77 protein-coding genes (1 of these 77 only partly in view) are annotated in these 87029 nt (G+C 61.9%); 41 read left to right on the forward strand and 36 right to left on the reverse strand.

Annotation, left to right across the window (positions count from 1 at the left end):
* Window positions 1–7: the start of a hypothetical protein gene (locus tag AB6804_RS20875; protein ID WP_370888067.1), read on the reverse strand. The gene continues 242 nt to the left of window position 1, outside the view; only the first 7 of its 249 coding nucleotides appear in the window; its start codon is at window positions 5–7; the stop codon falls past the left edge of the window.
* Between the two features lie 1211 nt (window positions 8–1218).
* Between AB6804_RS20875 and AB6804_RS20880 the strand changes: the two genes are divergently transcribed.
* The 5 genes from AB6804_RS20880 to AB6804_RS20900 all read left to right on the forward strand — a co-directional run bounded on the left by AB6804_RS20880 (window position 1219) and on the right by AB6804_RS20900 (window position 7322).
* Window positions 1219–1470, forward strand: a complete 252-nt coding sequence (locus AB6804_RS20880) for an acyl carrier protein (protein ID WP_244796055.1) — start codon at window positions 1219–1221, stop codon at window positions 1468–1470.
* Window positions 1467–2732, forward strand: a complete 1266-nt coding sequence (locus AB6804_RS20885) for an acyl-CoA dehydrogenase family protein (RefSeq protein WP_370888068.1) — start codon at window positions 1467–1469, stop codon at window positions 2730–2732. Before AB6804_RS20880 ends, AB6804_RS20885 begins: the two co-directional genes overlap by 4 nt.
* Window positions 2733–2736: 4 nt before the next feature.
* The gene (locus AB6804_RS20890) at window positions 2737–3795 is read left to right on the forward strand and encodes an amino acid--[acyl-carrier-protein] ligase (RefSeq protein WP_370888069.1); all 1059 of its coding nucleotides are present in this window, start codon (window positions 2737–2739) and stop codon (window positions 3793–3795) included.
* Window positions 3792–4784, forward strand: a complete 993-nt coding sequence (locus AB6804_RS20895) for a DUF1839 family protein (protein ID WP_370888070.1) — start codon at window positions 3792–3794, stop codon at window positions 4782–4784. Before AB6804_RS20890 ends, AB6804_RS20895 begins: the two co-directional genes overlap by 4 nt.
* A 63-nt stretch (window positions 4785–4847) precedes the next feature.
* Window positions 4848–7322 carry a glycoside hydrolase family 2 protein gene (locus AB6804_RS20900; protein ID WP_370888071.1) on the forward strand — a complete coding sequence of 825 codons (2475 nt, stop codon included), beginning with the start codon at window positions 4848–4850 and terminating at the stop codon, window positions 7320–7322.
* Window positions 7323–7333: 11 nt separating this feature from the next.
* Here the strand turns inward: AB6804_RS20900 and AB6804_RS20905 are convergent, their stop codons facing one another.
* The 6 genes from AB6804_RS20905 to AB6804_RS20930 form a co-directional block, all read right to left on the reverse strand.
* Entirely contained in the window at window positions 7334–7726 is a 393-nt protein-coding gene (locus AB6804_RS20905; RefSeq protein ID WP_370888072.1) for a tautomerase family protein, read from the reverse strand.
* 123 nt (window positions 7727–7849) lie between these two features.
* On the reverse strand, window positions 7850–9016 hold the full coding sequence (locus tag AB6804_RS20910) for an ABC transporter permease (RefSeq protein ID WP_370888073.1): 1167 nt from the start codon (window positions 9014–9016) through the stop codon (window positions 7850–7852).
* 12 nt (window positions 9017–9028) lie between these two features.
* The gene (locus tag AB6804_RS20915) at window positions 9029–10183 is read right to left on the reverse strand and encodes an ABC transporter permease (protein ID WP_370888074.1); all 1155 of its coding nucleotides are present in this window, start codon (window positions 10181–10183) and stop codon (window positions 9029–9031) included.
* Between the two features lie 3 nt (window positions 10184–10186).
* Window positions 10187–10879: an ABC transporter ATP-binding protein gene (locus AB6804_RS20920; RefSeq protein WP_035960209.1), complete on the reverse strand. Its 693-nt coding sequence runs from the start codon at window positions 10877–10879 to the stop codon at window positions 10187–10189.
* 1 nt (window position 10880) lies between these two features.
* On the reverse strand, window positions 10881–12035 hold the full coding sequence (locus AB6804_RS20925; RefSeq protein ID WP_370888075.1) for an efflux RND transporter periplasmic adaptor subunit: 1155 nt from the start codon (window positions 12033–12035) through the stop codon (window positions 10881–10883).
* A gap of 181 nt (window positions 12036–12216) precedes the next feature.
* Entirely contained in the window at window positions 12217–13137 is a 921-nt protein-coding gene (locus AB6804_RS20930) for a LysR substrate-binding domain-containing protein (RefSeq protein ID WP_370888076.1), read from the reverse strand.
* A 117-nt stretch (window positions 13138–13254) separates the two neighbouring features.
* On the opposite strand from AB6804_RS20930, the gene AB6804_RS20935 reads away from it, so the two are divergent.
* From AB6804_RS20935 to AB6804_RS20950, 4 genes are all read left to right on the forward strand, one after another.
* The gene (locus AB6804_RS20935) at window positions 13255–14340 is read left to right on the forward strand and encodes a tartrate dehydrogenase (protein WP_370888077.1); all 1086 of its coding nucleotides are present in this window, start codon (window positions 13255–13257) and stop codon (window positions 14338–14340) included.
* Between the two features lie 141 nt (window positions 14341–14481).
* Entirely contained in the window at window positions 14482–15813 is a 1332-nt protein-coding gene (locus tag AB6804_RS20940; RefSeq protein ID WP_370888078.1) for an MFS transporter, read from the forward strand.
* 728 nt (window positions 15814–16541) lie between these two features.
* Window positions 16542–17390 carry a hypothetical protein gene (locus AB6804_RS20945; protein WP_370888079.1) on the forward strand — a complete coding sequence of 283 codons (849 nt, stop codon included), beginning with the start codon at window positions 16542–16544 and terminating at the stop codon, window positions 17388–17390.
* A gap of 145 nt (window positions 17391–17535) precedes the next feature.
* Window positions 17536–19128 (forward strand): diguanylate cyclase, encoded by a 1593-nt coding sequence (locus AB6804_RS20950; RefSeq protein ID WP_370888080.1) that lies wholly within the window; start codon window positions 17536–17538, stop codon window positions 19126–19128.
* A 118-nt stretch (window positions 19129–19246) separates the two neighbouring features.
* Here the strand turns inward: AB6804_RS20950 and AB6804_RS20955 are convergent, their stop codons facing one another.
* The 6 genes from AB6804_RS20955 to AB6804_RS20980 all read right to left on the reverse strand — a co-directional run bounded on the left by AB6804_RS20955 (window position 19247) and on the right by AB6804_RS20980 (window position 28517).
* Complete coding sequence (locus AB6804_RS20955) at window positions 19247–20395, reverse strand: DSD1 family PLP-dependent enzyme (protein WP_370888081.1); 1149 nt, start codon at window positions 20393–20395, stop codon at window positions 19247–19249.
* A 112-nt stretch (window positions 20396–20507) separates the two neighbouring features.
* The gene (locus tag AB6804_RS20960; protein ID WP_370888082.1) at window positions 20508–21755 is read right to left on the reverse strand and encodes a CaiB/BaiF CoA transferase family protein; all 1248 of its coding nucleotides are present in this window, start codon (window positions 21753–21755) and stop codon (window positions 20508–20510) included.
* A 126-nt stretch (window positions 21756–21881) separates the two neighbouring features.
* Window positions 21882–23171: an MFS transporter gene (locus AB6804_RS20965; protein WP_370888083.1), complete on the reverse strand. Its 1290-nt coding sequence runs from the start codon at window positions 23169–23171 to the stop codon at window positions 21882–21884.
* Between the two features lie 230 nt (window positions 23172–23401).
* The gene (locus AB6804_RS20970; RefSeq protein WP_370888084.1) at window positions 23402–26464 is read right to left on the reverse strand and encodes an FAD-binding and (Fe-S)-binding domain-containing protein; all 3063 of its coding nucleotides are present in this window, start codon (window positions 26462–26464) and stop codon (window positions 23402–23404) included.
* A 53-nt stretch (window positions 26465–26517) separates the two neighbouring features.
* Window positions 26518–27300 (reverse strand): 2-keto-4-pentenoate hydratase, encoded by a 783-nt coding sequence (locus AB6804_RS20975; RefSeq protein ID WP_370888085.1) that lies wholly within the window; start codon window positions 27298–27300, stop codon window positions 26518–26520.
* Complete coding sequence (locus tag AB6804_RS20980) at window positions 27297–28517, reverse strand: alanine--glyoxylate aminotransferase family protein (RefSeq protein ID WP_370888086.1); 1221 nt, start codon at window positions 28515–28517, stop codon at window positions 27297–27299. Before AB6804_RS20980 ends, AB6804_RS20975 begins: the two co-directional genes overlap by 4 nt.
* A 162-nt stretch (window positions 28518–28679) precedes the next feature.
* Between AB6804_RS20980 and AB6804_RS20985 the strand changes: the two genes are divergently transcribed.
* Window positions 28680–29423, forward strand: coding sequence for a GntR family transcriptional regulator (locus AB6804_RS20985; RefSeq protein ID WP_370888087.1), 744 nt, complete (start codon window positions 28680–28682; stop codon window positions 29421–29423).
* Window positions 29424–29497: 74 nt separating this feature from the next.
* On the opposite strand, the gene AB6804_RS20990 is transcribed toward AB6804_RS20985, so the two are convergent.
* Complete coding sequence (locus AB6804_RS20990; RefSeq protein WP_370888088.1) at window positions 29498–29635, reverse strand: hypothetical protein; 138 nt, start codon at window positions 29633–29635, stop codon at window positions 29498–29500.
* Window positions 29636–29727: 92 nt separating this feature from the next.
* On the opposite strand from AB6804_RS20990, the gene AB6804_RS20995 reads away from it, so the two are divergent.
* The 3 genes from AB6804_RS20995 to AB6804_RS21005 all read left to right on the forward strand — a co-directional run bounded on the left by AB6804_RS20995 (window position 29728) and on the right by AB6804_RS21005 (window position 33463).
* Window positions 29728–30651: a DNA-3-methyladenine glycosylase gene (locus AB6804_RS20995; RefSeq protein ID WP_370888089.1), complete on the forward strand. Its 924-nt coding sequence runs from the start codon at window positions 29728–29730 to the stop codon at window positions 30649–30651.
* A 151-nt stretch (window positions 30652–30802) separates the two neighbouring features.
* The gene (locus tag AB6804_RS21000; RefSeq protein ID WP_370888090.1) at window positions 30803–32812 is read left to right on the forward strand and encodes an MFS transporter; all 2010 of its coding nucleotides are present in this window, start codon (window positions 30803–30805) and stop codon (window positions 32810–32812) included.
* Window positions 32813–33010: 198 nt separating this feature from the next.
* Window positions 33011–33463 carry a hypothetical protein gene (locus tag AB6804_RS21005; protein ID WP_370888091.1) on the forward strand — a complete coding sequence of 151 codons (453 nt, stop codon included), beginning with the start codon at window positions 33011–33013 and terminating at the stop codon, window positions 33461–33463.
* A gap of 261 nt (window positions 33464–33724) precedes the next feature.
* Here AB6804_RS21005 and AB6804_RS21010 read toward each other — a convergent pair whose 3' ends face one another.
* Entirely contained in the window at window positions 33725–40984 is a 7260-nt protein-coding gene (locus tag AB6804_RS21010; RefSeq protein WP_370888092.1) for an amino acid adenylation domain-containing protein, read from the reverse strand.
* A gap of 636 nt (window positions 40985–41620) precedes the next feature.
* On the opposite strand from AB6804_RS21010, the gene AB6804_RS21015 reads away from it, so the two are divergent.
* The 4 genes from AB6804_RS21015 to AB6804_RS21030 all read left to right on the forward strand — a co-directional run bounded on the left by AB6804_RS21015 (window position 41621) and on the right by AB6804_RS21030 (window position 46361).
* Complete coding sequence (locus AB6804_RS21015; RefSeq protein ID WP_370888093.1) at window positions 41621–42214, forward strand: TetR/AcrR family transcriptional regulator; 594 nt, start codon at window positions 41621–41623, stop codon at window positions 42212–42214.
* A 284-nt stretch (window positions 42215–42498) separates the two neighbouring features.
* Window positions 42499–43257: a hypothetical protein gene (locus tag AB6804_RS21020; protein WP_370888135.1), complete on the forward strand. Its 759-nt coding sequence runs from the start codon at window positions 42499–42501 to the stop codon at window positions 43255–43257.
* Between the two features lie 155 nt (window positions 43258–43412).
* Window positions 43413–44768, forward strand: coding sequence for a TAXI family TRAP transporter solute-binding subunit (locus AB6804_RS21025; protein ID WP_370888094.1), 1356 nt, complete (start codon window positions 43413–43415; stop codon window positions 44766–44768).
* 12 nt (window positions 44769–44780) lie between these two features.
* Window positions 44781–46361 (forward strand): phospholipase D family protein, encoded by a 1581-nt coding sequence (locus AB6804_RS21030; protein WP_370888095.1) that lies wholly within the window; start codon window positions 44781–44783, stop codon window positions 46359–46361.
* Between the two features lie 31 nt (window positions 46362–46392).
* On the opposite strand, the gene AB6804_RS21035 is transcribed toward AB6804_RS21030, so the two are convergent.
* The 4 genes from AB6804_RS21035 to AB6804_RS21050 form a co-directional block, all read right to left on the reverse strand.
* Entirely contained in the window at window positions 46393–47370 is a 978-nt protein-coding gene (locus AB6804_RS21035) for an aldo/keto reductase (RefSeq protein WP_370888096.1), read from the reverse strand.
* 177 nt (window positions 47371–47547) lie between these two features.
* Window positions 47548–48891: an MFS transporter gene (locus AB6804_RS21040; RefSeq protein WP_370888097.1), complete on the reverse strand. Its 1344-nt coding sequence runs from the start codon at window positions 48889–48891 to the stop codon at window positions 47548–47550.
* A gap of 154 nt (window positions 48892–49045) precedes the next feature.
* Window positions 49046–49954, reverse strand: a complete 909-nt coding sequence (locus AB6804_RS21045) for an SMP-30/gluconolactonase/LRE family protein (RefSeq protein WP_370888098.1) — start codon at window positions 49952–49954, stop codon at window positions 49046–49048.
* Window positions 49951–50781, reverse strand: a complete 831-nt coding sequence (locus AB6804_RS21050) for an NAD-dependent epimerase/dehydratase family protein (RefSeq protein ID WP_370888099.1) — start codon at window positions 50779–50781, stop codon at window positions 49951–49953. The genes AB6804_RS21045 and AB6804_RS21050 overlap by 4 nt, the downstream gene beginning before the upstream one ends.
* Before the next feature lie 164 nt (window positions 50782–50945).
* Here AB6804_RS21050 and AB6804_RS21055 point away from each other — a divergent pair, with 164 nt between their 5' ends.
* Window positions 50946–51977 (forward strand): LacI family DNA-binding transcriptional regulator, encoded by a 1032-nt coding sequence (locus tag AB6804_RS21055; RefSeq protein WP_370888100.1) that lies wholly within the window; start codon window positions 50946–50948, stop codon window positions 51975–51977.
* Between the two features lie 29 nt (window positions 51978–52006).
* Here the strand turns inward: AB6804_RS21055 and AB6804_RS21060 are convergent, their stop codons facing one another.
* Window positions 52007–53296, reverse strand: coding sequence for an MFS transporter (locus tag AB6804_RS21060; RefSeq protein WP_370888101.1), 1290 nt, complete (start codon window positions 53294–53296; stop codon window positions 52007–52009).
* A gap of 387 nt (window positions 53297–53683) precedes the next feature.
* Here AB6804_RS21060 and AB6804_RS21065 point away from each other — a divergent pair, with 387 nt between their 5' ends.
* Together AB6804_RS21065 and AB6804_RS21070 are read left to right on the forward strand one after the other, a co-directional pair.
* Window positions 53684–55639 (forward strand): Cache 3/Cache 2 fusion domain-containing protein, encoded by a 1956-nt coding sequence (locus AB6804_RS21065; RefSeq protein WP_370888102.1) that lies wholly within the window; start codon window positions 53684–53686, stop codon window positions 55637–55639.
* A 381-nt stretch (window positions 55640–56020) separates the two neighbouring features.
* Window positions 56021–56278 (forward strand): hypothetical protein, encoded by a 258-nt coding sequence (locus tag AB6804_RS21070; protein ID WP_370888103.1) that lies wholly within the window; start codon window positions 56021–56023, stop codon window positions 56276–56278.
* Window positions 56279–56306: 28 nt separating this feature from the next.
* Here AB6804_RS21070 and AB6804_RS21075 read toward each other — a convergent pair whose 3' ends face one another.
* The 3 genes from AB6804_RS21075 to AB6804_RS21085 form a co-directional block, all read right to left on the reverse strand.
* Window positions 56307–56651, reverse strand: coding sequence for a response regulator (locus AB6804_RS21075; RefSeq protein WP_244795999.1), 345 nt, complete (start codon window positions 56649–56651; stop codon window positions 56307–56309).
* An 84-nt stretch (window positions 56652–56735) separates the two neighbouring features.
* Window positions 56736–57530: an EAL domain-containing protein gene (locus AB6804_RS21080; protein WP_370888104.1), complete on the reverse strand. Its 795-nt coding sequence runs from the start codon at window positions 57528–57530 to the stop codon at window positions 56736–56738.
* A gap of 83 nt (window positions 57531–57613) precedes the next feature.
* Entirely contained in the window at window positions 57614–58195 is a 582-nt protein-coding gene (locus AB6804_RS21085) for a hypothetical protein (RefSeq protein WP_370888105.1), read from the reverse strand.
* 325 nt (window positions 58196–58520) lie between these two features.
* Here AB6804_RS21085 and AB6804_RS21090 point away from each other — a divergent pair, with 325 nt between their 5' ends.
* Both AB6804_RS21090 and AB6804_RS21095 read left to right on the forward strand, forming a co-directional pair.
* Entirely contained in the window at window positions 58521–58724 is a 204-nt protein-coding gene (locus AB6804_RS21090; RefSeq protein WP_008347993.1) for a cold-shock protein, read from the forward strand.
* A gap of 232 nt (window positions 58725–58956) precedes the next feature.
* Window positions 58957–59376 carry a hypothetical protein gene (locus AB6804_RS21095; RefSeq protein WP_370888106.1) on the forward strand — a complete coding sequence of 140 codons (420 nt, stop codon included), beginning with the start codon at window positions 58957–58959 and terminating at the stop codon, window positions 59374–59376.
* Here AB6804_RS21095 and AB6804_RS21100 read toward each other — a convergent pair.
* Window positions 59347–59556 carry a hypothetical protein gene (locus tag AB6804_RS21100; RefSeq protein WP_370888107.1) on the reverse strand — a complete coding sequence of 70 codons (210 nt, stop codon included), beginning with the start codon at window positions 59554–59556 and terminating at the stop codon, window positions 59347–59349. The genes AB6804_RS21095 and AB6804_RS21100 overlap by 30 nt on opposite strands.
* A gap of 38 nt (window positions 59557–59594) precedes the next feature.
* Window positions 59595–60362, reverse strand: a complete 768-nt coding sequence (locus AB6804_RS21105; RefSeq protein WP_370888108.1) for a sulfite exporter TauE/SafE family protein — start codon at window positions 60360–60362, stop codon at window positions 59595–59597.
* Window positions 60363–60443: 81 nt separating this feature from the next.
* Between AB6804_RS21105 and AB6804_RS21110 the strand changes: the two genes are divergently transcribed.
* Window positions 60444–61328 carry a LysR substrate-binding domain-containing protein gene (locus AB6804_RS21110; protein WP_370888109.1) on the forward strand — a complete coding sequence of 295 codons (885 nt, stop codon included), beginning with the start codon at window positions 60444–60446 and terminating at the stop codon, window positions 61326–61328.
* Here AB6804_RS21110 and ppk2 read toward each other — a convergent pair whose 3' ends face one another.
* Together ppk2 and AB6804_RS21120 are read right to left on the reverse strand one after the other, a co-directional pair.
* Window positions 61329–62393 (reverse strand): polyphosphate kinase 2, encoded by a 1065-nt coding sequence (gene ppk2 / locus AB6804_RS21115; RefSeq protein WP_370888136.1) that lies wholly within the window; start codon window positions 62391–62393, stop codon window positions 61329–61331. It abuts the gene before it with no gap.
* A 75-nt stretch (window positions 62394–62468) separates the two neighbouring features.
* Window positions 62469–62690 (reverse strand): YdcH family protein, encoded by a 222-nt coding sequence (locus tag AB6804_RS21120; RefSeq protein ID WP_035960167.1) that lies wholly within the window; start codon window positions 62688–62690, stop codon window positions 62469–62471.
* A 240-nt stretch (window positions 62691–62930) separates the two neighbouring features.
* On the opposite strand from AB6804_RS21120, the gene AB6804_RS21125 reads away from it, so the two are divergent.
* The 3 genes from AB6804_RS21125 (at window position 62931) to AB6804_RS21135 (ending at window position 65931) form a co-directional block, all read left to right on the forward strand.
* Entirely contained in the window at window positions 62931–63239 is a 309-nt protein-coding gene (locus AB6804_RS21125; RefSeq protein WP_370888110.1) for a hypothetical protein, read from the forward strand.
* A 290-nt stretch (window positions 63240–63529) separates the two neighbouring features.
* Window positions 63530–64903: a sigma 54-interacting transcriptional regulator gene (locus tag AB6804_RS21130; RefSeq protein ID WP_370888111.1), complete on the forward strand. Its 1374-nt coding sequence runs from the start codon at window positions 63530–63532 to the stop codon at window positions 64901–64903.
* Window positions 64904–65049: 146 nt separating this feature from the next.
* Window positions 65050–65931, forward strand: coding sequence for an oxaloacetate decarboxylase (locus tag AB6804_RS21135; protein WP_370888112.1), 882 nt, complete (start codon window positions 65050–65052; stop codon window positions 65929–65931).
* A 21-nt stretch (window positions 65932–65952) separates the two neighbouring features.
* Here AB6804_RS21135 and AB6804_RS21140 read toward each other — a convergent pair whose 3' ends face one another.
* Window positions 65953–66252 (reverse strand): DUF4148 domain-containing protein, encoded by a 300-nt coding sequence (locus AB6804_RS21140; RefSeq protein WP_370888113.1) that lies wholly within the window; start codon window positions 66250–66252, stop codon window positions 65953–65955.
* Window positions 66253–66475: 223 nt separating this feature from the next.
* Between AB6804_RS21140 and AB6804_RS21145 the strand changes: the two genes are divergently transcribed.
* Window positions 66476–66769, forward strand: coding sequence for a DUF1330 domain-containing protein (locus tag AB6804_RS21145; RefSeq protein WP_035960426.1), 294 nt, complete (start codon window positions 66476–66478; stop codon window positions 66767–66769).
* A 47-nt stretch (window positions 66770–66816) separates the two neighbouring features.
* On the opposite strand, the gene treA is transcribed toward AB6804_RS21145, so the two are convergent.
* Window positions 66817–68457, reverse strand: a complete 1641-nt coding sequence (treA, locus tag AB6804_RS21150) for an alpha,alpha-trehalase TreA (protein ID WP_370888114.1) — start codon at window positions 68455–68457, stop codon at window positions 66817–66819.
* A 327-nt stretch (window positions 68458–68784) separates the two neighbouring features.
* Complete coding sequence (locus AB6804_RS21155; protein WP_370888115.1) at window positions 68785–69945, reverse strand: aldose epimerase family protein; 1161 nt, start codon at window positions 69943–69945, stop codon at window positions 68785–68787.
* A gap of 425 nt (window positions 69946–70370) precedes the next feature.
* Between AB6804_RS21155 and AB6804_RS21160 the strand changes: the two genes are divergently transcribed.
* The 4 genes from AB6804_RS21160 (at window position 70371) to AB6804_RS21175 (ending at window position 74088) form a co-directional block, all read left to right on the forward strand.
* A complete protein-coding gene (locus AB6804_RS21160; protein WP_370888116.1) occupies window positions 70371–73007 on the forward strand; it encodes a PAS domain-containing protein in 2637 nt (878 codons plus the stop codon).
* A gap of 40 nt (window positions 73008–73047) precedes the next feature.
* Window positions 73048–73257 (forward strand): hypothetical protein, encoded by a 210-nt coding sequence (locus AB6804_RS21165; RefSeq protein ID WP_370888117.1) that lies wholly within the window; start codon window positions 73048–73050, stop codon window positions 73255–73257.
* Window positions 73258–73311: 54 nt separating this feature from the next.
* A complete protein-coding gene (locus AB6804_RS21170; protein ID WP_370888118.1) occupies window positions 73312–73569 on the forward strand; it encodes a hypothetical protein in 258 nt (85 codons plus the stop codon).
* A gap of 66 nt (window positions 73570–73635) precedes the next feature.
* A complete protein-coding gene (locus AB6804_RS21175; RefSeq protein WP_370888119.1) occupies window positions 73636–74088 on the forward strand; it encodes a YaiI/YqxD family protein in 453 nt (150 codons plus the stop codon).
* On the opposite strand, the gene AB6804_RS21180 is transcribed toward AB6804_RS21175, so the two are convergent.
* A complete protein-coding gene (locus AB6804_RS21180; RefSeq protein ID WP_035960157.1) occupies window positions 74085–74396 on the reverse strand; it encodes a hypothetical protein in 312 nt (103 codons plus the stop codon). The genes AB6804_RS21175 and AB6804_RS21180 overlap by 4 nt on opposite strands.
* Window positions 74397–74515: 119 nt before the next feature.
* Here AB6804_RS21180 and AB6804_RS21185 point away from each other — a divergent pair, with 119 nt between their 5' ends.
* The 4 genes from AB6804_RS21185 (at window position 74516) to AB6804_RS21200 (ending at window position 76047) form a co-directional block, all read left to right on the forward strand.
* Entirely contained in the window at window positions 74516–74782 is a 267-nt protein-coding gene (locus AB6804_RS21185; protein ID WP_370888120.1) for a DUF6566 family protein, read from the forward strand.
* 63 nt (window positions 74783–74845) lie between these two features.
* Window positions 74846–74989, forward strand: coding sequence for a hypothetical protein (locus AB6804_RS21190; protein WP_160174704.1), 144 nt, complete (start codon window positions 74846–74848; stop codon window positions 74987–74989).
* Between the two features lie 93 nt (window positions 74990–75082).
* Window positions 75083–75391: a hypothetical protein gene (locus AB6804_RS21195; protein WP_370888121.1), complete on the forward strand. Its 309-nt coding sequence runs from the start codon at window positions 75083–75085 to the stop codon at window positions 75389–75391.
* Between the two features lie 71 nt (window positions 75392–75462).
* Window positions 75463–76047: a peroxidase-related enzyme gene (locus AB6804_RS21200; protein WP_370888122.1), complete on the forward strand. Its 585-nt coding sequence runs from the start codon at window positions 75463–75465 to the stop codon at window positions 76045–76047.
* A gap of 87 nt (window positions 76048–76134) precedes the next feature.
* Here AB6804_RS21200 and AB6804_RS21205 read toward each other — a convergent pair whose 3' ends face one another.
* Window positions 76135–76362, reverse strand: coding sequence for a hypothetical protein (locus tag AB6804_RS21205; RefSeq protein WP_370888123.1), 228 nt, complete (start codon window positions 76360–76362; stop codon window positions 76135–76137).
* Between the two features lie 202 nt (window positions 76363–76564).
* Between AB6804_RS21205 and AB6804_RS21210 the strand changes: the two genes are divergently transcribed.
* From AB6804_RS21210 to AB6804_RS21230, 5 genes are all read left to right on the forward strand, one after another.
* Window positions 76565–77464, forward strand: coding sequence for a LysR substrate-binding domain-containing protein (locus AB6804_RS21210; protein WP_035960152.1), 900 nt, complete (start codon window positions 76565–76567; stop codon window positions 77462–77464).
* Between the two features lie 93 nt (window positions 77465–77557).
* A complete protein-coding gene (locus tag AB6804_RS21215) occupies window positions 77558–78307 on the forward strand; it encodes an SDR family NAD(P)-dependent oxidoreductase (protein ID WP_370888124.1) in 750 nt (249 codons plus the stop codon).
* 86 nt (window positions 78308–78393) lie between these two features.
* Window positions 78394–79722: an MFS transporter gene (locus AB6804_RS21220; protein ID WP_370888125.1), complete on the forward strand. Its 1329-nt coding sequence runs from the start codon at window positions 78394–78396 to the stop codon at window positions 79720–79722.
* A 29-nt stretch (window positions 79723–79751) separates the two neighbouring features.
* Entirely contained in the window at window positions 79752–80588 is an 837-nt protein-coding gene (locus tag AB6804_RS21225; protein WP_370888126.1) for a transketolase, read from the forward strand.
* A 47-nt stretch (window positions 80589–80635) separates the two neighbouring features.
* The gene (locus tag AB6804_RS21230; RefSeq protein WP_370888127.1) at window positions 80636–81634 is read left to right on the forward strand and encodes a transketolase family protein; all 999 of its coding nucleotides are present in this window, start codon (window positions 80636–80638) and stop codon (window positions 81632–81634) included.
* Window positions 81635–81638: 4 nt separating this feature from the next.
* On the opposite strand, the gene AB6804_RS21235 is transcribed toward AB6804_RS21230, so the two are convergent.
* From AB6804_RS21235 to AB6804_RS21250, 4 genes are read right to left on the reverse strand one after another with little or no spacing between them, the layout of a single operon-like run.
* A complete protein-coding gene (locus tag AB6804_RS21235; protein WP_370888128.1) occupies window positions 81639–82199 on the reverse strand; it encodes a DUF2894 domain-containing protein in 561 nt (186 codons plus the stop codon).
* Window positions 82192–82839: an OmpA family protein gene (locus tag AB6804_RS21240; RefSeq protein ID WP_035960145.1), complete on the reverse strand. Its 648-nt coding sequence runs from the start codon at window positions 82837–82839 to the stop codon at window positions 82192–82194. The genes AB6804_RS21235 and AB6804_RS21240 overlap by 8 nt, the downstream gene beginning before the upstream one ends.
* Entirely contained in the window at window positions 82836–85268 is a 2433-nt protein-coding gene (locus AB6804_RS21245) for a DUF802 domain-containing protein (RefSeq protein ID WP_370888129.1), read from the reverse strand. Before AB6804_RS21245 ends, AB6804_RS21240 begins: the two co-directional genes overlap by 4 nt.
* Before the next feature lie 5 nt (window positions 85269–85273).
* A complete protein-coding gene (locus AB6804_RS21250) occupies window positions 85274–85969 on the reverse strand; it encodes a DUF3348 domain-containing protein (protein ID WP_370888137.1) in 696 nt (231 codons plus the stop codon).
* Window positions 85970–86094: 125 nt separating this feature from the next.
* Here AB6804_RS21250 and AB6804_RS21255 point away from each other — a divergent pair, with 125 nt between their 5' ends.
* Complete coding sequence (locus AB6804_RS21255) at window positions 86095–86601, forward strand: N-acetyltransferase family protein (protein WP_370888130.1); 507 nt, start codon at window positions 86095–86097, stop codon at window positions 86599–86601.
* The last annotated feature ends 428 nt before the right edge of the window (window positions 86602–87029 follow it).

Here is an 87029-nt window from a genome sequence, read left to right on the forward strand (position 1 = left end):
TTTTCATGTCAAGCCTCTTCGGTGAAGTTTGTCTGCACGGTAAGGAACGATTGCATTCTGCGCACCACATTCAGCATGCAACATGCAATCGCCGTGGTGCGGCGATGGGCTAACCGCCACAGTGCCGAAGCATCACAGCACATTTCGTGCGCGTTCCCTTCGCGTCGTCGAAGACGTTTCTTCATGCAACTGCCCGCGCTTCGCCGTGGACCGCATCGAAGAGCGCTTTCCCTGCGGGATCGACGCCGCCCGGTTGGTTGACTGCGCTCTTCACCGGGTCGAAGTCGTCCAGCGTCCTTTGCGCGCGCCAATCGGCGAACGACGCATCGACGACGTCCGCAAGTTGCAGATCCGGGCCGCAAGTTTGACGAGCTTCGCTTCATCACTGACACGCGCCACAACCTCGATGTTGCCGCTTAAGCTCGGTCCTTCGAGAAAGACTTGTCGTGACGCACTTCCATAACGATGCGCGCGGTCTCACCCGCTTTTGCCATGCGACGCGTCGGTGTCTTCGAGAGAGTCATATAGAACGTCCGCAACCAGCGCGGCCTCGCCCGCGACGCCCGCCTCATACGCCGGCGCGACCGGATGATTTATATGCGGCGGCTTCTGACGTCCTGCGCCGTGTGATTGCGGCAAACGAAAGAGCTTGAATAACCTCAGTCGCCGTTCCTTCGTGTGTGGTGAACCGTACAGATTTCCAGCCCCTGCCCGACACCAGTCCAAGCGCCCACGCACGAGGCGCACCACTTAAAAGAGCGCTAGACAACGCGAATAAGAACATCAAAACCACGCGCCATCAAAGCAAATGTTCTTTAATTCTCATCCACTCATTATTTCATTAACCTTGCAATCGCAAATAAAACTTACTGCCTGGGGTAAATACAGCAGGTAAAAACCAACGCGCGAAAATGCGCCTGAACGGCTAACGTAATCTAGCGAGCATCGCCAAGACATCCGTCAAGCCGGACGCCCGGCTCATGGGGGACGACCGTGCGCCATCGCACGGACGGGCACCCCCACGAATTCGTTAAATACGATAAAACTACCTCGACGGTGAGTGCGAGGGCTCCAAGAACCTGAACAATGCTTTGAGCAAATCACCACCATCTGTACGTCCCGGCCTAATTAACCTGAGTGGGCCTTTGAAACGTAGACCCGTTTCAGACCCGATTGGCCAAATGCGCTTTGGCCAAGTACAAGGGAAACCAGACACAAATGAAAACTGAATTGCGCCGCATCCTTTCCGAGTCCGCACGCCTTGACGTGCCCATCGACACTCTCTCCGATAGCGACGATCTTTACGCCGCCGGTCTCTCATCGCTTGCCACGGTTCACGTGATGCTCGCAATCGAAGATGAATTCGGCGTAGAGATTCCCGATCACATGTTGACGCGCCGGCTCTTTTCCAGCGTCGATTCGCTCGCTGCCGCCGTCGAAGAACTGCGTCGTTCGCAGGCGGACGCATGAACGCCGCCGCGCAGGAGCTGGAAGCGTCGCAGCTGGCAAGCGTCGATGAAAGCGCGGCGCCGCGCAGCGAAACCGAAATGCTCGAAGCGGCGCATCGCGTAGCGGCGATCGCAGCCCAGCACGCCGATGCAGTCGACAAGGAAGCGCGCTTTCCTGCGGAAGCAATTGCGGCCATGCGCGAGGAGCGGCTCTTCTCCGCCATGGTGCCAGTCATTCATGGCGGCGATGGTCTTTCGATAACAAGCGTCGCCCGCTTGTGCGAGGCGCTTGCCAAAGGCTGCGCTTCATCTGCCATGATCTATGCGATGCACCAAAGCCAGGTCGTGTGCATCGTCGATCATGGTTTGGCCGTGCCCTGGCAGCGCGACTTCCTTGCACGCATGGTCAGCGAGCAGTTGCTGCTCGCTTCGGCGACGTCGGAAGAAACCATCGGCGGCAACATGCGCACGAGCGCATGCGCCGTCGATCTCATAGACGATGCGTTCACTATCGAGAAGCTCGCGACCACCATTTCGTACGGCAAGTTCGCGGACTGCATTCTCGTCACTGCGCGTCGTCATCCCGATGCACCGGCGTCCGATCAGGTATTGATCGTCGCTCCGCGTGAGACGTTCACGCTCGAACAGCGCGGCACATGGGACACGTTGGGGATGCGTGGCACGTGCAGCGAAGGACATCGGCTCGTCGCGAAGGGCGCTGCAGAACAGATCCTGCCGGTACCGTTCTCGAAGATCGCGGATGAGAGCATGCTGCCCGTTTCGCATACGTTGTGGTCGTCGGTATGGATCGGGATTGCATCGGACGCATTGCATCGCGCGCATCAGTTCTTCCGAAATCAGTCACGCGGTAAGCCGGGAGCGTTGCCGCCATCCGCATCGCGGCTTTCGCAAGCGGTCACCACAGTGCGCATGATGCAGGCGCGTCTGCGTGAATCGCTTGCCGCTGTCGAAGCAGCGCAAAGCGAACGGGCAACGCGTCATGCAAATCGCACGGACGATATCGATGCGCCGCTCACGGCGTCCATCGGCCTTGCGTCGGATCTCAACATGCTCAAGCTCGCGATTTCGCAATCCGCAGTAAGCGTCGTGCAGGAAGCGCTGATGATTTGCGGCATGGCGGGCTACAAGAACGACACACCGTTTAGTGTAGGACGGCATCTGCGCGACCTGCATTCCGCGCCGCTCATGATAAGCAACGACCGCATCGAATTGAATACGGCGAACCTGCTGCTTGCGCAGCGCGCCGCAACCGGGGACCTATAACGATATGAACATGCCGACCGAACAAGCCGCAATCATGGCTGAGGCACAATCACAAGCGACGCAGGCAGGTTACGACAAATCCGATCTCACCTTGCGAGACCGCCTGATCGAAGCAGGCATTCTCATCGATACGGGCGAAGACGGACTCTATGGCCGCAGCGCGATATTCGAAGATATCGTCGAGCGCCTGAATCAAGCAATCACTCTCCTCGGCGCGGACCAGCACGCCGAAGTGCTGCGCTTTCCGCCGGCCATGCGTCGCCGCGACTTCGAAGACAGTGAGTATCTGAAGAGCTTCCCGAATCTGGCCGGCACCATCCATTCTTTCGCGGGCAATGACCGCGGACACCATCGCCTGCTCGAAGCACTCGACAAGATCGTGCATATCGGCGAAGAAGAAGAGCGTTCCGACGAATGGATGGATCAGCAAAAGCCGACGCGCCTCGTCCTGACGCCCGCCGCTTGCTACCCGATCTATCCGCTCGTCGCCAAGCGTGGCAACCTCGCGAAGGACGGTGCAACGTTCGATGCGTTCTCCTATTGTTTCCGTCACGAGCCTTCCATCGACCCCGGCCGCATGCAGATGTTCCGCATGCGCGAATATATCCGCGTCGGCAGCCCTGAACAGGTGATGGCGTTCAGACAGAAATGGATCGAGCGCGGATCGCTGCTCGTGCGCCTTCTGCAATTGCCGTTCGAAATCGACCTCGCTAACGATCCGTTCTTCGGCCGTGGCGGCAAGATCGTCGCGGACAGCCAGCGCGCGCAGCAACTCAAGTTCGAATTGCTGGTGCCGGTTGCCACGCCCGACCGCCCGACCGCTTGCCTCTCGTTCAACTATCACATGGAGCACTTTGGCGAGCTGTGGAATATCCGCCAGGCCGACGATAGCGTTGCGCATACCGCATGCGTAGGCTTCGGCATGGAACGCACGACGCTTGCGCTCTTCCGTCATCATGGCCTCGATGTGAAGGCATGGCCTGCTCCGGTGCGCGAACTGCTGTGGGGCAACGCCGAGCCGATCATCGCCGATGGTCTCGCCAACATGGGCGAAGAGGCATGAACGCACGCTCGCCCGCAGAAGCGCTGACCGGCACAGACGATGAAACAAGCCGCCATGCACTGCATCGCGGCGAGCGTGTCTGGCTGGAAACGAATTGCTATGTCGACTTGTGGATCGAGCTCTTGCATCATCTCGGCTGCGATCCGCATGCGGCGCTAGGCTTTACCGTGACGCAGGACTTCGAGGGCGATCAGTTCACGTTTCCGAAGTTCTCGCTCGACGACATCGGCAGGCTCTATGGATTGCAGGCGCAGGAGCTTGCCATTTACGACACCTTCGAAGCGCATGTCCGCGAGCAGACAAAGCGCGGTCATGTGGTCGTCGCCGAGGTCGATGCTTTCTATTTGCCCGACACGCGTGCAACAGCGTATCGTCAGACTCACTCGAAGACGACGATTGCAATCGACACGATCGATGCGCAGGCAAAGCACATCACCTACTTCCATAACGCTGGCTATTTCGCGTTAGTGGGCGAGGATTACGACGGCGTATTTCGCCTGATGCCCAATCTCGCCGGCGACGTGCGTGCGCTCTTTCCGTACGTGGAGTTCGTCAAACGCGCGCGTCCACCGCTCGAAGGCGAGGCGCTCGTGCAACGCTCGGTGGACTTACTCAGATTGCGTCTTGCGGATCGCCCTGCTCTGAATCCCATTTCGCAATGGCGCAGAGAGTTTCCTGAACATTTGCGCACATTGCTTGAACGAGATGTCGCCTATTACCATCTGTACACGTTCAATGTCATGCGTCAGCTCGGATCGAACTTCGAGTTGTTGTCGAAGTATCTGGCCTGGCTCAATGCAAATGGCGTCGATGTGCCCGTGGACATACAGACGAGCGCGCAAACCATGGCAAGCGAAGCCATGGTGATGCAGTTCCGGCTCGCACGTGCGCGCATGCGTTCACGTTCGGATCCTTGCACGGACTGTTTCGACTCGCTCGAAGCGTCTTATGACAAGGTCATCGAGCCGCTCGCTGCGCGCTTTCTCTAAGGGCTTGGCCGCGCGCTGGCGCGGTTTGGACACGCAAAAGAAAACGAATAAAAAGGAAAGTCTATGCAGGCCTCGCCGCTCGCGCCGCGCGCCCTCGACGCTGGCTGGCAATGCGTGAGCACGCCCGCCGGCGCATGTGAAACGCCCGACATGCTCGACGCCTATACGGACTGGCTCGATGCTCCGGTGCCTGGGACGGTGGCTTCCGCGCATCGCGCGGCAGGCTTGAAAGACGACTCACTTGCGCAGGCGTATGCACTGTCGGACCACTGGTATCGCGTCACGCTTCACGCGACTGGCAAGCGACGTCTGCGCTTCAACGGCCTTGCGACGATCGCCGAAGTATGGATCGACGGCCGCAAGCTGCTCGAGTCCGATTCGATGTTTCTGGCACATGACCTTGACATCGAAATGGCGGGCGAAAAGACGCTCCATATCTGCTTTCGATCCATCGCTCCGGCGCTCGCCGCCAAACGTGGACGCGCACGCTGGCGCCCAAAGCTCGCGCAGCCCGCAACATTGCGCAATGTTCGAACGACGCTGCTCGGGCATATGCCGGGATGGTGCCCTGCGATTCAGCCAGCAGGACCGTGGCGTGTGGTCGAAATGGTCGGCGAGTCTCAGGCATCGATGGATCGCGTGGAGATGGCGTCGAGCGTCGATGGCAGCGATGGCCTGCTCGATGTGACCGTGCGTTTCTATCACGCCCAAGCGCCTGAAGATATGCGGCTCGAGTGCGGCAATGCATCGACGGCGCTTCACTGGCGCGATGCGCATACCGTGACCGGTCGAGTCCGCGTAGCGCAGGCGCGCTTATGGTGGCCGCATACGCATGGCGAGCCTGTGCGCTATCCGGTCACGATCACACGCGCATCGCATGAGGATATTTCGCTAGGCGACGTTTCCTTTCGCACGATCGAAGTCGATAGCGGCCCGGATGGCGCCGGCTTTCGACTCGTCGTGAATAGCGTGCCTGTCTTTGCGCGCGGAGCATGCTGGACATCCGCCGATATCGTCGCACTCGACGCGCCGCGCGAGAAGCTGAATACGATTTTCAACGCATGCCGTCGAGCAGGCCTCAATATCATTCGAGTAAGCGGCACGACGCTCTACGAATCCGATACATTCTACGAACTCGCCGACGAACACGGCATCATGGTGTGGCAAGACTTCGCATTCGCCAACTTCGATTACCCGACTGACGATGCGTTTCAGCGGAGCGTGCAACTGGAAGCGCAGCAATTCCTTGCGCGCACGCGACGCTTCGCATCGCTCGCAGTCTTGTGTGGCGGAAGTGAAGTGCACCAGCAGGCGGCGATGCTCGGTCTGCCCTTCGACGCCTATCAACAGCCGCTATTCACCGAGCAATTGCCTTCGATCATCGCGGCGATGCGACCAGACGTTCCTTATGTCGTCAATTCGCCGAGTGCAGCGCCAGGAGACGAACTGTCGATGCCATTCGGAACGCGCGGCGGCATCACGCATTACTACGGCGTTGGGGCCTATCAACGCCCTTTCGACGATGCGCGCCGCGCGCAGGTCCGCTTCGCATCGGAGTGCCTTGCGTTCGCCAACGTTCCGGATGATGTCGCTCTGCGCGCAGCGCCTAACGCATCACGGCCACACGAGCCGCGATGGAAGATCGGCGTGCCGCGCGATCCCGGCGCGGCCTGGGACTTCGACGACGTGCGCGAACATTACCTGCGATCGCTCTATGGCGTCGACGTCGCGCGATTGCGCTACGAAGATCCCGAGCGCTATCTGACGCTATCGCGAGCCGTCGTTGCGGATGTCATGGGCGCAGTGTTTTCCGAGTGGCGACGCAAGGGATCGACATGCGCGGGTGGCATCGTGTGGAATTTGCTCGATCTGCGGCCCGGCGCCGGTTGGGGCGTCATCGACGTATTCGGTGTTCCCAAGAGTGCGTTGCATGGCCTTGCCCGCGTGCTGCAACCCGTGCAGGCGCTCATTACCGACGAAGGTCTCGACGGTCTGGACGTTCATCTCGTCAATGAGACGGCGCACGACATTCGCGCGCGCGTGGAACTGACTTGCCTGCGCGATGGCGCGGTGAAAGTCGCGGGCGGTTCACGCGAAATCATTCTGAAGGCTCACAGCATTCACACAATCAATTCCAGCTCGCTCATTGGCGCGTTTTTCGATACCGCGTATGCATACCGTTTTGGTCCGCGCGCACACGATACAACGCACGTGCGTCTCACTAACGCGAATACCGGCGAGCTGCTGTCCGAGGCTTTTCACCTTCCGGATATGTCCGTCAGCGAACGCCGGGATGTGGGCTTGAGCGTCTCACTCGATAAAGACGATAACGGATGGGCGCTCAACGTCAGTGCAACGCGGTTCGCGCGCTGGGCGCATGTGGTGGACCATCACTATTACGCAGAGCTCGACTGGTTTCATCTAGCCCCTGACAGCACGCGGAGAATTCCACTTATCCCGCGCGACGGTAAAGTCGACCATGCACCGGAAGGCGACGTGTTCGCGATCAACGGCACGCGCGGCGCGTCTTATCGGTAGCGGAGATTCAATCAGGCGTCCGGCTCCACATACGACGCAAGCCCGTGTCCGAACGACCAGTCTTCTCGACGGTTCGGTGCCAGCACGATCAGCACGTCCTCCGGCCGCAAGCCGGGCGACGCCGAAAGACGCGTCGCAAGCGTCTTGTAGAAAGCCTTTTTGGTCGCGAGGTCGCGCCAGTCGCTAGCGGTGATGTGAATGAATACCAGATCGTCGCTCCGCTCGACGCCGAGATAACTCGCGTCGTAGATGAAGTCGTCTGGGTCACGTTGTTCTATGAGCTGGAAGCGGTCCTTGGCCGGAACCTGGAACGCTTGGACCAGCGCCTCATGGACCTGATCAGAAATCGCGCGAATATGGTCTCGCGACTTGCCTTTGATGAGCGAAATACGAACGAGCGGCATGATGAGCCTCCAAGCATCCTAAGAATGCGATGCAAGCATCGCTTGCGAAGACCCACTCTACTGCGGGTTATCGATTCCGAATATTCAATACTTTGGTATCGACATGTCAGCCGAATCGAACGATCAACGCGCCCGCAGTGCATCCACGATGCTCAGGCGCGATGCCCTCAGCGCGGGAAGGAACCCGCCGACGAAGCCCATGACGAGCGAGAACACCACCGTGCGCGCGACAACCGACGGCGTGAGAATGAAGCGAAAGGACAAGTCAGCGAACGTCTGAAAGTTCGTCGTGGAGAACGAGGCGAACTGCATCAACGCGGCGCAGCCCAGACCCGCCATTCCGCCGACAAGTCCGAGCAAGAGCGCTTCGAGCAGGAACGCGAACAGCACATCGATCCGCTTGAAACCGAGCGCACGCAACGTGCCGATCTCTGCGACGCGATTGGCGACCGACGCATACATCGTGATCATTGCGCCGATCATTGCCGCTATCGAGAAAATAACGGACAGCGTGACGCCAAGGATATTGATGAAGGTTGAAAGCGCTTTGGACTGGTCGCCATAAAACACTTGTTCGCGTTTCGCTTCGTCAGCGAGACGCGGGTCCACATCGATATCGCTTTTGAAGCGCTCAAAAGCATCGCTGCGCGTGAGGCGCACGATCATCGACGAGAACGTAGTGCGGCGAAAAGACTGCATGAGTTGATCGGCATCGCCCCAAATCTCGGAGTCGAAGCCGCTACCGCCAGCATCGAAATGACCGACGACGGTCCAGTCGCGCTGCGCAAAGCGCAGGTGCTCCCCAATGCGTGTGCCGCCAAAGCCCTTGGCAATGCTGCTTCCGACGATGATTTCGGAGGAGCCATGCTTGAACATGCGCCCCGCCGTGAGCTTCACTTGTGGACGTAATTCGACGCCCATCGCAGACACGCCGCGAATGACGACATTGGCCGGCGTGTTCGTGCCGAGTTTCGTCAGCGAAATAAGCACCACGGTCTCTTTCGATGCAAGCGGCTCGCCATTGCCATTCAGCGGGACCGACGGATGCATTTCCAGAACATTGGCCTGTGCCCGATCGATCGAGCTTTGAATCTCTGTCTCCGCGCCTTTCCGAATGACGACTACGTTGTCGCGCTCACCCGTTGAAACCAGTGTCTTTTTGAGCCCCGCATCGAGCATCAGCACCGTTGCAAAGACGAACACGACGAGCGCGAGGCCGCTTGCGGTCAGCATCGTCGTGAGGCGGCGCGCCCATAGATTGCGTGCGACGTAGGAAACGGGAATGGCCATCGTCGTGAGTTCCTAGCCGATGGCGCGCAAGCCTTCGACGATACGCACACGGCTTGCCTGAACCGCCGGCACGACCGCCGCCGCAAGCGCAACGGCGCACGCGCAGACCGCCTGCAAGAGCATGGTCTCGTGCGATACCTTGAATATGGGAAACACGCCGCCCGTTGCATGCTGAAAGACGACGGCAGCGGGCGGAGTGAGTAACATCCCTATGCCGCCGCCAATGGCGCAAATCGCAAGCGATTCGCCGAACACGAGCATCGAGAGGAACGCCGGGCCAAAGCCGAGCGCCTTGAGCGTTGCATATTCGACGGTTCGCTCGCGCGCGCTCATCGCCATGGCATTGGCCATCACGGCCATGATGATCAGAATCACCACGTACGACACCACCCGTATCGCCGCGATGATCTGATTCGACATCGCAACGAAGCCCAATTGGAATGCCTGTTCCGTCTCCGTCAAGGTCTCCGCGAGTGAGTTTTTGAAGACGCTGTCGATATTGCGTGAGACGATCGCAGCGTGATCCGGATTGTCGATGCCGACGACATACACGCCGACCTGATCCACATTGCGCTTCGTCGTCTTGCGAATGGTTTCGTTCAGGTATTCCCAGTGGAACACCAACTGCCGCGTAATGGTGGATTCGTCACGCCCTTCCATGATGCCGCGCACGACGAAGTCCCACGTACCCGGATAGATCGTCCCCTTCAGCGGAATGACGTCGCCGACCTTGAAGCCGTATTGCGTTGCAAGTTGTCGTCCGATGAGACAGCCCTTTCGATCACGCTGATAATCCGTACGGGCTTGCGGCGAAATAATGAACTCCGGATAAAGATCGAGGTAATTGTCCGACACCGCGAATTGCGCGAAGAAGTTCTTGGGGTCGCGATAGACGCCTCCAAACCAGTTCGAGCGCGCGACCATCGTAACGCCATCGACGCCGCGTATGCGGTTCTCATAAGCTAGCGGCAAAGGGAACACGAGCGAGATCGCGTTGCGCGTCACGAGCCGCGCATTCGATGCGGCCGCCGCGCCCGCATACCATGCATCGACAACCGTATGCAACAAGCCATAAGCGAGCACGGCGATGGTGAGTCCCAGCACCGTCAATGCGGTGCGCAGCTTGTGACGTGTCGCGTTGCGCAGAATCAGCTTGAGAACGTACATGGCTTAGCGCGCCTTGCCATCGATCAGTTCGCCTTTCTCGAGATGCACGAGGGCCTTTGCGGCATTGGCAGCATGTGCGTCGTGCGTAACCATGATGATGGTCTTGCCGAGGCGTTCGTTCAGGCGCTGCATCATTGTGAGCACTTCGCCAGCGGATGTGCGATCGAGGTCGCCCGTCGGCTCGTCGGCGACGATCAGTTTCGGATCGCTAATCAACGCACGCGCAATCGCCACGCGCTGCTGTTGTCCGCCCGACAGCTCCGATGGATAGTGACTCGTCCGTTCGCTCATGTTGACCATGTCGAGCACCATCGCAACGCGCTCGCGACGCTCGGCGCGCGACAGCCGCGTGAGCATCAACGGAAGCTCGACATTCTCGAACGCGGTCAACACGGGCATCAGGTTATAGAACTGAAAAATAAAACCGACATGCGATGCGCGCCAGTCCGCGAGCGCGGCTTCCGGCAAGCGCGTGATATCGAGGCCGCCAACCAGCAGCTCGCCGCTATCGGGCCGGTCGATGCCCGCAATGAGATTGAGCAGCGTGCTCTTGCCGGAACCCGACGGTCCCATCAACGCAACGAAATCGCCTTCCGCAATGGACAGTGTGATGTCGGTCAGTACCGGCACCGTCTGCACGCCGCGCCGATACGACTTCGCGACGTGGCTGATCTGAACGAGGGGCGCGGTGCTCACGCTATTTCTTCGCCACGGTAATGCTCGCGCCGTTTTCGAGCTTGTCGCCGGGCGCGAGCACGAGCGTGTCTCCTGGCTTCACACCGGACACCGCCAGCAGGTCACCGACGCGCTCGCCCGTCGTCACGGGCACTTCGCGTGCCTTGTCGTGATCGACGATATAAACGACCTGCTTGCCGCCACGTGTGACGACAGCCGTTGGCTGCACCGCCACGACCGCTTTCTTGTCCTCGGGCGGCACGGGCTTCGAGAGAAACGCGATCTTCGCGCTCATGTCAGGCAGCACGCGTTCATCGCGCTCGACGAAACGCACTTTCACGAGCACGGTGGCCTTCGAACGATCGACCGTCGGCACGATGCGCGACACGCGGCCTGCAAAGCGTGTGTCGGGCAACGCATCGAGTTGAACCTCGCATGGCTGATCGACTTTGATACGCGCGATATTCGATTCAGCGACGTCCGCTTCCACTTCGAGCGTCTTCATATCGGCGATGGTGACGACCGCGCCCTTGCTATCCGATGCGGACGAGAACGGAGTGATGTTGTCGCCGACGTTCGCGTGCTTTTCGAGCACGACGCCATCGAAGGGAGCACGAATCACGGTCTGATCGACGGCCACTTGCGCGGCCCGCGCATTGGCCTGCGCGGAAAGAATCGCGGCTTGCTCGCTATTGATCGATGCCCTGGCCTTGTCATAGCGTGCGCGGTCAGCATCGAATTGCGACGCGGACATCGCACCGTGCGGTGCAAGCACCTGCGAGCGCTTGAGATTGGCAGTAGCGTTCTCCAGCTCGGCGCGCTGCAATTCCAGATTGGCCTGCGCAACCTTGACTTGCGCCTGTGCCTGCGCAAGCGACGCCGCCACGTCCGCGCTTTCGAGCCGCGCGATGATCTGGCCTTCCTTGACGACTGTCCCTTCGAGCACGCCCAGCCATTCCACGCGTCCCTGCGCCTTCGATGCCACCGCCGCCTTGCGCTGCGGCACGACGTAGCCGGTTGCATTCAAAAGCGTATAACTCTGCGATGGATACACGGACGTTACAGTGACGGTCTCCACGGTCTGTGGCCCGGCGAGCTTGACGCCAACGCCGATCAACACGGCAATGATGGCCGCAATAACCGCATAACGAATCCAGTTGGGCCTGCGCCGCGGCATGACCGGGGCGGCCGCGGGTCCGCGGTCGATTCTAAGTTTTTCGAGGTCGTGTTCAGCCAATTTATTCGGACTTACGGAGCCGTTTTCGCTGTTTTTGGCAGCTTTCCGGCGATTGTTGCGTTGAGGGTTGCTCAGTATAGCGCCGCGCTTGGCTCCGCTTTCGGCTTCCTTGCGCGAGTCGTCAAACGCTGCGCGCCTGTTTCAGATCGAGCGCGATGAAGTCGACGAACGCCCGAATGCGCGCGGACATCTGATGGCGTTTTGAATACACGGCGTAGATGTCGGCGTTCGGCGTCTCGTGCTCCGGAAGCACGGCGACGAGCCGGCCATCGGCGAGATAGTCTTCGATATCCCATTCGGCGCGCATCAGGATGCCGTGCCCTTCCAGCGCCCACTTCACCGCGATCTCACCGTCATTGGTCGTGAGATTGCCTTTGATGCGCACGGCTTCCGTCTTGCGCGATGCGCCGCGCCCGGTCGTCAGCCGCCACACGCCGTAGGCTTCATCGCCCTGACGAATGCCGATGCAGTTATGGCGCGCGAGATCGTGCGGCGTCCCGGGCATGCCGTGCGCCGCGATATACGCCGGCGACGCACACAGCAGCCGCCGGTTCGCCGCGAGCCGGCGAGCGATCACGCGCGTGTCCGGCGGCTCGCCGAATCGAATGCAAACGTCAAAGCTGTCGTCGGTAAGCGGCGGCGGCGCAACGGATAGCTGAAGCTGCACGGACACCTGCGGATGGCGGGCGACGAAGCGCGAGATGGACGGCGCGACGTGACTACGCCCGAAGCCGAGCGTTGCATTCACGCGCAGCAAACCCTTCGGGCTCTTTCTGGCGCTGCCGAGCAGTTCAGCGAGCTCGTCGATCTGATCGAGGATGCGGCGCGCGTGTTCCAGATACAGCTCGCCTTCCGGCGTCAACATCATTCGCCGCGTCGTCCGGTTGACGAGCGGCACACCCGCGCGTGCCTCCATCTGCGTGAGACGCTTGCTGACGGCCGCCGCCGTCAGGCCAAGTTCGCGCGCCGCGGCGCTCAGGCTGCCCGAAGCGGCGAGGGTCGAAAAGAAGCTCAGATCGGTCGGCTGGACAGTTTCGGCCACGAATCACTTGTGAAATGAAGTTAAAGATGCTTTTAGTCTAGCACCGGTTCCGTCGGCCAGAGTTAGGTAGAGTGGTTTCACGCTGACGTGACATACAAACCATAGAGGAACGGAGACATGAAGACCTATCGCATCGCAACGATTCCCGGCGACGGCATCGGCAAGGAAGTCGTCCCGGCTGGCCAGCAAGTGCTCGAGGCGCTCGCTCGTTGCACGCAAAATTTTGAGTTCCAGTTTGAAAACTTCGACTGGGGCGCGGACTACTACCGTCAGCACGGCGTGATGATGCCCGCAGACGGCCTCGCCGCGCTGCGCGACAAGGATGCAATTCTGTTCGGTTCTGCAGGCGACCCCGACGTGCCCGACCACATCACGCTGTGGGGCCTGCGCCTGAAGATCTGCCAGGGATTCGACCAGTACGCGAACGTGCGCCCCACGCGCATCCTGCCGGGCATCGACGCGCCGCTGAAGCGCTGCACGCCCGACGACCTGAACTGGGTGATCGTCCGCGAAAACTCGGAAGGCGAATATTCAGGCATCGGCGGCCGCGTGCATCAGGGTCATCCGATCGAAGCCGCGACGGACGTGTCGATTCTCACGCGCGCCGGCGTCGAACGCATTATGCGTTTTGCATTCAAACTTGCGCAGTCGCGTCCGCGCAAGCTGCTGACGGTGATCACGAAGAGCAATGCGCAGCGTCACGCGATGGTCATGTGGGACGAAGTCGCGCTCGCGATCTCGAAGGAGTTTCCGGACGTGAAGTGGGACAAGGAACTCGTCGATGCCGCCACCGCGCGCATGGTCAACCGTCCTGCGACCCTCGACACCATCGTCGCCACCAATCTCCACGCGGACATCCTGAGCGATCTGGCCGCTGCGCTCGCCGGCAGCCTCGGCATCGCGCCGACGGGCAACATCGATCCGGAGCGCCGCTATCCCTCCATGTTCGAGCCTATCCACGGCTCCGCATTCGACATCATGGGCAAGGGCCTCGCTAATCCGATCGGCACGTTCTGGTCGGTCGTGATGCTGCTCGAGCATCTCGGTGAATTCGAGGCCGCCAAGCGCGTGATGGCCGCCGTCGAGGCCGTGACCGCCGATGAATCGCTGCACACCGGCGACCTCGGCGGCAAGGCGACCACCGCACAGGTGACGGCCGCCGTCTGCGCATTGGTGGAACGCACGGAAGCCGTTGTCGCCTGATTGATTCGTCGTCCGTAGGAATTCTATTTCGGTTCTTTGCCCGCGATGCATCGCACATCGCGGGCAAGGGGGACGCGCGCATCGCGTCTTTCCATCGCCAGTATTCAAAAGAGCACCGCTCGCCTCCCAAGGAGGAGACACATGCAACCCGCCAATCAAGCCGCCGGCGATGCCGGTATCGAAGCTCGCGTGTCTCGCAAGCTCGCGTGGCGCATCATTCCGTTCGTGATGCTGCTTTACTTCATCAGCTTTCTCGATCGCGTCAACGTCGGTTTTGCGGCGATGACGATGAACAAGGCCATCGGCCTGTCACCCACCGCGTTCGGTTTGGGCGGTGGGCTGTTCTTCATCGGCTATTTTCTTTTCGAGGTGCCGTCGAATCTGATTCTGCATAAAGTCGGCGCGCGCATCTGGATCGCACGCGTGATGGTTACCTGGGGCATCGTCTCAGTGGCGTCAGCGTTCGTCACGGGGCCGAACAGCTTTTACCTGTTGCGCTTTCTACTTGGCGTTGCCGAAGCGGGCTTCTTTCCAGGCGTCATCCTCTATCTGAGCTTGTGGTTCCCGGCGAAACAACGTGCGGTGGCTGCCGCATGGTTCATGGCCGCCGCGCCGATCTCGACAGCCATCGGCTCGCCGCTCTCCGGCGCGATCATGCAGATGCCGCCGATGTTCGGCCTCGCAGACTGGCAATTGCTCTATATCATCGAGGCGATCCCAGCGATCGTACTTGGCTTCGTCGTCCTAAGGTTTCTAACCGATACCCCCGCGAAAGCTCATTGGCTGTCGACCGACGAGCGCGAGTGGCTCATTGCGAAGCTCAAGGCCGAGGCGGACGCCAAGCAGGCGCATGCAGGTCATACGGCGAGCGCGTGGAACGCGTTGCGCGATGCTCGTGTCCTGGCGCTTGCTCTGATCTACTTCGGCACGTCGGCGGGGCTTTACACGCTCGGGCTGTGGGCGCCGCTCATCATTCGCCAGTACGGGTTCACGGCAATGGAGACCGGTCTCATCAACGGCATTCCGAGCGTGATCGCAGTCGTCGCGATGATCCTGTGGGCCAGGCATTCAGACCGCACGCAGGAACGTACGTGGCACGTGGTCATTCCGTGTGCGCTGGCATGTGTTGGCTTCGTGTTCGCGGGTCAGGCAGCGACGGCCCTGTTCGTGGTCCTTGCGCTCGTCGTGGTGAATGTTGGGATCAGTGCGGCCAAGGCCCCGCTTTGGGCGATGCCGAGCATGTTTCTCTCCGGCGCCGGTGCCGCGGCCGGCATCGCGATGATCAATTCGATCGGCAATCTGGGCGGCTTTGTCGGACCGTTCGCGATCGGCTGGCTCAAGAACGTGACGGGCGGATACGCGGCGGGCTTGTATGTCGTCGGGGCAACGCTCGCGATGTCTGCTGTCATCACCTTGATGTTGAGTCGCAAGGCGAAGGGTGAAAGGCAGCATGGGGTTACGGCCCGGCCATGATTTCATGCGTGCATGCCGTCATGCGCTCCGCTTGCGTGTGAGTGTTATGGGGCGCGCGGGCGTCCCATTTCAGTTTGCCGGCTGCCTCCGCGCGAAGGGCGCATGTCGAGCGACTGCCGGCTATCGTGGCGCTCGTGCATCCATTGTCAGCAGCCGACATTCGTTGAGCTTGCGTAAAGGACGCGCGTTCTTGCGCTGTCGCCCGCTTGCACCAAGATTGAGGTCTGGCTTCATACGCAGAGGCCGTTGTAGAACAACGAATTCGAAGAACGGGCGGCCGCGCCGAGAAGCCAAGGATTCGCATCTTGGTCAACTGCGCCTGCTGGTGTGACGAGGGGCGCAGACAGAGCATGACGGGACTCGTCAAATCCTAAGCGCCCTTCGCAGCCTTACAAGACCTTAGTCCACTGAACGGCGTGGTACGCCATCGAACGACCGTGTCTATGAAACGGCCAAGTCTTCTGCATTACGTAGACGTCTAACACCGTCCGTGCGGGTGAACAAGAAGCCGACAGAGCTTCGATAGAAGCGCCGCTTACCGCCCTAGCTTCTTTATTCTCCCGGCAACGACGTCCGCACGGGCTTTCGAGGCGAAATCCCGGTGGCCGCAGATCGACGTCGGCCCGGCACTCGTCGCGCTTTCCGACAGCATCTCGCGACGAAATGCTCAGCTTTATTTTAAGATAACCCCTTTCAGCGGCTCGGCAACGTGTGCCAGGGGTAGTTTCGTGTTTTCTTGGAATCAAAGTCGAGATGCCGCCGTATGGGCCTTCGGCGCAGCGTTGTGCCTTTCTGCGGCAGTGCACGCGCAGGACGCCCGCTGCGCAGCGCCGACGCCGGCAGCCGCTACGGCGACCGCAGCGAGCACGTCGGCGGAAAGCATTCTTTCGGCAACGGCTCTGCCGCGGCAATTTGCAGGCGACGATCCCGAACAGGTAAGGGACGCCTTGGCTGCCGCGACGTCGCCAAACAAGAAACCTGCGACGAACCCGAGCATCGCGGGCCGCGTGCGCCGGTTTTTGGCGCGTCCGTTTCATCGGACGTCGAACGCTGCGGTGCCTTCGAGCGATGACCAGTCCAAGGCTCAGCGGACTTTTGCATTCGTAATACCGGCGTCTTACGGGGTGCGTTTTGAATCCAAAAAGAAATTGTTGTCCGTCAACGTGTCGCTTGCGGCACCCGAGCAGCCTGACGTAATCCTGCTCAAGCGCAAAGTGGAAGGCCAGAGCGGCCGGAAACTCGTTATTGCACCGGAAGCGAAGGCGAAGGGCTTCATTCAGACTATCGACACCATTCAGCTGGAAACGGACGACCGCGGTAAAACGAGCGTGCGTGGCAGCGCATTGCTTCCTGACTTCGATCCGTCGCGTGGCAACGGCGACTTCGCGATCATGCTCGTCTGTTCGCTGGAACGGCCTTATTTATCCGATCGCTCCGAGCACAGCGATCCCACTGATGAAGAGCCCACCGACATCACGCGGAGGACATCGACATTGCACGGGCGTATCGACGCGGTGTGGCTCATCGACAGGAACAAAGGGACGATCGTCACAAGGCGCCTTCGTCTCGTCAAATAAATGCAACTGATCCCCTTGAGGTGGAATGACGACGCAGGCCGCGCGCTCGACCGACACAGAAAGCTCCTGTTTCATGGTGTTTTCATTACGCAACGAGGTCGCGCCGTAGGTCGACGAACGACAAGCCCGCGTCTTGGAAAGACGAATGCCCCGTAGTCTGAAAGCCGTACGCAAGACCGGCCGCGTCGTCGGACTGCGCTTGTTCCGGCGTAACAACAACGCGTGGCTGCGCGTCGCTGACGTGTTCTCGCGCTTCCCGTTGCTCGCCGGGATTATCGGCACGGCAATGGCACTGTCGATGGGCGTGCTTTCGTTTGCCGCGCTCTGGCAAGGGCGCGCGCAGGCGCTGCAGAATGCACATGAGGCGTCCGAGAATGTCGTCGCGACGCTCAGTGCGGATATTGCACGCAATGTGGAATGGAGCGATCTGTCGTTACGCACCATCGTGAGCAGCATGGAGAATCCCCAAGTCGCGAGGATGTCGCCGGCACTCCGCCCGCTCGTGCTGTTCGACGGCGCGACGGCGGCGAGCTATATCGGCGGCGCGTTCGTCATGAATGCGCTGGGGCAAATCACCGATGCGCGCGACCCGTCGAACCGCACGGACCTCTCGTTCAGCGATCGCGGCTATTTCCAGGCCCACGCGCAAGACGCGAACGTCGGGCTGTATATTTCGGGGCCTTACGAATCTCGTTTGCGCGGCGGCAGGCCATCCCTCGCATTGAGCCGGCGCATCAACGCGCCCGACGGCTCGTTCGCTGGCGTCGCGGTCATCGCGCTGAACACGAGCTACTTCGATGCTTTGCTATCGCGCGTGAACGTCGGGCGCGCGGGGTCGGTTTTCATTGTGCAGCGCGACGGCGTAATGCTTGCACGAAAGCCTCCCTTGCAAAACGATGGCACGGGGAAGGCAGCGCGAAACGTTTCGGTTTCGCCAACCTTCGTCGCGATGAAGGATCTGCCTTCGGGCTCGTACATTTCCACGTCCCCGCTCGATGGTGTCCGCCGTCTCTATACCTTCGTGCGTGTGCCGGGCACCAATCTGATCGCTGCCGTCGCGCCCGCCGAGGACGATGTGCTCGAAGGCTGGCGGCATCGAAGCGCAATCATCGGCGGCCTCACGCTGATGTTCGGCGGCGGCTTCATCGCCATCTCGTGGCTGCTGGCGATTTCGCTGCGATCGCGCGCCATCGCGCTCGAGAAGTTGCAGCGGCTCGCCGGTACCGACTCACTGACCGGCCTAAGCAATCGTCGCGCGCTGGATCGCCGTCTCGGCGAGGAGTGGCGCCGCGCGCGCCGCAACGATCAGCCGCTATCGGCCCTCTTCGTCGACGTCGATCACTTCAAGCTCTACAACGACACATACGGCCACGCAATGGGCGACGACGCACTCGTCACCGTGGCCGATTGTATTCAGCATGCAGTGAAGCGCCCCGGCGATATCGTCGCACGCTATGGCGGCGAGGAATTCGTGATCGTGCTGCCCGGCGCAACGGCGGCGAGCGCGGTACTGTTCGCCGATCGGCTGCGACGGAAAGTCGAATCGCTTGCCATTCCTAACAGCGGTTCACCGCGAGGGTTCCTCACCATCAGCATCGGGGCCGCGACGACGATGCCTCGCCAGGGCAGCGACGCGCTCAAGCTGCTCAACAGTGCGGACGCCGCGCTTTACCGGGCGAAACGCGCCGGACGAAACCAGGCCATTCACGAAGATTGTCTCGCTGGCCGCACGGTGTAAAGATACGGATGGCGTGCTGCATGCCGTGTGCTTCGGCATTTTGCATTCGAACGAGGTGCGCGATGAAAGCGTCTCCCATCCCGCTGGCCGTCCATCCGCGCAACGCGGACCAGGACAACTAGCGGGACAAACCGCGCGCGTCGATTGCCCAGAAGTCGACCACTTCGTCGCCGCGATAGCACACGTACTCGTCGTAAAGATTGACGGTCGGATCGCAATGACCCGGTGGCAGCAGGATGCGTTTGCCGAGTAGCGCCGCTGTATCGTGCTGTTGGCCGTCTTTCGCATGCAGCATGCCGTGTTCGTCATTCGCTGCGGCGTACGCGAGCGCCGGCTCGTCGCTGCCATCCAGCCAACGCACGCTACGGGGAAGGCCCGAATCCACCGCAAGCCCTTTCAGGCCGACATCGCAGACGGCCATTCCGGGCCGCGTCGCGCTCATGATCGTCGACAATACCAAAAGGCTATGACGCCAGCGCAGGTTGCCGTTCCATGCGAGCGAACCGTAATCGCCATCCATGAAGACATACGATCCCGGTTGGACTTCCGTATAGACGCCGCTCGCCGCATCGAACTCGACGGTGCCGGTGCCGCCGCCCGTCACGATTGCACTTTGAATGCCGCGTGCTTCAAGTGCGCGCACGAAGTTCGCGGCACGATCGGCCGCGTGACCCGCCTCGGCTTTGCGTGCGTTCCAGTCGGCAATGTGCTGCGCGCCGCCGTGATAAGCCTGGATGCCCGCGAAGCGCAGCGCCGGCTGGTCGGCTATCGCATCGACGAGTGACAGCAGCGCGTCCTCGTTCGTCACGCCGCAACGATGCTGACCGGCATCGACTTCGGCGAGCACATCGATGTTCACGCCCGCGCGAGCGGCGGCATCGCCGAGCGCGTTCACTTGCGGCAAGGCGTCGACGCAAACGGAGAGGCGCACGTGCGCCGCGAGTTCGACCGCCATTGCAAGCTTGTCCGCGCCGACGAATTCATTGCTGATATGGATGCTCTCGATACCAGCAGCCGCAAACGGATAAGCCTCCGATAGCTTCTGACAGCACACGCCGACCGCTCCCGCCTCGATCTGACGCCGAGCAATGGAAACAGACTTGTGTGCCTTGGCGTGCGGTCTAAGAGCCACGCCGCTGCCCGCGACAAATGCCGCCATCGTCGCGAGATTAGCTTCGAACGCATCGAGATCGATCAACAGCGACGGGGAAGCGACAGTCGAGAGCGCGTCGCCGACACGGCCAGCGAGAGGGGGCACGAGCTTCATGGTTAACTTTGACGTTTGACGAGTGGGCAGGCGGTCCGTCATCTTACCGTCCCGCGTTTGCACTCTGCATGCTGCATGCTGCATGCTGCATGCAACACGCAAACGTCAGCCATCACGCCAGCGCATCAACCTCCAGAATCGCGCCCTCGTCCTTCAGCGACCGTATGCGCGCATCGTCGAAGCCGTATTCGTGCAGCACTTCGGCCGTATGCTGTCCGAGCGTCGGCGCTGAACGCGATGGCGTCGTGCACCCATCGGAGAAGTGAATTGGCAACCCGATACCGCGCATAGAACCCGCAAGCGGATGTTCCGTCTCGACGATCATCCCGCGCGCAATGGCCTGTTCATGCGACGAAGCCTCCGGCACGCTGAGCACGGCGCCGCTGGGCAACCCGATTGCATCGAACACTGCGAGCCAGTCGGCGGTATCGCGCTCGACCAGCTTCGCGGTCAGAATCTCCACCAACGTCTCGCGATACCTCAAACGGCCAGCATTGGTCTGAAAGCGTTCGTCTTCGGCAAGGCGTGGAATGTCGAGCACGCCCACGAGCCGCTCGTAGTTGCTCTGGTTCGCGGCGCCGATGTTCACCCAGCCGTCCCGCGTGCGAAATGCCTGATAGGGCGCGCTGGTCGGGTTCGCGGAGCCTGCCTTCGGCAGCACCGTGCCGTCCGCGAAGTAGTTTGCAAATGCCCAGTACATCTGTTGCAGTCCCGCTTCGAAGAGCGACGTGTCGACCATCTGCCCCAGACCCGTCGTCTTCTTTCTCGCATAAGCCGCGCTGATGCCGAGCGCCGCGAGAATGCCAGCGTTGATGTCCGTCACCGGCGATCCCGCCTTGATCGGCGCCTGGCCGGGCTCGCCTGTCATGCTCATCAGCCCGCTCAGGCCTTGGGCGATGAGGTCGAAACCGCCTTTGTCGGCCATCGGCCCGGTGCGCCCGTAACCGGAAATAGCGCAATAGATGAGGCCAGGGTTGACCTGCCTCAGCGCTTCGTAGCCCATGCCGAGTTTCTCCATCGTGCCGCGACGATAATTCTCCGTGACGACATCCGCCGTCGCGAGCATCGTTCTCAGCACCTCCTTGCCGCCTTCCGTTTTCAGATTCAGCGCGATGCCGCGCTTGTTGCGGTTCACGATCAGGAACGACGCAGACTCCCCGCTCGGAAGAATCGGCGCAAACCGCCGGCAATCGTCGCCGTTCGGAATCTTTTCGACCTTGATGACATCGGCCCCCATGTCCGCGAGCATCATCCCGCAGATCGGTCCCGACATGATGTGCGCCAGCTCGATCACGCGCATGCCCGCGAGCGGCCCTCCGCCCTGTTCCGTCGATGCTGCTGTTTGTTCAATGTCTGCCATATAGATATTCCTGGTAACTCGCTGTCACGGTGTAGTGACAAGCGGCCGCGAACGTCGTCGGTTCAGGTTGCATGCTGCATTCGGCACGCAACATGCAATTCCGTCGCCACGCGGCCAACTCGCGCCTCACACCAGCTTGCCCGCGTGCGCGGCCTGAGTCTTCTCTTCTTCGGCTTCCAGCGAACGGTCCGGTCGCATCGTGAACGAAAGGATGATGCCGGCCGCCATGACGATCATGGATACGGTGAACGGCAGATTCCAGTTGCCTGTGCGGTCGATGATCCACCCGCCGATGACCGGACTGATGATCGCTGCAAGCGCCGATCCTGAATTCATAATGCCGGATGCCGTGCCCGCATGCTTCGGTGCGATGTCCATAGGCACCGACCACATCGGCCCGATCGTCATCTCGTTGAAGAAGAAGCCAGCCGAAAGGCAGATTGCGACGAACGTCATCGATATGTTGGACACGAGCAAAATCGGGGCGAGCGACAGCAAGGTCAGCAGCATGCAGACGCCGACCATCACATTGCGCGCGAGACGCACGTTGCCGCTCTTGCGCAGGATGCGATCGGTCACCGAACCACCGAGATAGTCACCCAGCACACCCGCGAAGAACACGCCTGACGCAAACAGCGCGGACTTGCCAAGCGGCATGTGATAGTTGTGCAGGAAGTACTGCGGAATCCAGCCGAGAAACAGCCACAGCACCCAGCCATAACAGAAGTACACAGCCGTGACCGGGGCCATGCGGCCAAGCAGAAGGCGCCACGGCACGGGTTTGCGTTGCTTGACGCCCGAGTAGTCGGCAAGGGTCTCGCATTCGCTCTCGGTGATGCGCGGATGATCGCGCGGATTATCGCGGAAATAGAAGACCCATGCGATGGCCCACGCGAAGCTGACGATACCGGTGATAATGAATGCACCGCGCCAGCTCGTAGCCACCATCAGCCACACGATCAATGGCGGCGCCACGGCATTGCCGATGCGCGATGCTGCATGCGTAATACCTTGCGCGAAGCCGCGCTGATCGGCCGGCATCCAGTTGGACATGGCGCGGGTCGCCGTTGGGAACGTCGCGCCTTCGCCGAGCCCGAGCAGCACTCGCGCGACGATCAGCGACACGAAGCCGCCTGCCATGCCGGTGAGCACCGTTGCGCCCGCCCAGATGATGGCGCACAGCGTGAGCGTTCGACGCGGGCCAAAGCGATCGCCGACCCATCCGCCGATGATCTGGAAAATCAGATACGGATAGGCGAATGCAGAAAACACAAAGCCGATTTGCGTGTGCGACAGACCGAGTTCGGCGCCGAACTGACTTGCGGCGGTGCTGACATTGACGCGGTCGATATAGGTGATGAAATACATCGCGCATAGCAGCAATAAAACGCGCGTAGTGGCTCGACGGAACATCATCGTCTCCTTGAGATCGCGTGCGTATCCCCGGCGCGGCAATGCGCCATGGTCACGGCATACGGAACATCGTTGGGTGCGTCGAATGAGGGCGTAGTACCCGCGTGCACTGCTACGGTCTGCGTCTATGCGAGCGGCGGGTGCGAGGTTTGCGAAGTGATGTCATGGCGTCGTCTCCTGTCTCGGATTATCTGCATGTCCGCTGTTATGGTTTCGATAAAAACCTGCTTTATTCACCTCAGGCTCGAGTGAGTTTTTGACAGCGCGCGTTCGAGCACTCGCGCCACATGCCATGCTTCAGTCCGCGCGCCGTCCGCAATTTGATGCCGGCAGCTCGTGCCGTCCGCGACGATTAAGGCATCGCCTGCATCCCTTGCCTTTCGTACGGCCGGCAACAGCGACAGCTCGGCCATTGCTTGCGATGCCTGATAGTGCTCCGCCTCATAACCGAAGCTGCCCGCCATTCCGCAACACGAGGACTCGATCGTCTGCACATCGAGGCCGGGGATCCAGCTCAATACCGTCTCGACAGGCCGCAGCGCATCGAATGCTTTCTGATGACAATGGCCGTGCAGCAGCGCCTTTTGCTTGTCGATCGGTCCGAGTTCAAGTTCCAGGCGTCCCGCCGCACGCTCTCGGATAAGGAACTCTTCGAACAGAAAAGATGATTCGGATAGCTTACGAGCTGCATCGCCGTATCCGTAGCCGAGGAACTCGTCGCGTAACGAAAGCAGGCATGATGGCTCGAGTCCGACAATCGACACGTTCCGCTCGACGAAGGGCAGCAATGCATCGAGCGCACGGCGCGCTTCGGCTTTGGCTTCATCGACGAGGCCTGCGGAAAGGAACGTTCGCCCGCAACATAAAGGACGCTCGCCTGCCTTCTCGTTGAGATGAACCACATAGCCCGCAGCTTCGAGCACTCGCTTTGCTGCGTGCGCGTTCTCCGGCTCCATGTAGTTGTTGAAGGTATCGACGAACAAGAGCACTTCCTTGTCGGCGGACGTGGTGCGCTTGTTGCGCGCATCGCCGAGGAAGGGTTTTTTGAAGACTGGGAAGGCACGCTGCGGCGCAAGCCCGAGGGTTGTCTTCAGCCAGCGCGCTGCGCGCGGCATGCGCGATTCGAACGCACCGCTCAGGGCCGGCATCCGGCTCGCATACGGCGCATAGCGTGGCAAGAACGCAATCAGTTTTTCTCGCAGGCGCAATCCATGACGCTCGGTCCATGCTGCACGCGCTTCGATTTTCATGCGCGCCATATCGACGCCGGTCGGACAATCGCGCTTGCATCCCTTGCACGAGACGCAGAGATCGAGCGCGTCTTTGACTTCCTGACTTGCGAGTGCGTCGCCGTCGTCACCGAGTTGACCGGACAGCGCGAGCCGCAATGTATTCGCGCGGCCTCGCGTGACATGTTGCTCGTCCTTGGTGATGCGATAGCTCGGGCACATCGTGCCGGCGTCGAACTTGCGGCAGTGGCCATTGTTGTTGCACATCTCCACGGCCTTCGCGAGTCCGTGGGTGAGGTCTCCGCCTGAGTGCGCGGCTCCTTCTCCGCCGGTCAGCGGATTACGCGTCACGTTCCATGCAGACCAGTCGAGTCGCGGTTCGAATGCGCGCTCGCGATACGTCGGCGGAAAGCGAAAGTTTGCGGCATCGTCCATTTTCGGCGGCGCAACGATGCGATCCGGGCTCATGCGGTTGTCGGGATCTAAGAGCCGCTTGATATCGCCGAACGCTTCATTGATGCGCGGCCCGTACTGCCATGCGACCCATTCGCCACGGCATAGGCCATCGCCGTGTTCGCCCGAATAGGCGCCCTTGTATTCGCGTACGAGCGCCGCCGCTTCTTCCGCGATGGCGCGCATCTTGATTGCGCCATCGCGGCGCATATCGAGGATCGGCCGTACATGCAGCGTACCGACGCTCGCATGGGCATACCAGGTTCCTTCTGTGCCATGCTTCCTGAAGACTTCGGTGAGACGGTTCGTGTACTGCGCAAGATGCTCGAGCGGTACCGCGCAATCTTCGATGAAGGACACTGGCTTGCCATCGCCCTTCATGCTCATCATGATGTTGAGGCCCGCCTTGCGTACCTCCCAAAGCGCTTTTTGCGACCCCGCATCGGGCATCTGCACGACGGACCCAGGCAAGCCGAGATCGCTCATCAACTCGACCAGTTGCGAGAGCTTGCTCATCTGCGTGCCACGGTCCGCGCCCGCGAATTCCACCAGCAGCACTGCTTCCGGTCTGCCGACCAGCGCCTTTTCGATGACAGGACGAAACGCGGGATTCGACGTTGCCAGATCGATCATCGTTCGATCGACGAGTTCGACCGCAACAGGACCGAGCTCCACGATGTGCTGCGTCATGTCCATCGCATCGAAGAAGCTCGGAAAGTTCACCACGCCAAGCGTTTTATGCACGGGCAGCGGCGCGAGCTTCAACGTTAACTGACGGCTGAATGCGAGCGTTCCTTCTGAACCGACCAGGAGGTTCGCGAGATTAGGTTCATCCGCACTGAAGGGCAGCGGACTCTGGCAGTCGAAGAGGTCGAGGTTATAGCCTGCCACGCGCCTCAAGACTTTTGGAATGCGTTCGCGCATCTCATCGCGCTCACGCATGGCGATGTCGCGCACGCCTTCGATGAGAACGCGCGTGCGAGCATCGCTCTGCATCGTCGAAAGCCTGCCGAAGCGCGCTTCGTGACCATCGGCGAGTATGGCGTCGATAGCGTCCACGTTATGCACCATGATCCCGTATTCCATTGAACGGGAGCCGCACGAATTGTTGCCTGCCATGCCCCCGATCGTGCATTGGGCGCTCGTCGATACATCCACCGGAAACCAGAGGCCGTGCGGTTTGAGCCACGCATTCAGGTGATCCAGCACCACGCCCGGCTCTACCGTGACGGTGCGGGCATCCTTGTCGAAGTGGACGATGTTATTGAGCCACTTCGTCGTGTCGATGACGAGCGCTTCGCCGACGGTCTGCCCGCATTGACTGGTGCCCGCTCCGCGAGCAAGCACGCTCGCGTTGCTATCGCGCGCGATGTCCAGTGCGCGTCGCAGGTCGTCCTGATCTTTCGGCACGACGACACCGATCGGCATGATCTGATAGATCGATGCATCGGTCGCATAACGTCCGCGCGATGCCCGATCGAACAGTACGTCGCCTTCAAGCTCTCGTTGAAGACGCGCCTGCAAGGGCGTCGGCGTTGCGTCGGGCCGTGCGCGCGCCGACGCGGGCACGAGATGAATCGGCTTGACCAGACGGTCGGTCGTGTAATTGAGCATCGTCGCTGTCGGTGAGTGCCGGATGGTCTTTTGAATGCCTGATGCGGCATGCGTTATTCGAAATGCAATTCGACAGGCGGTAGGCCTTCGATTGCTCCGGTCGCAGTGCCCGGCCTGGCCGGAAACGCGATGCCGGTATACGAGCCTGCCGTGACCACCGTGCCCAGCTCTACAGTCAGCCCGCGCGAGACCGCATGGTTGATCGTCCACGCGAGCAGGCGGCGCGGATCGCCAGCCGGATTTGCGGGCACACCCTGAACGAGCGATGCATCGTCGTACATGAATGACATTGACGGCGACACGAACGGGAACGCTTCGTCGTACGGCACGCCTTCACCGACGACAAGCGCGCCGTGATTCTGCAAGTCCGCAAGCTGCCACAGCTTGTCAATGTCGGGCCACCCGGCGAAGCGGCTCGCGACCACTTCGATCGCCGCATGCACGCGATCGATTGAATTCAAAATGTCGGCATCGCTGTACGGCCCGCTGTTCGCTGCAAAGCTGCGATTGAAGGTGAAGGCCACTTCGAGTTCGAGACCCGCCTTGCCGAAGCCCTGCATCGAAAGTCGGGCGCCCGAGCGATGCACGCCGCTTGCGGGAAGCAACGCGCCCTGGATGGGGCCGTCGGTAGACTTCGCGCCGACCTTCCAGCCGCCGATCGCCTTACTATCGTTGCTGTCGGCGCCCAGCGCGCGGAGCGTCGCTTCCTGCGCGGCGAAAGCGTCGTCCATGCTCGTGGGGCGTGCGGTCTCGGGCAAATCATCCAGCTTCGCCCGATGCCCGCGTGCCTCGGCGAACAAACGTGCAAGCGCGGCTACGTCGAACGCGGCGCTCATGCCGCGACCTTCAGTTCGGGCTTGGCGACGTGTTCCGTCAAATAGTCCATGGCGGCCGCGACGCCGCTCTCTTGCAGCGGGATTCCCGCCAGTTTCAGCCCCATCTCGCAACCGGTGAGCGCGGCCATCAGCGTGAGATCGTTGCAGTCACCCAAGTGACCGATGCGGAACATGCGCCCTTTCACCTTGCCGAGCCCCGTGCCGAGCGACATGTCGAAGTGCTCGTAAATGAGCTTGCGCACCGCGTCGGCATCGACGCCTTCGGGCGTCATCACGCCGGTCAGTACGGGCGAGTACACCTCCGGATCCGCGCACTGGATCTCGAGACCCCACGCGGTCACCGCCGATCGGCACGCGGCGGCCAGCCGGTTATGCCGTGCGAACACGTTGTCGAGTCCTTCGCCGAGGATCATGTCGAGCGCTTCGGCGAGGCCGTACAGCAGATTCGTGTTCGGCGTGTAGGGCCAGTAGCCCTGCTTGTTCATCTCGATGATCTCTTTCCAGTCCCAAAACGCGCGTGGCAGTTTTGCTTGCCTGGATGCCTCGATCGCCTTCTGCGAAACCGCATTGAAGCTGATACCCGGCGGCAGCATGAGGCCCTTTTGCGAGCCTGAGACGGTCACGTCGACACCCCATTCGTCATGGCGATAGTCCGCAGACGCGAGACCCGAGATCGTGTCGACCAGCAATAGCGCGGGATGGCCGGCCGCATCGATCGCGCGGCGCACTGCGGCGATGTCCGACGTCACGCCGGTCGAGGTTTCGTTATGCACGACACAGACGGCTTTGATCGCGTGCTGTGCGTCGTCGCGCAGACGCTTTTCGATCGTGTCCGACTGCACGCCACGACGCCATCCTTCGATGCCCGGCAAGCCAAGGAACTCGGGCTTGAGGCCGAGGTTCTCGGCCATCTTTTTCCACAGCGTCGCGAAGTGGCCGGTCTCGTACATAAGCACGGAATCACCGGGGCTGAGCGTGTTCGAAAGCGCCGCTTCCCACGCACCCGTGCCGGACGCGGGATAGATGACGATCGGCTGAGTCGTCTTGAAGACCTTCTTGATCCCATCCAGCACCTTCAAGCCGAGCACGCCGAATTCTGGTCCACGATGGTCGATCGTCGGATAGCTCATTGCCCGCAGAATCCGGTCGGGCACCGGGCTAGGTCCGGGAATCTGCAGGAAGTGTCGGCCAGCGGGATGGAAATCGAGCTTCAGCATGGTAGCGAACCCTTGAAATTGAATTTTGCATGCAAAATACTGTAGCCCAGTGGGTGAGTCAGGCAAAGGTTTTATTAGGCCGAATGGCCTAGGGATAACCCGCTGGCGGTTTTTCCCGCTTTCGGTGAGCTAAAATTGCCGAAATGAATTCCGAGGTATTGAATGCAAAATCCTGACGTCCCGGACGCGCGCTTGTCGCCCGCGCTCCTGCCGAAGCTGGAACGGCTCCGCTTGCACGACACGGTCGTGGACAACCTGCGCAACTTCATCGTCGAAGGAATGCTCGCGCCCGGCGTCAAGCTCAACGAGCGCAAGCTGTGTGAAACGCTCGGCATCTCGCGCACGCCGCTGCGGGAAGCGCTCAAGGTGCTGGCTGCCGAAGGTCTGATCGACATCGCGCCGAACAGAGGCGCGTCGGTGTCGCAGATGAGCGACCTCGAGATCCGCGAGATGTTCGAGTTGATGAGCGGCCTGGAGGCGTTCTCGGGTGAACTGGCATGCGAGCGCATCACGCCCGCCGAGATCGCGGAGATCAAGTCGCTTCACGAAGGGATGGTCGCCTGTCGCGCGCAGAATGACTTGTCGGGGTATTACGCACGTAATCGCGCGATTCACGACAAGATCAATGAGGCGGCGCGCAATACCGCTCTCAGGCAAACGTATGTGTCGATCAACCGACGCTTGCAGGCGCTACGCTTCCGCTCTAATTTCCAGACGCCGAAGTGGGACAGCGCGATACGCGAACACGAAGAGATGATCTCGGCCTTGGAGACGCGCGACGGACCGCGCATGGCTGCGATTCTGCGTCGGCATTTGCTCGGCAAGCGGGATGCGGTGCTCGCCGAGCGCACGCTAACGACGGTGAAGCCTGCCTCACCGGCCGGGCGTGGTGCGAAGCATGCGTGATTCGCTGCGTGCGAGAATGGCTTGTCCGAACGGGCAGTCGGACGCACGCTCGAGCATGCTGCGGAGAGTTTCAATTAAACACGGGCGACCCATGCCGCGTGGTGGTCGCTGCCCGCGACGCTCTTATGTTCAACGTGGCGCCCGATTGGAGAGATAACGGCCAGCGCAGCCGTAATGACGATTGCGACGATACTGATAGTGATGGCGTTCATGTTTGCCTCCGTTTCAATGAAGCCATTTTCGACGTGAAAACTTAGCCGTGAATGAGCGCCCCCGTTATGGCATTCATCATTCCGCATACAAGATGCATTCTACGCAGTTACCCTCCGCCGCGACCATCGAACTACCGTACAAGCGCCCTTTCGACTGGGCACGGCTCATCGCATTTATCGGCGGGAGAGCGTCGGCAGGCGTTGAATCGGTGGAAGGAGCCGCTTACCGTCGCGCGATCGAATGGCGCGGCAATGTCGGCATCGTCGAAGTGCGGCCGCATGCACGCAAGCATTGCCTGATCGCGACCGTACAGGGTGATGTGCACCGCCACGCCGATGAACTTGTCGTGCCGCTTTCGCGCATGTTCGACGTGCACGTCGATCCGCACGAAATCGCGCGCTGCCTTTCGCACGATCCGCTGCTCGGGCCGCTCGTCGAGGCAACCCCGGGGCTGCGTGTACCGGGCGCGTGGTCCGGATTCGAGCTAGTGGTGCGGACCATTGTCGGGCAGCAGGTCAGCGTGAAGGGTGCATCGACGATCATGGGCCGCATCGTCCAGCGCGCAGGGCGGCGCATCGACGGCCATCCGCACGAAGGCACGGCGTGGCGGTTTCCTACTCCGCGCGAACTTGCCGATGCGGACCTCGCCCAGATCGGCATGCCGGGCAAGCGCGTCGAGACCGTGCAGCGCTTCGCGCACGCGGTCGCGACGGGTGCGCTGCCGATCGACACGCCCGGCGCGGACCGCGAGCATTTGAAGCGCGAGTTGCTCGCAATGCCCGGCATCGGTCCGTGGACTGTCGGCTACGTTGCGATGCGCGCCCTGCGCGACCCCGACGCGTGGCCCGACGCCGATCTCGTACTGATGCAGGCGATCGCGCGATGCGAGCCATCGCTCCTGAAGCCAGCGCAGCAACGCGCCTACGTCGAACGCTGGCGTCCGTGGCGCGCCTATGCGGCGATGCACCTGTGGAACGGCGTCGCGCTGGGTTCAGGGCTTGCGAGAGGCGGTTGAATCTTGCATGCGGTCGATTGCATTCAGCATGCCGAGCGGTCGCAAAATAGCCTAATCTCAATCGTGCAGGACTGTTCTGCGGCACCGGGGCAACGGCAGGGACAGCTCGCAGCGAAAGACGCATCGCAGGACTACCGGCGGGGAGTCGCACATGGACGCTGCATCACAGGATACGGCGAGCGGACGCGGTGAACGCACTGCATCAGCATTGGACACCGCGAGTGCATCCAATGTGCCGATTGCGCCGCGCGTGCAGAAAATCGTCGTCGCGATACACGGTATCGGCAATCAGTTGCATAGCGACACCGTACGCTCGGTCGCCAGCCAGTTCGGCGCGCGTTACGATCCGCCGTTGCCGGTCATGCCGCTCGGCTATTTCGATATCGCGGGCGTCGGCGAAGTCGATGTGCGTCAACTCGACTTGCCACAGGGCGGCCCTTACACGGCCGAGCAACGCGCCTTCTATTCGGCCCTCGGTTTCGCCGAAGTCTATTGGGCCGACATACCGCGCGAAGTGGTCAAGCAGGACGACACGCTAGAAGAAAGCAAAGCGTGGGGGCTGTCCATCGTGAGCCGCGCGCAGGCCGCCTACATGCTGAACGTGAGGGAGCGAAAGCTCGAACCCGCCGACTTCTCGCTTGCGGCGGGCGTCGTCGAGGAGGTCGTCGAGACCGTCGCCGTCATGCAAAGCCTGCTCGCGGTGACGGAAAAGGCCGGCGTCTTCAAGTTCGATCTCGCGCCCGTCCTGCGCGACTATGTCGGCGACGTTCAGCTGGTGGCGGACTTCAAGCAGCATCGCGACACCATCGTCTATCGCTTCCATCGCGTGATGAAACGCCTGGTCGACCTCGTCACGACGCGCTGCAACTGCGCGCCCGAGGTGTACCTCATCGCCCATAGCGAGGGCACCGTCATCAGCTTCCTCGGCATTTTGCATGCACTCTCGCAGTCTTCGATACAAGATCCCAAGGACAAGAAACAGGCGATCAGCACGGATTGGGTGAAGTGCTTGCGGGGCTTCATGACGATCGGCTCTCCCATCGACAAGCACGTGTTGTTGTGGCCTGACCTATGGAGAAACATGGCGCTCACCACGCGCGAAACAGACGGCGGGATCATGCTGTCCGACCGGACTGGTGATCCGTTGCGGCTCGATGCGCGCATCAAATGGCGCAACTACTACGACTTTGGCGATCCCGTCGGCTTTGCCCTCGACACCACGCGAGCCTATCTGAGCGCAGCCGGCTGCAAGGCGTTCGAATTCGAAGACCAGCACGACTATGGATTCGCCCGCTACTGGTTGCCCGGTAAGGCGCACACCGATTACTGGAGCGATGCCGGCGTCTTCAACCACTTCATCGAAGACGTCATGCTCGGCAAACCAACCGCGCGCCCTCCGATAAGCCGCCGTGCGCGAGGCATCGTGAGTACGTCGATCCCCTATCTCCTGAGCTTTGCGCTGCATCTCGCAGCCGTGTTCTTTGTGTACAAGGCCGTAACCGCGTCATCCGACGCCGACAGTTCGAGCGGGGCGCCTGCGTTCATCCATCTCACGCGCTCGGTCTTCGCGCTCGCGTGCCTGCTGATGGGCACGACCGTCGCCGCGCGCATTCCTCGACTGGTCAAAGCACGCGGTGCGATGCGCACCGATGCGTGGCTGCGATGGCGCGTCGTTGCCCTCGCGGCGTTCTGCGGTGGTGCGCTTCTCTTCTGGGTGGTGCTGCTTCCGGATGTGGCCGAGTTTCTTGCGGGGCCGTTCGCGAACGTCGTGCACGATCGCATGCAAGATTCAATCGTCGGCAAGCTCGTGTTCGTCGCGGCAGGCATCGTCGTTGCGCTTTCGGGCTGGTTCGCACCGCGGAAGCCGCGCTGGGGACGGCGGGTGATCGTCGGCATGGGAACGCTGATGACGGTGCTCATCGTCGGCGTGCGGCTCTGGGGCGATCTCGAAGACAAGGCGCTATGGCCCGTGGTGCTTGGAGGTGTGCTCTTCCTGTATGCGTGGTGGCTCGCGATTCTGATTTTTGATCTCGCGTTCGTCTGGCATCGCTATGTGCGCAACTCGGTCGCCCTCGACACCCTGCGCGCGTGGCGCTTGCAAGGGCGTGACGCGGAGCCTCGGCCGATCGTGCGAATGCACAGAAAACAGGCGACACGTTAGATCGCATGCTGCATGCCGCGTGCTGCATGGTGAATGCCGAACGCAAGTCAGGTAATTGCATTGCCGGCTTATCAAACGGGTCGAGTATCGGAGATCGTTTGAGCAGCACGAAGCTACAAAGACCGATCAAGCACGGAAGCGTCGGCGTTACGCTGAACGCATTCGTTGCCGCCGAATACTGCTTTGGAGGAGACTTCAATGAACGAGAGGTCAAACGACGATTGGCAATATCAGGTGCGCGTCCGCCTAAGTCCTCGATACGCGGAACTGGCGCGCAAGGATAGAAGCAATCCGGCGCTATCGTCTCTCAACACATTGCTCGAGCGACACGACGCTCAGTTGAAATGCCAGTTCGATGCCTTCGCCGACTATGTGGCCGAAGCGGAGCGCGAAGGCACGGAGCATTACCCGTTGTATCGATGGACACGCGAAACTATCGAAAATCCCGAAAAGGAAGCGAAATATCTCGAAGCCTTCACGCTATATGTGAATGGCGATGAAGTCTACGACAAGGCCATCGCCGATGCGCTCGAACTGGATCTTCGGGAACTAGCAGCACACGCAAGCGATGTCATCGCAGAAGTCCGAAAGTTCGACACGAACCCGGCCCACAACCCGCAACCGCCGTCTTACGATCGGTCCGGCGCGTAGCTCGTCGTCGATCACGCGCACGGCTTCAGCGTGCCCGGTCAGAGCATCGCGTCTATTTCAGCACGCTTGGCAAGCCAGCGGGCGTACCGGGTGCGTTCGTCGTGCCGAGTGAGGCCGTCATCGAATGGATCATTCAATGCGAATAAGTTCAGTAGGCCCGTTCACGGCGCATATCTAGTGAACGCGGCCCCGCGGGTATTGAACCATCATATCCGCGTAACGCTGCCGCCTCGCCGCAACGAGACGGCGGCGTGCTACGCCTTACATCACTTCCGCGTCGCGCGTGTTGGCAGGAAGAAAGCCTTCGTCACGCAGATAACGCACGTAGACCCGTATCAACTGCGCATAGTCGATTGCTAAACGCACATCGAACTGCGCGAGCCGCGCGATGGTCCCGATCTGATCGACAGGCATGTCGTGGAAGGTGAGATCGCCGGTATAGAAGTCGCGCAGCAGCGCCAGACCGTTGGCCGAGTCCAGCGTGGCCAGACGCTGCTTCCATGCTTCCGGCGCTTCCGGCAAAGCATGCAGCCCTTCTTTGCCGAGCGCCTCGAACCACGCATCCTGACTCATGCATTCCGGGTTTTGCAGATTGGCGACATGCAGGCCGTCGCACGGATTCAGCGCAAGCGTGCACAGGGCGCGCGCCAGCAGATCGACGGGCGTCATCTCGACGGTTTGCCCGGTGGCAGGATACGCGCCTAGCCGAATGCATCCCTGATTGAAGAGCCAGAAGTGGTTATGCCGATAGTTGCTGTAACCGGTTTCGGCGTGCCCCGTGACATTGCCGACCCGCACGACCGTGGCAGGCAGGCCATGCACGCGGCTATAGGCCAGCACCCGCTGTTCGCTGACCCATTTACCGAGCAGATAGCCGTTGTCGGATTGCGGTTTGCCGCTTGCGACGCGTTCCTCCACGCGCGTCGCGCCTTCCAGCATCATCGGCACGGACATGGTTGACAGGAAGCACAACGGCTTCATGCGCACCGAGAGCGCGAGCTGCAGCAACGCCTCGGTGCCGCCAACGTTGGCCGCCTTCAGACTGCCATACCCATGCAGATGATGCACATGCGCGCCGCCATGCAGGATGACATCGGCGTGTTCGGCAAGATGGTTCCAGTCGGCGTCGGACAGGCCCAGACGCGGCTTCGCGAGATCGGCGCTCAGCACCCGCACGCGTGAGAAGTCGATCGCCAGTCCCGCAACGCGTGCTTCATCGACAAGACGCGCGAGGCCGGCTGCGGGATCGTGGCAGCGTTGCAGGCAGAAGACGGTATCGGCGAGATGGCTCAGTTCGGCAAGCAAATGGATGCCGATGAACCCGCTCGCCCCCGTCAGAATCACGTTGCGGATGCGCGCGGCGCCGGTCTCGCGCCAAGCGGCCAGCGCAGGATCGACTGGCGCGAGCGGCAAGGCGGCGTCCGCCACCGCGCGGGCGATGTCATCCTCGTCTTCGCGGCTCGCAAGGCTCGCGATGGTCGGCGCGCGGTAAAACGCGGGCATCGCGAATTCCAGACCCGCTTCGGCGCGCACGCGCGCGTGCATGCGCATTGCAAGGATGGAGTTACCGCCCAGGCGAAAGAAATCGTCTTCGCGGCTGACGGCATCGAGATGAAGCAGCGCGCACCAGATCGCGGCGATCTGCGTTTCCAGTCCCGCACGTGGCGGCTCGCCGCTCGACTGTGCCGCCGGCTCGGGCAACGCCTTGCGGTCGATCTTGCCGGAGCCGGAAAGCGGCAGCGCCGCCAGGCCGATATAGCGGGCAGGCGCCATGTAGTCCGGCAGCGTGGCGGCAATGTGCGCGCGCATGGCGTCTTCATCGACCTGCGCGTTCCCGGCACGCACGTAATACGCCGCGATATAGCGCTGCTCGCCCGCGCCGCGAATGGCGCAGGCCACGTTCACGACGCCTGGCAGGGCCGCAAGCTGATTCTCGATCTCGCCGAGTTCTATACGAAAGCCGCGCAACTTGACCTGCTCGTCGTTGCGACCGAAGTACTCGATCACGCCGTCTTCCAGATAACGGCCCAGATCGCCGGTGCGATACATCCGCGCATACGGCCTTTCCGCGAACGGATCAGCGTCGAAGCGGCGCAGGGTCAGCGTCGCTTCGTTGCGGTAACCGCGTGCGAGATTGTCCCCGCCGATGCACAACTCGCCGATCGACCCCGCCGGCACGAGTTGCGACTGCGCGTCCAGCAGATACACGTCGTAACCCGGCAACGGCTTGCCGAGCACGCGCACGCGGCCATCGGGCGCGATCTGGCCGAAGGTCGCCATGACGGTGGCTTCGGTCGGACCGTATAGCGAGAAAAGACGCGTCTTGCCGGCCCACCAGCGCGCGGCGGTTTCGTCGAGGGTGTCGCCGCCGAACGCAAGCATCTTCAGGGAAGGCAGTGGTTTCTTCGGCAGGCCTTGCAAGAGCACCGGCGCGAGAATGGCATGCGTCACGCATTCACGTTCCAGCAAGTGGTGCAGCAGGTCGGGGTCGCGGCGCGCTGTTTCCGGTGCGATGACGAGCGTGCCGCCGTTCAGAAGCGCGAGGAAAATCTCGAGCACGCTGGCATCGAAATTCGTCGATGCAACGAGCGTGCTGACACAGCCCGCCGCATAGTCGAGCGCGGTGGCCGCGCCCGCGATCATGCGCACGACGCTGTGATGTTCGATCAGCACGCCCTTCGGCTTGCCTGTCGAACCGGAGGTGTGAATGACGTAAGCGAGCGCATCGGGCGAGACTTCCGCCAGCGCGCATGGGGCCGCTTGCGCGAGCAGGCCAGCGTCGAGGAAGACGAGGTGCGAGAGTTGCGCGGCTTCGAGTCCGGCGCGGCCGTGGGCATCGGTTATACAGACTTCCAGCGCGCAGTTACTCGCGAAATGCGTGAGGCGCTCCGCCGGATAGGAAGGGTCGAGCGGCACGTAAGCGCAACCTGCCTTCAGCACGCCGAGAATCGCGGCGACGAGAAGCGGACCCTTGGCCATGGCAAGGCCCACGCATGATCCCGCGCCGGCATGTGCCAGCAAGCCGCTGGCAATCCGCTCGCTCAGAGCGTCGAGCGCGCCATAGCTCAGCGTGTGCTGTTCGAAGCGGATGGCTTCGCGATCGGCAAAGCGCGCTGCTATCGATGCAAAGCGCGCCGGTATGGACGATGCGGCATCGTCGAGCGGCGCGCCCCGCGCAAAGCGGGTGACGAGCGCGCGCCCGGCGTCGCTCAGATACGCCAGGTCGCCGACAAGCGCGGCAGGCTGATTCGCGGCGGAGTCGATGAGCGTCGTCAACACATCATGCATGGCATGAGCGGTGCGGGCCTCGAAGAGCGATCCGTCGTATTCGATACGGCCATCGATCACGCCTTGCCGGTCCGCATACAGGATCACCGAGATATCGGCCTTCGATGTCTTCGATGGCAGCTCCTGCACGCTCACGCCGCCATCGCCGATACGCGCATGCAGATCAATGCCGCTTTGCAGACTGAAGAGCGTATTGACCGCGCCGATATCCGCGACGCCCGCCTCGAACGGCGTGGCGAGCAGATGCTCGCGGTCGTCGAGCATCTGCGCATGCACGGCGGACACGAGCTCACCGAACGCCTGACGCGGATCGATCTGCAGCTTCATCACCGCCATGGATACGAGCATGCCGTAGACGTCTTCGCTTCCCGGAACATCGCGGCCCGCTTGCGGATAGCCACTGGCGAGCGTCGCCTGGCCGCTTACGCGCCACAGCCATAAGAGATGAAGCGCGAACAGCACGGGCGAGAGCGTGGTGCCGCGTGCCTGCGCGATGTTGCGCAGCTTGCCGGCCTGTTCCTGCGTGAGGTGCATGGGAATGACGCGGTTAGCATCGGCGCGACGCGTGGCGAAGTCGCACGGCAACTCGACCCGCAATGCCGTGCCCTCGAGCTTGTTCGCCCAGTAGCTTTGCGCACGCGCAAAGGCCGTCGTATGCGTGACTCGATGCTTCCACGCGCAATAGTCGAACCAGTTCAGCGTGCGATGTTCGAGCGCTTTGCCTTCGTAGTTCGCCGCGAGTTCTTCGAGCAGGAGCGTGAGCGACCAGCCATCGAACATGGCGTGATGAACGCAGAACAGCAGCGTGCTTGCGCCGCTTTCGACATCGAGCAGCAGACGGGCGCGCCAGCACGGCGTGTCATCGGGATGGACCGGCGCCGTGGTCCAGGCGTCGATATGCGCGCCGATCTGCTCTGCCGTGGCGCTTTCGATGGGAATCTGCACCGCTTTGCTCGATGCAGCCGGCAGCAGGCGAAGCTCGCCGCTGGCATCCGAGAGTGAGGCACTGAAAAGCGCATCGCGCGCAAAGAGCCGTTTGAGCGCCGCGTGCAGCGCGAGCGGATTCACCTCGCGCGAAAAGTCCGCGCGTATCACGATGTTGTATGCGTTATCCATCCGGTTCAGACGGACGCGATGGAACATCGCTTCGGCGATGCCGCTCGTCACCGCCACGCCATGTGCTGCGGCTTCATCGTGAAGTAGCGCAGGCAACGGGTCGTCATGGTTCATGGCGTTGCGCAGCGCCTGGCAGAATGCATCAAATGCGGGATGGGCGAGCAGCAAGCCGGGCTTCACGCTCACGCCGAGCGCAGCGCCGATCCGTCCGCAAGCCAGCGTCGCGAGCAGCGAATGGCCGCCTGCTTCGAAGAAGTGACTGCGTTCGTCGATGACCTCCGTGCTCACGCCGAGTGTCTCCGCCCAGGCCGACTGAACGGCGCGTTCGAGCGCATCGAAGGCACGCGCGCTCTTCTGCGACGACGACGCTACCGGAGCGGGCAAGAGAGCGCGATCCAGCTTGCCGTTGAGCGTTAGCGGCCAGTGCGCGACCTGCACCAGAAACGCGGGAATCATGTAAGCCGGCAGGCGCGGCTCCAGCCGGCCGCGCAACCCGGCGGCATCGAGGCCATTCGCCGTGTACCACGCCACGAGCGCGACGCTTCCCTGATGCGGATACGTGCCGATACATACCGCGCTCACCTCGGGCTGCGTCGCGATGACGTGCTCGACCTCGGCAATCTCGATGCGATAGCCACGCACTTTCACCTGAAAGTCGCTGCGTCCGAGGAACTCGATCTCCCCGTTCGGCAGGAAGCGCCCGAGATCGCCGGATCGATACAACCGGCCTCGGCCATCGGCATCGTCGATAAACTTTTCTGCGGTCATTTCAGGGCGATCCAGGTATCCCCGCGCCACCGACGCCCCGCCGATGCAAATCTCGCCGATGCCACCGAGCGGCACCGCGCGTGCGTTCGCATCGAGCAGATGAACGGCGTAGCCCGGCAGCGGGCGGCCCAGATGGTTGGCGAGTTTCTGGTCGCCGAAAAGGTTCTCCGTGCACAGCACGGTGATCTCAGTCGGGCCGTATATGTTCGACAGCCGCGTGACCGAGGACCAGAAGCGCACGGTATCGTCGTCGCTGGCTTCGCCGCCGCACATGATCGTATCGAGGTCCGGCAATGGGCGGCGCGGCAGGAGACGCAACACGGCGGGCGGCAGGAAGGCGTGCGTGATCCGCGCTTCGGCCAGAAAGTCGAAGAGGGCATCGGGATCGGCGCGCACGTTATCCGGCGCGACGACGATCTGTCCTCCGTGCGTGAGCGGATTGAAGATTTCGAGCACGCTCGCATCGAAATTGACGGAAGCGAACTGAAGCCAGCGCGTGGCCGCTCCGCGCTCGTAACGGCCTTCGAGCGACGCGATCATGTGCGCAAGCATGCCGCGCTCGATCACCACACCCTTAGGCTTGCCCGTCGTGCCCGACGTGTAGATGACGTAGGCCGCATGCGCCGGCTGTGCCCCGCGCGACAATGCGCGCGGCTGGCGAGCCGGCGCGCTCGCGTCCAGGATGTCTTCGATGCGCAGCACTGGGCAGCCGAAGGTGGCGCGCACGCGCGCTTCCGTGTCCGCATCCGCGATCACGGCGGCGAGCGACGCATCTTCCGCCATGAAGCGCAAGCGTTCCTCGGGCATCAGCGGATCGAGCGGAACGTATCCCGCGCCAGCCGCCATCACGCCGAGCATGCCTGCCACGACCCGCGCGCCGCGCGAAACGCATAGGCCAACGAGCGCATCCGGCCCGCCATGCGCTTCGAGCGCGCGCGCGATGCAGGACGCAGCAGCCGCGAGCTCCGCATAGGTGAAGCGTGCGTCGGGACCGCTCAGCGCGGGCGCATCGGGCTGGGCGCGCACGATATCGTCGAAGCAAGCGAGCACATCGCGCGGCGCCGCCGCAAGCGGGCCGCCGTGCGACCACGCGCGACGGCGCGCCGCGAGCGATGGGGTATCGAAATCCAGCCCGGCAAGCGGTGTGTCGAGCTGCGCGTCGAGCCGCGACAAAAGCGCCGCATAGTGTTCGAGCGCGATGGCCAGGCCACGCGCGCTTTGCGGATGATGGACCTGCACATCGAGCGTGATGTCTCCGCTCGTGCGCAGGTAGATCGAGACGTCCTGGCGCTCGGGACGCCGGCAGAAGTGCGTAAGCAACTCGCCGCGAATGTCGCCGAGAAGGAGCGCGTCGTGCGGCAGGTAGTCGCGCTCGCAGAGCACGGTGGTCGCGCGACCGTAGTCCGGCCGCAAACGCTTGAGTTCGTCGAAGACATCGCCGGCGGGGATGTTGCTGTGAAAATTCGCCATCGCGAAGCGCACCGCCGCGTGTTGCAGAAACTGGCGCAGCGTCATGGTCTCGTCGAAGTCGCTACAGATGAAGCGCACGCGTTCGTCGTGACCTGCGCGGTCATAGGACTGCTCGCTGCCACGCCGATGATGCGCCGTGATCACCGACGACTGACGCGACATCTTCTGCAACACGACATGCAGGCAGCTTTGCAACAGGAACTCGACGCTCAAGCCCAGCGCATGCGCCTGTTCCCGCAGAGCGCGGCTGAGTGCGCCGCCAAGCGGCATCGCGAAGCCGGACTCGCCGGGCGCGCCTTCCACGCGCGGCGGTTGCCATGCGAACTCGCCATCCGCGAGCTGCCGGACCCAGAATGCGAGATCGCTCTGCCATTGCTGCGGTTCCATCGACATGCGTTCGGCTTCGAGAATGCCTTCCTGATCCAGCGCGAGATCATCCGCGAATGTTTCGCCCGCATAAGCCCGAGATAGCGACTCAAACAGCGGCTGCAACGAGAACCGGTCGAGCAGCGCGGGATGACAGGCGAACACCAGATAACTATTCGCGGCCCCGCGCAACAGCGTAATCGACCAGGGCGCGCCTGCGTCGATTCGAAGCGGGCGGGCGCACAGTGTCTCGATCGCCGTCGTGAAGCGGGCTTCGTCGGTGTCGTCGAGATCGACCACTTCGAGGCTTGCAAGTGCGGCATCATGCAGCAGGTAACGTGGACCATCGTCGCCGCGAATCACTCGCCAGCGCAAGGGTTCGCAGTGCCGCGCGACATGCGCCACCGCACGGCCGAGGCGCTCGCTATCGGGTGCGCCATTCAGCCGGAAAGCTGCGCACAGATTGCGCGACGCAGTCGTGGGCGTGGCCGCACGCGCTTGCGTACGGGACATGGAATGGATGTTTGTATGCATGGTGACTTACGCCGTTTGACGTTCTTCTCGTGGCGAAATGTTCAGCGCGGACTCCCTCCGTGACGCTCAATCTAACCGGCTGAGGATTTCGGATCGTCCATGATAGTAAGGATACCTTTCGTTGAACCGCATATGGCCCAAAAAAATACAAAACCGCTGCGACATCGAGTCAGTCAGCAAGCGAATCGTGCATGGAGCTACTCGTCATACAGCCATATGCGCGCCCCTTTGCAGCAGCTTCCGTTGTGGCACACCGCATCGACCGGAATCGCAGTTGTAACGCATGGGGTGACAGATGAGAGACTGCGTGATCCCCGCGAAATTCAGAGTCGTTGAAGTTCGTCATCCATTCGGTCGCACCTTTGACGACCTCGGGCATCGACTTTGGCTCGTCGTCCACCGTCGATGCTTCTGTCAGATGCACCACGGCACGCTGCGCCCATCCATCTGGTGACGCACGTCTGCCGGCTCATACGCGAGCTTTTCGGCGCTCGACGATCACATCCGCGTACTGACAAACGTTTGCGGCCGAGGGCGTTCCACGAACAATGTCCTCACGGTGCTTCCGGCCTGACAACCGCACGGTTGACGTTGTGACCGTCGCACGATAAGGTCTTGGTCAACCAACCAAGTTCGTCCCGCGAGGCAGCCAGCGTGCCGGATCGAAGACAAACCATACTCGAGGCCGCCCTCGCCACGTTGCGGGAAGAAGGCTATTCCGGCTTCACGCAACCGCGCGTCGCCAAACGTGCCGGCGTGCGTCAAAGCCATCTCACGTACTATTTTCCGACGCGGCTCGCGCTGATCGAAGCCGTCGCGCGCACGGCGGTCAATGCACAACTCGGTGCGCTCGATGCTTTCGCAGGCGAAGCATCGCCGAAGGTCACCGCTGCCTCGATCGCGAATGTCGCCATGCGGCACGAGAACACGCGCGTGCTGATGGCCCTCGCTCAGGCCGCAGACGAAGAGCCTTCGATACGCTATCTGTTTCGTGAGTTCGCAGATGCCATTGCAACGCGCATCACGCGCATGCTCGAAGCAATGGGACTTGCTGTAAGCAAGGAACATGTCGCGATGGTCCATGCGCTCGTCGTGGGCTTCGCAGTCGTCGAGCTTGCGGTCGGGCACAGCGACGGCAAGCGCCGTGCAAGCGCGGCAATCGAAGGGCTTTTTTCGATGCTGCCCCGTCACGACGGAAGCGCCCACTAGACCTTCGCACGGCCAGGCTCTCAACGACTCACCGTAGCGGGACGCAACGCCCTCTCCGATCAACGCCTGAATCCTTCTGCATGCTGCATGCAGATCGCGCCTGACCGGTGACATCGCATGAAATAAGTCTGCACGAGACTGCGCGAGGGCCTTCCCCTATAGTGAGTCCGTCGCCACAGTGAAGCGCCACGTGGCCCACGAACCCAGAGGGACGTCCCGTGAACGACCAATCGAATTCTGCATGCAAGCTCGTTTCGTCTGCTTCCAAAACGGGACTGCGCCGGATGATGATCGCCGCCGCTGCCGTCGCCCTTGCGCTTTCGAGCGGCTCCGCTTTCGCTGGCTGGGCGCGCGGCGGCACGGCCTACACGGGGCGAGGCGAATACAACAGCGCGCATTTCGGCTCCTGCGGCGGCGGAAGTTGTTCCCATGCCGGCGGCGTGATGAATCCGTGGGGCGGCGTCGCGACTAACTCCGGCACCGTCACCCGAACCGCGCCGGGCCAGTTCTCGAACTCAGGCACGGCCTATGGCCCCAACGGACGTTCGATGCAGCATGCAGGCGACACGAGTTGCGCCAGCGGCTCGTGCTCGCATACCGGCGCCATGACCGGCTCCGGAGGCAACACGGCGACCACCGCGAACACCGTGACACGCAACGCGCCCGGGCAGTACTCATCCTCTGGCTCGGTCACCGGACCGAACGGCAATACGTCGACGCATACCGCATCCACTAACTGCGCGGGCAACACCTGCAACCGCTATGGAACCGTCGATACCGCGAGCGGCGGCACAGTCACGCATTCCGGCAGTGCAACGAGCGTCGCGCCGGGCGTCGTCGTGACATCGGGATCCGCGACCGCGACGAACGTGTCGCATAGCACCACCGTGGTAACGGCCGGGACGGTGACCACCGGCACGGTGATCGTAGCGCCGCCGCCTCCGCCGCCCGCTGTCGTCTACGTGGCGCCCGCACCAGCACCCGCCGTGTGGGTTCCGGGTCACTGGGTCGGCGCAGTCTGGGTTCCGGCGCATTGGGCCTGAAATGCAAAATGCCAACGCTTGAGCACTGCTGATCGCGTTGACGAGTGCCGCTCACGCGGCGGCTGGCGGTACACTGCGAGTCAACGCCGCGTCCAAACCAGGCTCGACATGCTCAGTGTCAAACCCGATGCGCAGGAATCGAAGGCAATCCGCTCATGCGGCGGCATCGCATGAAACGCCCGCACATGCCGCAGGACCATGCGAAAGGGGTGCTGCACGACCTCACCTGGACAGTCGGGCCTGTGCTGCTCGCTTTTGCCCTCGCGACCGCGCTCGTCGTTTGGCTCGTCGACCCCGCGCCGCCCAAAACGATCACTATGAGCGCCGGGCAACCCGACAGCTCGCTTTACCAGACTGCGCAGGAATACGCGAAGATCCTCGCGCGCAACGGCATCACGCTCAAGGTGCTGCCTTCCGACGGCTCCGTGCAGAATCTGGAGCGCCTGCTCGATCCTAAAGCGCAAGTCGACCTCGCGCTCGTGCAGGGCGGCATCGCTACGAAGGAGCAGGCCTCGTCGCTGATTTCGCTCGGCAGCGTGTCTTATGTACCGATCGTCGTGTTCTATCGCGGCAAGGGACTCACGCTGCTATCGCAACTGGAAGGCAAGCGCGTCGCCATCGGACGCGTTGGCAGCGGCACGCGCACGCTGTCGCTGAAACTGCTCGAGGCCAATGGCATTACGCCCGGCGGCAGCACGCAGCTTCTGTCGACGGACGGCCTGCAAGCCGCCACCGAACTCGTCAGCAATGAAGCGGACGCCGTGTTTCTAAGCGGTGATTCGGCCACGCGCGGGCTCATGCTTCGGCTGCTGAAGGTGCCCGGCATATCGGTGATGGACTTCAACGAAGCGCGTGCATATACGCGGATCTTTCCGTATCTCGACGAGATCGAATTGCCGCCCGGCGTGCTCGATCTCGGGCGACGCATTCCACCGCAGACGGTGCATCTGATCAGTCCGACTGTCGAGCTCGTCGCGCGCAACAGCCTGCATCCGGCGTTGTCGGACTTATTGATCGAAGCCGCACAGGAAGTGCATGGAATGGCCGGGCTATTGCAGCGCGCGGGTCAGTTCCCCAGTCCGGTTGCGCATGAGTTTCCCATCAGCGAGGATGCCAGCCGCTATTACCGCTCGGGAAAGAGTTTTCTTTATCGCGCGCTGCCGTTCTGGCTTGCGAATATCGCGGACCGCGCGCTCGTGTTGCTTCTGCCCGTCGCGGTACTGGTCTTTCCGATGCTGCGGCTCGTGCCCGCGCTTTATCGATGGCGAGTGCGTTCTCGCATCTATCGCTATTACGGCGCGCTGATCGCAATCGAGCGAGGTGCAATGCATATGTCCAACGATGAAGAGCGGCGCGCATTGCTGGTCGAACTCGACCACATCGAAGAGTCACTGGATACGCTCAAGCTACCGCTTGCCTATGCCGATGCACTCTACGTGCTGCGCGAGCACATCGGCTTCGTGCGTGCGCGATTGAGCACTGCGGCACGCAAGGAAAACCACACGGCTTAGGAGGCGACGCCAATGCTCAGGCAAGCATGGATGCGATTGCTCTACGCAATGACGATGCTCGCTTTGATGACCGCATGCGCAAGCCTGCCGCCTCAAACCGGGCGCACGCCGAGTCATGCAATTGCCAAATCGCCGGATACGCGCTTGGGCCAAGCAGTGTCGGAAAGCGAAGCCGCGCATCCCGACGACAATGCATTTCATCTCTTGTCCGACGGAGTCGATGCGCTCGTCGCTCGCATCGTGCTCGCGGAAAGCGCGGACCGTTCGCTCGATTTTCAGTACTACATCTGGCACGACGATCTCACGGGACGCGCGATGGCCGCGTCGGTTCTGCGTGCGGCGGATCGTGGCGTGCGCGTGCGATTACTGCTTGACGATCTCGGCACCAATGCCGACGACAATCTTTTGCTTGCGCTCGCTTCTCACCCGAACATACAGGTGCGTCTCTTCAATCCGGTGGCTAACCGCAACTTCAAGCGGCTCGGCTCCGCACTCGAATTCTTCCGAGTGAATCGCCGCATGCACAATAAGTCGCTTGTCGCCGATAACCAGTTCGCCATTCTTGGAGGAAGAAACATCGGCGATGAATACTTTGGCGCATCGAGCACGATCGAATTCGGCGATCTCGATGTACTCGTGCATGGCCCCGTCGTTGCGGAAGTCTCGGACGCGTTCGATCTCTACTGGAACTCCGATGCCGCCTATCCCATTGAGAGCCTCGTAGGCCGCCGCGCGGTTTCCAATGCGCTCACCACATATCGCAAGGGACTCGATGCCTATTTGCAGTCGGAAGCGCATTCTCCCTATGTCGCACAAGCAAGGCAACGTATCTCACAAGCGATCGAATCGCGCGATGCAACGTTTGCGTGGGGCAAGGCCACCTTGCTCTACGATGACCCTGAAAAAATCACGCGTGATCCGAGTGACAGTGAAGGCCGTTTGATGTCGAAGTTCAGGGCGCTACGGCTCGCGCCGAGGTATGAATTGCTGATCGTTTCGCCCTATTTCGTTCCGCGCGAGATCGGTGTCGAATGGCTGCGGTCGATGACGGCTCGCGGCGTGCGCGTGACGGTGCTCACCAACTCTTTAGCGGCTACCGATGTGGCGGCTGTTCATGCGGGTTATCAACGCTATCGCAAGGACATGCTCGAAGCGGGCGTGCGGCTATACGAGCTAAAGCCGGTCGCGTCCGAAGATGGCAAGGAAGACGATCAAGACAAAGAAAAGAAAACGATGTTCGGATCGTCGAAGGCGTCGCTGCATGCAAAGACTTATGTTTTCGACCGAGAGCGAATCTTTATCGGCTCCATGAATCTCGACCCGCGTTCAGTGGAATTGAACACGGAGATTGGCGTGTATTGCGAGAGCGCGGCGGCGGCGCAGCAAGTGGCGGATGGCATCGGGATGAGGATCGATCGCATCGCATGGCGCGTCGAAATGAAGCCCAACGCCGGCGGCGGTCAGCGTATGGTCTGGATCGATACGGACGATAAAGGCGCGACGACCACGCTGGAGAGCGAGCCAGGCGTGTCCGCGCTCAAGCGTGCGACGATATGGATGCTTGGCATTCTGCCGATAGAGTCGCAATTATGAGTTTCGAGCGCGGCTCTATCGGCGCGTAGATTTACTTGAAGCCTGCGACTGCGTGCGGCACATAGGGCGCTTCGAGTTGCGCAATTTCTTCGGCCGTCAGGTTCAGCGACAAGGCGGCAACCGCATCGCTCACGTGTTGGGGTTTCGATGCCCCGATGATCGGCGCACTAACGGGCGACTTCTGCGCGACCCATGCAAGCGCCACTTGCGCCCGTGGCACACCGCGCGCCTTCGCCACCGAGGCAACGGCTTCGACGATAGCGCGGTCCGCATCGTGCGTTTGATACAGCGTGCTGCCAAAGGCATCCGTTTGCTGACGCTCGCTCGTGGCGTCCCATTCGCGCGTGAGACGGCCGCGCGCAAGCGGGCTCCAGGGCAATACGCCTATGCCCTGATCCTCGCATAGGGGCAGCATCTCGCGTTCCTCTTCGCGATAAAGCAGGTTCAAGTGATTCTGCATCGTCTTGAACTCTGTCCAGCCGTTCGCCCGCGATGTATAAAGCGCCTTGCTGAACTGCCACGCATACATTGACGACGCACCGATATAACGCGCCTTGCCCGCCTTGACGATATCGTGCAGCGCCTCCAGTGTCTCTTCAATTGGCGTCGTGTAGTCCCAACGATGAATCTGATAGAGATCGACGTAATCGGTGCCGAGTCGCTTCAGGCTGTTATCAATTTCATTGAAGATGGCTTTGCGTGAAAGGCCTGCGCCGTTTGGGCCTGGCCGCATGCGATTGAAGACCTTCGTCGCAATGACGATGTCGTCGCGCTTCGTCATGTCTCGCAACGCGCGGCCAACAATCTCTTCCGATGTGCCATCGGAATAAGTATTGGCGGTATCGAAGAAATTGATGCCGGCGTCCAGCGCCTGCTGAAGGATGGGGCGGCTTTGCTCTTCATCGAGCGTCCACGGATGCGTGCCGCGTCCAGGCACGCCGAAGGTCATGCATCCGAGACACAGTCGCGACACTTCAAGCCCGGTCGTGCCGAGTTTCACGTAGTCCATCGGGAAATCTCCTTGCCGTCGATTGCTTTTCGAAAGAGTGCGCGAAGGCTCGAAAGCCTTCGCGCACGAGAGGAAAAGCCTAGACATTAGCGCAGCGTGGCGGAACCTGCTTGCCTTACGATCGCTGACGCCGCCTTGCGGCTTGCAAGGAAATCAGTGTGCTACTTGGAGTGCAGACTAAGATCGCGCAGGCTCGCCATCTTCCATATCCCGCGTTCCGGAAATCGTCTCCAGTGCCGAGTCATGGTGCAGCAACAAGACTGCGGCGACACCGACCATTCCGGCGCCTGCGAGACAGAGCAGGCCCGCGCCAAAACCGCCGGTGCTGTCCTTGATCCATCCCATCGCATAAGGTCCAAAGAAACCCGCGAGATTGCCCAGTGAGTTGATCGCCGCAATGCCGCCCGCGGCAGCTGCACCCGACAGGAACGATGCAGGCAGCGTCCAGATGATCGGCAAGCAACCGAAGATGCCGAAGCCCGCAATCGACAACGCGATCATCTTCAGCACGGGGTTGTCCAGCCCTGCGGAAGCTGCAATGCCGCCCGCTGCCACCATCAACGCGATTGCAACGTGCCAGCGTCGTTCGAGTGTGCGATCCGAATGACGTCCCCACAGAACCATGCTGATGACGCCGACTGCGTACGGCAAAGATGTCACGAAGCCAGTCTGAAGATTGCTCAGCCCGAACGCCTTCACGATTTGCGGCAGGAAGAAGCTCAGGCCGTAGTTGGTTGCGTTCGCACCGAAATAAATCAGCGCAATCGCCAGCACGCGCGGGTTGAAAATCGCTTCCTTCACGCTAAACGAATGCACCGCTTCGCGATGCGCGCGCTCTTGCGCTTGCCGGTCGACGAGCCAGTTGCGTTCATCGTCAGCAAGCCAGTGCGCGTTCTGGGGCTTGTCGGTGAGGTAGAAGAACACGACGAATGCGAGCACGAGCGCGGGCAGCGCTTCGATCAGATAGAGCCATTGCCAGCCCTGCATGCCGCTGATGCCGTCCATTTGCAGCAGCGCGCCGGAGATCGGACCGCCGATCACGGTGGACAGCGGAATGGCAGCCATGAAGTAGCCCACGACGCGTCCGCGATATTTCGCCGGGAACCAGAGCGTCAACAGATAGATGATGCCCGGGAAGAAGCCGGCTTCCGCGATGCCCAACAGGACACGCAAGCCATAAAACACATAGGCATTCGACAGGCCCGTGGCTTGCGCAATATGTGGGATGTAGGCCATCAACGCCGCGAGCACGCCCCACGTGAACATGATTCGCGCAATCCACTTTCTTGCACCGAAGCGTTCCAGGAGCAAGTTGGACGGGACTTCGAAGAAGAAATAAGCGATGAAGAAAATGCCTGCTCCAAAGCCAAAGGCGCTCGCGGAAAAGCCAAGCGCCTTGTTCATTTGCAGCGCAGCAAAGCCGACGTTGACGCGATCGAGATAAGCGATGAAGTAGCAGAGAATCAGGAACGGCACGAGACGAAGCATCACGCGCTTCATGGTGCGGGTTTCAAGGTCCATCAATATCTCCTCGAATAGGGAATCGGCAGATCGTTCAGTTTGAAGCGACCTGCGCAGCCTACTCTTTAAGGAGAAACTCCAGAACTGGTGTTTAGCCTGTATAGCGCTAAAAAAACTCACTCGCCAAGGCGATGCCAGCGCCTCGGCGTGGCGTTTATGCGACCGGTAACATACCGGCGTAGATCGGTTCCGGTAATCCTTGCACGCCGGGGTGCAACGCGAAGACGCAGCCGTCGGCGTCGGTTGCGTTGGCGGCAGGACGGATCGACGTGACGTAGAGGGTCGACAGATCGTCACCGCCGAATGCGCACATCGAGGGCTTCGTCGCAGGCAGATCAATCGTGCGATCCAGGTTGCCTTCGGGCGTGAAGCGCAACAGGCAGCCGGCATCATTCGCACAGGTCCAGTAGCATCCGTCCGCGTCGACCGCCGCGCCGTCCGGACGCCCTACGTGATGGTGCAAATCCGCGAACACGCGACGGTTATGCGGCGTGCCGGTGTCGGTGGCGAAGTCGAAGGCCCAGATCTGCCGCTTCTGCGGATGCGAATCCGACAGATACATCGTCGCGCCGTCCGGCGAGAAGGCGAGGCCGTTCTGCGTGATGAGTCCGTCGACGATCGGCGCGGACAGCGTGCCGTCCGCATCGAAGCGAAAGAGCGCGCCTGCGGTGCTCGCGAGTGACATGTCCTGCACCATCGTGCCGGCCCAGAAGCGGCCCTGCCGGTCACACCGTCCGTCGTTGAAGCGCATGCCGGGCGCATCGAAGCGCGGCGCGGCGAGCTTCGTCAGGCGAACGTCGCCCGCATCCGGCAGCGTCACCGCGAAAAGCCCCGTCTCCATGCCCGCGACCAGTGTGCCCGCCGCATCGAATGCAAAACATGCGACCTGTTCAGGCAACGCCCATTCGCTGCGCTGTCCGGCCGCCACAGCGAGCCGCACGATGCGCCGCGCGGGGATGTCGACCCAATACAACGCCTGGTCTTTTGCATGCCAGACGGGGCATTCGCCGACTGCTGCGCGCCCCGCCGCCTCTAGCCGCTCCACGCGCGGCGCGCTGTTCATCGGCTGCGCTCCATCGGTTCGCCGAGCACGAACGCGCCGCCCTGGAAGCGTTGCGCGGGGTCGTCGTGGTCGTCGGTCGGTGCGCGTACCGGAAAGCGATCGTTGAACTCGACTGAGCTGTCTTGCGGGTTGAACCCGAGGAAGCTGGCCTTGCTGTTGTCCCACCACTTGACCGGATTGTCCGACGCGCCGTACACCACGGCGTGTCCCACGCGATTCGTGAAGAGCGAACAGCGCACCAGTTCGATGAAATCGCGGTAGCTGAGATACGTCACGAGCATGCGGGGATTCTTCGGCTCTTCGAACGACGACCCGATACGCAGGCACACCGTCTCGATCCCGAAGCGGTCGAAGTAGTAGCGCGACAGCGACTCGCCGAAACACTTGGTCACGCCATAGAGACTGTCGGGGCGCTGCGGCGCATCTGCATCGAGCACTTCGGTCACGGGATGAAAACCGATCGCGTGGTTCGAGCTTGCGAACACCACGCGCCGGACGCCGTGACGGCGGGCCGCTTCGTAGATGTTGTAAGTACCGCGGATATTCGCCTCGATGAGATCGTCGAACGGCGCATCGATCGAAATGCCGCCCAGATGCACGATCGCATCGACGCCTTCGACCAGACGCATGACCGCGTCGCGATCCGCGAGATCGACCGCGCTGACTTCCTCATCTGCGGCAGCGTCGTCGATCGGCGCGATGTCCGACGCACGCACCACATCGGCCCACTGCGCGAGCGCCCCGCGCAGTTGACGACCCAGGTTGCCGGCGGCGCCGGTGAGAAGCAGGCGTTTGAACGGCTTGCCCGTTGCGGTTGACTGGTCCATCGAAACTCCTGTCGAATGCTTTTGAGTCTGAACGAGTAAAACGTTTTCCGCACTATAGCGACCAGCGCAAGCCGTCGTCAATCGGCATTCTGCGCACTGCATGCAGCATGCAAAAAACGTTTCAGCGGCCTCGTTTTCTGAGACAATCCGAAAATATTGGAAAAATGCGAGAAAACGTTACCTCGATGAAGAAATTGTCTCCGACCATTCGCGATGTCGCCGCTGCAGCGGGCGTCTCGGTCGCAACGGTCTCCAAGTACATCAACGGCGCCCAGCGTTTCTCGGCGCCGGTCGAAGCGCGGCTCAAGGAAGCCATCGCTACGCTCGGGTATCGGTCCAATCCGCTCGCGCGTTCGATGATCACCGGCCGCACGCGCACTATCGGACTCACGATTCTCGACATCAGCAATCCGCACTTCACCAACGTGGTCAAGGGCGCTAACCGCATCGCGCTGCGTCACGACTACACGCTGCTGCTCGTCGATATCGACGAACAGCAGGCGCGCGAGCGGCCGTTGATCGAAGCCCTCTCGCAACGCGTCGACGGACTGATCGTAAGCTCGCGTCTGCCCGACGAGGAGGCGCACTGGATGCTCGACCTCGGCAAGCCCGTCGTGCTCCTTCGCAATGCCGAGGCGCTGCCGATTCCGAGCGTCGGCATCGACAATCGTCTCGCTTCGCACATGCTCGCGCGGCATCTGCTGAACCTGGGGCATCGGCATATTGCATACCTTGGCTTCGGCCAGGCACGCATCAACGATGAACGCATTCGCGGCGTGCGCGAATGCCTCGAAGAAGCCGGCCTCGAACTCGATGTTCACGATGCCCACGCTCCGACCGCGCTCGCTGGCGAACATGCGTGCTCGCGCGTGATGCTCGGCCCGAAGCGCCCGCAAGCGGTGATCTGCTACAACGACTTGATCGCGCTCGGGTTCATGAAGGAAGCCGCGACGCTCGGCATCCGCGTGCCTCAGGATGTCTCGGTGACGGGCATCGACAACGTGCCTTACGGCGCATACGCCGCGCCGGGTCTCACCACCATCGACATTCAAAGCGAGCGGATGGGCGAGCTCGCCATGCAGAAGCTCATCGACGCACTCGCCGGTCATCCGGACCCCGGCAACTCCATGTTCGAGCCGCGCCTGATCGTGCGCGAATCGACCGCCACGGCTGCGGCCCGGACTGCGAGTGCGTGAAGCGCGGCGCATGGCTTCAATGCTCGCGATCAGGCGTTGAGCTTCGCGGGCGTCATCTTCGGCGTGAGGACGTGCATCACGCCGAACGCCACGAGATACGCCAGTGCACCGATTGCGAAGAGCGCCCAGTACTGACCCGTGCGTTGCAGGACCTGACCGATTACTTCGGAAAACAGAACGCCGCCGATCGAGCCCGCCATGCCGCCGATACCGACGACCGCCCCGACCGCGCGCTTCGGGAACATGTCCGATGCCGTCGTGAAGAGATTCGCCGACCAGCCCTGATGCGCCGCCGCCGCAAGTCCGACGATGGCCACTGCCACCCACAGATCGTGCACTTGCGAAACGAACGCAATCGGCAACACGCAGCATGCGCAGATCAGCATCGCGGTTTTGCGTGCAGCATTCACACTCCAGCCCGAGCGCAGCAACGCCGATGAGATCCATCCGCCGCCGATGCTTCCGACCGTGGTGATCGCGTAAATCACGACGAGCGGCAGGCCGATATGCTGCATGTCCATGCCGCGCGATTCGTTCAGCCACTTCGGCAGCCAGAACAGGTAGAACCACCACACCGGGTCCGTCAGGAACTTGCCGACGATGAACGCCCACGTCTCACGCTTGCGGATCAGCACGCCGAAGCCCGGTGCGCCCGCTTTGGCGTTGCCGGCATCGGCGGCGGCGGCTTCGTCGCTTTCGAGCGCGAGGTCGTCGTCATGCGCGCTGCCGTCCGGCTGGCGATACATCACGAACCACACGGCGAGCCAGACGATGCCGATTGCGCCGACCATCACGAACGCCGCCCGCCAGCCAAAAGCGACAGCGAGCGCGGGGATGATCGCGGGTGCAAACACCGCGCCGATATTCGCGCCTGAATTAAAAATACCAGTTGCCAGCGCGCGTTCGCGGCGCGGAAACCACTCCGCCGTCGTCTTGATTGCCGCCGGGAAGTTGCCGCCCTCGCCGATGCCGAGCAGCGCGCGAACCATCGCGAAGCCCATCACCGAGCCGACCGCCGCGTGCAGCATGGCGGCGATGCTCCAGACGAACATCGCGAGCGCATAAGAGATGCGGGTGCCGAGCCAGTCGACGATACGCCCGAAGCACAGCAGGCCGATCGCATAGAACGCGGAGAAAGCGATCACGACGCGGCCGTACTGAACTTGCGTCCATCCGATGTCGTGCTGAAGCACGGGCGCGAGCAGACCGAGGATCTGCCGGTCCATGTAATTGATCACGGTCGCAAAGAAGAGCAACGCACACACGGTCCAGCGATAACGGCTCGCGGCCCGCGCGACGCCGACGACGGCTGTTTGCATGAAAGTCTCCGGTACGCGGCGGCGCTCGTCGGACCGCGTGTCTTGTTTCATGGACGGCGACGAGCGCCGTGGGCGCGGCGTCGTGCAAAGTGCGCGCGCCACTATTTTGGGAAAACGTTTTTCCGAAGGATATAGCCGTTGTGCGCCGAGGGACAGCCTAGGATTTTCCCTAGCTTTCCCCTGTCCGCACGGCGCAAGCGCCTGGGTGGGCTCACGCAGCGTCACTCGCCGCGTTAATCGTTTTCTGGCGGTCTAACCGATGATGTTCTTGCATGCGGCACGCTGCATGCCGCATGCAAAACGCCAAACCTGCCGATCGCTTTCTCAAGTCCCGGTGAAATTTGCCGATAAATACGGTGATTTCGGTTCAACTCTTAGTTTCTCTACATGCCTCTTATCAATCTGGCCCGAACGAGTGTCGGGACCAAGTTCGCCGCCCTTGCCTGCGCGCTGGCGGCTGTCGTCGTTGCCGCTTTTACACTCGCCGTCACCCGATCGGCGGGCGAGCAAATCGACGCCCACGCGATCGCTCGCGTCGAAAGTCAGAACCGGTCGATCGCCACGATGATCGGTCTCTACGACACTGCAGTGAGCGCCGAAGTCTCGCGCTTCATGACGATGTTCTCGAATCGCGTGCCCGGTAATTTCGCGCTCGACGAAGCGCATACGGTCGATATCGGCGGTGTTGCGACGCCGACCATCGTCGCCGGCGATAAAGCGTTGAACGGCGACTTCTCGATTCCCGATGCGTTTCTCGCCGAAAGCGGCGCCATCGCGACGATCTTCGCCCGCACCGGCGACGACTTCGTGCGCGTGTCCACGTCGCTCAAAAAGCAGGACGGCACGCGCGCCATCGGCACGCTGCTCGACCGTAAAGGCCCCGCCTACGGGCCAGTGTTCAGCGGGAAGCCGTATATCGGCATTGCGGCGCTGTTCGGCAAGCAGTACATCACCGAATACAAACCAGTGGCGGACGCTTCGGGCCGCATCGTCGGCGCGCTGTTCGTCGGCGTGGACGTGACTGCCGAAATGACTAGGCTGCAGGACGATATTCGCAAGCTGACCATCGGCGATAGCGGATATCACTTCGTCGTCGATGCCTCGAGCGGCACAAATCGCGGCAAGCTGCTCGTTCATCCCGGCCGAGAAGGGCAAGTGGCCGACGAACGCGTGGCGCCCTTCAAGCAGATGCTCGACACCCGCGAAGGCAAGCTCGCGTTCGACGGCGCCGACATCGACGGCTCGAATGCGCGCGTGCATGGCGGCGTGAAACAAGTCGTCTATATGACGGTGCCGCAGTGGAACTGGGTGATCGGCGGCATCGCCTATCGCGACGAGTTGCTGGCGAGCGTTCATGCAAGCCGCAATCGCTTCTTGCTGCTCGGGCTCGCGGTCATCGCGGCGCTCGTCGGCGTGCTGCTTTACGCGGTCAAGCGGCTCATAGGCCGTCCGATCGATGACGTCACGCGCGCATCCGAGCGTATCGCGGCGGGCGATCTGACCGTGCGCATCGACACTGCCCGCGAGGACGATATCGGTCGGCTGATGCGCTCCATCGACGGCATCGCACAGGGGCTCGCGGGCATCGTCGCGCAAGTGCGCAGCGCTTCAGCCGACATGACGGAGGGCACCGCGCGCATCGCGTCGGGCAGCAGCGACATCGCCACGCGCATCGCGACGCAGGCGGCGAGCGTCGAAGAGACGGCGGCCAGCATGGAAGAGATCACATCGACGGTGCAGCACAACGCCGCGAATACCGAACAGGCGGGCAGGCTCGTGTCGTCCGCGACGGACGCCGCGCGCGAAGGCGGCGAAGCGGTGGGCCGCGTCGTCCAGACGATGAACGAAATCGATGCATCCGCGCGACGCATTGCCGATATCACGTCGACGATCGAAGGCATCGCATTTCAAACGAACATTCTCGCGCTCAACGCGGCAGTCGAGGCGGCGCGGGCGGGCGAGCACGGCAAGGGCTTCGCGGTCGTCGCATCGGAAGTGCGCGCGCTCGCGCAACGGAGCGCGGCTGCGGTCAAGGAAATCGAAGCGCTAATCGCCGAATCGGCCGCGAGGGTTTCGCACGGCTACAAGATGGCCGAGCAGGCGAGCAGCACGATGACCGGCATCGTCGAGCGTGTGACGCGTGTCAATGCGCTCGTCGGCGACATCGGCGTGGCGTCGCGTGAACAGGCAAGCGGTATCGAACAGGTCAATAGCGCCGTCATGCTGATCGGTGAAGCCACGCAGCAGAACGCGGCGCTGGTCGGTGAGGCCGAGCAATCGACCGTCGAACTGCGTGGTCATGCCGATCGGCTTGCGCACGCGGTCAGCATGTTCCGCGTTTGATTTTTGAATTAGATGAAAAGCGGCGTTAGGAAGCCTTGAGTGCTGCAATGCTGTCCATCGCACGGTGGCAGCTTCACGCGCGAGGCGACGCTGATCGAGGTGCGCATCAACGGACAGAAAGCTCCTGCGCTGCAATGGCGACGTAATGGACGACATCTGTCCGCGCATGCTTCAGGCCGGTGCCGAACACGCTGTCGAATATGGCGGAGTCATTGCAGCACGCAGCCGAAGCCATTCAATGCAATTCTCTCAAGGCGCTCGCAAAGAAGGTACTGCCACGCAGCCTCGATCATCCTCAGCGAGCGCAAAGACGCAGCGCGTCAACCACTCGCGCAGCTGCCCACGCAGGCGTGCACTTCCGGTTCGCAGTAAACTGCATGAATGGAAAAGTGTCCTTACTGCGAGCGAACCCGCGACGAATGGGACTGTCACGGACAAACATGCCGCACCGCCATCGCACGCGCGCTGCGCCGACAGCGCATGGGTTTGCCGATGGTGCCCAAAGTCATACGCAATGAAATTCCTGCAGGCGCGAGCACCGGCGAGGTCATCACGCAGCTCTCGCGTCAGCGCTTGCGTGCGCGCCGCGCAAACGAAGAACGTCGCGCGCGCAAGGCCGCGGAAGACCAGGATCTGTAATTTCGATCCAGACGAAAACGCTCAGCGGTCAGCAGGCGTTGAGCACTGCTCTGAAGCCGTCGGCGGTAAATGGCTTGAGGAAGAAACCATCGAAGTGCTCTTGCGCCTCCTTCTGGTGCCGGTCATCGCCGGTGACCGCGACGACGCACGCGAGCTTGCTTGGCCCTGCCGCGCGCAAACGCCGGCATAGATCGCGGCCATCCACGTCGGGCAGGTTGAGGTCGAGAAAGATCGTATCGTAGCTGTTGGCTGCCGCGAGCAGCATCGCCTGGTGGCCGTCGTACGCGACGTGCGCGACATGCCCCAGCGATATCGCGAGATCTCTGAAGGCATCGCAAAGTCGGACGTCATCTTCTACAAACAGGACGAGCATGATCGGTCATCCAAAAGCGTTGATTCCCTCAGCATGCAGGGGCGTTGCTCTCGCATCGCTGTTCACGCAAAAAGCGAGCCACGCTCAGGCCGCGAACGATTCCGCGTTCAGCATCGGCACCGCCGCGAAAGCGGGCTTGGCGAAGAAATAGCCTTGCATGAGCCGGACGTCGTTGGCGGTGAAGAAATCGCGTTCGCCTTTTGTCTCGATGCCTTCCGCGATGACACGAATGCCCAGGTCGCGGCAAATGGCGAGCACGCCGCACACGATGCGCTGCCGCACCGAATCCGTGTCGACGCCGCGCACGAGATCCATGTCGAGCTTGATGATGTCCGGCTGAAAGTCCGCGAGCAGCGTCAGGCCGGAATAGCCCGCGCCGAAATCGTCGATGGCTGTCTGGAAGCCGAACCGCTTGTACGCGCGGAAAATATCGACGAGATGCGGCCGGCTGATGATGTCCTCGCCTTCCACCGTCTCGAAGATGATCCGCTCGATCGGGAAGTCGTGCTTCTCCGCGGCTTCGAACGTACTGCGGATACAGGCTTCCGGCCGATACACCGCATTCGGCATGAAGTTGATCGAGAGGAAGCCTTGCAGCCCGAGCTGCGCGGCCTGCGCGATGGCCGTCGTGCGGCAGCGCTGGTCGAAGTGGTAGCGGTTTGCTTCGCTGACCTTGCCGAGCACCGTACCGGCCGGCTCGCCTTGCGGTCCGCGCACCAGCGCTTCGTGTGCGTAAGCGAGGCCCGCCGCGACATCGACGATAGGCTGGAAAGCAAATGCCAGCGCGAGCTCGGAATCGGGATCCGTCTTGCACCCTGCACAGCCCGAAGAAACCGAATGAATGGCGACTGTGCTGACAGCGCCTTGTGCATCGTTCATGAAGTCTTGTCCTGTATCTTTGTCCGATTTGGCGCGTTACAGGATGTCAACATGACCGATCATGCAAGCGCCCATCAAGCGTTTTATCGGCATGTGCTTTTGGCTTCTTTAGCGTCTTCGGCATGTGCGCAACGTTCACGCATGACGTTCAAACGGATTGCATCGACACGGCCGCGTTTCGCCATAATTTCCATTGCCTCTAATGCGATTCGCGCGCCGCAGAGGGTGGCGGCCTTCGCATCGGCATCGAGTTCCAGCGCCTTCGCGCGTTGGACTGTACGCGTTCGCCATGTTGGGAGCAGCAGCGTCATCAGGATGGCGAAAAGCGCACCGGGAATGGATATGCGCCATAGGTCCTGTCCGGGCCATGCCGCAAACATGATGCACGGCCCCGCGATAAGCGCGGTGACGCCAAACACGGTCCTGGCGAGATCGAAGAGAAGCACGCTTCGTTGCGTGGCATGCCCCACTTCATGCGCAAGCACGAGACACAGCAGCGGCTCGGGCAACGCAAGCGTAGAGGTGTCCACCTCGATCCGATTGAACAGCGGCTCATAGCAAGGCCCGCTATGACTCGCGGCCAGTCGCACTGTAGGCGGCGCGATACCCAGAGTCGCCGCGTAGCGCGCAACGAGATGCATGACGTGTTGCTCGGCGGCTTCCATATGGACGGTAACGAAGTCATAGAGGAGGCCGCGCGTGCTGATTCGGGCCTTCATCCATTCTGAACTTAACAACGAGCTCCGTGAGTTCGACCGCCGCAGTGAATTGTTTTGTCCGTGACCGAACAGACGCGCTCGGGCGCAATGTGGAAAATTAAACCGACTGATTGCCATGCGACAGGTAATTTTTGGTTTTATGACGCCCGTGCGTCAATAAGCTAAGCAAAAACGCTTATTGGACCAAAATACCAAGGCATGGTAAAAATCAGTGTCGCTCGAAACGGCGAGCGCATCATCAACGTTTATTCGTCTCATAGGGTTTGGAAAAATGGCAACAGGTACGGTCAAGTGGTTCAATGATGCAAAGGGTTTCGGTTTCATCACGCCGGACGACGGCGGTGAAGACCTGTTTGCACATTTCTCCGAGATCCAGTCCAAGGGTTTCAAGTCGCTTCAAGAAAACCAGAAGGTGAGCTTCGAAGTCAAGCAAGGCCCGAAGGGCAAGCAGGCTTCGACGATCCAGCCGCTGTAATACGCGCGGTTTCGCATCGGTGCGCGACGGCCCTTCGGGGCCGTTTGTTTTTTTGTGCGCGCCATCGAACATCGCTATAAATCAGTAGAATCGCGCATCGGCCTGTGTGCCGTAACTATGCTGGAATCAACCTTTTCTTCGTATCCGTGTGAAGCCGCGAAGCAGTCGACAAGAATTCCGCGCCTGGGCGCGGCCAACAACAAGCGCATTGCTCGCCCTGCTCTGGTGCGTGATGTTGAACGCACATGGGCAATCGTTTGCCGTCAACGCACACGCGGCCCGCTTCGTGACTGCGGTCGTGATGAATGACTTCCACACGGCTCAGGCGGGCGGCGGCTACGTGTTCTCGTATGAGAAGCACGAAACAGAGTCGACGTTGACGGCCAAGCTCGAACGATGGTTCTCGGGCGCCGCGCCCGACGCGCTGCGAATGGAACCCGCCGAAAAGCAAACCCTCTTCGGCTTCTACTGGGCGGCCAGTATGATGCCCGCGAACTCGCCATGCTTCGAATCCATCGCCAACCCGTCATGCAGCGACGAGTTGTCGAAGTGGATGGCGCGCGAGTTCGCCGACGATCCCCGTTTCATTCGCGCCTATGAATCGGCGACAAAGCCGCTCGGCTTACCGCCGCTCATTCGAAACGCGCGCTGACGAGCGATGCCTGCGCCGGCGGCGTCGCGACTCACGGTCGATGCCGCGATGCGGCCGCTTGCCTGGCGCCGCCTGCTCGTCGATGGCTTCATCGGGGGCGTCGCGCATCCACGCGATCTTTGCGGCCACGCTTGCAAGCACGGAAAGCGCACCGATGGTCTCGAGCAGAGCAGCGATCATGATCGTTCGACAAGAATGATGAGGCGACAGCGACCGGTTCAGCGATGCGAGAGCATCGGTCCATAAGTCCGCACGAAGAACGCGACCGTGATGCCCGCGCTCACGAGCAGCGTCCCTGTTCTGATCAACGCGGGCGATGCGCGTCGACCCAGTTGCGCGCCGCCGTATCCGCCGGCGATCGCCGCAACGAGCATCGCGATAGTCTCGGGCCAGCGCACCGCATGGGCGACGGCGAACGTGACGACGGCAACCGAATTCGCCGCGCTGACGAGCAGCGTGCGCGGCGCGTTGAGGCTCTTGAGATCGCGGGTATCGAGCAGGCCCCACACGGCCATCATCATGATGCCGACCGCGCCTCCGAAGTAACCGCCATAGACGCCGAGCAAAAGCTGAATCGCGAGCACGGCGGGCGCTCCGATACGCCAGCGCTTGCGCAACAGTTCGCCGAGACGGCGGCCGAAGGCAAGCGCGAGACTCGCGCATAGCAGCAGCCAGGGCAGCAAGAACGAGAATGTCGATGACGATGTCGACAGCAACAGCGCCGCCCCGATCATTCCGCCGATGACCGTCGTGACGAGCATCGCGCGCATGGGCACGGAGCCGACGGGACCGAGGCCGTCGCGATACGCCCACGCGCTGACCACGCCGCCGGGAAACAGCGCCACCGTCGACGATGCGTTCGCCTGAACCGGCGGCACGCCTGCCGCGATCAGCGCGGGCAGGCTGACGAACGATCCGCCGCCGGCCAGCGCGTTCATCGCGCCCGCAATGAATCCCGCGACGATCACTACGATAAAAGGTTCCATGCGGCAAATCGTAGCGAGCACGGCGCGCGCTTACAATCTGGCATTTCCTATGCGAGGCTTCGGCGCGACCGAAGGCACGGCGTGCGTTTCGATCTCACCGACATGCGCCTGTTCCTGACCGTGATCGAACGCGGCAGCATCACGGCGGGCGCGCAAGCGATGCATCTCGCGCTGGCGTCCGCGAGTGAGCGGATTGCAGGCATGGAGGCCGCGCTGGGCGCCCCGCTTCTCGAGCGCAATCGACGCGGCGTGCAGGCCACCGCAGCGGGCGAGAGCTTCGTGCGCCACGCACGCATGATTCTTGGTCAGGTCGAGCAGATGCGCGGAGAGTTGCGCACCTATGCAACGGGTCTCAGAGGCCGCATCAAGCTCATGTCGAACACCGCGGCATTGGCCGCGTATTTACCGCCGCGCCTGACGCGGTTTCTCGCGGCTCATCCCGATCTGTCCATCGACCTCGATGAGCGGCCCAGCGCGGACATCGTGCAGGCGGTGATGGAAGGCCGCGCGGACCTCGGCATCGTCGCGGACATTACGGACCTCGGCGGAATCGAGACGCGGCTGGTGACGCAGGATCAGCTCGTCGTGGTGGCGAGCCGCACGCATCGCGTAGCTAAGGAAAGTGCGGTGGCGTTCGCCGATATCGTCGGCGAAGCGTTCGTCGGACTCGCGGATGCGGCGCTCGAAATGCATCTCGCCGAGAAGGCGTCGCGGCTTGGCAGGCAGCTCAATTACCGCATCCACATGCGAAGCATCGATAACGTCGGCATGCTGGTCGAAGCGGGCATTGGCATCGCGATACTCTCGCGTGCATCGGCGCAACTGCTCGGCCGTCCCGAGCTTGCCATTGCGCCGCTGTCCGAGCCGTGGGCCGCGCGCCGGCTGCATGTGTGCGCGCGTTCCTTCAATGCCCTCACGCCGCAAGCGAACCTGCTCGCTCACGCGATCATGGCCGACGACGCCTGATCAGAAAGCGCGTCCCACGATGAGCGGATCGACGGGGCCGATCGTCCGGATATCGCGATTTGCATAGGGCAAGCGATGCAGCACATACCGCATGGCGTTCAGCCGCGCGCGCTTCTTGCAGTCCGACCGCACGACGGTCCACGGCGTGTCGGCCGTATCGGTATGAGCGAACATCGCTTCTTTTGCCGCGGTGTAGCCGTCCCACTTGTCCAGCGAAGCAAGGTCCACCGGACTCAGTTTCCATTGCTTGAGCGGATGAACTTCACGCTCCTTGAAGCGGCGACGCTGTTCCGCGCGGCTGACGGAAAACCAGAACTTGACGATGTGCACGCCGCTTTGCGTGAGATGACGCTCGAATGCCGGCACCTGCTGCATGAACGCGTCGTACTCCTGGTTCGTGCAGAAGCCCATCACACGCTCGACGCCCGCGCGGTTGTACCAGGAGCGGTCGAACATGACGATCTCGCCCGCGGTCGGCAGATGCTCCACGTAACGCTGAAAATACCATTGGCCGCGTTCTCGCTCGGATGGCTTTTCCAGCGCGACGACACGCGCGCCGCGAGGATTCAGATGCTCCATGAATCGCTTGATCGCGCCGCCCTTGCCCGCCGCATCGCGGCCTTCGAACAGAATGACGACGCGCTGGCCCGTTTCCTTCACCCACGCCTGGAGCTTGAGCAACTCCACTTGCAGCCGATACTTCTGCTTCTCGTACGCTTGCCGCGACATGAGATGCTTGTACGGATAGCCGCCGTGACGCCAGCCGGCCGATAGTTCGTCATCCCTATTATGACGGCGGGAGCCGCGCACACCGAGCGGCGACATGCCGTCGAGCAGATGCGCGCGCAAGGTGGCGATTTCGTCCGGCGAAAGGCCGCCCATCAACGCCTTCATCGTGTCGATGCGCGTCTCGCTGCTGTTCGATGCCGCGTTCGCCAGCACGTCTTCCATGCTGCTGGAAATGAGTTCGTTCGCGGCATCGATTGCCTCTTGCGTCTCACGACTCTCGAATTGCGCGGGCGTCTCGACGACGCCGACGCCGCCGTCGAAGTCTTCTTTCGCAATGTCCTGCGAGGCTTTGCTCGCACGTCCCTCGGATGCGCGTGTGCTTCTCACGTTCGATCTCTCCCTATCCCTGCTTCAGGCGGCTTGCGCGGCTTTTCGCAGCACGACGTACATCTTGTCCTTCAGAAGCAGCTTCTCCTTTTTGAGCGATTCGATCGTGAACGAATCTGCGGGCGTTGCGCCGGACTCCATGTTTTGAATTTCATGGTCCAGTTGATTGTGGCGCTCGAAGAGCTTCGAGAAGTGCCCGTCTTCGGTCTTCAGGCGAGAAATGAGGTCACGGTATTCGGGAAACATGCAAGTCTCCAGTGCATGGTTGCTTTAGGTCTACGTAGTACATCTTACCGACTGAAGACCGCGCTTTCGTCTCGTTTCTGCACAGTGGCGTGCGTGAAAACGCCGCAGCATGCTCGGGCCTTCGTCAAGCGATAAAAGCGATGCGCCGCCTAGGCACAAACCCTCCTGCCCCCAGGCAAGTTGCTTGCGCACGATGAATTGGCCTGCTGGGCGCATCGAGCGCCGATCGTGGAGGGCATCATGAGAAGCAATCGCATCGCCGTTGCGTCACTCGCGCTAGGTGTAGCCGCAGTCTTCATCGTCGAAGCCGCACACGCCGATAACCGCGCCGCGCAAAAGCTCGGGCAGATCGGCGTCATCAATCAGACGCTGCAGCCGAAACCGCCGAAGTCGTCGCCGGGCGCGTACTCGAATTCGCCGAACACGAATGCGCCCACCCCGGCTTACACGGGCAACACGGCGAATAATGCAAATGCCGCGAACGCCGCAAATTCAGCCAATGCCGCCGCGAATGCGCGCGCCGGCGCAACAATGCGCAACGGCGAATGAATTAGAGGGTTTACCCTCGACAGAACAAATGCGACAAATCTACCGCTTTGTCGGCCGAGTAAAACATTCCGCCCGCTCGCCCTTATCTGGCGGCGCTTTGTCGTTAAATGCGTGCATCTTCACTGCAGATAAGTACGGCCGTTTCGCAAAATGTGCTCAAGCGTTTTCAATCGCAATGCTTAGACCAATGTAAACATTTAAAAGATGCGTATCGTTTGCGCCGCTTTTTGCCTCGGCGATTCCAATGGATACTGTGCTTACAAACACACAAATATCTGAGAGAAGAAGCCATGTACGGGGAACCCAGAACGCTCTACTACGCCGGACGTACCGTTTCGGAGGACTTGTCCGAACGACTGCACGCACGCGGCTGGAAGATCGAATACGTCAATCCCGCGAAACAGGGCAAATTGTCGAGGCACGGAAAGGGCGCTGCGGCCGGCATCGTGGACTTGACGAGCGGCGAATGCGCGAAAGATATCGCCGCCCTTACCGCTTTGCTCGCGGGCTATCGAATCGGCTGGGTCGCGACGGTCGCTGCCTCTCAGGCCGACGATCCCGAACTATGCCGGCTGATACGCGACTACTGCTTCGATTACGTCACGGTGCCTTCGTCGTCGGACCGCATCGTCGATGCCGTGGGTCACGCTTACGGCATGGTCTCCTTGCACGATGCAGCCAGCAATGATCCGCTCAGGTCCGATTCAGCCGAAGGCGGCATGATCGGCGACTGCGAACCGATGAAGGCGTTGTATCGCTCGATTCGCAAAGTCGCCATGACCGACGCGCCCGTCTTCATCTCAGGCGAATCGGGCACCGGCAAGGAACTGACGGCGCATGCCATCCACGAACGCTCGGCGCGCCGTGCGCAGCCGTTCGTCGCGATCAATTGCGGCGCGATCCCTCCACATCTGTTGCAGTCCGAACTATTCGGCTACGAACGCGGCGCATTTACCGGCGCGAATCAGCGCAAGATCGGCCGCGTCGAAGCGGCGGACGGCGGCACGCTTTTTCTCGACGAAATCGGCGATTTGCCGCTCGAAAGCCAGGCGAGCCTGCTGCGTTTTCTACAGGAGCGCAAGATTGAACGGCTAGGCGGCCAAGGCTCGACGCCCGTGGATGTCCGCATCATTTCGGCGACGCACGTCGACATGCAAAGCGCGATGCTCGCAGGACGTTTTCGCGCTGACCTGTACCACCGTTTGTGCGTGCTGCAGATCGACGAACCGCCGTTGCGCGTGCGAGGCAAGGATATCGAGCTGCTCGCCGAGCATATGCTCGAACGCTTCCGCAAGGATGCGAGCCGGCGGCTGCGCGGCTTCTCGCCTTGCGCCATCGCGGCGCTTCACAACTACAACTGGCCGGGCAACGTTCGTGAGCTGATCAATCGCGTGCGACGCGCCATCGTCATGTGCGAAGGCCGGCAGATTCTCGCGAGCGACCTCGAACTCGGCGATTACGTCGAAGCCGCGCCGACGACGCTTGCTCAGGCACGCGAAGCGGCGGAGCGGCAGGCGATCGAAGTGGCGCTGCTGCGTCACCGGGGACGGCTCGGCGAAGCAGCCGATGAACTGGGCATCTCGCGCGTGACGCTGTATCGGATGCTCACGGCGTACGGCTTGCGCGCGAAAGCGGATCGGCCGCTTCAGGTCTCGGGCGGTTAGCGCATCCGGCAAGCGCAACGGAAATAGAACGGGCTTTGGCGTTAGCGCCGAAGCTCCGTACGCTTTAACATGGCGGGCTATGGCATGCACTGCACATCGGCATGGCGTGCCTCGACGCCCGATCTTCTATTTCCGGATATTCAGCCATGACCACATCTTCTTCCCGCCGCCGCGCCGCGTTCCGTGAACTGGTGAATGCACGCCGTGGCCTGCTCCTGCCGGGCGCATTCAACGCAATGAGCGCGCGCGTCGCCGCCGATCTGGGATTCGAGGCGCTTTACATCACCGGCGCGGGCGTCACCAACATGTCGCTCGGCATGCCGGACCTCGGCTTCATCGGGCTTGCGGAAGTGGCGGAACACACGACACGCATCCGCGACGCCGTCGATCTGCCGCTCGTCGTCGATGCGGATACCGGCTTCGGCAACGCACTGAACGTGCGCCACACGATACGAACGCTCGAGCGCGCGGGCGCCGACGCGGTTCAACTCGAAGATCAGGTGATGCCGAAGAAATGCGGCCACTTCGCGGGCAAGGCCGTCATCTCGACGAACGAGATGGTCGGCAAGATTCGCGCTGCCGTGGATGCACGCGAGGACGAGAACTTTCAGATTATCGCGCGCACGGATGCCTGCGCGGTCGAGGGCTTCGATGCCGCGATCGAACGCGCGAACAAGTTTGTCGAAGCGGGCGCGGACATTCTCTTCATCGAAGCGATTGAAACGCAAGAGCAGATTGCGTCGTTGAATAAGCTCGTCGCGGCGCCGCAATTGATCAACATCGTGATCGGCGGGAAAACGCCCGTGACGGGCCGCGATGAATTGCAGCGGCTGGGCTTCAGCCTCGTGCTGTATGCGAACGCGGCTTTGCAGAGCGCGGTGCGCGGCATGCAGACGGCGTTGGGTGCGCTCAAGGAGCATGGCAGGCTCGACGAAGATCCTGCTATCGTCGCGCCCTTTGCAGAGCGCCAGAGACTCGTCGACAAACCTCTGTTCGACGAGCTCGATCGCAAATACGCCGCAGACTAAACCATCTGCCGGCTGGTGCGCTTAGCGCGTGTACATCGCGTTCCAGTCGGCTTGCGAGACGCCGCTTCCCGACTGCGCCGTGCCATTCGACGCACCGCCATAAGCGGTCGCGCCCTGACGAGCCGCGAGCTTCGCTTCGGCTTGTTGAATGGCTTGCGGGTAATGCGCCTGATCGCCGTCGCCGGCGCGATAACCGACGCTTTGCAGTTCCGCGAGTTCGGCACGGACCTGAGCGCGCGTGAGCTGGCTGCCCTGCGCGAACGACAAAGCGGGAACAACGAGAGCGGTTGCGATAACTACTGCGCGAATTGAAGACTTCATTTTCTAGACTCCAGTGATTGGGTGCTTGCCCCGTGCGCTGCGCGTCGAAGCAATGAACGAAGTCTAGGCTCATCGTTTTCCCGGGTTAACCCCTAGCCAAGGAAAGCACTCTTCACTGGATTGCGCAGAATCGCGTGCATGAAATCAAACCCGATTTTTTGCTATGCTCGCCCTCGCATCGACGCATCGCGCCAAGGCGCTCAACGAAAAACAGGAGATTCAGATGGCTAAAGCATATTGGGTCAGTGCATACCGCAAGATTCACAAGCCCGAGCAGGTCGCGGAATATTCGAAGCTCGCGACGGTAGCGATCAAGGAAGCGGGCGGACGTCCGCTGGCTCGCGGCGTCGCATCGACGGTGCACGGCGCAGGCATCGCGGAGCGCACGGTGTTGATCGAATTCGATTCGCTCGAACAGGCACTCGCCACGTTCAACGGCGAGAAGTATCAGGAAGCGTTGCGCGTGCTCGGCGACGCCTGCGAGCGCGACTTCCGCGTCGTCGAAGGGCTGGAGTAAGCATCACGCGCGAGGCGGCGCAACGCATGCCGCCTCGCGGCGCGCGGCTATTGTCCGGGCGCGTAGAGATCCAGTAGACGCAACGTCACGCCGTTCGTCCATCCGAAGCCATCCTGCAGCTGGTATTCTCCGCCCCCGCCGCCGCCCGTCCCCGTTCCTTCCACGATGTACTTCTCCACGAGCTTTTGCTGCGTGGCATAGACGTTATTCACGTCGCTCAGGAAGCGCGTGCCGATCTGCTGCGCGAGATCCCCACGGCCATAACGGCGCAATCCCTGCACGGCGATCCAGTGCAGCGGCGCCCAGCCATTCGGCGCGTCCCACTGTTGCGTGGTGTTATACGTCGTCGTCGTGAGTCCGCCGGGTTTGAGCAGCAAGGTCTCCACGGTATGTGCGGTGACATGCGCGCGATCCGGCCACGCCGCCCCTGCAAACAACGGATAAAGCATTGCCGCCGATGGATTGTTGCGCGGCTGCCCGAGCTTCCAGTCGTAGTCGCCGTAATAGCCGTTGCTGTTCCAGAGATACTTGTTGATGCCAATGGCGCGTTTCGCCGCCTTGCCGATGAATTCAGCGACGCATCCGAAGTCGCGCACTTCGCCGCAGCCCCGCGCGATCGTCGTTTCCAGATGGAACATCAGGCTGTTGAGGTCGATGGGCACGATCGACGTCGTGCGGATCGTCGCAAGCGTCTGGTTGTCGCCGAACCAGCGGGAACTGAAATCCCAGCCGCTTTCCGCCGCCGCGCGCAAATCGCGATACACCTCGTTCGCGGGGCGGTCATGGACGGCGCTGGCAGTCGTCACGTCCTGAAGATACGATTCGTCGCGCGGCGTGTCGCGCTCGTCCCAGTAGCGGTTGAGCACGGTACGGTCGGGCAGCATGACCACGTTGCGCACCGCGCCGCCCGGCTCGAGCGAATGCGCGCCTTTCATCCAGTAGTGATACTCGCGGCGCATTTGCGGCAAATAACGCTGATACACGCGTCCGCCTTCCTTGTGCGCGGCAAGTTCCACCATGTACGAGAAGAACGGCGGCTGCGAGCGGCTCACATAGTAAGAGCGATTGCCGTTCGGAATATGGCCGATGGTATCGATCAGATAGGCGAAGTTGTCGAGCATGTTGTCGACGAGATCTTCACGGCCGGCTTCCTGAAGACCAAGCATCGTGAAATAGGTGTCCCAGTAATAGCCTTCGCGAAAGCGCCCGCCCGGCACGACGTAAGGCTTGGGCATCGGGATGAGCGTGCTGTAGGGCGGCACCGTCGACGTATTGCGAGTCAGCGCGGGCCATAGCCAGTTAATGTGATCGCGCAGTGTCTGATTCGGCGGCGGTGTGATGACCTGATCGGTCGGCGGCGTGAAATACTGCGCGACGAACGCCGAGAGGCTGAAGCCCGGCACCGCGCGTTGTTGCAGATAGAGCGCGTTGATTTGCGCAGGGGCTATTTTCGGCGTGGCATCGACGAAAGTCTTCTGGTCCGGATAAATCTGCTGCGTCTGCACGGCGACGAAAAGCTCGCCATATAACTCACTGGGCGGCGGCGGGACGACATAGCCGTTTTGCGCATCGGCATGAGCGACGCTTGCCGCGCTCAACAGAATCCACGCACCCAGCAGGCGGCGCGCATCATGCGCCAGGTGCTGCGACGCATCACGCGCCTGACGATACCGCGACAGTACGATCATGTTCACTCCTTAAAGGGCGACGACCCGGACTGGTCCCGCACGCGCCTTTCGTTTTCATTGGATATGAAGCACAGCGAAGCATCGCACGTTCTGATGGTCGGTGGCAATGGATTCGCGTCTTTGACGATCGCGTATGAAAGTGCTAGCGCGAAGGGGCCTCGCGCTGCATCGAGCGTTTTCATTTTCATTGCACGCGTGATGCGAAAGGTTGACGTAAAGCCCGAGGTCGCTTACGTCGCAGCGGGCTTCACCGCGCATGGACCGCTCGATGAAGGTGCGGTCGGTGTTGCGGACGACCGTATCGGTTGCTCGCGCAAGCGCAGCGTGTCAACGCACGCCAAACTTCCAGACCGTGACTTCGTGATACTCATCCCCGGGCCGAAGTTCGGTGGACGGGAAAGACGGACGGTTCGGCGAATCAGGGAAATGCTGGGCTTCGAGCGCGAAGCCGTCGGTCTGACGGTATGTGGTTCCGGAAACGCCGGCCACGCTGCCATCCAGTCCATTCGATGTATAGAACTGCAAGCCTGGCTGCGTCGTATACACATCGAGCACGCGGCCGCTCGCGGGATCATAGGCGCGTGCGGCGAAGGCAGGTTCGCCGTCGCGCTGTCCCGGCTTCTCGAGCTTGAAGTTCTGGTCGTAGCCGCGCGCATGACGCAACTGGGGAAACGACGAGCGCAGGCGCGCGCCGATCGGCGTCAGTGCGCGCAGGTCGAGCGGCGTGCCTTCGACGGATGCGATCTCGCCCGTTGGTATCGAATCGGCGCGCGTGGGCGTATAAGTGGACGCGGCGATCATGATGAGTTGCCCTTCCACGCTTCCGCTGCCCTCGCCCGCCAGATTGAAGTAACTGTGATTCGTGAGATTGACGACGGTCGGCTTGTCCGTCTTCGCGCGATAGTCGATACGCACTTCGTTATCGTCGGTCAACGTGTACGTCACGTCGACAGTCAACGTCCCGGGGAAGCCGTTCTCGTTGTCCGGGCTGACATAGCGCAATTGCACGCCCGCGACCGTGTTGTTCTGAAACGTACGCACGACGGTCCAGAACCTTTCATCGAAGCCGCGCGGTCCGCCGTGCAGCGTGTTGGGCGGATCGTTGATGGGCAGTTGATAGGTCCGGCCGTCAATCGTGAAGCGTCCTTGTGCGATGCGATTCGCATAGCGGCCGATGACGCTGCCGAAATGGATGTTGCCGTTGTATCGCTCGTAATCGGCAACGGAGCCGAAGCCGAGGACGACATCCGCGCGGCGTCCGCGTCTGTCGGGCGCATCGATTCGCGTGACGATGGCGCCATAGGTCATGCAGGTTATCGACAGGCCACGCGAGTTCGCGAGCGTGTATTGCACGACGGGCTGGCCTTGCTGCGTCGCGCCAAAAGGTGCGGACGTGATGGTCGCCGCATCAGTGGACAAACTGCCTACAACAAAGAACGCGATCGATGCGGCCCAGTGTGCAGCGGCGCGCCGGGAAAACGTGGTCATAAGTGTTTGACGAGGCAAGCGAGGCTCGAAGGTTCTTTGCAGCATCGACCATACCCAAGGTGTTAAGGCACAACCAGGCGTCAGGCACGCGTGATGCAACCAGCGCCCTGAGCAACACGCTCATCCAATGACAGAAGGAGTGCATATGACCGAGTCAACCGATCGCCCAACGCCGCCCAGGCAGACCACCACGGGCCCGACTACTGCGGATCGACGCTTGAGCGACGAACAAAAGCAGAACCTCACGAACGAACCCGATCCGCCACAGGAGAACAAAGGCCAGCCGTTGCCGGATCCGAACGCGGTCGGCGAAGCGGGTTGAACGCATCAAACGCACGGCCGTGCGTGCGTCTGTGAATGCGATGTGGTATCCGTACGCAGAAAGCAACGACGCGCCGCGCCGTTCAACCGCAGCAAGGACGACCATGTACGATCCTGCTCACTTTCTTCCCTCGTTCGTATGGCGGGCGGCGCGCGACGGATTCATTCAGTACGCGAATCCGTGGGCGTGCCGCTATCTGGGCCTTGCGTCTGAGGAATTGGTCGGCAGGCATTGGCGCGAATTCATTCATCACCAGGACGAAGAGCTGGTGCGCGACGCCGTGCGTCAAATGCGCAACGACACGCTCCTGAATAACGTCGACGTCCGCCTCTTGCGCGCGGACGGCGAATTCCGCTGGCATACGCTCCATCTTCAGGCGCGGCGCGACGAAGAACAGCGCATCGCCGATACCGTCGGCGTCGCCATCGACATTCACGAATGCCGGCATGCCTGGGAGCTTTACGAAGCAAGCGAGCGGCGTCTTCAGTCGGCCTTCGCGGGCGCGCGCATGGGCGCGTGGGAATGGGACATGACGACGCGCGTCGTGCGCATGACGCAGCAACTCGCGGCGATGTACTCGTTTCCGGCAGGCACTGAAACCGCCATGCTCTCGGAGATATGGGACCGCGTCGCACCCGAGTCTCGCGAACTCTTTCAACGCAATCTCGCGCAGGCGCTGCGCGACGGCGGCCCGTTCGAATTCGACTTCATGCTCGACGGCGGCCCCGCTACCCGCCGATGGCTGCGCATGCGAGGCAATCCCGAATTCAATTCGCGCGGCACGCTGGTACGCGTGTATGGCGTGAGTTTCGATATCAGCGAGCAACGCGCCGATGAAGAGCGCCTGAGCCTCAGCGAGCGGCGTTATCGCGCGCTCGTGGAATCGACGGGTGCGCTCATCTGGTCCGCCGACGCCAACGGCGAGATTCATCCGTCGAGCGGCGACTGGGAGAACTTCACGGGCGCGCGGCACGAGCGACTGGCGCGCTGGGGCTGGCTCGACTTCGTTCATCCCGATGACCGCGAGCAGACGCGCGAGGCATGGCTCGAGGCCGTGCATCAGGGCGGCCCGACGACGCTCACATTCCGCATGTATCGGAGGGATGGCGTCTATCGCATGGTGCAGGCGCAGGCGGCGCCGCTTTACGACGAGCAAGGCCATCTGCAGGAATGGTTCGGCACCACGACCGATGTCACGCCGCGATACGAAGCGCAAGCGGCGATAGAAGCACGCAGCCTGCGCCTCACGGTTGCGATGCAGGCCGCGAAGATTCATATCATTTCGCTGGAACTGGCTACGTGGTCATTGATGTTCGAGACCGTCGGCAAGCTGCGCACGGAGCCGATCGAAACGATCACCTATGAAGCGGCGCTGGCCCGCGTGCATCCCGACGATGCGCCGACGCTCGACCGCTTCGTGCGCCGTCTTGCGGCCGGCGAAGATCCCCACGAGCAGTTCGAATTTCGCGTGAAAGACGAACAAGCCGAGCGATGGATGCAAGGCAGCGCGCTGCTTCAGCGTGGCAAGGACGACAAGCCGCTGCGCATCATCGGCAGCCTGATCGACATTACCGAGCGCAAGCACATGGAACTGGTGCTGCGCGAATCGGGCCGCCGCAAGGACGAATTTCTCGCGATGCTCGCGCACGAACTGCGCAACCCGCTCGCGCCGCTGCGCACCGCCATCGCGCTGTTGCAGAAGGACGAAGGCGTATCCGCGCGCACGAGTGAGCTTGTCGAACTGATGCGCCGGCAGGTCGAGCACATGACGCGCATCGTCGATGACCTGCTCGAAGTGTCGCGGATCACGCAAGGACGTATCGCGTTGAAGACAGAGCCGGTGCTCGTCGGCACGGCCGTCTATCACGCGGTCGAAGCCATCGCCGCAATGGTGGAAGCGCGCAAGCAGCGCATACAGGTCGATGTCCCCGATGCGACCACCTGGGTGTGCGGCGACGTCACGCGTCTCTCGCAGATACTCGTCAACGTGCTCAACAACGCCACCAAATACACGCCGGAGCAAGGGCAAATTTCGGTCAGCGTGCAGGCCGAGCAGGACTGGGTGTCCATCGTGATCGCCGACACGGGCACGGGCATCTCCGCCGATCTTCTGCCGAAAGTGTTCGAGCTTTTCTCGCAAGGCGAGCGCACGCTGGACCGCTCGAATGGCGGACTCGGCATCGGGCTATCGCTCGTGAAGAAGCTGGTCGAAATGCACAAGGGGACCATCACCGTGCAAAGTCCGGGGCCGGGCCTCGGCACGACCGTGACCGTGCGCCTGCCACGGCTGCATCATCACGAACGGCATTCGGCGCTCGCGCTGTCCGAAGCGGGTTCCATAGGCACGCAAGCCGCGTTGCGCGTGCTGATCGTGGACGACAATCGCGACGCCGCGGACTCTCTCGCGATGCTGTGCGAATCCGAGGGACATGTCACGCGCGTGGCGTATTCGTCGGAGGAAGCGCTGGCGGCATCGCAGTTCGAAGCCGATGTCGCGTTGCTCGATATCGGCCTGCCGGACATCGACGGATACGAGCTTGCGCGCCGCTTGCGACGCAAGGGCGCGAGCGCACCGCTGCTCGTCGCGATCACCGGATATGGACAAGCGGAAGACCGCTTGCGCGCGCAATCCGCAGGCTTCGATTATCACTTCGTCAAACCCGTCAACGTTGAGAGCCTGCTGAAGCTGTTGTCTTCCCTCACCGCCGACCGCCCCGCCGGACGCACCGCGGAACGATGATTGCTTTGCCCGTGTCACTGAAACTCAACAGGAGGCACGCATGGCCGAGCAACACAAACCGGGGCAAAAGGTCGAAACCTCGGGCATTTATCGAGTCGTCAAGGAAGGCGATGGCGGTTCGGCTTTCGAAGTGACGTGTGTGGAAGGCGAGCACTTTCCGCCGACGCGAAGCGGCAAGGGCGCGCACTATGAGCTCGTGCATGCCGCGACGCATTCGCACAAGCACCAGGAGCTCGGCAGCGCAGGTTGACCATCACGAGAGGGCGGCGCGTCGCGTTGTCCTCGAATCGCAAGGAACATGCATATGAAACCCGAACCATCGGATCCGGTCGAGCGCGCAGACAAGCGGCGCGAAGCGATCGGCGAAGGCGACGTCAAGGAGAAATCGGACGGCACCATCGAGCAGCGTGAACACGGCAACATGGACGCGTCGCTCGTGCCGAAGGGCAAGGATCATCCGGAGCAAGGTCCTTATACGCCCGAGAACGATCACATCGATCCCGACGTCGACCCCGCCGCGAGCAGCGATCATCCGCGCAGCAAGCCGGACTCGGAAGCGTAGTCGTCGAACCTTGAGCCGGGTGAGCGTGCGTTAAGATGCGCGCTCTTCGTTGTTTCGAGCTGCCCCATGCAAATTCTCGTCGATGCCGACGCGTGTCCCGCCGTCGTCAAGGACATTCTGTTCCGCGCAGGACCGCGCGTTCAGGTGTGCGTGACGCTCGTTGCGAATCAATATCTGCGCACGCCTCCTTCTCCTTTCATCAAGGCCATTCAAGTGCCTGCCGGCTTCGACGTTGCCGATGCGCGCATCGTCGAACTGACGCAGCCCGGCGATCTCATCATCACCGCCGACATACCGTTGGCCGCTGCAGTGCTAGCCAAGTCCGCGCATGCGCTCGACCCGCGCGGAGCGTGGTTCAGCGCGGAGAATATCGAAGAACGGCTGACGGTGCGCGCGATGATGGATCAGTTGCGCAGCAGCGGCGTCGATACGGGCGGGCCATCCCCCTATAGCCCTCGCGATGGCAAGAACTTCGCCGCGCAACTGGATCGTTTTCTCGCGAGACAGCGCGCGTCTTAGGGACGCGGCCCTTCGCTGTCCGGTCCCGGCATGCGGCGATCCGCGCCCGGATTGCTCCTGTAGTGGTCCGGGAAATCCTTGCCGACGAGTGAATCGTAGTCGCCCGGCGGCGTCTGCACGATCGCGTGAAGCATCTTGATGAACGCATTGCCATCGGCAAGGTTATCGACGATCACGCGCGCTGTTCGCAAGGAAATGGACTCCGTTAAAGGCGGCGCATTGCCGTCGTCCAGTTTGAATCTGAAGCGATGAATCTCCGCCGCGGACGACTCCGGGGGCACTTCGTGCGACACGATGGTAGCTCTCATATTCGTCGTTGTAGTGCATGGCAATTAACGAGCTATAGCAAGTCCTGCACCACGGCGCGGCGACCGGCACATTGCCTGCTTCATCGTTTTCGAACAGGACATTATCGAGCGGAGGCCGCATGCAAAGCGAAAAATTTTCATTCGACGGATACGACGTGACCGTCACGGCGGAACAGATCAGCACTGGCGACTGGACGCCGCGTATCGAAGCGTTCCGCGACAACGAGCCGGTCGCGTTGCCCGATGTCGAACCCGTCGGCCCGAACTGGGCGACGCCCGATGAGGCTGTGCGGGCCGGCGTGGAGCAGGCGCGCCGCCTGATCGACCGCTATTGCCGGGGGCATGACGATCAGCACACCGATGGCGGAATCGGGCGCGCTTCGTGAAGGGATGCAGGAACGCGGTATGCATCACGGAGAGTCCCTACCCTCATTGCAAGGAGCAAGCAGATGCCTGAATCCAAGCTGGGAAACAAGAATCCGACTAACCCGACGAACCCTCGTAACGATCAGCAGAAGGGCAAGGCGGAAGGACAATTGCAGCAGAATCAGCAGAAGCAACCGATGCATCAGGGCGGTCAACGGCAGCCGTGATTACGCTGTCGAGCAGTGACCGATTCGCGCCGCGCCGTCATGGACATGGCGGTGCGGGCGGATGAAGGCATCGCCACTTTCAGGAGACTGAACATGAAAGCGCGAACGATTAAGCGACTACTGGGCGTGCTCGCGCTGGGCGTGTCGAGCGCCGTATTCGCTGCGGATGCGGGTACGCCTTCGCAGAGCGGCGGCAACGCGGGCCAGGGATCAACTGGCGGCATGCAGCCGCGCACGCCGGGCGGCGGAACGGGCGGCGCCGGCGATGGCGTTCGCACGCCGGGGCAAGGTTCGTCAGGCGGCATGCAGCCGGCCACGCCGGGTGGCAAGGGCGGCACGTCGTCACAGCCGGGCGCACCGATCAGTTCATCTTCCGTCAGCGGCAGCAATAAAGGTCAGTGAAGTCAGTAAGCGGCTTTGCGCTGCGGCATACTGCGTGATCGAGCGATACTCGATCCCATAACGGAGACAATATGCCCAACTCGCCCATCAGCCGCTTCCCCGTTCCGAATCCAGCAGACTGGCCTGACGACATCCGCACTCGCATTCTCGAAGTGCAGGATAAGGCCGGCTTCGTGCCCAACGTCTTCTTGACGCTCGCGCATCGGCCGGAAGAGTTCCGGGCGTTCTTCGTGTATCACGATGCATTGATGCTGAAGAACGGCGGCCTCACCAAGGGCGAGCGCGAGATGATCGTCGTGGCGACGAGCGCGGTGAACGATTGCCTCTATTGCGTCGTCGCGCATGGCGCAATTCTGCGCATCTATGAAAAAAATGCCCTACTCGCGGATCAGGTGGCGGTCAACCATCGCAAAGCGGATATCACGCCACGCCAGAAGGCCATGCTCGATTTCGCGCTCAAGGTATGCCGCGCGTCGGGCAGTGTCGGCGAAGCCGACTTCGCGATGCTGCGAGAACACGGTTTCAGCGATGAAGACGCGTGGGATATCGCCGCCATCACTGCGTTCTTTGGCTTGTCGAATCGCATGGCGAATGTCATTTCGATGCGGCCCAACGACGAGTTCTATCTCATGGGACGGGTGCCCAGGGAAGCCTGAAGCAAGCGTTTCAGGCGGCGGTCGATGCGTTTCCGACTCAAAGGCGCTTTCGACGAATGACCGTTAGTTGCGTATCGCGTGAGTGACTCAGGGCCGCGACCATCCCAAGGTCTTGAGAAGGAACAGCACCGGCCGAAGCGACACCGCTTCGGCTTCCGGATTCATCGCAAGCGGCACGCGATACACCGCATGCGCCGGAACTTCGCGCCACGCCGAATGAAAATCAATGAGCCGCAGCGTGCGCGCTAATGTGCCGAGATATCCATTGCCCTTGCCCGCTAAAAAGCAAGCCGCGCACGCGCAAGGTGATGGCACTGACTCAGAGCATCACGCTCGACATGCGATGCGCGCGCATGTAGGCCAGCGCATGGGTGCCGCAACGCCTTTTCGTCCAGCCAATTTGATTTGGATTCCCAAATTACTTTCCACAGATGACTTCCAGTGCCACACGCTTGCAAGCCCTGCATGTCCATCCGCGATAAACTTGCTCCAGCCGATATCGAGCGAATAAACAACAATGCGCCTGCCTCCGCTGAAATCCATCATCGCGTTCGAAAGCGTCGCGCGGACCAAGAGCGTCAATCGCGCAGCCGATGAACTCGGCCTCACGCCTTCAGCGGTCAGTCATCAACTCGCGAACCTCGAAAGCATCGTTGGCCGGCCACTCTTCACACGGCTCGGACGCGGTCTCGTACTGACGCCCACGGGCTCGCAATATCTGGCGGACGTCACTGGCGCGCTTGCCGAACTCAATCGCGCGACGGAGCGTGCATCGAGCGAAACATCCGTCGAGATATTGCGCATTCATTCGAGCCCGAGCTTCGGGCTCATGTGGCTGCTGCCCCGCCTCGCCGCGTTCCAGGAAGCCAACGGCGACATTCAGATGAACCTTGCCTGTTCATACGAAGACGTGTCGTTCACGTCAGGGTTTTACGATGTCGACGTGCGCCACGGCTACGCGCACTGGACGGATGTTGAAGTGAAGACGCTACGTCACGAAACCATCGCGCCGCTCGCATCGCGTGCGTATCTCGAACGCTTTCCAGTGGCATCGCCGGACGATCTGCTCGAGCGCCGCCTGATCTTTTCCGAGTCGCCCCTCGTGCAATGGCAGCAATGGTTCGGCAAGTTCGGCGTCGCGGCAAAGCGCAAGGCGTTCGACTTTTCGTTCGACCGCTCGTACATGTCGCTCGAAGCCGCCGCGCTTGGTCACGGCATTGCGCTCGAAAGCACGATGCTCGCGTCGGTACATCTCGAACGCGGCTCGCTCGTTCCGGTGTTCGGACGCGAGTATGCGGTGGAAGTCGGCGCGCATCATCTGGTTTACCCGAGCCAGAACGCGCAGTTGCCGCGCGTCGCGAAGTTCCTTGCGTGGATGGACGCGCAAATCGAGAGCCGCGCATCCCGCCATACCTGAAAATTTCTCAGCAATAGTTGAGGCTAACTGCGTTGATCGTCAGGTCCAGTGCGAACACACTGCGTCTACACCAGACAATCAACGGAGACAGTCATGTTGCTAGAGAATCGTGTTGTGATCGTGACCGGCGCGGCTTCGGCGCGCGGCATCGGCAAGGCGACGGCCAAGGCGCTCGCCGCACAGGGCGCTCGCATCGTCATCCTCGATCTGCGGGAAGCCGACGCCCAGGCGGCTGCACGCGATATCGGCGAAGACCACCTCGGCCTCGCCTGCGACGTGACCGACAAAGCGGCCTGCGTCGCCGCCGCCAACGCGGCCATCGAGAAATACGGCCGCATCGATGTGCTCATCAACAACGCAGGCATTACGCAGCCGATCAAGACGCTCGAAATCAGCAGCGACAACTTCGACGCGGTCATCGACGTCAATCTGCGCGGCACGCTCTACATGTCGCAAGCCGTCATCGGTCAGATGAAAAAGCAGCAGAGCGGGAGCATCGTGTGCATGTCGTCGGTATCAGCGCAGCGCGGCGGCGGCATCTTCGGCGGACCGCATTACAGCGCGGCCAAAGCCGGCGTGCTCGGTCTAGCCCGTGCGATGGCGCGTGAATTCGGCGGCGACCATATCCGTGTCAACTCCATCACGCCGGGCCTCATTCAAACCGACATCACCGGCGACAAGCTCACGCCCGACATGCGTGCGGACATCATCAAGGGCATTCCGCTCGGCCGTCTCGGCGATGCCGCGGATATCGCCAACGCGTGCCTGTTCCTCGCGAGCGATCTGTCGAGCTACCTCACCGGCGTCACGCTCGACGTGAACGGCGGCATGCTGATTCATTGACGTTCCCCCGCGCCCGTCACGCGGGCGCTTCAGGCGCACCCGGATGAACCGGGGCGCAACCCGCCGACATACGGTAGGAGACAAGCATGAAGAGCAGACTCAACGCGCCGCCCATCGCGGCCGACCTCGCCTCGTCGACTGACACGGCGAGCTTCGAAGCGAAGACCTATGCCAAGGTCGGACGCCGCCTCATCCCCTTTCTGATGTTGTGTTATCTCGGCGCCTATCTGGACCGCGTGAACGTCGGTTTTGCGAAGCTGCAAATGCTGAACGACCTGCGCTTCTCCGAAACGGTGTACGGCATGGGCGCGGGCATCTTCTTTCTCGGCTACTTTCTGTTCGAAGTACCAAGCAATGTCATTCTTCACCGCGTCGGCGCACGCAACTGGCTCGCGCGAATCATGCTGACGTGGGCCGTCATTTCAGCGTGCTTCGTCTTCGTGAAGACGCCAACGATGTTCTATGTCCTGCGCTTCTTGCTCGGGGTGGCCGAAGCGGGCTTCGCGCCCGGCGTCATTCTCTACCTGACGTACTGGTTCCCCGCTGCGCGACGCGCCAAGGCACTGTCCCTGTTCTTCATGGCGATTCCGCTTGCAGGCATCGTCGGCGGGCCGCTCTCGGGATATATCCTGCATGCCTTCGCCGGCGTTCACGGTCTTGCCGGATGGAAGTGGCTGTTCATTCTCGAAGCGCTGCCTTCGCTGGTGCTCGGTGTCGTCATCCTGTTCTACCTCGACAACGGCATTGCCGGTGCGAAGTGGCTCACCGATGCCGAGAAGGCGCTGCTGACCCGCAACGTCGAAAAGGACAAGTCGCAAACCGTCGAGCACGTGTCGATCCGTGCGTTCATCGGGGATCGCCGTCTGTGGCTCATGGCTTCGATCTACTTCTGCGTCGTGCTCGGTCAATACGGCCTCACGTTCTGGCTGCCGACGATCATCCGCCGCGCCGGTGTCGCGGACCCGCTGTGGGTCGGCATCTTCACCGCGATCCCGTATCTGTGCGCCATCATCGCCTTGCCGCTGGTCGGTGCGAGCGCCGACAAGCGCCGCGAACGCCGCCTGCATCTGGCCATTCCGATGCTCGTTGCCGCAGCCGGCTTCGCCACCTTGCCGATGCTCGGCGGCGTAGGGGCTTCGATCGTCTGTGTGAGCGTGGCCGCCGCGGGCATCCTGGCTTCATCGTCGCAATTCTGGTCCTTGCCTACCGCCGTGCTGGGCGGCATGTCGGCCGCTGCGGGCATCGCCGCCGTGAACTGCTTCGCCAATCTCGCGGGCTTCTTCTCGCCCGCCATCGTCGGCTGGCTGAACGATCTCACGGGCAAGTCCACTGCCGGCCTGATCTTCATCTCGACAGCGATCGTCGTCGGCGCGGGGCTGGTGTTCCTCGTGCCCGCCAAGACCGTGAACCGCTAAGCGTCATCAACCAACTTCAGGAGACAAACATGAGCACACCCGTCATCGAGGAGGTCACGCTCGCCGAGCGCGCCTATCGTATCCGCCGCAACGCCCTGCTGATGGGCGAAGTGCAAGGCCAGGGCTATATCGGCCAGGCGCTCGATATCGCCGACGTACTCGCCGTCGCGTACTTCGGCGCAATGAACTACCGGCCCGAGAATCCCGACTGGGAAGAGCGCGACCGCTTCCTGCTGTCGAATGGTCACTACGCCATCGCACTGTACGCGGCGCTCTTCGAAGCAGGCATCCTGCCGCAAGAGGAACTCGAAACGTATGGCAGCGACGACAGCCGCCTGCCGATGTCCGGGATGGCGAGCTACACGCCCGGCATGGAGATGTCCGGCGGATCACTTGGTCAGGGACTCACAATCGCCGTCGGCCGTTGCCTCGGACTCAAGCGCAAGAACTCGAAGTCCTTCGTCTATACGCTCTTCTCCGATGGCGAACTCGACGAAGGCTCGATCTGGGAAGGACTGATGTCGGCGGCGCACTGGAAGCTCGACAACCTGATCGCGATGATCGACGTGAACAATCAGCAAGCCGATGGCCCGTCGACGCAAATCATGGCGTTCGAGCCGCTCGTGCCGAAGCTCGAAGCGTTCGGCTGGTACGTGCAGCGCGTGAACGGCAACGACATCGACGCGGTAAAACAAGCGTTCGACAACGCGCGAAACCTGAAGGAAGCGAAGCCGCGCATCATCGTGTGCGACACGAAGATGGGCTGCGGCGTGCCGTTCCTTGAAGAGCGCGAGAAGAATCACTTCATTCGCGTCGACGCGCACGAGTGGCAACTCGCGCTGCAAGCACTCGAAGCGGGCAAGTAAATCGTATGTGACCGGAGCGAAGCCTCCGGTCGGCACAGGAGACAAGCATGAGCACTATCGAAAAGAAGCCGCGTTTGAAGACCTCGGCGATGATCGCGTCGATCGCGGGTGAAGGACAACTTACGCGTTCCGCGCCGTTCGGGCACGCGCTTGCGGAACTGGCGCGCACGAAGACGAACGTCATCGGCATGACGGCCGATCTCGGCAAGTACACCGACCTGCATATCTTCGGGAAGGAGTTTCCGGAGCGTTACTATCAGATGGGCATGGCCGAGCAATTGCTGATGGGCGCGGCTGCGGGCTTCGCGCATGAAGGTGCGCAGCCGTTCGTCACCACCTATGCGGTGTTCGCCACGCGCCGTGCGTACGACTTCATCCATCAGACGATCGCGGAAGACGATCTCGACGTGAAGATCGTCGCCGCACTGCCCGGCCTCACCACGGGCTATGGCCCGAGCCACCAGGCGGCGGAAGACCTCGCGTTGATGCGTGCGATGCCGAACATGACGGTGATCGATCCGTGCGATGCGCTCGATATCGAGCAGATGGTGCCCGCCATCGCCGCGCACAAAGGCCCCGTCTATGCGCGGCTCCTGCGCGGCAACGTCCCCGCCGTGCTCGACGAATACGACTACACGTTCGAACTCGGCAAGGCGAAGCTGGTGCGCGATGGCGCCGATGTGCTCGTGATCTCGTCGGGCATCATGACGATGCGCGCACTCGAAACCGCCAAGGCGCTCGAAGCCGACAAGGTCGACGTGGCCGTGCTGCACGTGCCGACCATCAAGCCGCTCGACACCGAGACGATCATCCGCGAGGCGCGCCGTTCAGGGCGGCTCGTGGTGGTCGCGGAAAACCACACCGTCATCGGCGGTCTCGGAGAAGCAGTCGCGACGACGCTGCTGAGCGCGGGCGTCACGCCGGCCTACAGGCAGATCGCGCTGCCCGATGCGTTCCTCGATGCGGGCGCGCTGCCCACCCTGCACGACCGCTATGGCATCTCGACCAATATGATGGCGAGCAGCATCAAGGGATGGCTGGCCTGATGCGCTAACGCGCGCCGCCGCGCGTCGACTTCTTCGCACGCGGCGCATCTTTTCCGGCAGGCGCATTCGCGCCTGTCATCGCTTCCATCCACGCGAGAGTATCGACATAGGCGAGGAAGTGCTGAAGATACGCCGGCGATACCTCACGCATCAGCGCCAATGACCGATGCACCAGGCTGTTCGAATTGAGCGGCCCCGCATTTTTCGGCACCTGTTCCAGCGATTCGCGCAATTGCCGCTCGGCGCTGACCTTCGACCATACCGTCCGAAGATAATCGAGTAGTTCGGCATGCGAAGGATACGAGGCCGCGCGCACCGTGATCGCTTCGACCAAGGATGCAAGCGGTGTCTCACCTTCCGGCGGCGATTCAGCCGCGACACTGGCGGCCTCGACCTCTTCCGCATAGACTTCAATCAGCGCCGCGAGCCTTGCATCGATGATGCGCCGCGCTTCGCCCTCGTGCGCCATTGCGCGCCGCGCCATCGCATCGATCAGGCCGAAGCGCACGGGATTCACGCGATCCTCGCCGCGTGCCCGCCATGCGTCGATGATCGCGTTATCCATGCGGCTTCACCGGCGCATTCGTCGGGCGCGGCACCGGCGATATCTCCACGCGACGGTTTTTCGCGCGGCCTTCGTCGTCGGCATTGGAACTCACCGGCTGCTCGGAGCCGAACGCCGCCGCGAAGACGGACGACGGCGGCACGCCCGCATCGATCAGCGCGCGCGTGACGGTCAACGCACGCTTCGCCGACAACTCCCAGTTGTCCGCGAAGCGCCGATTGCCTTCGCGCACCTGCTGGTCGTCAGCGAACCCGCTGACCATCAGAATTTCGCCGCGCGAGCCGAGATACGCCGACAGCGGTCCGGCCAGGCTCTTCAAAAGATCGCGTCCCTGCGGTTGCAACTGGTCCGAATTCAACGCGAACAACACGCTGCCGCTGATGCCGATGCGCCCGTTCACGAGCGTCACGCGTCCCGATGCGAGCGGTCCCGCGAGCGCCTCTTCGAGCGTCTTGCGCCGCTGCGTTTCCTGCTGCTTTTCCTTGACGGCCTGCTCGAGCTTCGTCGATAGCTGCAACTGCACGCCGATGACCGCGACGAGAATCAGCACGAACGCGCCGAGCAGGACCGACATCAAGTCGGCGAAAGCGGCCCAGATCGGCGCGGCGGCTTCCGTGCCGGCATCGAGTTCGTCGTTCATTCACGCGCTCCTGCAAGCTCACGTTGCGCCGCGATCTGCTGCAGGTTTTCGATGATCTGCTTCTGCGACAGCGTGCTCAGGTCGATGACTTCGCGCGCCTGCGCGACGTAATACGCGAGCTGTTCGTCGCTGCGCGCGAGGCTCTTGTCGAGTGCGGTTTCGATGCGCTGCAAATGCGCGACGAGCGTCTCGTTCGACGCGCCGAACGCATCCACCGCCGCGCCGAATGCTTCCCCGAGGCTCGCAACCTCGACGGCGCTGCCTGTGACTTGCGCGGCCACTGCGCCGATCTTCTCGCTTTCCGCCTCGACCTTGTCGCTGAACTGCTGGCCGGCGCGCCTGAGCATATCGGCTGAAGTCGCGACGAGCGCATCGACCGCGACGCGCTGTTCGTTCGACGCGTGATTGACCGCATCGAGCAAGGTCTCGACGGTCGCGAGCAAGCGGCTGCGCTCATCGAGCATCGCGGTGTCGCGGACCATCGAATCGGAAAGCTTCTGACGCATTTCGGCGATGACTTCCGCAGCGGCCTTCGGCGCAACGGACGCCGCCTGCACGACCCGTTCGATCTCCGCGATCATGCCGCTCGTATGCGAACGCGTCTCTTCGGCGATCTCGCGTGCGGTGCGTGCAAGCGTCTCCACGACTTCCTGCTCACGGCGTTCCGCGAGCGCGCCGGATTGCCGCCATTCCTCGCGCAGCGCGGTGGCCATCGCGGCGAGGGCATCGGTCCATGCGGACAGACGCGCGTCGTGCGTCGATGCGATGTCCGCGCGCAAGCCGGCGTGCGCGTCATCGACGGAACGCAGCAACGACGCCGAATGCTGCTCGAAGCGTTCGGCTGCGGCGTTCAGGGCATCGCGATGCTGCGCCGCGAGTTGCTCGCCGGTGCGTTGCTGTTCGTCGAGCGCGCCGCGCCATGCGTCCGACAGGTTCGTCGACGTGCTTTCGAGCCGCGACGAGAAGCCATCGAGCAGATGCGTCGAACGCGCTTCGATACTCGCGGCGAAGCGATCCAGCGATGCGCCCGCTTGCGTGACCAGCGCCGCGCTTGTCTGCTCGTGCTTGTCGACCGATACAGCCAGCTTGCGCGATACCTCGCTCAATCGCGCGGACAAGTCATCGACGAGCGTGGCGGACCGTCCTTCGAACGCTTGCGTGAAGCCGTCCAGCGACGCGCCCGCTTGCGTCACGAGCGCCGCACTCGCCTGTTCATGCTTCTGCAACGAGTCGCCAAGTTGATCCGCGATCTTCACGACGGAAGCCCGCAGTTCGCCCGATACTTCGTCGAATCGCGTGGACATGCCATCGACCAAGGTCGATGAACGTTGTTCGAACGCCTGCGCGAAGCGGTCCATCGACGCATCCATCTTGCCGACGAGCGACTCGTTGGCCGCCTGATGCGCGGCAAGCGATCGACCCCAGATCCCCGCCACGTTTGCAGCCGACGCTTCGAAACCGCTCGACAAGCCCTCGAGTTGCCGCTTCACCGCGCCTTCGATGTTCGCGTGCAACGCCGCCGTCTCGCGCGCGATGCCGTCCATCGTTACCTGCATGACGGGTTGCAGCGCGGCGCTCGCGGCACGCGCACTATCGGCCACGCTCTGCTTCAGCGACAGTTCCACTGACGTGGCAAGACGCCGGTACGCCGTCTCCGTGTTCGCATGGAACGCAGCCTGATTCGCAAGCTGCCGCTCGTTCGCGGCCACGCTCTGCTGTTCGATCGCGGTCATCATCGCGTGCAGGCGATCGACTAGCTTCGGCATGATTTCAGTCTGCCGCTGAAGCAGCCTGAACGTCTCTTCTCGATGATGCGTCTGCGTGAAAGCGCGCAGCGTCGTCGCGATCCTTGCGTCCAGCGTCTGTGCGACATGCAGCCGTTCGCGGCGGCATAGCGTCGAGAGGAGGCCGAGCATCGCCGAAGTCGCGACGCCCGCGATCGACGTGCCGAACGCGAAGCCGAGGCCCGTAACCGGCGCGGCAAGCGATGCGCGAATCGCCGCGAGATCGGTCGAGCTTTCGAGCGCCGCGCCCGTGCCTCTTAGCGTCGCGACCATGCCGAGCAAGGTGCCGAGCATGCCGAGCAGCACCAGCAGGCCGGCGAGATACGGCGCGAGCGCCGGCCCGGGCAATGCGATGCGCTCGCCTTCGATGCGCAGCCTCACCGCGTGACGCAACCCGGCCGGCACCTGTTCGAGCCATACGCCGAGGCTTTTCGGGGCGGTCGCGGAGCGGTCGAGGGCATCGGCGAGAGCGCGCGTCGTCTGCTGATAACGCTGCAACTCCCACGCGCCGGCGAGGTAGCACGCGCCAATCACGAGCGTGACGGCAAAGGCGAGCGCGTTCGAGCCGATATAACCAATGGCAATACCGCAGACGGCCAGCAGGCCAGCCAGGAAGACTGCTACATGTAAAAGATATCGGGGCATAGCGTTCAGTGCGCGGCTTGACACGCCGCAAGCAAACCATCGACCGGTTGAAAACGTACATCCAGTTCCGCGAGCAACACGCTCTGCATGTCCTTCTCGAACGCTTCGAGCCAGGCGGACGAGCCGTCCGTCTCCGCGTTCGCGCGGCGCATGCGCTCGAAATGCTTGCCGAGCAGCGCCGGAACCTGCGCGAACAAGGTGCGCTCGCGAGCGCCAAGCGCCTGTTCCATCACGGCATCGACGACGGCGAGCCGCGCCGCGCGATCCGACTGCGTCGCGAGCACCGCGCGCATGCGGCCGCGCAATGCGCCGATGTCCGACTCCATCGCCTGTTGCAGCGAAAGACAGCGCTGCCGATACACCGCGTAATCGACCGGAACGTCGACCCGCGGCACGGCTTCCCTCGCGCGATGACGCAGCGGTGCTGCGGCTTTCGCCGGCGCGATGGCGCTCGCAAGCGACGCACGCACGCGCGCACAGGCGTCTTGCTGCGCCGCCGATGCGGATCGCGCGCCGCCGATGGCAGGCGGCTCGCCGCTGAGCGCCGTCGACAGCGCGATCGCATCGGTCCAGCCGAGCCACTGGCTCAGCTTGTCGGAGAGCGAGGTGCCGGGTTCCTGTACGTCGAGATCGGCAAAGCGCGCCAGAAGGCGCACGAGCGCCGGGCCGCTGACCGCCGTGCGCTTCTTGGGTTGCAAGATTCCACCGGAGGCAAAAACCCGCTAGTTTACACGGCCATGACGTCGCGCCTCGTTTTTAGGCAAGAACGTCAAAAAACTTTGCGGATGCGTGCGCTGCATGCATCGCGCTTCCGGAGCGCTTCGACATGATCCGCCGCCTCTCGTCCGCCGATGCCGCCGCCTTCCGCGAGATCCGTCTCGAAGGCCTGCGCCAGTTCCCCGCCGCGTTCGGCGCGGCATACGACGACGAAAGCGCGCAACCGCTCGCATGGTTCGCCGCGCGCATCGCGGATCACGCGGTGTTCGGCGCGCTTTCGGTCGATGCGCGCCTCGATGGCGTCGCGGGCCTGATGATCCCGTCGCCCGCGAAGATGCGGCACAAGGGCGTGCTGTGGGGCATGTATGTGCGGTCCGGCGCGCGTGGCTCGGGACTCGCCGCGGCCTTGCTCGGCCAGGTGATCGAGCATGCGCGCGGCGTCGTCGAGGAAGTGAAGCTGGAGGTCTCGCCGGACAACCGCGCCGCCGTGCGTCTTTATGAAGCGGCGGGCTTCGGCGTCTACGCACGGGAACCGCGAGCGCTCAAGATCGAAGACGCTTATCACGACACGTTGTTCATGTCGCTGTGCCTGACGCGGACAAGCCGCGCCGTCTGACAGGCACGATCGCTCTATTCTTTAGGAGTTTACTGGTTAAAACGGTCTGCTCGGGTGCGTAGACTTCACGTGGGTTTGAAGCACCCGTAGTCAGTGTCCTAGTCACACACTGATGTTTCGCCCCGCGCAAGCGGGGCGTTTTTTTTCAGCGGCCGAAAGCTTCCGTCTCCACATGCGCGCCTAACAGGTTGCTGAAATACAGGTGCTTCTGAAGCAGCTTTGGTCTGTCGCCGCGGCCTTTGCCGCGATTTTCGCAATGTGCAATTTCAGCGCGAATTCACCGTCTTTTTCGACGGTCTGAGGCCGATTGTTGGCCTCGTGACTACTCATTGCGCCACTATGGGCGGACTTGTCCCAGTGACCGCATGCGCACGAGGTTATAGGCGGCCATGTTCAACACGAACATCTGGTCAACCTTCTCCAAACTA

Origin of the sequence: Caballeronia sp. RCC_10 (assembly GCF_041360715.1) — a bacterium.
In the GTDB taxonomy this organism is placed as follows: domain Bacteria; phylum Pseudomonadota; class Gammaproteobacteria; order Burkholderiales; family Burkholderiaceae; genus Caballeronia; species Caballeronia grimmiae.

Bases quoted from the DNA above. Each gene is read 5' to 3' on its own strand.
- AB6804_RS21180 (WP_035960157.1), bottom strand. From the start codon at position 74,396: ATGAGAGCTACCATCGTGTCGCACGAAGTGCCCCCGGAGTCGTCCGCG.
- AB6804_RS20910 (WP_370888073.1), bottom strand. From the start codon at position 9,016: ATGGCCATTCCCGTTTCCTACGTCGCACGCAATCTATGGGCGCGCCGC.
- AB6804_RS21050 (WP_370888099.1), bottom strand. From the start codon at position 50,781: ATGGACCAGTCAACCGCAACGGGCAAGCCGTTCAAACGCCTGCTTCTC.
- AB6804_RS20895 (WP_370888070.1), top strand. From the start codon at position 3,792: ATGAACGCACGCTCGCCCGCAGAAGCGCTGACCGGCACAGACGATGAA.
- AB6804_RS20890 (WP_370888069.1), top strand. From the start codon at position 2,737: ATGAACATGCCGACCGAACAAGCCGCAATCATGGCTGAGGCACAATCA.
- AB6804_RS21215 (WP_370888124.1), top strand. From the start codon at position 77,558: ATGTTGCTAGAGAATCGTGTTGTGATCGTGACCGGCGCGGCTTCGGCG.
- AB6804_RS21185 (WP_370888120.1), top strand. From the start codon at position 74,516: ATGCAAAGCGAAAAATTTTCATTCGACGGATACGACGTGACCGTCACG.
- AB6804_RS20880 (WP_244796055.1), top strand. From the start codon at position 1,219: ATGAAAACTGAATTGCGCCGCATCCTTTCCGAGTCCGCACGCCTTGAC.
- AB6804_RS20995 (WP_370888089.1), top strand. From the start codon at position 29,728: ATGCATTCTACGCAGTTACCCTCCGCCGCGACCATCGAACTACCGTAC.
- AB6804_RS20965 (WP_370888083.1), bottom strand. From the start codon at position 23,171: ATGATGTTCCGTCGAGCCACTACGCGCGTTTTATTGCTGCTATGCGCG.
- AB6804_RS21020 (WP_370888135.1), top strand. From the start codon at position 42,499: ATGATGATCGCCGCCGCTGCCGTCGCCCTTGCGCTTTCGAGCGGCTCC.
- AB6804_RS21095 (WP_370888106.1), top strand. From the start codon at position 58,957: ATGTTGAACGCACATGGGCAATCGTTTGCCGTCAACGCACACGCGGCC.
- AB6804_RS21105 (WP_370888108.1), bottom strand. From the start codon at position 60,362: ATGGAACCTTTTATCGTAGTGATCGTCGCGGGATTCATTGCGGGCGCG.
- AB6804_RS20915 (WP_370888074.1), bottom strand. From the start codon at position 10,183: ATGTACGTTCTCAAGCTGATTCTGCGCAACGCGACACGTCACAAGCTG.
- AB6804_RS20975 (WP_370888085.1), bottom strand. From the start codon at position 27,300: ATGAGCGCCGCGTTCGACGTAGCCGCGCTTGCACGTTTGTTCGCCGAG.
- AB6804_RS20935 (WP_370888077.1), top strand. From the start codon at position 13,255: ATGAAGACCTATCGCATCGCAACGATTCCCGGCGACGGCATCGGCAAG.
- AB6804_RS21035 (WP_370888096.1), bottom strand. From the start codon at position 47,370: ATGGACTACGTGAAACTCGGCACGACCGGGCTTGAAGTGTCGCGACTG.
- AB6804_RS21165 (WP_370888117.1), top strand. From the start codon at position 73,048: ATGGCCGAGCAACACAAACCGGGGCAAAAGGTCGAAACCTCGGGCATT.
- treA (WP_370888114.1), bottom strand. From the start codon at position 68,457: ATGATCGTACTGTCGCGGTATCGTCAGGCGCGTGATGCGTCGCAGCAC.
- AB6804_RS21070 (WP_370888103.1), top strand. From the start codon at position 56,021: ATGGAAAAGTGTCCTTACTGCGAGCGAACCCGCGACGAATGGGACTGT.
- AB6804_RS21145 (WP_035960426.1), top strand. From the start codon at position 66,476: ATGGCTAAAGCATATTGGGTCAGTGCATACCGCAAGATTCACAAGCCC.
- AB6804_RS21090 (WP_008347993.1), top strand. From the start codon at position 58,521: ATGGCAACAGGTACGGTCAAGTGGTTCAATGATGCAAAGGGTTTCGGT.
- AB6804_RS21170 (WP_370888118.1), top strand. From the start codon at position 73,312: ATGAAACCCGAACCATCGGATCCGGTCGAGCGCGCAGACAAGCGGCGC.
- AB6804_RS21005 (WP_370888091.1), top strand. From the start codon at position 33,011: ATGAACGAGAGGTCAAACGACGATTGGCAATATCAGGTGCGCGTCCGC.
- AB6804_RS20950 (WP_370888080.1), top strand. From the start codon at position 17,536: ATGCCCCGTAGTCTGAAAGCCGTACGCAAGACCGGCCGCGTCGTCGGA.
- AB6804_RS21235 (WP_370888128.1), bottom strand. From the start codon at position 82,199: ATGGATAACGCGATCATCGACGCATGGCGGGCACGCGGCGAGGATCGC.
- AB6804_RS21055 (WP_370888100.1), top strand. From the start codon at position 50,946: ATGCGAGAAAACGTTACCTCGATGAAGAAATTGTCTCCGACCATTCGC.
- AB6804_RS20900 (WP_370888071.1), top strand. From the start codon at position 4,848: ATGCAGGCCTCGCCGCTCGCGCCGCGCGCCCTCGACGCTGGCTGGCAA.
- AB6804_RS20905 (WP_370888072.1), bottom strand. From the start codon at position 7,726: ATGCCGCTCGTTCGTATTTCGCTCATCAAAGGCAAGTCGCGAGACCAT.
- AB6804_RS21220 (WP_370888125.1), top strand. From the start codon at position 78,394: ATGAAGAGCAGACTCAACGCGCCGCCCATCGCGGCCGACCTCGCCTCG.
- AB6804_RS20980 (WP_370888086.1), bottom strand. From the start codon at position 28,517: ATGCTGAAGCTCGATTTCCATCCCGCTGGCCGACACTTCCTGCAGATT.
- AB6804_RS21175 (WP_370888119.1), top strand. From the start codon at position 73,636: ATGCAAATTCTCGTCGATGCCGACGCGTGTCCCGCCGTCGTCAAGGAC.
- AB6804_RS20925 (WP_370888075.1), bottom strand. From the start codon at position 12,035: ATGCCGCGGCGCAGGCCCAACTGGATTCGTTATGCGGTTATTGCGGCC.
- AB6804_RS20955 (WP_370888081.1), bottom strand. From the start codon at position 20,395: ATGAAGCTCGTGCCCCCTCTCGCTGGCCGTGTCGGCGACGCGCTCTCG.
- AB6804_RS21225 (WP_370888126.1), top strand. From the start codon at position 79,752: ATGAGCACACCCGTCATCGAGGAGGTCACGCTCGCCGAGCGCGCCTAT.
- AB6804_RS20960 (WP_370888082.1), bottom strand. From the start codon at position 21,755: ATGGCAGACATTGAACAAACAGCAGCATCGACGGAACAGGGCGGAGGG.
- AB6804_RS21130 (WP_370888111.1), top strand. From the start codon at position 63,530: ATGTACGGGGAACCCAGAACGCTCTACTACGCCGGACGTACCGTTTCG.
- AB6804_RS20985 (WP_370888087.1), top strand. From the start codon at position 28,680: ATGCAAAATCCTGACGTCCCGGACGCGCGCTTGTCGCCCGCGCTCCTG.
- AB6804_RS21085 (WP_370888105.1), bottom strand. From the start codon at position 58,195: ATGGAAGCCGCCGAGCAACACGTCATGCATCTCGTTGCGCGCTACGCG.
- AB6804_RS21190 (WP_160174704.1), top strand. From the start codon at position 74,846: ATGCCTGAATCCAAGCTGGGAAACAAGAATCCGACTAACCCGACGAAC.
- AB6804_RS20885 (WP_370888068.1), top strand. From the start codon at position 1,467: ATGAACGCCGCCGCGCAGGAGCTGGAAGCGTCGCAGCTGGCAAGCGTC.
- AB6804_RS20970 (WP_370888084.1), bottom strand. From the start codon at position 26,464: ATGCTCAATTACACGACCGACCGTCTGGTCAAGCCGATTCATCTCGTG.
- AB6804_RS21140 (WP_370888113.1), bottom strand. From the start codon at position 66,252: ATGAAGTCTTCAATTCGCGCAGTAGTTATCGCAACCGCTCTCGTTGTT.
- AB6804_RS21065 (WP_370888102.1), top strand. From the start codon at position 53,684: ATGCCTCTTATCAATCTGGCCCGAACGAGTGTCGGGACCAAGTTCGCC.
- AB6804_RS21155 (WP_370888115.1), bottom strand. From the start codon at position 69,945: ATGACCACGTTTTCCCGGCGCGCCGCTGCACACTGGGCCGCATCGATC.
- AB6804_RS21045 (WP_370888098.1), bottom strand. From the start codon at position 49,954: ATGAACAGCGCGCCGCGCGTGGAGCGGCTAGAGGCGGCGGGGCGCGCA.
- AB6804_RS21240 (WP_035960145.1), bottom strand. From the start codon at position 82,839: ATGAACGACGAACTCGATGCCGGCACGGAAGCCGCCGCGCCGATCTGG.
- AB6804_RS21075 (WP_244795999.1), bottom strand. From the start codon at position 56,651: ATGCTCGTCCTGTTTGTAGAAGATGACGTCCGACTTTGCGATGCCTTC.
- AB6804_RS21025 (WP_370888094.1), top strand. From the start codon at position 43,413: ATGCGGCGGCATCGCATGAAACGCCCGCACATGCCGCAGGACCATGCG.
- AB6804_RS21040 (WP_370888097.1), bottom strand. From the start codon at position 48,891: ATGGACCTTGAAACCCGCACCATGAAGCGCGTGATGCTTCGTCTCGTG.
- AB6804_RS21100 (WP_370888107.1), bottom strand. From the start codon at position 59,556: ATGATCGCTGCTCTGCTCGAGACCATCGGTGCGCTTTCCGTGCTTGCA.
- AB6804_RS21010 (WP_370888092.1), bottom strand. From the start codon at position 40,984: ATGTCCCGTACGCAAGCGCGTGCGGCCACGCCCACGACTGCGTCGCGC.
- AB6804_RS21120 (WP_035960167.1), bottom strand. From the start codon at position 62,690: ATGTTTCCCGAATACCGTGACCTCATTTCTCGCCTGAAGACCGAAGAC.
- AB6804_RS21210 (WP_035960152.1), top strand. From the start codon at position 76,565: ATGCGCCTGCCTCCGCTGAAATCCATCATCGCGTTCGAAAGCGTCGCG.
- AB6804_RS21030 (WP_370888095.1), top strand. From the start codon at position 44,781: ATGCTCAGGCAAGCATGGATGCGATTGCTCTACGCAATGACGATGCTC.
- AB6804_RS21135 (WP_370888112.1), top strand. From the start codon at position 65,050: ATGACCACATCTTCTTCCCGCCGCCGCGCCGCGTTCCGTGAACTGGTG.
- AB6804_RS21160 (WP_370888116.1), top strand. From the start codon at position 70,371: ATGTACGATCCTGCTCACTTTCTTCCCTCGTTCGTATGGCGGGCGGCG.
- AB6804_RS21060 (WP_370888101.1), bottom strand. From the start codon at position 53,296: ATGCAAACAGCCGTCGTCGGCGTCGCGCGGGCCGCGAGCCGTTATCGC.
- AB6804_RS20940 (WP_370888078.1), top strand. From the start codon at position 14,482: ATGCAACCCGCCAATCAAGCCGCCGGCGATGCCGGTATCGAAGCTCGC.
- AB6804_RS20990 (WP_370888088.1), bottom strand. From the start codon at position 29,635: ATGAACGCCATCACTATCAGTATCGTCGCAATCGTCATTACGGCTGCG.
- AB6804_RS21255 (WP_370888130.1), top strand. From the start codon at position 86,095: ATGATCCGCCGCCTCTCGTCCGCCGATGCCGCCGCCTTCCGCGAGATC.
- AB6804_RS21245 (WP_370888129.1), bottom strand. From the start codon at position 85,268: ATGCCCCGATATCTTTTACATGTAGCAGTCTTCCTGGCTGGCCTGCTG.
- AB6804_RS21125 (WP_370888110.1), top strand. From the start codon at position 62,931: ATGAGAAGCAATCGCATCGCCGTTGCGTCACTCGCGCTAGGTGTAGCC.
- AB6804_RS21195 (WP_370888121.1), top strand. From the start codon at position 75,083: ATGAAAGCGCGAACGATTAAGCGACTACTGGGCGTGCTCGCGCTGGGC.
- AB6804_RS21000 (WP_370888090.1), top strand. From the start codon at position 30,803: ATGGACGCTGCATCACAGGATACGGCGAGCGGACGCGGTGAACGCACT.
- AB6804_RS21200 (WP_370888122.1), top strand. From the start codon at position 75,463: ATGCCCAACTCGCCCATCAGCCGCTTCCCCGTTCCGAATCCAGCAGAC.
- AB6804_RS21230 (WP_370888127.1), top strand. From the start codon at position 80,636: ATGAGCACTATCGAAAAGAAGCCGCGTTTGAAGACCTCGGCGATGATC.
- AB6804_RS21080 (WP_370888104.1), bottom strand. From the start codon at position 57,530: ATGAACGATGCACAAGGCGCTGTCAGCACAGTCGCCATTCATTCGGTT.